Here is a 110022-nt window from a genome sequence, read left to right on the forward strand (position 1 = left end):
TGCCGCGCGGCAGCCGCCACCACAGGATCGCGCCGGCAAGCGCGCCGAGGCCGGCAATGGCAAAGAAGGTGCCGCGCCAGCCGGCAATCGCCGCCACCAGCGCGCCGAGCGGTGCGCCGACCGCGACCGCCACCGTGGTGCCGCCGACCACGACCGCGATGGCGCGGGCCCTGTGATGGTCGTCGACCAGCGCCACGGCGGTGCCTTGCGCAGTTGCCGCGAACAGGCCGGACGACAGCGCCATGACGATGCGTGCGATGAGCAGCAATTCGAAGGACGAACTTAGCGCCGCGACGATATTGCCGATGACGAAGAACACCAGCGTCCACAGGATGACGCGCCGCCGGTCCCACTCGCCGGTCAGCGTCGCCAGGATCGGCGCGCCGATCGCATAGGCGAGCGCGAAGGCGGTGATCAGCGAGCCGGCGAGCGGAACGGAGATGCCGGCATCCGCGGCGATATCGGGAAGAAGGCTGGAGATGACGAAGCCTTCGGTCGAGATCGCAAACGATCCGAGCGCAAGCCAGAAGATCCGCTTGTCCATGGGATATGTCCTTTGTTCAAAAGTTATTGAACAATTGGACATGAAGGGGCATGATGTCAACGGAACTTGGGCAAATTAGCGGAACCCTGCTGACAGCTCTGTGTCAGGACGGCGTAGAAACCGGGAAGCTGCGTAACCAAGCAAGAAGCGGAGACGCGTTGAAGTTGGTGCCGTTTGCGCTTAATTCTCAACCATGACCTTGCCTCATCCGACCGCCGATCAGATCAGCCTGCCGATCGTGCTTGCCGTGCTCGGCGACCCGACCCGGCTGGCAATCGTGCGCTTTCTCGCCAGCAAGGAAGGCGTGCCGATGAACTGCGGCAAGTTCCTCGACCTCGCCTCCAAGACCAATCTCAGCTACCACCTCGCCAAGCTGCGCGAGGCTGGCGTGACGCGCACCGAAGCGGTCGGCACCAGCCGGCTGATCACCCTGCGCCGCGACGACCTCGACAGGCGCTTCCCCGGCCTGCTCGACAGCGTGATCGCGGCCGCCGGCGAGGACAAGGCGCTTCCAGCGGTCGGCACCGCCGATGCGGAGATCGACGCCTGATGCGCATTGCCGTTCTGGCCGATATCCTTGGCAACGTGCTGGCCCTCCAGCCTGCCGGATCGCGTTGTGCGGCAATAGCCATCGCAGCGAGTTCATCCGCATTCCCGCCGGCGCATGTCTCTGAGCAGGACAGCCGGCATGCGCGCTACGGCATCGTCGAGATGGATGCCTCCCGGCCGCTCCGAGGCGATCGCCATCGCCTACGACCATGAAGCTGCCGCAAAGCAGGCCGAACAAGCGGACGACTGGAATGGGCGCACGCGCCGCGGACCGGATTTATAAAGATTGAGCGAAGCTCATATCCATGATTGAGCGAAGCTCATAATCTGATTGAGCGGAAACGCCAGGATTGCAGTGCATTAAGGATGAAGCGTAAAGTCACGCTCCGATCGACATTGCTGATCGCCGCTCCTTTGCTGCTGGCCGCCGTGCCGGCTTTGGCCCAGGACGCGCCAGCCACGATCATTTCAATCATCGGCGGCCTTGCGCCGGACGATCTCCTCAACATCCGCGCCACCGCTTCACCAGATGGAAAGGTCGCGGCGCGCCTGCCCAACGGCGCAGCCGTGAAGAATTACGGCTGCAAGACCGTCAATAACTATCCCTGGTGCAAGGTCGAGGACACGCAGGACGCGCATATCGTCGGATGGGCGCCGGCCCGCTATCTCAGCCCCAACAACCCGGCCCCGGCGCCCGAGGATGCAGCCGTGCCGGCAACTGACGCCGGCCCGCCACAGGAAGCGAACGCGCCCGAGCCCTCTGAAGAACCGCAGCCGGACATCGCCGCGCGCCTGGGTCGCAGCGAGCCGGCCGATCCGCCATCCGCGGCCGATATCAGCGCCGTCGCCATGCAGGATGCCTACGCCCTCGCCTTCGCCGCCTCGGCGATCACGGAGTCCGACACCCCTGCCCCAGACGCCGCCGACGGCATCCCCTGCGCGCGCCGGATCGGCCAGCCGATGACCCGCTGCCTGATCAGCGTCGCACATGAGGCCGGCGACAGCGTCGTGACCGTGACCTGGCCGGACGGCGGCACGCGCATCATCCACTTCCATGACGGCAAGCCGGCCGGCTCGGACTCCTCCGACGAATTCCGCTTCACCCGCGAAGGCAGCCTGAACATGATCCGCATCGGCGTTTCGGAGCGCTTTGAGATCACGGATCAGCTGGCCCTGGGGAAGCGATAGGCTGAAGACGCCGGCGGGACAGCGCCCCCCTCTGTCCTGCCGGACATCTCCCCCACTTGGGGGGGATCGGCTGTTTTGGCGCCTCGCTTTTTCTTCACCGTCGAAAATTGGCGAAAGCAGTCGTGGCGTCCAATCTCCCCCCTCGTGGGCGAGATGCCCGGCAGGGCAGAGGGGGCGCGAAGGAATGAGACGCCCTGTTTTGTTCCGTCACGCCAACCCGCAAAACCCTCATTTTCGGGGTTACATCCGCCAAAACTCTTCCCTATAAGGCCCTCCTAGCCTGATACCAGAATCGCAAGCACAACCGGCCGGGTCCTCCCCGCCCGGTTTTTCGTGCAAGCCGCTCGCCGAACGGAATCCACAGACCATGCCAAGACGCACCGACATCAAGTCGATCCTGATCATCGGGGCCGGCCCCATCGTCATCGGCCAGGCATGCGAGTTCGACTATTCCGGGACCCAGGCCTGCAAGGCGCTGAAGGAAGAGGGTTTCCGCGTCATCCTGGTCAACTCCAACCCGGCCACGATCATGACCGATCCGGAGCTGGCCGACGCCACCTATATCGAACCGATCACGCCGGAAGTGGTGGCGAAGATCATCGCCAAGGAGCGCCCCGACGCGCTGCTGCCCACCATGGGCGGCCAGACGGCGCTCAACACCGCGCTGTCGCTGCGCCGCATGGGCGTGCTCGACCGCTACAATGTCGAGATGATCGGCGCCGATGCGCATGCCATCGACAAGGCCGAGGACCGCGCGCTGTTCCGCCAGGCGATGAGCAAGATCGGGCTGGAGACGCCGCGCTCGATGCTGGCCAACGCCACAGAAGTCAAGGACGCCGACCGCAAGATCCACGAGGCCGAGCGCGCCGCGCTCAAAGCCGAGAACCCCGAAAACCTCGATGCCGCGCTCGATGCTTTGGAGACGCGCTGGAATCTCGGCGAAGGCGACCGCAAGCAGCGCTATATCAGCCACGCCATGGCGATCGCGGCGCAAGCGCTCGACCATGTCGGCCTGCCGGCGATTATCCGCCCCTCCTTCACCATGGGCGGCACCGGCGGCGGCATCGCCTACAACCGCGCCGAATTCTACGACATCGTTCAGTCCGGCCTCGACGCCTCGCCCACCACGGAGGTGCTGATCGAGGAGAGCGTGCTCGGCTGGAAGGAGTATGAGATGGAAGTGGTCCGCGACAAGGCGGACAACTGCATCATCATCTGCTCGATCGAGAACCTCGACCCGATGGGCGTGCACACCGGCGACAGCATCACCGTCGCGCCGGCCCTGACCTTGACCGACAAAGAGTATCAGATGATGCGCAACGCCTCGATCGCGGTGCTGCGCGAGATCGGCGTCGAGACGGGCGGCTCCAACGTCCAGTTCGCCGTCAATCCGGCCGACGGCCGCCTCGTGGTCATCGAGATGAACCCGCGCGTCTCGCGCTCGTCCGCGCTCGCCTCGAAGGCGACCGGCTTCCCGATCGCCAAGGTCGCGGCAAAGCTCGCCGTCGGCTACACGCTGGACGAGCTGGAGAACGACATCACCGGCGGTGCGACGCCGGCCTCGTTCGAGCCGTCGATCGACTATGTGGTGACCAAGATCCCGCGCTTCGCCTTCGAGAAATTCCCGGGCGCCGAGCCGGTGCTGACCACCGCCATGAAGTCGGTGGGCGAGGTGATGGCCATCGGCCGCAGCTTCCAGGAATCGCTGCAAAAGGCGCTGCGCGGACTGGAAACCGGCCTCACCGGCCTCGACGAGATCGAGATCCCCGGCCTTGGCTCGGCAGACCACGTCGACGACCGCAACGCCATCCGCGCCGCGCTCGGCACGCCGACCCCCGATCGGCTGCGCATGGTGGCGCAGGCGATCCGCATGGGTACCTCGCTCGAAGACGTGCACGCCATGTGCAAGATCGACCCGTGGTTCCTCGAGCAGATCGCCGGCATCATCGCCATGGAACAGCGCATCCGCGAGCACGGCCTGCCGCAGGATGCGCCGAACCTGCGCATGCTGAAGGCGATGGGCTTCTCCGACGCACGCCTGGCGTCGCTGACCAGAACCGACGCGGAAGTCATTCAGAAGACCAGGCAAAAGCTCGGCGTTCATCCGGTCTATAAGCGCATCGACACCTGCGCCGCCGAGTTCGCCTCGCCGACCGCCTATATGTACTCGACCTATGAGACGCCCTTCGCCGGCGAGCTCGCCAACGAGGCGCGCGTCTCGTCGCGCAGGAAGGTCGTCATCCTCGGCGGCGGCCCGAACCGCATCGGCCAGGGCATCGAGTTCGACTATTGCTGCTGCCATGCCGCCTTTGCGCTGCGCGACGCCGGCTTCGAGGCGATCATGGTCAACTGCAACCCGGAGACCGTGTCGACCGACTACGACACATCCGACCGGCTCTATTTCGATCCGCTGACGCCGGAGGACGTGCTGGAGATCCTGCGCGCCGAGCAGGCCTCCGGCGAGCTGGTCGGCGTCATCGTCCAGTTCGGCGGCCAGACGCCGCTGAAATTGGCCGACGCGCTGGAGAAGGCCGGCATCCCGATCCTCGGCACTTCACCCGACATGATCGACCTTGCGGAAGACCGCGACCGTTTCCAGAAGCTGTTGCACAAGCTCGGGCTCACCCAGCCGAAGAACGGCATCGCCTATTCGGTCGAGCAGGCGCGCCTCGTCGCTGCCGAGCTCGGCTTTCCGCTGGTGGTGCGCCCGTCCTATGTGCTCGGCGGCCGCGCCATGCAGATCATCTACAACGAAGGCATGCTGCAGACCTATCTGCTCGACACCGTGCCCGGCCTGGTGCCGGAGGACATTAAGCAGAAATACCCGGCCGACAAGACCGGCCAGATCAACACGCTGCTCGGCAAGAACCCGCTTTTGTTCGACACTTATCTGACCGGCGCCACCGAGGTCGATGTCGACTGCCTCTGCGACGGCAAGGAAACCTTCGTCTCCGGCATCCTGGAGCACATCGAGGAGGCCGGCATCCATTCGGGCGACAGCGCCTGCTCGCTGCCGGTGTATTCGCTGCAGCCGGAACTCGTCGACGAGCTGGAACGCCAGACCGCCGCACTTGCCCGGGCGCTCAATGTCGGCGGCCTGATGAACGTGCAATACGCCATCAAGGACGGCACGGTCTATGTGCTTGAGGTGAATCCCCGCGCCTCGCGCACCGTGCCCTTCGTCGCCAAGACCATCGGCCGTCCCATTGCGAAAATCGCCGCCCGCATCATGGCCGGCGAGACGCTGGAAAACGCCTTCGCGCATTACGGCGCCATGCCTGACGCGCGCAATCCCGGCCATATCGCGGTCAAGGAAGCCGTCTTCCCCTTCGCCCGCTTCCCCGGCGTCGACATATTGCTCGGGCCGGAAATGCGCTCGACCGGCGAGGTGATGGGCCTCGACCGCGACTTTGCGCTGGCCTTCGCCAAGAGCCAGCTAGGGGCGGGTGTTGATCTCCCCCGCGCGGGCACGCTGTTCGTCTCGGTGCGCGACGAAGACAAGAAGGGAATTCTGCCCGCCGTAAAACGCCTCGCCGAGCAGGGCTTCAAGGTGCTTGCCACCTCCGGCACCGCCCGCTTCCTCGCCGAGAACGGCGTGACGGCGGAAAAGATCAACAAGGTACTCGAAGGCCGCCCCCACATCGAGGACGCCATCCGCAATCGCCAGGTCCAGATCGTCTTCAACACCACCGACGGCCAGAAAGCCGTGTCGGACTCGAAGTCGCTCCGCCGCGCGACGCTGATGCAGAAGGTGCCGTATTACACCACGCTGTCGGGTGCTGCGGCCGTGGCCGAGGCGATCGCGGCGCTAAGGGCGGGGAACCTCGAGGTCCGGCCGCTGCAGGAATATTTTGGGTAAGGCTATTGGCGCTACGAAGCGCACCAGCCACGGTGCAATCTCTGTCTAATGAACCGTCTTGCCAATCTTCGGCGGCAGGCGACAAGGCAACGCTCATTCGGGCGGCCCATTCCAGCGATTGGCTGACTATTAATGAACCGTTGCCGCAACCGCTGGCCTATCGACTGAGCGCCCGTTTCGCCTGCTTAGGATTGCGCCGTAGAGCGCGACTTCGTGCCCTTTCATCTCAGGGCATTGGTACCGGCACCGATTAGCAACTTCGGAACTCTGCTTCCCCGCATTCTGCTCGTAGACTAAAAATCTGCGATGAATGACATGTCCGAAGACGAAATCGACCTGTGCTGCCCGCAGGTGGTCGCCGACAACGCCGCCAAGGGGCTGCGCCTGCGCAAGCAGTTTGGCCGCGGCGGCACCGAGATCGGCGTCGCGAGGGCGACGGAGTTGAAGAACCGCAAGAACCTTTCACCCTCGACCATCCGCCGCATGGTCAGCTATTTCGCCCGCCATGAGGTCGACAAGCGCGGCAAGAACTACGGCAACGAGGAAAATCCCTCTGCCGGCTACATCGCCTGGCTGCTGTGGGGCGGCGACGAAGGCCGCGCCTGGGCGCTGGAGATGAAGAAGAAAGTCGGCAACGCGCCGGACATCTGAGCAGCAGCCGGCTCTTCGTGGAACTGCTTCACAAAAACCCTATGAACCGCCCGGCGAAAAGCACGCAGGTCCACAGGCCGAGCGAAATCACGGCCAGGACGGCCGCGATGCCCCCGGCCGACTCGGCCACCCCGCTCGTGCGGGTCAAGCGCGTGAAGGCGAGGAAATTGGCCCCCGCCAGCAGGATCAGTGTTATCTTGGCAACGAAGATCGGCATCGCCGCATAGGTGCCCGCCTTTACCGAAAACAGCAGCGCCCCGGTGATGATCGCGCCGCCAAACGCCCCAAGGGCTACGCGGCGCAGCAGCGCGACGAACGGCGCGTGGGGCAGCGAGCGGAAGGCGCCAAGGACGCTGAAATCCATGAGGCCGACGCTGGTGAGCAGCGCGCCGACCGCCATGATGTGCAGCGCATTGACGATCGGATAAGCGACGAAGGAGGCTTTCAGCCCGCGCACCAAGGCAAGCTGCTCGATGCCGGCCAGAAACTCCGCCATCTAGGCCGGCGGCAGTCGGTCGGGATAGACGTCGTAGCGCTTGCCGCCGACGATGATGCGCACCGCCTTCATGCGCTTTTCCGCCTCCTCGCGCGAGCGATGGCCAATCGCGGTCACCGCGTCGCCGACCTTGGCGACCTCCTCGGTGAAGCCGGCGGCGATGGTGCGGGCCGGCGGCGCCATCTCCACCCGCCACACCTCCCCCTTCGCATCGACGTCCAGCGTCGCATGCGGATTGCCGATATAGATCACCGCGATCTTGCCCTTGAGCTCGAAGAAGTCGTCCTGCGTCCACGACCAGCCGTGATGGGCATAGGCGGCAGTGCCGGCAGCAAACATCAACGCCGCCGTCAGCACGACGCCCTGCATATGGTTCAACGGTGACTTCATCGCCCGTCTCCTCCACTCCTCCTGCCAGGTCGAAAGTAGGCTACGGCCCGGCCAGGTCAAATCACATCGGAGCTTCGGCCCGGCATGGCACGAATTTCGGGTCCGCGGCGTCCACACCACGATCAGGCCTTGCTACAGGCCTTCATGCTCCCCATTTTCGCTTCTCCTGGCCGCTCTTCGCATGCATCGGAGGCGGTCGAACTCACGTCTGAGCGAGGCAAACCATGAGCAGCATGAGGGACCGTCAGGAAGGCTTCGAAAAGAAATTCGCAATGGACGAGGAGACGAAGTTCAAGGCCGTGGCGCGCCGGAACAAGCTGCTCGGCCTGTGGGCCGCCGAAAAGCTCGGCAAATCCGGCGTGGATGCCGACGCCTATGCGAAAGAGGTGGTGCGCGCGGATTTCGAGGAAGCGGGCGACAACGACGTGTTCCGCAAGGTCCGTGCCGACTTCGACGCGGCGGGCGTCGTCCAGTCGGATGCCCAGATTCGCCAGGCCATGGACGAGTTGCTGGCAACGGCGGTCGAGCAGATCAAGGCGAGCTGAGGACCCGCTGCGGGGGGCAGAAACCACGCCCTCACCCGTGATGCGCCACCGCCAGTTCCTTCACATGCTTCTCGTGCATTTTCAGCACCGGCAGAGTCTTCTTGGCGAATTCCTTCAGCGCCGGGTCGTCGCCGGAATTGGCATAGGTGCTGAACAGCGCGACCGCGTCCCTGTGCGCATCCATCTGCATCTTGATATACTTCCGGTCGAACTCCGTGCCGCTCGCCTGCTTCAGCTCGCCTAGCATCTGCTGTTCCTTAGGCCCCAGAGCGGGGCCGGCAGGCTTGATAGAAGCCGTCGTCTGGCCCTGGCTCATCGCCGCCTTGAAATCCTCCCCGGCCTTGATGTGGTCCCTGACCATCTCGTCGGCAAAAGCCTTGACTTCGTCCGACTGCGACTTCTCCTCGGCCAGCCTGCTCGCCTGGATTTCGAACTCGTTGGCATTGGGTACGGTGGTGACGAAAGTCTGCGTGTCGACCTTGTTGTCTGTCGCCATTGGCGCGACATCGTTGCTGTCGCTCGACTGAGCAAGGGTGGCCGGCGCGCCGGCAAGGAGCGCCATGGCGGCCGCGGTCAGAAGCGTTTTCATCTGGAATCTCCGATCAGCCCCTTGCACTTCCAACGCGAAATGGCGCTGCCGGTTGCGTTGAGGGCGTGAAGGAGGCCGTGTTGAGTCAGGGTCAGGCCGAGCCGAGGATGGTCGTACCGAGAATACCGGAGCGTGCTTGAAGTACGTGAACACCGAAGCGCAGGACACCGCCATTCGCAGCCCGGCATCACCTGAACATCAGCACGGCCTATCCCTTCACGCCGCCGGCGGTTAGGCCGGAAACGATCTTGCGTTGGAAGATCAGCACCAGCACCACCAGCGGCACCGTGACGATCACCGAAGCGGCCATGATGTTGCCCCAGGGGATCTCGAACTGCGAGTTGCCGGAAAGCAGCGCGATCGCCACCGGCACCGTGCGCTGCGCGTTGTTGGAGGTGAAGGTCAGCGCAAACAGGAACTCGTTCCATGCGCCGATGAAGGCGAGCAGCCCTGTCGTCGCCAATGCGGGCCACATCAGCGGCAGAAAGACGCGAGTGACGATGATCCATGGCGTCGCGCCGTCGAGGATCGCCGCTTCCTCGATTTCGACCGGCAGGTCGCGCACGAAGGCGGTGAGCACCCAGACGGTGAACGGCAGCGTGAAGATCATGTAGGAGAAGATCAGTGCGATGAGCGAATTGTAGAGGCCGAAGGCCCGGATGATCTCGAACAGGCCGGCCAGCACCGCGACCTGCGGAAACATCGACACCGACAATATGGCAAGCATCAGCGCCGAACGGCCGCGGAACCGGACGCGTGCCAGCGCGTAGGCGGATGTCACGCCGAGCAGCAGCGAGATGAGCACGACGGCGCCCGAGACGACCAAGGAATTCAAGAGATTGCGCAGGAAAGGACCTTCGACCAGCACGTTCCTGTAGTTGGCGAGGCTTAACGCCTGCGGCCAAAGGCTCGCCTCGAACAACTCGGTGCCGGATTTCAGGCTGGTGACGACGGCGTAATAGAGCGGAAACACCGCGACGAAGACGATTGCCCCCACCAGGAGGAAGAAGCCTAAACGCTTCAACATCGCCATCTCAGCGGCCTCCTTCCAGCTCTATCCGGCCGATGCGGATGTAGGAAATGGTGAGCAGCGCGACGATCAGGAAAAGCAGCGTCGAGGCGGCCGAGCCATAGGCGAACTTGTCGAACTCGAACAGGTTCTCGCGCACGAACACCGACATCGATTTGGTGTGCACATTGTTGGGCGTCAGCACGTAGATCAGGTCGAAGATGCGCAGCGCGTCGAGCGCGCGGAAGATCACCGCAACCATGACCGCCGGGCGGATGAGCGGCAAGGTCACCTTCCAGAAGATCTGCCACGGATTGGCGCCGTCGAGCCTGGCGACCTCGATAACATCGCGCGGCAGCATCTGCAGCGCGGCGAGGAAAAGCAGCGCCATGAACGGCGTCGTCTTCCAAATGTCGACGATCAGTACCGCGATCATCGCCGTGTCGGTGCTCGCGGTCCAGGCGATTTTGGCGTCGATCAGGCCAAGGTTGAGCAGCACCGCATTGATGATGCCGAACTGGTCGTTGAGCATCCACTGCCACATCTTGGCCGAGACGATGGTCGGGATCGCCCAGGGAATGAGGATCGCCGCCCTGACGAAGCCGCGGCCTCTGAAATCGGCGTTGAGAACGAGCGCCACGATCATGCCGAGGACCGTTTCGCAGCTCACCGACACCACGGCGAAGAGCAGCGTGTTCCACACGGCGCGCCACCAGACCGGATCGGCGAGCAGCCCGTCATAGAGCACGCGGCCGCTCGGCATGCTGAGCATCGAGAAATAATTGTCGAAGCCGACCCATTGACGGGCGTCGAGATCGGCCAATGAGGCGTCGGTGAAGCTGTAGTAGAAAGTGCGCAGGAGCGGCCAGCCGGCGACGGCGGCAAGGACCAGAAGCATCGGCGCCAGAAACAGCCAGGCCGAGCGCACGCGTTGCCGCATCAGGCGCGAGCGGCTCACAGGCATCGCCCTCACCAGCCCTTGCCCTTCAGCTTGGTCAGCCTGGCTTCGAGATCGGCCAGATTGTCGGCGGCGCTGCCGTCGCCCGACATGGTGTTGTGGACGGCCGTCCAGAACTGGCTCGAGGCTTCGTTGTACTTGATTTTGGCGACCGCCGAAGGGCGCGGCGCCGCGTTGAGGAATATCTGCTTCCAGCGCGGGACGATCGGCTGTTCCCTGACGATATCGGGATCGTCATAGAGCGCTTTGATGGTGGGCAGGTTGGACGTCCTCAGCGTCCGATACTTCTGCATCTCGGGCGAGGCGATGAACTTCACCAGATCGATCGCCGCGTCCTGGTGCTTGGAATATTTGGAAACCGCGAGATTCCAGCCGCCGAGCGTTGCCGTCGGCCGGGCGTCTTCGCCGGTTCCTGCCGGCAGCGGCGCCACATCGAACTTGCCCTTGATCGGTGAGGTCTCGCTGTTGCCGAGCGCATAGGCATAGGGCCAGTTGCGCATGAAGACGGCATTGCCGGTCTGCCAGACGCCGCGCGATTCCTCTTCCTGGTAGGCGAGCACGCCCGGCGGCGCAATGGTGCCGATCCAGCCCTTGACCATGTCGAGCGCGGCCGCGGCTTGTCGGTTGTTGATGGAGACCGTGCCGTTGGGCTCGATGATCTGGCCGCCGCCATTCGACATCACCCATTCGAGCGCATCGCAGGTCAGCCCCTCATAGGCGTTGCCCTGGAAGACGAAACCCCACAGGTCCTTGTTGCCGGCGGTGCGCTCCTTGTCCATGACGAGCTTGGCGGTGTCGGCCAGTTCCTGCCAGGTGGTCGGCACCTTGGCGCCGTATTTGTCGAGCAGATCCTTGCGGTAATAGAGTGCCGGCGCGTCGGTGAAGATCGGCAGCGCCACCAGCTTTCCGTTCACGGTCTGCGACTGGATGATCGACGGGAAGTGCTCGGCCACGATATCCCTGGTCGCCGCGGTGAGATCGACGAGTTGGCTGGCAAGCTGCGGCGCCCAGATCACGTCGGTCTGGTAGACGTCGATGTCGCTGTTTCCCGCCGCGAGCCACAATCTGAACTGACCGAACTGGTCGGTGCCCGACGGCGGTATCACCACGATGTCGACCTTGTTGCCGCTCTGCTTCTGGTAGCGGTCGAGTATCTCGCGCAAGACCTTGATGCCGTTGCCCGTGTCGCCCGACACGATCGACAGCTCGACCGCGCGAGCCGGCGCCACCGCGAGCATCGCGCCGACGGCAAGTGCGAGGAATGCGCGGTAAAATTTCATGCTGGTGGGCCTCGCCTCGGAACCGTCCACGCGGACCTTGCCGCGTCGGCTGATGATGACCCTCCGCCCGCATTGAATGCGGAGCGACGCTTCGGGGTTCCAGACATGGCCATCGGGGACGGGCCGCGAGGGGACTGACCCGAGTCACTCGGTTAAGGGAGATCTCGCGATTGGCCGCACGCCCAAAGCGGGCGGGCTCCGAAACCCGCCGCCCCGGAGCCCGCCTTGGAGTGGCTGACGCATGCCGGCACAGCCTCTCCGACGCCTTGCCAGCGTCGATCCGCCGATCGGCCGCCCTGCACCACGACGCATTAGCATGCCCTAACGTCAGCTTGTGTGAAGCGGTTCACAATGCGCCCCGCATTCGGTTGTGCCGCCGCAGGCAAATGCCGCGAAGCGTTACCCTTCCCACGCCACTGGGAGCATGTCGAGCCGCTCGTAAAGCCTGAAGGCGGCGGGGTTCTTCACCGTGTTGGTCTTGAGGTCGACATGGGCTGCACCCCTGTCGCGGAAAGTCAGGAACACGTGCCGCATCAGCGCCTCGCCGATGCCGTGCCTTCGCGAGTCCGGATGAACCGCCAGATCCTTGACGAAGCCCGACGCCCAGCAAAGCGCGGCGCCCGCCAGCAGCCCCTTGCCGTCGATGACGAGGAAACAGAGGTCCGGATCGAACTCGGCATCGTCTGAGATGCGCGGCCACCATTCGTCGAACGGACCTTCGGCGCCGTCGTCGAATGCCTCTTCCAGCAGCGCGTGCAGGGCCTGCGCATCCCTGTGCTCGAACGGGCGCATGACGAAGCCTTCCGGCCAATGCGGCGCGGTCAGCGCATCATCGAGAAGCTTGCGAAGGCGGACATCGTTTGGGGTCGGCGGCCGGCGGCTGTCAGTGTCACGCATGCAACTGCCCCAAAGACCGATGGGACGCGCCTCGTTGCCGGCGCTCAGGCGCCTGGCTGCAGGCGGCGGCGGTCGACGCCGAGACCCGTTTGATCGAGCAGGCCCTTGCGCTTGGCGTCGTAATAATAGCCCGTCTGATAGAGCTGGTCGGCCCGCTTGGCATTACCGCCCGAGACCAGCCAGGCGCCGCGCAGGTATTTGACAGCGTATTTGAGATTGGTTTCGGCGTCGAACAGGCCGGCTGCCGGCCCGTCATAGCCCATGCCGCGTGCGGTCGCGTGCTTGATCTGCATCAGTCCCCAATGACCGTGATTATAGGCCTTCGGATTGAAGGTGCTCTCGCGGTTGACGACATGGCGCACCAGATCGACCGGCACTTCGTAGATCGCCGAATATTTCTCGATCAGCCGCTCGATCTCGGCGCGCGGACCTGTGGCATGCTGTTCGGGCTGGCCCGGTTGGGCAAGCAGCGCCGGGTTCTGCGGCATCACATAGGCGACCTGCTGCACGCCCGGCATGGGAGCCACCTTCACTGATTGGCCGGTGACCGGCATGGCAACAGCGGCGCTCTTGTAGGCGGCGGCCTGCTTGAGCGCACCGGGGCCGGTCGGCGATGCGCCGGCCAGCAGCACCGGCGGCGGCGGAAACTGCCCGGCGACGGGTGTCGAGCCGGAGAACGCGGCAGGTTGCGCCGGCGGCGGAAGGGCGGCGCCAGGTTGCGCCGGCGGCGGCAACGGCGCACCAGCCGTCGTCGCGCCAGGCGCCGTCGCCCCAGGTGCCGTCGCCAGGGCCACGGCATCGCCGGTCAGCGCCGCCGTTTGCACCTGAGCGAGGCCGGAAGGCTCCGGCAGCACAGCAACGGTTTCGGGCAGCGCGATGGTCGGTGTGTCGTCCTCGGCGGCCGGCGTCGATGCCGCCGCAAGCGCCGGCGAGGGTTTCATCTGTGAGGTCGAGGTACAGCCGCTGAGGCCGGCAGCGGCAACGAGCACGCCCATCGCGGTGAGGATGATTTTCGCTGCCAAGCCCTGCAGGTCCGATTGTCGGTTGTTGAAAAGTCCTTACACCAGCGATTCCAACCGGGCAATCAGGGCCAGTGTGCAGCTTTCGGGTGGCGAGACTCGAAGCAAACTGCGATATTGTTCCCCATCTGTACTGGAGATGTACCCGTTTTTCGCAGTTTGCGGAAAGGAGCGCACCCATGGAAAACGCATTGCCGATCACGGCCGGCCACGCAGTGTTAGAAACAGTGATCGGCTTCATGGGCATCGCCTGGAGCGAAAAGGGCCTGATCCGGCTCTGCCTGCCCGAGCGTAGCCGCGAAGCGGTCGAGCGCCGCCTGTTTCGCCATGCCGGCGCCTCTACCTCCACCGAACAGCCGCAATGGGTGGTCGAACTGATCGCCTCGATCAAGGCCTATGCGGCCGGGGAGGATGTCGATTTCTCCGGCGTGCCGGTCGATCTCGACGGCGTCGACGATTTCCGCCTCGCCATCTATGACGCTGCGCGCAAGCTCGGCTTCGGCGAGACCACCACCTATGGCGAACTGGCCAAGCGGGCCGGCCATGCCGGGCTTGCCCGCGAAACCGGTGCAGCCCTCGGCGCCAATCCGGTGCCGCTGGTCATTCCCTGCCACCGCATCCTTGCCGCGGGGGGCAAGATCGGCGGCTTCTCGGCTACCGGCGGCTCGGCCACCAAGGAGAAGATGCTGGCCATGGAAGGCGTGCGGGTCGGTCCGCCGCCGGCCGCTCAGGCATCATTCGCGTTCTGACACAGCTTGCCGAAAGGACTCTAATGGCGTGGGAAGATCCGCCGTCGGAAATGCCGGTCGAAGTCCGGCCGTTTGCAGATATAGACGGGGCAGGATTTAGTATCGGCGCTCGGCACATAGGCCCGCGCTCTCACCTCGCCCATGTTGCAGAAGCGCTCGTCCCGCACATAGCGGTCATAAAGCGGCAGTCCCGGCACGCGCGTCGACTGATAGCGCAGGATGACCGCGCCCTGCCTGGCGATCGTCGCCCGCACGCGGTCGCAGCTCATGCGCGTCGGGTCGTAGCGCGAGACGGCCTGCGCCTCGGCGGCCACCAACATCAGGCAGGCGGCAAGCAGAATTGTCCTCATGATCTTCTCCCGCAACAGCAAGCGCATCTTCCCTCCACAACGCATCCCCGGCTGCAAACCTTCCAAGCGCAGTGGGCTCCGTTGGACGCTATCGCGGCACATGCCGGTAAGGCCATCTTGTTTTCGTTCGCGAACCATACTATATCCGGCGCATTGAATTTGGCCGATCGATCGGGCCGCGATCTTCGCGTTTGCTGACGTCTATCTCCAAAATTTCGATACCACCGGCCGGGCTTTGGTCCGGTCAAACGAAGCAAATGTGAAGGACTCTACATGGCAACTGGTACGGTTAAGTGGTTCAACGCCACCAAGGGCTACGGCTTCATCCAGCCCGACAATGGCGGCGCGGACGTTTTCGTCCACATCTCCGCCGTCGAGCGCGCTGGCATGACCACCCTCGTTGAAGGCCAGAAGATCAGCTTCGAGATCGAGCAGGACCGCCGCACCGGCAAGTCCGCTGCTGGGTCTCTGAGCAAGGCAGCCTGATTTGGCGCTGGCATTTTGCAGCCGGGCGTGATCGCCTGGCATTGCACAATGCGCCTAGTTAGCGACGCGCACCGGGCGAGAGCCTGGAGCGGGCGGCAAGTCACGGATGTACTGACGGTCGTGCGATAAGCGCGCCGGAGCGAAAGGACCCGACAAGCTGGAACAGCAGATAGCTGCCGGCCCGGCCCCAACGCTTCCGATCAGGCTACCGGCATAGGAAGGCGGGCATTGTCCCGCCTTTTTTGTTGCCTGAATTGGCAAGCCGCCGCCCGCGCTTGTGGTCCCACTTTGCTGCCGGCAAACTGCGTGACCAAAGGCCGTTCGCCGTACCGGCCGACAAGAACTTCACTTCGATGAGACCAATCCGCGACATCCATCCCTCCATTTCAAAAGGTGGGAGAGCTTTGGTCGGCGAGGATAGACGACAATTATCGGCCTTGGCCCTCGAAAGCGCTGATGGCTTCGACTGGATCTGGATCGGCACCCCATGCCGAATACGATCGTCTCATCAAATAGCCAGCATTCGGCGGCTGCAAGATGCTGCGGCATAGAAACAGACTACCCCACCCAATCGATCGGCACGTGCCCCTTGTCCGTCTCGACCCGCTTCAGCCACTCCACCACGGCCGGATAGGCGTCGAGCTGGAAGCCGCCCATCTCGGCGGTGTGAGTGTAGGCATAGAGCGCAATGTCGGCGACGCTGTAGCTGGCGCCGGCAAAAAAGGCGTTCTGCTCCAGATGCTTGTTCATCACGCCGAGCGCCTTGTTGCCGCGCCCCAAGGTAAGCGCCAACCGTTCCGGCGTCGCATCCTTCGCCCTCTCGGGAAATGTGAGCAGCGCCTTGCGCACCGCGATATAGGGCTCGTGGCTGTACTGCTCGAAGAACAGCCACTGATAGGCTAGCGCCCGCTCATATCTGTCGGCCGGCAGGAAGCGCGTGCCTTCGGCGAGATAGAGCAGAATGGCGTTGGATTCAGCGATGCGTCGGCCGTCGTCGAGCTCGATCAGCGGCACCATCGCGTTGGGGTTCTTGGCGACATAGTCGGCCTTGCGCGTCTCGCCGGTGTGTGAGCTCACTTCGATGCGGGTGAAGGGAATGCCGAGCTTTGCCATCAACAGACGCGGCTTGTAGCAATTGCCGCTGTCAATCATGTCATAAAGGATCATGGCCCCTCTCCGCGCGCGACGAACGATCGGCAGCCTCTAACTCGCCTGTGCGGAGTTCATCCAGTGATTTGTTTTTGAGTGAAAGCATCAGCGGCGCTGATGCAAAGGCACTACCTTGTTGTCCATGCCGAGCAGCGCATCGATCGCCAGCGGCTCTTCGTTGAAGATGGTGCCGGCGAGCGCCGGGCGGGCGAGGTGATATCCTTGCAGGAGGTCGACGCCGCCATCGAGCGCGACGCGCAGATGCGTGGCATGCTCGATGCCCTCGACCAGCACCTTGGCGCCGCGGTCGTGCAGCGTCGAAACCAGCGGCCGGAAGAACCGCTCGGCGGCGGCATGGCGGCAGAACTCGGCGAACCAGCCGCCGTCGATCTTGACGATGTCGGGCGACAGCAGGCCGATGCGCGCTTCGGTCGAATGTCCGGTGCCGAAGTCATCGATGGCGATGCGGACACCGCCACGCCTCATCTCGCGCACGAGGCGGGCGAGCACATGCTCGTCGGCTGCCTGCTCGGTGATCTCGCAGACCAGCATGGCCGGCTCGAGGCCGAAATCGCCGAGATGCCTGGCCATCAGCCGGATCTCGGCGAGCGCCCGTCCGAGATGATCGTTGATCATCGGATTGTAGTTGAAGAACAGGGTAAGGCCATCGACGCCGATGTTGCGGTAGTTGCCGAGATGCAGCATCCGGCACATCGTCTCGACGAACAGACGGTCCTTTGCCGCAACGCTGTCGAAGAAAACTTGCGGCGCAACCGGCGTCGCGACGCGCCGCGGCTCGATCAGCGCCTCGACGGCGACGGGTTGCAGCGATCTGCCACGCGGCGCGAAGATCGGCTGGTAGGCGCTCCACAGCCGGAACTCGCCATAGACGCCGAATTGAAGGCCGATCTCGTCTTCGAAGATCGCTTCGGCGACACTTCGCCGCCTTTCGGGGCGCTGCCTGTCGGGCCGCCCGATCATGGCGTCACCTTGCGCCCAAACGCCTTGGTCGGGCGAGCTGACGCCACCGGAGCGGGACTGGCGGCCGCGATCGTTTTGCCCTCCCCGGCCGCGGGCGCCTGCACGCTCTTGCCGAAGACGCGAAGACTGGTCGAGGCCAGCTCCGGCCGGGCAAGCACATAGCCTTGCACCATCGACGCCCCGGATTTCTCGGCGAGCTCGAGCTGCCAGCCTTCCTCGATGCCTTCGAAAACCGTGCGGATGCCCTGACTTTCGAAGCTCGTCACCATCGTTGTCAGCAGCGCGAATCCGGCTCCGGACTCCATCAGCTGCGTGATCCAGTTGGCGTCGAACTTGACGATGTCCGGCCGCAATTCCTTGATGCGGTTGATGTCGGATTCGTCGGCGCCGTAATCGTCGACGGCGATGCGGAACCCGTTGGCGCGCAGCGCCTCGACGAAGCTGTAGAGCGTTTCCTGCGAAGCCGATTTCTGCTCGGTGACCTCGCACACGATACGGCGCGGGTCGATGCCGGCCTCGTGCAGCACCAGCCGCATGTCGCGCAGCGCCTTGTCGACGATGGCGCGGTCGGTGAACACCGACGGATCGAAATTGACGAAAATCGACGCCTCTTGCGGCAGACAGCCGCCGGCGTTGAGCAGATGCAGCGTCCTAGTCAGCGCCTCGATATGCAGCCGGTCGCCTGCGGGGCAAGTGCCGAAGAAGCTCATCGGCGATTGCGGCTCACCGTCGCGGAACGGGCGGATAAGCCCCTCGAAGGCGACGAGCGAAAGCTTGCCTCCATCGAAGGCGAAGATTGGCTGGAAGGCGCTCTGCAGCGTGTAGATTCCCCAGACACCGCTTGAGGTGCCGTCATCATGACGGATGATATGGGCAAGCCCGATGCTGCGCGACAAAGGTCCCTCGCTCCGCAGAATAAGCGGAATTCGATCTGCCATCCTGCCAGCCAAGGGTTTACCGCTCGTTGATGAATTTATAGTTGCCGCTCACGCCACCTTGACCTCTGGATCACCCGACAATGCTTGCGCTTGGCCCGATGATGCGACATGAGAGGCGCCGCGGCCGCTCCTGGCCGCGCCCTTCTCTTGGAGACGCTCTGTCATGGCCTTTCTTGCCGACGCCCTTTCCCGCGTGAAGCCTTCCGCGACCATCGCGGTGACGCAGAAAGCGCGTGAGCTGAAAAATGCCGGCCGTGACGTCATCGGCCTCGGCGCCGGCGAGCCGGACTTCGACACGCCCGATAACATCAAGAACGCGGCGATCGAGGCGATCCGGCGTGGCGAGACCAAGTACCCGCCGGTCTCCGGCATCGCGCCGCTGCGCGAGGCGATCGCGAAAAAATTCAAGCGCGAGAACAATCTCGACTACCGACCGGAGCAGACCATCGTCGGCACCGGCGGCAAGCAGATCCTGTTCAACGCCTTCATGGCGACGCTGAACCCCGGCGACGAGGTCATCATCCCGCGCCCCTATTGGGTGAGCTACCCGGAAATGGTGGCGATCTGCGGCGGCACGTCCGTCTTTGCCGACACCTCGATCGACAACGGCTTCAAGCTGACGGCTGAGGTGCTGGAAAGGGCGATCACGCCGAAGACGAAATGGCTGCTGATGAACTCGCCGTCCAACCCATCGGGCGCCGCTTACACCGAGCGTGAACTCAGGGCCCTGGCCGACGTGCTGCTCAAGCACCCGCATGTCTGGACGCTGACCGACGACATGTATGAGCACCTGACCTATGGCGACTTCGTCTTCAAGACCATCGCCGAGGTCGAACCGAGCCTCTACGAGCGCACGCTAACCATGAACGGCGTGTCGAAGGCCTATGCCATGACCGGCTGGCGTATCGGCTACGCCGCCGGCCCGGTGCCGCTGATCAAGGCAATGGACATGATCCAGGGCCAGCAGACTTCCGGCGCCTGCACCATCGCGCAATGGGCGTCCGTCGAGGCGCTCAACGGCCCGCAGGACTTCATCGCCAAGAACAGGGCGATCTTCCAGGGGCGGCGCGACCTCGTCGTGTCGATGCTCAACCAGGCGCGCGGCATCTCTTGCCCATTGCCGGAAGGCGCCTTCTACGTCTATCCGTCCTGCGCTGAGCTGATCGGCAAGAAGACGAAGGCCGGCAAGGTCATCGACAATGACGAAGTCTTCTGCTCGGAGCTGCTCGACGCCGAAGGCGTTGCCGTTGTGTTCGGATCGGCCTTCGGCCTCGGCCCGAACTTCCGCATCTCCTACGCAACATCGGAGGCGCTGCTGGAGGAAGCCTGCACCCGCATCCAGCGCTTCACTGCGTCGCTGACCTGATCGGCAACGCCGCCATCCACAAAACCCGGCTTCGCGCCGGGTGCCGGGTTTTGTTGGACGGCAATCAGCCGCCATACTGTTCGTCGGAGACCGCCTCGAGCCACTCGGCATGGACGCCGTCCAGCGCTTCCTGCATGGCGACATGCGTCATCGTGGTCTTCGGCCCGGCGCCGTGCCAGTGCTTTTCGCCCGGCGCGAAGGAGATGACGTCGCCGGCCCTGATCACCTCGATCGGCCCGCCCCACGTTTGCGCAAGCCCGGCGCCGGCCGTGACGTAGAGCGTCTGGCCGAGCGGGTGCGTGTGCCAATGCGTGCGGGCGCCCGGTTCGAAACTGACCAGGGTTGCCCTCAGCCGCGCCGGCGCCTCCTTCTCGATGATCGGCGTCTGCAGCACCTTGCCGGTGAAATACTTTTCAGGCGCGATGATCGTCGGCACGCTGCCGCACGCAATGATCTTCATCGTAGAAACTCTCAAATCGTTAGGGACCGGTCCGCCGCAGCGGGAGGTCAGTTTCTTGCTATATGGCGACCGACGCAATCGCCTTTCATCGCTTGAGCCACCGGGCTGTTCGAAACCGAGCACAAAACCAAAGCCGGCGCATTTCCTATTTTCCTTGCCCTCTCCGCGAACCCGTGTGACGATGGCCTTGGCAGGTGGTGAGCAACAACCCCGCCCGCGACGGCTGAACAGGCCGGCCGCCGCTCCCAGGGAAACGCCTGAGTGGAGGTCAGCCATGGGTAATCGCGCCGGAGGACGACGCACGGGACCGAAATGCATCGCCATAGTCGGTCCCTTCGCAAGCGGTAAGACGACACTTCTCGAAGCTATCCTCGCCCGCACGGGCGCCATTCCCCGCCAGAATCCCGTCTCATCGGGCAACACGGTTTCCGATCATTCGCCAGAAGCCCGCGCCCACGCCATGAGCGTCGAGGCGACCTTTGCCACGACGGAATTCATGGGCGAGCAGTTCACCTTCGTCGATTGCCCCGGTTCCATCGAGTTCGCCTTCGAGGCGGAGCCGGTGCTTGCCGCCTGCGATGTCGCCGTGGTCGTGGCCGAAGCGGACGAAAAGAAGATACCCGCGCTTCAGCTCATCATGCGCAAGCTCGACGATCTCGGCGTGCCGCGCATCCTGTTCCTCAACAAGGTGGACAAGGCGGTCGCCGGCGTGCGCGAGACGCTAAAGATGCTGCAGCCGGCCAGTTCGGCGCCGCTGCTGCTGCGCCAGATTCCGTTGCGCAAGGATGGTGTCGTTATCGGCTCGATCGATCTGGCCTTGGAGCGCGCCTATGTCTACCGCGAATATGCCGAAAGCCAGGTCGCCGAGATTCCGGACGACGACAAGGCGCGCGAGCTCGAGGCACGGTTCTCGATGCTGGAGACGCTGGCCGACCATGACGACCAGTTGATGGAGCAGTTGCTGGAGGAGATCGAGCCGCCGAAGGACGCGATCTTCGATGACCTTGCCGCCGACCTGCGCGCCGGCTCGGTGACGCCGGTGCTGATCGGTACCGCCGAGAAGGGCAACGGTGTGCTGCGCCTGTTGAAAGCTATCCGCCACGACGCGCCTGACGTCGAGGCGACGCGCAAGCGCCTTGGCGCGCCTGATGGCAGCCAGACGGTCGTGCAGGTGATGAAGACCATCCACACCGCGCATGGCGGCAAACTGTCTATTTCGCGTGTGCTTTCCGGCCAGGTGGCCGACGCGGCCGAACTCTTCCTCTCCAGCGGCGACACGACGAAGGTCTCCGGCATCTACAAGATGCTTGGCAAAGACCAGTTGAAGCTGCCGTCGGCCAAGGCTGGCGATACCGTCGCGCTCGGCAAGCTCGACAATGTCAGGACCGGCCAAACGCTGAGTTCGGCCAAAGGCGGCATCAAGCCGCTGATCGCCCTGGAGCCCCCGCAACCGGTGTTCGCATTCGCTTTGCGCCCCAAGGAGCGCAAGGACGAGGTCAAGATGTCGGCAGCGATCCAGAGGCTAGCCGAGGAAGACCCCTCGCTCAGCCTGCACCACAACCAGGACTCCGCGGAGACCGTATTGTCGGGCCATGGCGAGATGCACCTGCGCGTCGTGCGCGAGCGGCTGGAGGGCAAGAACCAGATCCCGATCGATGGCCACTCGCCGGCGGTTCCCTATCGCGAGACGATCCGCAAATCCGCGCAGCAGCGCGGCCGCCACAAGAAACAGTCGGGCGGCCACGGCCAGTTCGGCGACGTGGTGATTGAGATCAAGCCGCTGCCGCGCGGCACGGGTTTCCAGTTCACCGACACCATCACCGGCGGCGTCGTGCCAAAAACCTATATCCAGTCGGTGGAGACCGGCATCCGCGACTATCTGAAATCCGGTCCACTCGGCTTCCCGGTGGTCGATGTCGCCGTCAACCTTTCGGACGGCTCCTATCATGCCGTCGACTCGTCCGACATGGCCTTCCAGATGGCGGCCAAGCTGGCGATGAAAGAAGGCATGGCGGCCTGTTCGCCGGTTCTGCTGGAACCGATCATGAAGGTCGAGATCGTCACGCCTTCAGATGCGACCTCGAGGATTATCGCTTTGATCCCGCAGCGGCGCGGCCAGATCCTTGGCTATGACGCGCGGCCCGGCTGGCCGGGCTGGGACGTGGTCGAAGCGACCATGCCCCAGGCCGAGATCGGCGACCTGATCATCGAGCTGCGCTCGGCGACGGCAGGCGTCGCCAGCTACAAGGCCGTCTTCGACCATATGGCCGAGCTGACCGGGCGCCTCGCCGACGAGGCGATGAACGCCAACGGCAAGGCCGCCTGATCGGATCTTGTTGAAGACGCGAAAACGGCGCCCGGATCGTCCGGGCGCCGTTCTTATTGCGGACTGTCTTCCTTGGGAGGCAACGGCAGGTCCGCCGCATCAGGAAATGGTTCGGACGCGGTAGCTGCCTGAGCCCGGCCTGTCCGAGTGATGCCCCCATCTCCCGGACCGACCAACCGCGTCCTATGATCTACCTAATCGATAGAGTGCGTCTTCGACATGTTACCCGATGTTACATGTCACTGTTACGCGGGCCGCGCGCACGCATTTCTGGTGTCGGCGTGACTTCCGCGCAACAAAAAAGCCGGATCAATAAAGATCCGGCTGAGTTTGATTGGAAGTGCCGATTAGGGCTAACCTCCAGAGGGGAACACTCGAGGGCGCTAATGGGAGGAGAACGCGCCCTGGAGATGAACTATATATGTGCTCATCATGCTCAAGAAACAAGCATCTATTTTGCAACACACGCATGCAAAAAGAGGTAGGCTGTGGTCTAATCCGTCGCGAGAACCGATAGGACCAGAAAAAATCGCCGAATCCAGAGCCGTTCCGGACTGAAAGCGATCGCTGATATGCAAACCGGGTCAGATTCCGGTGCCGAAATACGCTAAATTCACAATGATGCGAACTTGGGCTGGTCGCGTTTATTTCTGCGGCAGGAGAGCCCGATGCGAACTTTTTCGACAATTGCCGGCAGCGCCTTGATCTTTGTCTCCGTCCCGGGCGCGCTGTCTCCGGCTGGCTGCCCCACGCCATGGCGCGATTAAGTCCCTGTCGTGGGCCAGGTCAGGCCGGCACCACCCGAATATCGGCAGGTCCTGCTAGTAGGACCAACTGCGCGCCTTGGCGATGATGAAATCGCGGAACACGTGCAGCTTCGCCTGGTTCTTCATCGCGTCGGGATAGGCGAAATAGGTGTCGAAGGAGGGCACCTCGGTTTCGGGCAGCAACTGGACGAGGTTCGAGTCCTTGTTGATGACGTAGTCGGGCAGCATGGCGATGCCGGCGCCGCCCTGGACCGCGCGCTTGATAGACAGGATATCGTTGATCTGCAGCGTCGGCACTCTTTGCCCGCCCTCGAAATCGCCCACCGTCTCCAGCCAGTTCAGCTCCGACAGATGCGAGGGCACCGGCACGCCGAAGGTGACGATCCGGTGGTTCCTGAGCTCGGCGATCGAGGCCGGTTTGCCGAACTTCGCCACGTAGGAAGGCGACGCATAGAGGTGGAAATGCACCGTGAACAGCCGGCGCTGGATAAGATCCGGCTGCTGCGGCTGGCGCAGGCGGATGGCGCAATCGGCTTGGCGCATGGTGAGGTCGAGCTCCTCGTTGGCGAGGATGAGCTGCAGGCTGATCTCGGGGTAGAGCTCGATGAATTCCTGCACGCGCTCGGTCAGCCAGCCGGCCCCGAGCCCCACCGTTGTCGTGACCCTCAGCACGCCGGACGGGCGATCCTTGGTCTCGGTCAGCCGCGACTTGATCGTCTCCAGCTTCATCAGCACGTCATGTGCCGTGCGGAACAGCATCTCGCCCTGCTCGGTCAACACGAGGCCACGCGCGTGGCGATGGAACAGCGCCACGCCGACGTCATGCTCCAGTGCGCTGACCTGCCGCGAGATCGCCGACTGCGACAGATGCAGCGTTTCGGCGGCATGGGTAAACGACCCAGCCTCCGCCGCAGCGTGAAACACGCGTAGCTTGTCCCAGTCCAGCGCCATGATTCCCCTCGTGTTGCCCTTGGCGTCTGAATGAAAAATCAGGCTTTTAAACGGCTTTTTTCAGCCGATCGATTATTCCGCCGCTTCGCGGTGAACCTCGATCCCCGCCAGATATTTCTCCGCCTCGAGCGCGGCCATGCAACCGAGCCCGGCAGCTGTAACCGCTTGCCGGTAGACATCGTCGGTGACGTCGCCGGCGGCGAAAACGCCGGGAACGTCGGTACGGGTCGAATCGGGCGCCGTCCACAGATAGCCGTTCGGCTTCTGCTTCAGCTTGCCGATGAAAAGCTCGACCGCCGGCGCATGGCCGATCGCGACAAAGACGCCATCGACCTGCAGCCGCGACACTTCGCCCGTCACCACATTGCGCAGCTTCAAGCCGTCGACCGAAGGCGGCAGCGGTGCCTTGCCCGGCTGCCCGGTGATCTCGTCGACGACGGTATCCCAGATGATGCGGACATTGTCCTTCTTGAACAGCCGCTCGCGCAGGATGCGCTCGGCGCGGAAATCGTTGCGGCGGTGAATGACGGTGACGCTCCTGGCGAGGTTGGCGAGGTAGAGCGCCTCCTCCACCGCCGAATTGCCGCCGCCGACCACGGCGACATCCTTGCCGCGATAGAAGAAGCCGTCGCAGGTGGCGCAGGCCGAGACGCCGAAGCCCATGAACGTCTGCTCGGACGGGATACCCAGCCACTTGGCTTGCGCGCCGGTGGCGATGATCAAAGCGTCGGCGGTGTAGACGGTGCCGGAATCGCCGGTGGCGCGAAACGGCCGCACATTGAGGTCGACCTCGGTGATGATGTCGTTGACGATCTCGGTGCCGACATGCTCGGCCTGCTTGAGCATCTGCTCCATCAGCCAGGGGCCCTGGATCGGATCGGCGAAGCCCGGATAGTTTTCGACGTCGGTGGTGATCATCAACTGACCGCCCTGCTGCAGGCCGGCGACAAGCATCGGCTTCAGCATGGCGCGGGCGGCATAGATCGCCGCGGTGTAGCCGGCCGGCCCGGAGCCGATGATGAGAACGGGCGCGTGTTTGGTGTTCATGAAAAAGTCCCCTGCGGCGCGAGGGCCGTGGTTTTGTTGCCGGTAATGTAAGTGCTGCCCGCCAAGCCAGCAAGGCAGCTTGGCCTTCGTCCCCGGAAAGCTTCATAGCGGTATACAGGGCCATATCGCAGCCAGTTGCAGAAAAATCATCGCAAAGGGGTGGCCTCGTGCGCGAAACCAAATTACAAAATCGCGAAAGATTCTTGCGCGAAGCCGATCATGCCGCTCAAAGCCGATCTCGACGCCATCGACTGGAAGATCCTGCGAGAGCTGCAGAGTGACGGTCGTATGACCAATGTCGAGTTGTCCGGCCGCGTCGGCATCTCGGCGCCGCCTTGCCTGCGCCGCGTCAGGCGACTGGAAGAGGCCGGCATCATCCGCGGTTACCGTGCGCTCCTCAATGCGCCGGCGCTCGGCATGGATGTCGTCGCCTTCTGCCTGATCGGCCTGCACCATCAGGCCGACGCCGAGCTCAAGGCTTTTGCCGAGCGGACGAGGGGCTGGCCGATCGTTCGCGATGCCTGGATGGTGTCGGGCGAATCCGATTTCCTGCTGCATTGCGTGGCAAGCGACCTTGGCACCTTCCAGACCTTCGTCATCGAGGAGCTCGCCTCGGCGCCCAATGTCGACACGGTGCGCACCGCGCTGACCATCCGCCGGGTCAAGGATGAGGGGCTGGTCGCCTTTCCGGCTTGATGCGCCGGCTTCCGGTGAAGCCGCTGGAAAAACAGCGGTTTGGCGCTCAATTTTGAATCAATCCGCGATCATTGCGATCGTATCGCGGTGAGCAGACCTTCCAGGTCCCGCACATCGCGCAGCGGCAAAACGGAAAAGCCGCCCATCGGTGTGGCTTCGCCATCGACAAGCCAGCCGCGCTCGAGGCCGGCGCGCTGGCCTGCTTCCATGTCGGCCGGCTTGTCGCCGACGATCAGCGATCGCTTGAGATCGAGGCCGAGGCGGCGCCCTGCCTCGAGCAGCATGCCCGGATTGGGCTTGCGCATCGGATGATCGGCCATCGCCAGCGGGCCCGAACCGGCCTCGTGGTAGGCGCAGGCCAGCACCATGTCGACGGCTGCGTTCTTCTCGGCAAGCAGTTCGAGCACCCGCTGATTGACCCGGGCGAAGGCATCCCAGCCAAAATAGCCGCGCGCGATACCGGACTGATTAGTGATGAGGATGACCGGAATGCCGCGCCGATTCGCGGCTTCTATGGCAGGCGCGATACCGTCGCGCAGCACCATGGCGTCCGGATCGTCAGGATAGCCGGTATCGATATTGAGGGTGCCGTCACGGTCTAGAAACAGTGCCGGCAGGCCAGCCGGAAACGCCTTGGCGCCAATCCGCTCGATCCACAGGCCGGGCTCGACGAGCGGAAAATCCCCTTCGCGGTCAGCCATTGCTGAGACGCGCTTCGACCGCCTCGCACAGGTGGTGATAGAGGCAGAGATGCCCCTGCTGGATGATCGGCGTCGAGGTCGACGGCACGTTGAGCAAGATGTCCGTGAGCGGCTTGAGCTTGCCGCCGGTGTCGCCGGTGAGGCTGATCACCGTCATGCCCATGGCCCGCGCCTGCTCGGCGGCGGCAAGGATGCTCGGCGAATTGCCGCTGGTGGAGATGGCGAGCAATACCGCGCCTTCCGACCCATGCGCCTCTACCTGGCGTGAGAAGACGGTGTCGAAGCCGTAGTCGTTGCCCCAGGCGGTCAGCACCGCCGCATTGGCCGGCAGCGCGATGACATTGTAGGCCTTGCGCTCTTTAAGGAACCGGCCGACCAGTTCGCCGGCGATGTGGATGGCGTCGCTCGCCGAGCCGCCATTGCCGCAGATCAGCAGCGCCTTGCCGTGTGACAGCGCCTTCACGACCGCGCTCACCGCGCGCTCCATCTCGCCGGTGAGATCGCGCTCGACCATTGCCGAGATCGCCGCCGCGGAGCGGACCAGATAGTCGTTCAGCTCGGACATGAAACCCTCAATTCGCGCCGCCGGCGCGCAGCTTGCCGATGGTTTTGGTGGTGCTCTTGCCGGCGACGAGGTCGACCAGCACCACACGCCCGCCCGCGTTCTGCACCACGTCGGCGCCGACCACGGTCTCGATCGTGTAATCCGCGCCCTTGACCAGGATGTCGGGCAGAAGCGCCTCGATCAGCTTGAGCGGCGTGTCTTCCTCGAAGACGACAACGGCATCGACCGAGGCGAGCGCCGCGAGCACGCAGGCGCGGTCGTGCTGGTCGTTGACCGGACGTCCGGGCCCTTTCAGCCGGCGCACCGAGGCGTCGCTGTTCAAGCCGAGCACCAGCCGGTCGCATCGGCTGCGCGCGGCGTGCAGCAGGCTGACATGGCCGGCATGCAGAATGTCGAAGCAGCCATTGGTGAAGCCAACCGACAGCCCCTCCTCTTTCCAGGCCGCCACCATCCTGGCCGCCGCATTGGCGTCGAGAATGGCGTCCTTGTGGGCGACCGGTCCATGCGAGCGGAACAGCGCGCCGGAAAGCTCCTCCACTGTCAGCCGCGCCGTGCCGCGCTTGCCAACGACCACGCCGCCGGCGGCATTGGCGATTGTAGCAGCCTGCACCCGGTCGGCGCCCGCGGCGAGCGACAGCGCGAAGGTGGCGATGACCGTGTCGCCGGCGCCGGAGACGTCGAACACTTCGCGCGCCTGCGTGGAGATATGGCGGGCATCCTCCGCGGTGACCACGCTCATGCCCTTTTCGCTGCGCGTCGCGACGATGAACTCGAAGTCATGCGCGGCAATCAGGTCGCGTGCCGCAGCGACGATCTCGTCATCGCCGAAGACCGGGCGTCCGACCGCCTCGCCGAGTTCCTTGCGGTTGGGCGTGACCGCCGTCGCCCCGGCATAGCGCGCATAGTCGCGGCCCTTCGGGTCGATCAGCACCGGTTTTCCGGCATCGCGGCAGATCGCGATCAGTTCGGCCGCCACGCCGTCGAGCAGGATGCCCTTGCCGTAGTCGGACAGGATGACGATATCGGCGCGCGCAAGGGCAGCCTGGAAATGCTCGACAAGCGTCGCCCGCTCGCCACTGGACAACGGCTTGATTTCCTCCTCGTCGAAACGCAGCACCTGCTGGTTAAGCGCGCTGAAGCGGCTCTTCGACGAGGTCATGCGGTCCTGCCGCTGTGCAAGGCCGTCCGTATCGGCGCCAAGATCGCCGAGCATGCGCATGAGATTGTCGCCGGCCTGGTCGGCGCCGATGACGGACACCGGGATCGCGGCGCCGCCCAGTGAAACGATGTTGGAAACGACATTGCCGGCGCCGCCCAGGGCCACCACCTCGCCCCGCCCATGCAGCACCGGGATCGGCGCTTCAGGCGAGATCCGCTCGATGACGCCGTTGACGAAACGGTCGAGGATGAAATCGCCGACCACCAGCACGGTGACCTCGCCGAAGTGGGCGATGGTGCGATGCAAAGGCTCCGGGGAAGGCAGATGGTGCTTGATCATCTCACTGGCACGCGCCGAAAACGGCGGTTCTTGATCGGGGTTGCAGCGCCGGAAAACCGGCGCTCTTCATTCTTCGCGATGCCGATATACCGCAATCGGGGCCAGCGCAACGGCGGGCCGGTGCACGCGCGCCGGCCAAGGCGCCGGACGGATCAGCTCTTCTGCAAGGCGACATGGACGCCGAGACCGACAAGCACGGCGCCACCTGCGCGCTGCATAAGGCGCTGCACGCGACCGGAGCGCCGCAGCCGCGCAATCATCGCGCCGGCGAGAAAGACGCAAACGATGTCAGCCGACGAGAACATCAGGTTGACGACGGTTCCCAGCACCACGAACTGCAGCCAAACCGGAAAGGTCGCCGAGGCATCGATGAACTGCGGCAGGAATGCCATGAAGAAGATTGCTGTCTTGGGATTGAGCACCTCGACCGTGATGCTTTCGAAAAAGGCGCGACGCGCCGATTTTCGCTCGATGGCAGGAAGCGTTCCGTTTCCCTGGATCTTGGCGCGGAACAGCGAAACACCGAGCCAGATCAGGTACAGCGCGCCGACAAGTTTGACCGCCATGTAAAGCGGCGGCACGGCATGGAACAACACCGACAGTCCGGTTGCGGCGGCAAGGACATGGACATAGCCGCCGAGATGGATGCCGAGCGCCGCCGTCAGCCCCGACCAACGCCCGCGCGCCATGGTCTGCGCGGCGGCATAGAGCATGGCCGGTCCGGGAATGTAGGCGAAGATAGCCGTGGTGACGAAAAAGGCGATAAGCAGTTCGGTCGACGGCATCTTGATCCCTCACGATAGGAGCCGACTGAAGCGGGAGCTTTGCGGCCTCACTGTGGCGACGAACCGGTCTGCCCTGATTTGGCAAGAACACGCGCCATGAACTTGTCATGGTCGACGACCGCGCGCTCGTGGAAACCTTCGCCGATCAATCCATTCTCGTCGCTGCACGATACCTTGAAGCGCAGCTTTCGCCCCTGCACCGCGACAAGCTCGACATCGGCGGTGACGGTCATGCCGACGGGCGTCGCTGCGACATGGCTGACGTCGACATGGGTGCCGACGGTTCTCTCATGGCTGCTCAGGAACGGACGCAATGCCTCGACGCACGCCCATTCGATGAAGCCTACCATGAAGGCGGTGGCGAAAACCGGCGGCATGTCGGCGAAACTCGCAAAGGCCGTTGTCATGGCCGGAACCGTCAGGGAGTCGTCGACCCGCAGGGTTTGGACGTGGTGAAGGCCTGGCTTTAAATCGGATGTCATGGCTGATACCAACGGCAAGAACGCACACCGACGGCTCATGCCACAGCCCTCAATGGCACCATAGCTTGCTTCGATCGAAGACGTACCGTTCGGCGCGCCAGAGCTTATCTCGCGAGCCGTTCTGCCGATCCATCCCTACATTCGTCGTAGCCGATGCTCCACAGCCGGGGACCTTTTATCGACACCTGCTCGCGCCTCCCCTATAAGGGCCGGAATCGGCAACGAAACAAGGCTCACAAGGATGATCATCGTCACGGGCGGCGCCGGCATGATCGGCTCCAACATCGTCGCCGCGCTGAATGCCGAAGGCCATGACGATATCTTGGTCGTCGACGATCTGACCGACGGCCACAAGATCGCCAATCTGGCCGATCTCCGCATTGCTGACTATCTCGACAAGGACGAGCTTCCGGCCCGGCTCGAGGATGGCGGGCTGGGCCGCATCGACGCCGTCTTCCATCAGGGCGCCTGCTCGACCACCACCGAATGGAACGGCAAGTTCATGATGGACGTGAACTACGCTTATTCGAAGCGCCTGCTGCACGCCTGCCTGGCGCTGCGGGTGCCCTTCCTCTATGCCTCCTCGGCTTCGGTCTATGGCGGCGGCAGCGAGTTTCGCGAAGAGCCCGAATTCGAACGGCCACTCAACGTCTACGCCTATTCGAAGAAGCTGTTCGACGACTATGTCCGCCGCAATGTCTTCGACACCGATCACTCGCAGGTGGCCGGCCTGCGCTATTTCAACGTCTACGGGCCGCGCGAGGCGCATAAGGGCGCCATGGCCTCGGTCGCCTTCCATTTGTTCAACCAGGTCGAGCAGGGCCAGAACCCGAAGCTGTTCGGCGCCTATGGCGGGTTCGGCCCCGGCGAACAGAGCCGCGACTTCATCCATGTCGGCGACGTCGCCGACGTCAATCTGTGGCTATGGAAGCGGGGCTCAAGCGGCATCTTCAACTGCGGCACCGGCCGCGCCCAGCCGTTCCGCGCCATCGCCGAGACGGTAATCGACACGCTCGGCAAGGGTGAGATCGAGTTCATTCCCTTCCCCGAACACCTGAAGGGCAGCTACCAGAGTTTTACCGAGGCGGATATGTCCCGCTTACGCACGGCCGGCTACAATGGCCAATTCCGCACCGTCGAAACCGGCGTCAGAGACTATGTCCAATGGCTGAAAGCCCAACGATCCTCGTGATCGGCCCACGCTGGGTGGGTGACATGGTCATGGCCCAGTGCCTGTTCGCGGCGCTGAAGGAAAAGCATCCGAATGCCGCGATCGACGTGCTCGCGCCGGCTTGGGCAGCGCCCCTGGTCAAGCGCATGCCCGAAATACGCTCCCAGATCGACTTTCCACTGATGCCCGGCACGCTCGAATTCCGCAGCCGCAGGCGCTTCGGCCGCCTGCTGCGCGGCCGCTACGACATGGCCTATGTGCTGCCGGGGAGCTGGAAATCGGCGCTGATCCCGTTCTTCGCCCGAATTCCGCGCCGCGTCGGCCATCTGAGGGAAATGCGCTACGGCCTGCTGACCGACATCGTCCCGCTGCCCGATGCGGTGAAGCGGCGCACGGCACGGGCCTATTTCGGCCTGGCGCGCGGCGGCACTTTTCGCCCGCCGAAGCTCACCGTCGATCTCACCAATCAGGCCGATCTGCTGGCGCGGTTCGGGCTCAGCGCAAAAGAATTCGTCGCCCTGTTGCCGGGCGCCGAGTTCGGCCCGGCAAAGCGCTGGCCGAGCGAATACTATGCCGAGCTAGCCCGCGGGATGATGGCAAAAGGCCTGGGCGTCGCCTTGCTCGGCTCGAAGAACGACGCTGAGGTCACCGGCGAGATCGCGAGGCTTGCGCCGGGCGCCGTCGACCTTGCCGGCCGGACGAAGCTGGAGGATGCCATCGACCTGGTCGCCGCGGCGAAGCTAGCCGTCTCGAACGACAGCGGACTGATGCATGTGGCCGCCGCCGTCGACACGCCAATCGTCGCCGTCTATGGCTCGACCTCGCCCGAAAACACGCCGCCGCTGACCGACCGTTCGGAACTGATCTGGCTGCACCTCTCCTGCTCGCCCTGCCACAGCAAGCTCTGCCCGCTCGGCCATCTCAACTGCCTTAAGACGCTCGATGTCGCGCGGGTCGCCGCCGCCGCCGACCGATTGCTTGATATTCCTGCGGCCGCATGAGGGTTCTGATCGTCAAGACATCATCGATGGGCGATGTCATCCACACCTTCCCGGCCGTCGAGGACGCGCTCCGCAATCGCCCGGACATAAGCTTCGACTGGTGCGTGGAAGAGGCCTTTGCCGCCGTTGTCGCCTTGCATCCGGCGATCGGAACCATCCACAAGGTGGCGATCCGGCGCTGGCGCAAGAAGCCGTTCGACGGCGGCACATGGCGCGAGATGGCCGGCCTGCGACGTGCGCTTCGCTCGCGTCGCTATGACCTGGTTATCGATGCACAGGGGCTGTTGAAATCGGCCGCGGTCGCCAGGCAATCCGGCGCGCCGATCGCCGGCTTCGATCGCTCCAGCGCCCGCGAGCCCTCGGCGACGCTGCTTTACGAGCGCAAATACGCCGTGCCGCGCGAGTTGCACGCCATCGAGCGCACCAGACGCCTGTTCGGCCTGGCGCTGGGGTATCAGGCGGACCTCTCGACGCTCAGCTCCGGCATAGTGCCGCCGGTAGGCGGACTTTCCGGCGTCGAAGGTAAAACGGCTTTCCTGCTGCACGGCACCAGCCGCGAAGACAAGAAATGGCCGGTCGAAGACTGGGTCGAGACTGCGCGCCGACTGGTGTCGCAGCAATTTACACCGATCGTCACCTGGTCGAACGAAGCGGAGAAGCGTGTTGCCGAGGCGATCGCCGGCGCCGTGCCGGAAACGGTGCTGGTTCCGAAATCGCCGCTAGCGGATGTCGCTGCGATCCTCGGCCGGTCGACGCTCGTCATCGGCGCCGACACCGGCCTCACCCATCTCGCCAGCGCTTTCGGCCTGCCGACCGTCGCCATATTCCTGGCGACGGAGCCCGGCCTGACCGGCCCGCGCGGGCCCTATTCATCGACACTGCTGGCGCCCGCCGGCGGCAAAGTCACGCCGGCCGAAGTTATGGCTGAAGCAGAGCGGCTGCTGGTGCTTAGATCGGAAACGCCAGTCTAGCCCTCAAATAAATTGCACCTGGACGATCTCGTAACCCCGTGCGCCGCCCGGGGCGTTGACCTCGATGGCATCGCCGACTTCTTTGCCGATCAACGCGCGCGCGATCGGCGAGGAGATCGAGATACGGCCGGACTTCACGTCCGCTTCCTGGTCGCCGACGATTTGATAGGTCTTCTTTTCCTCGGTGTCCTCGTCGACCAGCACGACCGTGGCGCCGAACTTCACCTTGTCGCCGCTGAGCTTCGAGACATCGATCACCTCGGCGCGCGCGATCAGGTCCTCGAGCTCGTTGATACGGCCCTCATTGTGGCTCTGCGACTCTTTAGCCGCGTGGTACTCGGCATTTTCGGACAGGTCGCCATGCGAGCGCGCTTCGGAGATCGCCTCGATGATGCGTGGACGCTCTTCCTGCTGGCGCCAGCGCAGTTCTTCCTTCAATGACGCGAACCCCTCGCCTGTCATCGGGACCTTGATCATGATGCCTGACCTTTCCTGCCACCACCCCCGCTTTTCGGGAATAGCCTTGTCGTTGGGTACAAAAAGAAAACGGTCCGGCAGCCTCGGGCTAACGGAACCGTTTCACCACAATTTCCCTGAATATAGCGATCTCCGCGCGATTTTCACGCTCAAAAATGAAGTTCAGTAAAATCACCACCGCTTTCGCAAGGCCATCCGGCGCTAAATCCGCAATGCCGCCAGCAAAAACCGGCTGCGATTGCTCGCAGCCGGCTTCGAAAAGCATCTGAGAAGAATCAGCTCCTCAGGAAACGTTCGATCTGCTCTGACAACATGCCGTATTCGCGCGAGCCTTTGCCGGTCCGCTTCTCGATTTCCTTGAGCTGCTCCTGCGCGCCGGCAAGATCGCCGATTTGCAGATGGGCCTCGCCGAGATATTCGCGCACCAGCGTGTAGTCGGGGTCGATGCGCAGCGCTTCCTCGTAATAGCCGAGGCCGACCGTGACACGGCCGGAATGGCGATGCGAATAGCCGAGATAGTTGAGAATGCGCGGATCCTGCTTGTTGGCGGCGAGCGTCAGCACCGAGATCGCCTCGTCGTAGCGCCCGGCCATCGCCAGATCGTGGCCTGCCTCGTAGATGCTGTCGTCATCCAGCATGCCGTACTGCGGCACAACGCATTTCTTCTTCTTCTTGTCCCAGACCTGACCCTTCTTGCATTGGGTGGTGGTCTGGCCGCCGCTGCCACCGCCACCGCCACCCTCGCCGGCGGTGAATGCAGGCGCCGCGAACAGCGGCAGGCTAACGGCAGCAGCGAAGACCTGAACAAGCAAACGTCTGCGCATCGGAGCCTCCTTGAGCGTGACAACGGCAGATTAACGCCGCTTCGATGCGGTTTCATCCCGAAAACCTGTCAAAAGCCAAACTATTTGGAGGTCAGGCAGCGCATCGCCTCTGCGAACGGATGTGACGCGGGCCGCAAATCCGCTATCATCAGTCGAGCGCACGACGAGGAGAAAGGCCAGTGCAGCAGCGCCTCGAGAAGGAATGGGAGCTTTCCATCGACCCGGATACCGTGCGCCTGTTCATCCTGAAGGCCAAGGCGCTGAGCGCCGCCGTCAACGAGGACTACGACGACGGCGCCGAGCACGAGGTCGAGTTCGATGGCGACAGGCACGACAATCATCATCACGACGGCCTTGTCGAGGAGGCATCGGAAGACCTCACCGAGGAGGAGTTCCGCGAGCTGATCAACGACCTCAACGTCGATGAAGCGGCCGAGCTCGTAGCGTTGGCCTGGGTGGGCCGCGGCGACTACGAAGCTTCCGAATGGGTCGACGCGGTGGCGGCCGCGCGCGAGCGAGCCAACAAGCGCACCGCAAAGTACCTGCTCGGACTGCCGCAGCTCGCCGATTGGCTGGAGGAGGGCCTGGAGGCGATCGGCGCGTAACGAACCGGTAACCGATTTTGATCGCAGCGCCGCAGCGTCCAAGGCAACCTTGCGATGCCCGGCCCGTTTCCGGCCGATGGCGAGGCTGAGCTTTTCCGGAATTTGCAGACTGGCGCTGCCTTTGGCGGCGGGGATTTTGCTGGTCACGCCGGCCGATGCCAAGCATCGTCACAGGCAGCCGCTGACACCGCGCATGGAGCAGCCGTTGACGCAGCGGGCCGATCAGCCACTGCGGCCGAGGATCAAGCATCGCGTGAGATCGCGCGGCAAGCAGCATGTCGCGCCAAAGCTGGCGCAACAGCAAATGCAGGACCAGCCGACCTTGCCCGCCGATGCTCCCGTGCCAGAACCACGGCCCGCGGAAGCGCAAAAGGCCGACACCGCAACGATGGAAGAGCAGAAGGCTGCCGGTCCAAAGGACGCTGACGCATCTGACCCGATCAATCAGGAAAAGTCTCGTGAGGGAAAGCGGCAGCATCCCGAGCCTTCGGCCACCGAGCCGTCAACCGACACGGAAGGCGAACCTGAGGCGCCGTCTGCGGTGCCGATTCCGACGCAACGACCCGACATCGCGGAACCGAAGCCGCCCGCTGCCGCACCGAAGCCACCTGAAAAGCCGGCTGATACCCACGACAACAAAATACTGCCCGATCCGCGCTCCGCTGAGCTGCCAGCCGACAAGATGCCGGCGGAGGAGGTTGCCTGCCGTGAGCGCCTCAAGACGCTCGGCGTCGAATTCGAGGAGCACAAGGCCGAGCACGACGCCGAGATCGGCTGCTCCATTCCCTATCCCATCGTCATGAAAACATTAGGAAAATCGATCAGTATAGGCGCCGGAGCCGAACTCAACTGCCAAATGGCGGAGGCTGCGGCACGATTTGCCGTCGAAGTCATCCAACCCGCCGCGAAGGCCGAATTTGGCGCCGATCTCAAATCGATCGGCCAGGCCTCCGCCTTTGTTTGCCGCCCGCGCAACGGTGGTGGAAAGCTTTCGGAGCACGCCTTCGGCAATGCGCTGGACATCGCGTCCTTCACACTCTCCGACGGCAGGACGATCGAGGTCGGCCCGGTGCCGCCCGAAAAAGATGCAAACTTCCTGAACACGATCCGCAAGGCCGCCTGCGGGCCGTTCAAGACGGTGCTCGGCCCAGGCAGCGATCCGGACCATGCGCTGCACTTCCACTTCGACCTCGAACCGAGACGGAATGGCGGAACGTTCTGCCAATGAGTGGGTGCGAAGAACAGATGCCGCAATTCGGCCCCAGGCGTGAATGCCGGCGCTGATCTTTCCTTTACTCTTGCCGACTAGACTTGTGCCATCCGGGGACAGGATGCCTTTCGATGGCCGCAATATTTGGCGCCAGCCTCGCCTTGGCGCGACTAAGCACTCGTGCGCGCTCCGTTGCCGTCAGAATGACAACGGGGCTCGCAATCACAGCGGTCTCGGCCTGCACCACCGGCGATGTCTTTTCGCTGCAGCCGGCCGTCGACGTCGGCAGCCAGACCTCCGCCATGCCCGAGGCTCCGCAATATTCCGGCATGCAGAGGCTTGTTCCGTCCGATCCCTACCTGACCCAGGCAGCCTATCCGCGCATGGATGAGCCCTTGTCTTCGCCCGAGCAGATGCCGGCTGGCGAGATCGACTGCCGCAATGAACTGAAACGGCTTGGCGTCGTTTACCAGGACATCCAGCCTATCCACGAAGGCCAGTGCGGCATCGACTTCCCGGTGAAAGTTTCAGCCATCGGCAGCGTCGAGATGAAACCGGCAGCGACACTGACCTGCAACATGGCCGCGACCTTCGCCGCCTGGACCAGGAACGAGCTCGTGCCGGCAGCCCGCTGGCGCTATTTCTCCGGCGTCAAGGCGATCCACCAGGGCTCGAGCTATTCCTGCCGCAAGATCGCCGGCGAGGGCGTCTTGTCGGAGCACGGCAAGGGCAATGCGCTCGACGTCATGAGCATCGAGCTCAACAATGGCAACGACATCGACGTTCGCAAGCCTGGCCTGTTTGCGTTCCGCACCCGCGGCTTCCTCAACAATGTTCGCGCCGACGGCTGCCAATATTTCAACACGGTCCTCGGCCCGGGCTACAATTACGACCACCGCAACCACTTTCACTTCGACGTCAAGAATCGCAGGAACGGCTACCGCGCCTGCCGCTGACCTTCGGCCTACTGCCCAACCGGCCCAACACCGCATAGAGTGGGCCGGGCACAGGCTTGGGAGTGGTCTCTCGTGGGTGAGCGAAGCCTTTGGCGACGCGCGGCGATCTGGCTGGTGGCTTTCTGTGCTTTCTATCTTAGCTTTGCCTACCTTGCTGCGCCGGAATTCTGGACGTGGCGGGAGCGCGGCTTCCGCACGCAGCGCTTCGAGATGGTGACGCATACGCCGCAGGGCATTCCCGGCGACCCGATCAATGTCGGACTTATCGGCACCGAGAAGGAGGTGGTCCACGCCTTTGCCGTGGCCGGCTGGGACACGGCCGACGCCGTCACGCTCAGGACAGCGATCGACATCGGCGAGAGCGTCTTATTCTCCCGACCCTATCCCGATGCGCCGATCAGCCGCCTGCTGTTTGAAGGCCGCGCCCAGGACCTCGCTTTCGAAAAGCCCGTCGGCGACAGCGCCGACCGGCGCCACCACGTCCGCTTCTGGCAGACAAATACCGTCGGCGATGACGGCCGCCCGCTCTGGCTGGGTGCCGCCAGCTTCGACCGCGGCGTCGGCTTGAGCCACGACACCGGTGCCATCACTCACCATATCGGCGCGGACATCGATGCCGAGCGCAACTTCCTGATCGGCGACCTCAGCACCGCAGGCATGCTGACATCGACCAGCGAGATCCCGGGGATCGGCGCGACGAAAAACGGCAGGAACGGCGGCGGCGATCCCTATTTCACCGACGGTATGGCGGTGGTTGGCGTGTTGAAGCAATTGCCTTAGCGCATCCGGCATTCTCGAAGCGGCAAACCGCGCAATTCGAAAAACGCCCAACCCGCTATTTTCGAATGCACCGCAGCAATGCTATTGACGCCGCATGCTATACCTCGAAATCGCCGTTGTGGCCGCCCTCATCCTGGTGAACGGCCTTTTGGCCATGTCGGAGCTGGCTATCGTCTCGTCGCGCCCGGCCCGCCTCAAGGCGATGATCGACCGCAATGTCAGGGGTGCCGGCCGCGCGCTGGCCCTCGGCTCCAACCCCGGCAAGTTTCTGTCCTCGGTGCAGATCGGAATCACCCTGGTCGGCGTCCTTTCCGGCGCCTTTTCCGGTGCCACGCTCGGCGAGCGACTGGCTCAATACTTGGCCTCGACCGGCATCCGCGAGAACATCGCCGACCCCATCGGCGTCGGCATTGTCGTCGCGGTCATCACCTACGCCTCGCTGATCGTCGGCGAGCTCGTGCCGAAGCAGATCGCGCTCAGGGATCCTGAGCGCGTCGCAGTCCGCGCTGCGCCGGCGATGACCATTCTCGCCAAGGTATCGGCGCCGCTCGTCTTTCTGCTCGACATTTCCGGCCGCGCGGTTTTGTGGTTGCTCGGCCAGGCCGGCGAGGCGGAAGAGAAGGTCACGGACGAGGAGATCAAGATGCTGGTCGCCGAGGCCGAGCATCACGGCACCATCGAATCCGACGAGCGCCGCATGATCGCCGGCGTCATGCGCCTTGGCGACCGCGCCGTGCGCGCCGTGATGACGCCGCGCACCGAGGTCGACTGGATCAACCTGCAATCCGACGAGGCGGCCATCAAGCGGCTTCTGATGGAGAGCCAGCATTCGCGCCTGCCTGCGGGCGACGGCAATGTCGATGCCATGATAGGGGTCATCCAGACGCGCGACGTGCTGGCCGCCCTTCTTGCCGGCAGGGTGTTGGATCCGCGCCAGCATGTGCGCACCGCGCCAATCGTCCATGATCAGGCCGACGCGCTCGACGTGCTGCAAAGGCTGCGGGAATCGGACGTCCCCATGGCGCTCGTCCATGACGAATACGGCCATTTCGAAGGCATCGTCACGCCGGCCGACATCCTGGAAGCGATCACCGGCGTCTTCCGCTCGGACCTCGATGCGGGCGAGGAAGAGAACGCGGTCAAACGCGAGGACGGCTCATGGCTGCTCGCCGGCTACATGCAGGCCGACGAGATGGCCGAGGTGCTGGGCATCGACTTGCCGGAGAACCGCGACTACGAGACGGTGGCCGGCTATGTGCTGTCACATCTGCACCACCTTCCCGCTACCGGCGAATGCGTGGACGCGCAAGGCTGGCGCTTCGAGGTGGTCGACCTCGACGGCCGGCGTATCGACAAGCTGATCGCCACCCGCCTGCCCGACGGCCACCGTCCGATGGCGCGCCGATAGCGAGCTTGGGGTCTGCCGGGTTTTCCCAACATCCATTCAGGCCAGTTCCTTGCGAAGAAAGACGCGGGCCTGCCCATCGAACCCGAACGGAACGCGGCCGAATTCCACATAACCGTGGCGGATGTAGAATCCAGGCGCCTGAAAGCTGCTTGTCTCCACGACGGCGCGTCTGCAGCCCCGCGCCTTTGCCTCTTCTTCGACGGCGGCAAGCAACCGGGCGCCGTAAGACAGACCGCGTAAATGCGCGGGCACGAAAAACATGTCCAAGAACAGAAGACCGAGTTCGGTCCTTCCCCATAGGCCGCCTAAAGCTTTGCCCGAGCCATCACACAATATGGCACCTATGGGAATGCGGTCGTCCGTCCCTGTGATGGCGACGTTATAGCGGTAGAGCGCCGCGGCGGCCTCGGCTTTCGCGGCTTCGTCCGTCGACAGGATGATTGGGAATTCTTGAGTCATGCGGATTTGCGCCTGCCCTGAACATGGCGAAAACGGATGAACTTCCAGCTTCGGCCGGCGTTCCGGAGAATGCTCGTCAACCTCTTCGTGTTCGGAACCTTGAAGAGAGGGTTTCCTCTTCACAAGGCGGGTTTGTCCGGGGCCGCGTGCATCGGTGCCTGCAGGACCCGTGAGCGTTTCCCGATGCTGATTGCCGGACCTCGCTTCGCTCCGATGATGTTCAATGAACCGGGTCTCGGCTTCCACGTCAGGGGCGAGCTCTACGCGGTCGACGACCGCGCCCTGGCCGGGCTTGACCGGATCGAATCCGTTGGCAAGCCCGGCAACCTGCGCGTCCCGATCGAGGTTGAGCCCATTGAAGGCGGTCCGCATGTCCTGGCGCAGGCTTACATGAAATCCCGCCGTCTCGCGGATCCCGTCCATTCGGGATATCTGGATTTCTACGACGATCGGCGTTTCAAACTTCACGCGAACGCCTAAGGTTGCGCCCGAAGGATGCCCAATTGAAATCCGACTTTCTCCAGTATGTCTGACATAAAAGCGGCAGCAGAGCGAAATCCTTGAGCGATCCTCTGTCGAACGACCGAGGCTTCCGCAAATAAAAGGGGCGGCGCAAGCGCCGCCCTTAGATGGTATTTTGGGAGGATGAAGCGGCTTAAGCCGCCTGGGCTTCACTGGCGATCGCGTCGGCGGCGCGCGCCGCCTTCAGCACCTTCGCCCACCAGGCAACGTCATTGATGAGCGCCGCCGCCGCCTGGTTCAGATGTTCGATCTCTTCCAGCTTCTTGTCGCCCTGGCGGACCGCAAGGAAATCGCCCCAGGCGATGTGCACTGCCGACTTGACCGGCGCCATTTGCAGCTCGACGGCGATCAGGCGAAGCTGCTCGACGGCGCGCGCGCCGCCGACGCTGCCATAGCCGACGAAACCAGCCGGCTTCTTGTTCCATTCATTGGCGGCGTAATCGATGGCGTTCTTCAAGACGGCGGTCGGCGCGTGATTGTATTCAGCCGCGGTGAAGATGAAGCCGTCGAACTCGGCGACCTTCTTCTGCCAGCGCTGCGCCACCTCGTTCTGCGACGGCGCCCAGGCGGAGGATGCGACCTCATCGAAGAACGGCAGCGGCCAGTCGCGCAAATCAACGACTTCGACGTCGATATCGGCATGCGTCTTGGCAATCTTGGCGATCCACTGCGTCGGGACGTCGGCGAAGCGGGCGGCGCGCGTCGAACCGACGACAATGGCGATTTTGGGTTTGGACATAAGCGGGCTCTCCTTGCGGGGGAATTTCGGTATCGTTTGGATACCGGCGCTATATGTGATACTGACAAAGTGGCGCGCAAGGAGGCACATTTTTGTTACCGAGGCACCCGTACAACACTGAGGACTGCCGGGCCGTATCGGAAATCCTGCAACGGGTCGGCGACAAATGGACCGTTTTGGTGGTCGGCAAGCTGGGCGGCGGACCGATGCGCTTCAATGAATTGCGCACGGCCGTCGGCGGCATCTCACAGAAAATGCTGACCATCACCTTGCGCGGCCTGGAGCGGGACGGCTTTGTCACGCGCAAGGTTTTTCCGACCATTCCGCCGCGCGTCGATTACGAGCTGACCGAGCTCGGCCACGAGTTGCTGGTGCCGGTTGGCGCGCTCGGCGAATGGGCACGAAAGAATACCAATCGAGTACGCGCGGCGCGCAGGAAATTCGATGGCGAGCATCCCTGAAGGCCTTGAAGCGCAACGTGTTGCGAGCATCGCTCCGCAGCGTTGCTGACTGCGCAAGGAGTCTGCAGTTGTGTCTTTTTGACTTGTCGTATTCGAGGGCACATCAACCTTGATGCCCGCCCGACCCTGACGGCTTTGGTCGCGCCTGAGAGGAGCACTCAGGCTTTTGACGTGGTACTGCCACGGGGTGCCAAGGAGCAGACTGCGCACATCGCTTCCTGACTCTGCTCCGCCCCGAGGCCATGCATCCACACTGTGCGCAGGAGCTCTTTTTTCACTTCTACATAGGCAGTTATGCCGAGCAGGCAGGTGAGTGCGAGAAGGGCTGCCACGAGCCAGCCGTTCAGCATGTGTTGACGCATTGTCTTTCCTCCAGCGGCACGCACCGTCGGGTGCGGAAGCAGCCATCGGTTGTCGTCGGACGCACGTCCCGCGCAAGAGTTGTTACAAATTTGCCTGTCCGGGGAATCGTTCGCCGTCAGCTTTCGGCTGGGACCGGCTTCGGCTTGCCGTCGCCGTCGAGCGCCACCATGACGAAATCGGCATGGGTGACCTTCTCCATCAGGTCGGCGAGATAACGCTGCGCCCAGGCCTCAACCTTGAGCGTCATCGAGGTGCGGCCGACGCGCTCGACATGGGTGTAGATGCAGAGCGTGTCGCCGATCTTCATCGGCTTGGCGAAGGACATCTCCTTGACCGCCGCCGTCACCACACGGCCCTTGGCCCGTTCGGCCGCGCGGATGCCGCAGGCCAGGTCCATCTGCGCCATCACCCAGCCGCCAAATATGTCGCCGGCGGCATTGGCATCCGACGGCATGGCGAGCGTCCTCAATGTCAGGTCGCCGAGCGGCTTGCCGTCCGCGTAGTGCACCATGAGGGGTCCTCCAGCCGCTGCTTCCTGAAGCCGTACCAATGCCATCGCGATGTCGCAAGCTTTGCTGAAGGCGAAGGACGCGTCGCGGCTCGGTCGCTTTTTTCACAAGCCATGCCGGAAGCCCCGGCGACGACGTGAGCCGGCAATGTCTAGGCTAAGCCCGGATCTCGGAGCCCGCCCGCGCATCATGCAGACTTATCATTTCATTATCGTCGGCTCCGGCTCGGCCGGTTCGGTGGTCGCGGAAAGGCTCTCGGCTTCCGGCCGCTTTTCGGTACTGGTGCTGGAGGCAGGCGGAACCGACCGCCGTTTCTATGTCCAGATGCCGCTCGGCTACGGGAAGACCTTCTTCGATCCGGCCGTCAACTGGAACTACAAGGCCGATCCCGATCCCGGCCTCGGCAACAATGCCGACCACTGGCCGCGCGGCAAGCTGCTCGGCGGCTCGAGCTCGATCAACGCCATGGTCTTCATTCGCGGCGCGCGCGAGGACTTCGATGCCTGGGCCGCCGCCGGCAATGCGGGCTGGAGCTATGACGACCTGCTCCCCGCTTTCAAAGCGTTGGAGGACAACGAGGCCGGCGCCGACCAATGGCGCGGGGTCGGCGGCCCCTTGCACATCACCGATTGCTCGAATGCGGTGCATCCGCTGACCAAGCGCTATCTGGCGGCCGCCCAGCAGGCCGGACTGCCGTTAAATCCGGATTTTAACGGCGCCTCCCAGGAGGGCGTCGGCGTCTACCAGATCACCACCAGGAACGGCCGCCGCATGTCCGCCGCCCGCGCCTTCCTGCGCCCGGCGATGAAGCGCAACAATGTGCGCGTCGAGACCAACGCGCTGGCGACGAAAATCCTGTTCGAGGGCAAGCGCGCCGTCGGCGTCGAGTACCAGCAAAACGGCGAAACCAAGAGGGTTCGCGCGGGCCGCGAGGTGATCCTCTCCGGCGGCTCGGTCAACTCGCCGCAACTGCTGCAGCTCTCCGGTGTGGGCCCGTCGGCGCTGCTCGGCGATCTCGGCATCCCGGTCGTCCACGCCAACGACAATGTCGGGGCCAACCTGCAAGACCATGTCGGCATCAACTACACCTTCAAGGGCAAGCTGCCGACGCTGAACCAGATCCTGCGGCCATGGTGGGGCAAGCTGCTGGTGGGCATGCAGTACATCCTGCTGCGTTCCGGTCCGCTGTCGTTGTCGATGAACAATGCCGGCGGCTTCTTCCGCACCGACCCGTCGATGGCGCGGCCGAACATGCAGCTCTATTTCCAGGCCTTCTCGACCGTCATCCCCAAGAGCGGCGAGCGCCCGATCCTGACGCCCGATCCGTGGCCGGGCTTCTCCATCGGCCTTTCCAATTGCCGGCCGTCGAGTCGCGGCGAGATCATGATCCGCTCGAAGGATCCGCGCGACTATCCGAAGATCACGGCGAACGCCTATTCGACCAACGCCGATGTCGACGAGATGCTGGCGGCGGTGAAGTTCGTGCGCAAGATCGCCTCGATGCCGGCGATGGCCGAGATCATCGAGGAAGAAGTTTTGCCTGGTCCGTCAATTACTTCCGATGCCGATCTGATTCAGGATTTCAGGAAGCGCTCGGGCACCGTCTACCATCCCGTCTCGACCTGTCGCATGGGTCCGGACGCTTCGCGCGCCGTCGTCGATCCCCGGCTTCGGGTGCATGGGCTCGAGGGCTTGCGTGTGATCGACGCATCGATCTTTCCCGACAACATCACGGGCAACACCAACGCCGCCGCAATCCTCACCGGATGGAAAGGCGCCGAGCGGGTTCTGGAGGATCAGAAATGAAAGTCACCGACGTCAAGACCTGGGTTGTCGGCAACCCGCCGCCCGGCATCGGCGGCAAGTATTTCATCTTCGTCAAGCTCACCACCGATGGCGGCGTGGTCGGCTATGGCGAGGCCTACAACGCCACCTTCTCGGCGCATGTCACTGCCAAGATGATCGAGGATATGGCCGAGCGCTACCTCATCGGCCGCGATCCGCACGATATCGAGAACCTCTTCCGCCGCGTCTATTCCTCTGGCTTCACCCAGCGTCCCGACGTTTCCGGGATGGGGTGCTTTTCGGCACTCGAAATGGCCTGCTGGGACATCATCGGCAAGGAGGCCGGCAAGCCGGCCTACAAGCTGCTCGGCGGCCAGGTGCACGAGACGCTGCGCTCCTACACCTATCTCTATCCGCACACCGGCAGCGTCCATTCGGAAGACGCCCGCGGCCAGAACGTCTACAACGATCCCGACATGGCCGCGGCCTGCGCTCTGGAATATGTCGAGCAGGGATTTAACGCCGTCAAGCTCGACCCGGCCGGGCCTTACACGGCCTATGACGGCCATCAGCCGCGCCTGATCGACATCGACCTCTCGGCGCGCATGATCAAGGCGATCCGCGAGGCGGTAGGCACCAGGGCGGACATCCTGTTCGGAACCCATGGCCAGTTCACCGCCTCCGGTGCGCTTCGTATGGCCCGTGCAATCGAGCCGTACGATCCGCTGTGGTTCGAGGAGCCGGTGCCGCCGGACATGCCCGAGGTGATGGCGCAGGTCGCTCGCGGCACCTCGATTCCTATCGCCACCGGCGAGCGGCTGACGACAAAATTCGAATTCGCGCGCGTCATCGAGAACCGCGCCGCGACCATCCTGCAGCCGGATCTCGGCCGCTCCGGCGGCATTCTCGAAACCAAGAAGATCGCCGCCATGGCCGAGGCCTACCACATCCAGGTGGCGCCGCATTGCTATTGCGGGCCGATCGTCGGCGCCGCCAACATCCAGCTTGCGGTGACTCTGCCCAACTTCCTCATCCTGGAATCGTTGAAGCAGTGGGACGGTTTTCACGCCACGCTGCTCAAGAAGAAGATCGAATGGCAGGATGGGAACGTCATCCCGTCGAAGGAGCCAGGCCTCGGTGTCGAGCTCAACGAGGAAGTCTGCGAGGCGCACCCCTATAGCGGCAAAGACCTGCATCTGCAGATGATGCAGACGCCGCTGATGCCGTGACGGCGCGCCTCGCCTACGCCTTCATCGGCCTTGGTCATCTCGGCGGCAACCTTGCCGCCGGCCTGCTGCGCCACGGCTTCGCTGTTGCCGTTTTCGACCGTGACCCAGCGGCGGTTGCGCGTTTGGTCGCGCTCGGCGCAACGGCGGCGGCGAGCCCGGCGGATGCCGCGACCCGCGCCGGCAATGCGATCACCTGCCTGCCCTCGCCGAAAGTGAGCGAAGCTGTGCTCGCCGGTTCTGACGGATTGCTGGACGGCCTGGCCGCCGGCGGCACCTGGATCGAAATGTCGACCAATGGCCGCGACGAGATCCTGCGGCTGGCCGCACTTGCTTCGGCGAAAGGTGTCGAGACGCTGGAATGTCCGGTCACCGGCGGCGTGCACTTGGCGGCGGCAGGAAAGATCACCGCGCTGGTAGGAGGGGACGCCGCGCTCTACGAGCGCCACCGGCCGGCGATCCAGGCAATGTGCGCCAAATCGTTCCTGATGGGACCGGTCGGCTCGGGGGCGGTGATCAAGGTCATCACCAACATGCTGTCCTTCATCCATCTGGTCGCCGCCGGCGAGGCATTGATGCTCGCCGACCAGGGCGGGCTCGACCTCGCCCAGGCCTATCACGCCATCGTCGCCTCTTCCGGCAACAGCTTCGTCCACGAGACCGAAAGCCAGCTCATCCTGAACGGCTCCTACGACATCGGCTTCACCATGGACCTGGCTTTGAAGGATCTCGGTTTCGCGTTGTGCATGGCCAGGGATTTTCGCGTGCCGCTGCAACTGGCACCACTCGTCAACCAGATTTTCGAGGTCGGCAGGCAGAAGTATGGCGGTGGCGCCTGGTCGACCCAGATCGTCAAGCTTCTGGAGGATGCGGTCGGCACGGAGCTTCGCGCGCCAGGCTTCCCGGCCAAGCTCGAACTGTAATCCGCCAAAACTTTAGCCAGCTATTTCAATCGCCTAATCACACCGGCGGAATCAAACCTTCAGGCAGGTGATTCAACACCTGAGCGTCAATGCGCCGGGCAATATCTCGAAAGTTGCCGGAATCCGACCTGGCGACTCGCCGTCTATGTCGACTAGCGCTCCGTTCTTCTCAACGTCGCCTAGCGGTTCGACCAGCACCTTGCGACCGCGCAGGATGGTGATCGCCGGATGGTTGCGGTGGCGCCCGCCATAGAGGAGACGGATGTCGCGGATCAGCCCAAGCTTGCCGGCGGCGCGCAGGATGACGACATCGAACTGGCCGTCGGACAGATCGGCGTCCGGCGCAATCATCATGCCGCCACCGAAGAATTTCCCGTTGGCTACCGCCACCAGCGCCATGCGCGCCTCGACCGGCTCGCCGTCGTCTATGGTGATCCTGACCTCCTGGAAGCGATAGCGGATGAATTCCAGCACTGTGCGCCAGAAGAAAAGCGCTTTGGCCGAGACCCTGCCCTTGCGCTTGTCCGCATTGACCGCGCGATCGGTGGCGCCGGAGAGGCCGAGGCTGGCGATGTTGATGAAGTGACGGCTGGCGAGCGCGCCGTGGTCGTCGATGTAGCAGACGCGGCCGGCATCGACCTTGCGCGCGCCGGCGCCGGCGATACGCGTCAGTGCTTCCTCGATTTCGTCGGGCAGGCCGAGCCCTCTGGCGAAATCGATACCGGTGCCGCAGGGCAAAAGGCCGAGCGCGCTGGTCCGGCCGGTCTCATGCTCTGCCTGCAGCAGCCCGTCCGCCACCTCGCTGGCGGTGCCGTCGCCGCCGGCCGCGATCACCAGATCGCACCCGCTGGCCGCGAGGTCGATTGCCAATCGCTCGGCGTCGCCGCTGGTCTGCGTCTCGCGCAGCTCGAAATCGCCGAAATGCCTCTTGAGCGATGCGGCGGCTTCGGACCAATGCCGCTTGAGCTTGCCCCCTCCCGCTATCGGATTGAGAACCACCCCGACCTTCAACCTGATCTCCCCCGAGGCATATTGCGTGGAAGCGCAAGGCGACTCGGCTGATGCAGCGCCACAGCACTTTGCCGGCATTCAAACGCGGGCCGACTGGCGGGGCAAGGCTCATCGTCGAAAGGACCGCGGAAAATGGGGACAGGCTGTCTAAGGCGTTCGGCCCGCAAATTCCGAGACTTGTCGCATCGGTCCCCGATAATCCCGCTATCCACAGGTCCGCGTCTATTCCGCAAATTCCTTACCCGGCATACATTGAACCCATCTCAGGCGGCTACCGAACGCCCCGGCCGAAAGGCAGAAGCGCAAGGCGGATTTCCTGAGGCCCGTACGGCCCAGAACGAGAGCAGGTTCGCCTGCTGGAGGGACGGATGCCGAGACCTACGGGTGCCGCGGAAAGCGTGCGAACGCCGACGGCGGACCGATGCTGCCATGAAGGCGGGTGAAACCTTCGATGGTGCGCCGGCAAAGCCTGCAAGGGTGGAGATCGGCGTGGTCTGGAACGGACGCTGCCTTCGGGTGGCGACTGGCAGGACCGTCAAAATCAAGGCCGGCCTGGCGCGACGACTTTACGGAAGTTGCTGCCGTAACCGGTTCCTGATCTGACAGGGAGGCGCTGGGAGCAATCCCAGCGCCGACTTCTTTTGGGCTGCCCCTTCACCGGCCCTTTCCCAGCGTCCGGCACCGCCCCAGCATCTGCCACTGATGCTTCCCCGCCACAGTCGCAGGCCAAGCAACGCGCCGACACGCTGAATTCACAATCGCGGCCAAATCCCGCCTTGTTCCCCGGCGATTGATCGCCTGGGAACGAGTTCAAAAGGACAAGACCGTGATTAAGACCGCCCTTGTCGCCATGACCATTGTCGGCTGCGACTGCGACGCCAAGCTCTGCGAGTATATCGGCGAGACTCCCGCCAAATGGGCGACGATTGCCGACTGCGAAGCGGCGATGAAGAGCCAGATGCTGCATCAACGCAATTTCAATTATCCGCTGGTTTCCGGCATCTGCCGCACCAAAGGGTCGGCATCGACTTCGGAGCTCGCAGCCAAAGCGTCAAGGCCGGAGCTGAGGCCGCCGAACCGCGTCGTCGAACCCATTGCCCCATTGCCGCCCGAGCTCAGCCGTCGGCCGAGCGTCCCGGTCGGCACGACGGTGACGGCGAGCGAGACGGAAGCCGCGCGGCCTGTTGCCTTCGAGGCCGCGGTCGACGGCGGCAGCGCCGTGCTCTATCGCACCAAGGCTGGTTATGCCGTGGTCAAGACCGATCTCGGCCGCGCGGCCAACGCGACGGTGGACATGGCAAAGCGATCGGCGAACTGGCTGGCGGGACTGGTGCCGAGCGGGCTGTAATCCAGCACCGGAAGCGCACGAAACCGGTATTCCAGGCACTTGAATATCAGCGCGCCTTACAGTTTGACCTTCAGCGTCTGCCAGAATTTGTCGATCATCGGTTGCTCGGTTGCGGTGTCCTGATCGCCGATGCGCGTGATGAACAGCAGCCCCTGATCGGCAAGACCGAAGCCGACGATCTCGAAATCGGCCTTGTCGGTACGCGTCTTCACCGTGGCTTTGATGCCGGTCAACTGCTTGCCGTCGGCGACTTGCGGGTCGTCGGCTCCTGTATCAGCGTGCCGCCCGCCTGAACCGACTCCTTGGTCATCTCCTGCAGCATCAGCTGATTGAGCGACACCGGATTCATCTTGCCGTATTCCTGCACCACGACGACGGTGCCGAGGGCCGAGGCAGCGAGGTATTGGGTGATGCTCTCGCCGAGATCCGTCTTGCTGACGGAAATGCTGCTCGGATGAACAAAGGAAAACCTGCCGCCGGAGAAGGTGTCGAAGTCGTTGCGGTTGAGCCGCACCCTGGCCCTCTTACCGCCGGGCAAGGTCACGTCTGCATCCTCGCCGGGATCATCGCCGTGGCACCAAGTTTCATTCGCATGTCCTGTCCTCTCCGGCGCTCGGCGCTTTCGACTCTTTGACGACCGAGAGCGCTTCCGTTCCCGTTACCATCCGCTCGTGACGGATAGACTGACCACCCCGCAAAAACCATAGGGGTACCGGAACGCTGCAGACGAAGGCCGCCGCTGGCGCGCCGGAACAATGCAGTGCCTGATTGATAATGCCGGCACGATGCGGGAAGATGAGCGCCTACCTGGAGTTGGGGGGCTTCATGACCTTTGCCGTTCGCGCCACACTAAGCTTGTTACTGGCACTCGCGCCCTTGCCTCTTCGAGCGCAGGACACCGATCAGGGTGACGACAAAACGGTGATGGTAGCCCCGGACGATGCCCAAATGGCGGCGGCGATTGCAAAGGCACGATCCAGCCTGGACGACTTCCTGGCTTTGTCCGACGCGCCGCCGCCGGGAACCGGCAGGTTCAAGCTGAAGGTCATGGTGGTCGACGGACATGCGACAGAGCATTTCTGGGTCATCCCCTTCAAGCGGACCGCCACCGGCTTTGTCGGCATATTGGCGAACGAGCCTAAACTCGTCCGCAACGTGGTATTCGGCCAGAACATCGAATTCTCCAAGGACGATATCTCCGACTGGGGATACACCAGGGACGGCCATCAGGTCGGCAGCTTCACCGTCTGCGTGATGTTCAAGAAAATGTCCAAGGAAGAAGCGGATTACATGCGCACCCAATACGGCTTCGACTGCTGAACTGCATCCAAGGCATTACAGCTGCCTTTGCGGCAAGCTCGCCGCGGCCAGTCGGTCCGGGTCAGAAGTCGGCTGTCAGCCGGAAAAGATCGCGCTTAGGCGTTCGGTAACCTTCCGCTTCAACAATCCCTCCTCCAGCGCCTCCACCGGCACCAGCCGCTCATGGCTGCCTTTGGCGAGGCGCATGAAGAAATGCAGTTTGTAAGCGGCAATCTTGCCTCGCGCGGCTGCGTCCGTGCGGACGTCGACGACCAGGATCGAACCGATGCGGCCGGGCCATGGCTGCCTGGCAAAAGCCGTGCCGAGGAAGTCGCCGAGACCGTAGGCCACGATCGCATCGTCGATGCGCTCGAGCGGCTGCACGACATGGGCGTGGTGGCCGGCGATCAGCCGCACGCCGTAACCCGCCAGCCGCCGCGCCAGCGCCCGCGTCGCCGGTCTCGGAAAATGCCGGAACTCCCAGTCCCAATGCGGCACCGCGCAGAGCAAGTCGATGTTCGCGAGGATCCCGAGCGGCCATTCGGCCGGATCGCCCGCCATGGAAATCCGCGCCCGAAATTCGGCCTCGTCAGCGTTGCGCCAAAGCGTGAACGCGGCGAAGCCGATCGTCAGCGGCCCGGCGGCCTGGTGTTGGACCGGGCCGCCGGCCGCGGTGCCGATGGTGCGGATGCCGAGCCGCTTCAGCGCCGCGACCGTCTCGTCGAAGCCGGCAACGCCCTGGTCGAGGATATGATTGTTGGCGAGCGACAGCACGAGCCTGTCACGGACAATGCCGACGTCTGCCAGCGCATCCGCCAGGAAGCGTTCGCTCATCGCGTGATGCGTGCCAAGCCGCGTGCCCGCCACCGCGCTCGGCCGCTCGACGATCGGGCTTTCGCAATTGCCGACCACGAGATCGGCCGAAGCGAGCAGCGCCGCGATCGCAGGGTCGCATTCCGGCACCCGGCGATTGGCGACCGCCGACAGGTCGCCGATGAAAGCAAGCCGCACAGTTTGCGTTGGCGTCGGCACCATCAGCGTCGCTGCTGCCGCCGCGAAACCGTTTCTGTCGCCGCCTAGCGACGGCTTCAGAAAACGCGGCAGCCACGACAATTTGTAGGAAAGCGGATAATTCGACACGCGATGCCCAACCGTTTGCCATCGTGTGTAGACCGTCTTCGCGCCAGGAGAAAGCAGCAGGCGAAGCGCCGCAAATCCGTGTATTGTGGCTGGCGGGATTGGGACGGGAGGATCCATCGTGAAGCGACTGTCGGGCCTTGTGGCACTCACACTCTTGCTGCTCCTGCCCTTTGCTTACGCCAAAGCGGCTAGCCCCGACCCTGCCGCCTTGTTCGAGGCGAAAACCGTTTCCGAGCGGAACAGAGCCCTGGCGGCACTGGAGGCGGCGGCACCGAGCGATCCGGCATCGGCCTATGCCGCCGGCGCCGGCGAATTCTTTACCGCGCTGGAAATCCTGGCCAGCGGTCTGCATCGGCACGGTTTCGAGAGCCCGCAATCCTTCATGCTACCGCTGATGCGGGTGCCCGTGCCGGACCATCCCAGTCCCGAGCCGCTTACCTATGAAAAGTTCCGCGCCATCCTGATCGCTTTCCGCGACCGTCTGGAGAAATCCGCCGCCACGCTGGGCTCGGTGCCCGCCGATGCCGATATCGGCATGGTGGTCGACCTCGCTCATGCCGGTATCGATCTCAACGAGGACGGCAACATCGCGCCGGACGAAAGCATCGCCGCGATCATGGCCTCGCTCTCACGCGGCGTCGACGCGAGCGATGCCGCCCCTTCGCTTGCCTTCCGCTTTGACCGCGCCGACGGTTTTTGGCTGCAAGGTTACGCCGAGTTCCTGATGGCGCAGGCCGATTTCTGGCTGGCGCATGATTTCAGAGCCATGTTCGACGGCTCTTTCCACATGCTGTTTCCGCACGCGAAACTGCCGCTGCAGGACGCGCTGGTCCCGCCGGATGGCGGCATGAGCGGCAGCATCTTCGCCTCGGAATGGCGCTTTGCCGACTTCATCTCGCTGGTGCATCTCGTCAACTGGCCGGTGATCGAGCCGGAGCGCCGGAAGGCGGCGCGCCGTCACCTGCTGGAGATGATCCGGCTTTCGCGCGAGGACTGGAAAGCGATACGCGCCGAAACCGACAATGACCGCGAATGGCTGCCGGGACCGCAGCAGAAGGGCGTCAACCCGCTCACCAGCCTCGAGGTCGGCGAGGCGCAAGTGCAGGCATGGCTTGCCGCCCTGACCATGGCTGAGGACCTTCTCGAAGGCCGCGTGCTGCTGCCGCATTTCCGTGTCATCGGCAAAGGCATCAACATGAAGCGCTTCTTCGACGAGCCGAAACCTTTCGACCTCGTCCTGTCGATCACCGGCCCGGCCATCGCGCCTTATCTCGAAAGTGGAAAAATCCTCACCAGCGACGATTTCAATCAGATTCAGCGCGAGTTCGGCGGCGCCGGCTTCCTGACCTTCGCGCTGTGGTTCAACTGAAACGAAACGGCGCGTGCGACACGCCTCCTGACAGCCTTCTGTCAGCAGGCTCGGCAGCGCGTACCCGCCATTCCACTCCGCTCTTTCCATTTCGGCCGAGTCCTCCCATATTCGAGCAATGGCCAAACGCACCGACAAGAAAACGCCCTCGCCGGCGCAAGAGGGCGCGCCGAAACGGCGCAGTCCGCTGACCGAATTCCTCGACGCCGCCGAGCCCCTGGAGCGCGGCGGCTTCGCCGAAGCACCGCAAAGCGAGTTCTCCGGCGCGCCTCTCACCGGCTCGATCTCCGATTGGGCCGGACAGATCGAGCGCGAGGCGCAAAAGCAGCCGAAGGCTAAAGCGCCGAAGAAGGTCCCCGAGCGCTCTGCTGCGCCCGGGCGCACGGCGCGCGGCACCTCGATGGGCGGCGCGGCATCGGCGAAAGAACGCGCCGCCGCCGGCCTCAACCCGGTGGCCGGCCTCGACATCAGCTTGGAGGACGCCGAGCAGGTTTCCTCGAGCGGTGTGACCGCGACCGTCGCCGCGCTGTCGAAACTCATCGAATCCGGCAATCCGCTGCACAAGGATGGCCAGCTTTGGACGCCGCACCGGCCTGCCCGGCCGGAAAAATCGGAAGGCGGCATCGCCATCAAGATGGTGTCGGATTTCGAGCCCGCCGGCGACCAGCCGACCGCCATCAAGGACCTTGTCGAGGGTGTCGAGCAAAGCGACCGCACCCAGGTGCTGCTCGGCGTGACCGGCTCCGGCAAGACCTTCACCATGGCCAAGGTGATCGAGGAAACGCAGCGCCCTGCCCTGATCCTGGCGCCGAACAAGACGCTGGCCGCGCAGCTCTATGCCGAGTTCAAGAAATTCTTCCCCGAAAACGCGGTCGAGTATTTCGTCTCCTATTACGACTACTACCAGCCGGAAGCCTACGTCCCGCGCACCGACACCTATATCGAGAAGGAATCCTCGATCAACGAGCAGATCGACCGCATGCGCCACTCGGCGACGCGCTCGCTGCTGGAGCGTGATGACGTCATCATCGTCGCCTCCGTCTCCTGCATCTACGGTATCGGCTCGGTCGAGACCTACACGGCGATGACCTTCCAGATGCAGGTCGGTGACCGGCTCGACCAGCGCGCCTTGCTTGCCGACCTCGTCGCCCAGCAATACAAGCGCCAGGACATCAACTTCGTGCGCGGCTCGTTCCGCGTGCGCGGCGACACGATCGAGATCTTTCCGGCCCACCTCGAAGACCGCGCCTGGCGCATCTCGATGTTCGGCGACGAGATCGAGGCGATCACCGAGTTCGATCCGCTGACCGGCCAGAAGACCGGCGAGTTGAAGAGCGTCAAGATCTACGCCAATTCGCACTATGTGACGCCGCGGCCGACCTTGAATCAGGCTATCAAGTCGATCAAGGAAGAGCTGCAATACCGCCTGCAAGAGCTTGAAAAGGCTGGCCGTCTGCTTGAAGCGCAACGTCTCGAGCAGCGCACGCGCTTCGACCTCGAGATGCTCGAAGCGACCGGTTCCTGCGCCGGCATCGAGAATTATTCGCGCTATCTCACCGGTCGCCAGCCGGGCGAGCCGCCGCCGACCCTTTTCGAATATGTGCCGGACAATGCGCTGATCTTCATCGACGAGAGCCACGTCACAGTGCCGCAGATCGGCGGCATGTATCGCGGCGACTTCCGCCGCAAGGCGACGCTGGCCGAGTATGGCTTCCGCCTGCCCTCCTGCATGGACAACCGGCCGCTGCGCTTCGAGGAATGGGACGCCATGCGCCCGCTGTCGATCGCCGTCTCGGCGACGCCGGGCGGCTGGGAGCTCGACCAGTCCGGCGGCGTCTTCGCCGAGCAGGTCATCCGCCCGACCGGCCTGATCGACCCGCCGGTCGAGGTGCGCCCCGCCAAGAGCCAGGTCGACGATGTCGTCGGCGAAATCCGTGAGACGACTAGGCTGGGCTACCGTACGCTGGTCACGGTTCTCACCAAGCGCATGGCCGAAGACCTCACCGAATACCTGCATGAGAACGGCATTCGAGTCCGCTACATGCACTCCGATATCGACACGCTGGAGCGCATCGAGATCCTGCGCGACCTGCGCCTCGGCGCCTTCGACGTGCTGGTCGGCATCAACCTGCTCCGCGAAGGCCTCGACATTCCCGAATGCGGCTTCGTCGCCATCCTCGATGCCGACAAGGAAGGTTTCCTTCGTTCGGAAACCTCGCTGATCCAGACCATCGGCCGCGCCGCGCGCAACGTCGACGGCAAGGTTATCCTCTACGCCGACCAGATCACCGGCTCGATGGAACGGGCGATGGCGGAGACCAACCGCCGCCGCGAGAAGCAGATGGAGTGGAACGCGGCCAACGGCATCACGCCGGAATCGGTCAAGTCGCGCATCGCCGACATCCTCGACTCCGTCTACGAGAAGGATCACGTGCGCGCCGACATCTCGCAGTTCACCGACGATGCCGGCGCCATGATCGGCAACAATCTGAAAACCCATCTCGAGGCGCTGGACAAGCAGATGCGCGATGCCGCCGCCAATCTCGACTTCGAGAAGGCCGCCCGCATCCGCGACGAGATCAAGCGGCTGCGCGAAATGGAGCTGTCCATCTCGGACGATCCGCTCGCCCGCTACGCCGACATGGAAAGCCCGGTTTCCGGCCGCGAGAAAGGCAGGCACAACAAGGGACGTGCGGTGCACCGCACCGTCGATGACGACGGCAAGGGCCTGTTCCGCAAGCCGGATCTCGATGAGATGGGCGCGGACGGCGCGGTGCCGGTGAAGAAGCCTCTTTTCGCCAAGCCCTCGATCGACGACATGGGACCGGGCACCGATATGGCAACACCCGCTGGCGCGGTCTCGCGTTCGCTGTTCAAGAAGCAGTCGGCGCAGGAAGCGCATGGCTCCGACTTCGGCATCCCGGGCGATCGCACCGGGTCGCTGTTCCGCAAGAACTCGCTCGACGAGATGACGGTGCGCCGTACCGAAAAACCCGTCGAAGGAACGGTGCCTACGAAGCCACGGCCAATCTCCCCCCTTGTGGGGGAGATGTCCGGCAGGACAGAGGGGGGCGCGAAGGAACGCGACGATAAACCCATCGTCCGCCAGCGCTCTGGCATCGGCTCTTACGAAGACCCAGCCGATGAGCGCCGTCAAAAGCGCCGGCCGAGCAAGACTGGGCGGCCGGGGCACTGATTTCTGAAGAGATTGATATGTTGACATGCCGGCGGGACAGCGCTCTGTCCTGCCGGACATCTCCCCCACAATTTGCCCACAAGAGGGGAGATCGGTGGTTTCAGCGCCCCGCTCTGTCCTGCCGCCCCTTGCCATGTCCCCCTCCCGAGGTGTAACCCAGTTTCCCAACTCGAACATCTGGAAAGGAGGGCTGCGTGTCTATCGATCACCACCGTCAGCGCGGCCCTGTCTGTGCCCTGCGAGCTTGCTTGCAGGGCTGACCGGGACGGTCCGGGAATTTTCCCCCGCTTCGATTTTTGGTCTGCCCTTCGTGGTGCCGCTGATCTCGGCCTGATGGCCTACCGGCGCACCGTCAAAGTGCATTGAGCCGGGCTCCGGCAAGACCAGAGAAATCGACATGGCCCTGATCAGCCTCAAATCCCTCGGCGTCACCATGAGTGCGCCGCTCTTCTCCAACCTCGAGCTCACCATCGGCCCCGGCGACCGGCTGGGCATCGTCGCGGCCAACGGCCGTGGCAAATCCACCCTGCTCAGATGCCTGGCCGGCGAGCTGGACGCCACGAGCGGCGAGATCACCCGGACGCGCGGCTTGCGCGTCGGCCATGTCGAGCAATCCGTCCCCGACGCGCTGCTCGACCGTAGCTTCCATCAGGTGGTTGCCGATGCCTTGCCGCCGGAGCAGCTTGGCAGCGAGCTTTGGCGCGTCGACGTGGTGCTGGATTCGCTCGATGTGCCCGAGGAAATGCGCGACAGGCCGATGCGGGCCTTGAGCGGCGGCTGGCAAAGGCTGGCGCTGATCGCCCGCGTCTGGGTCACCGACCCGGACGTGCTTCTGCTCGACGAGCCGACCAACCATCTCGACCTCGCCAGGATCGGCCAGCTCGAAACCTGGCTCAACGCGCTGCCACGCGAGGTCCCGGTGATCATCGCCAGCCACGACCGCGCCTTTCTCGACGCCACCACCAACCGCACGCTGTTCCTGCGCCCGGAAGAATCGCCGGTGTTTTCGCTGCCCTATTCGCGCGCCCGGCAGGCGCTCGACGAGGTCGACGCCTCGACGGCGCGGCGGTTCGAGCGCGACATGAGGGTCGCACAGCAGTTGCGCCGGCAGGCAGCCAAGCTCAACAACATCGGCATCAATTCCGGCAGCGACCTGCTGACGGTCAAAACCAAGCAGCTCAGGGAGCGGGCCGAAAGGCTGGAAGATGCAGCCGTGGCAGCGCATCGCGAGCGTTCGGCCGGCGCGATCCGATTGGCGAACCGCGGCACTCACGCCAAGGTGCTGATCACGCTCGATGACGCGGCGGTCGAAACGCCCGACGGCACGCTGCTGTTCAGGACCGGCAAGCGCCATATTTGCCAAGGCGACCGCATCGTGCTGCTCGGCCGGAACGGTGTCGGCAAATCGCGCTTCATTGCAATGATCCGCGCCGCCATCGCCGAACCGGGGTCGGAAGACAGCATCAAGGTGACACCGTCGACCGCGCTCGGCTACAGCGACCAGGCTCTGTCCGGCATCGGCGGCGGCGACACCCCGCTGGCGATGGTCTCGCACCGCTTCGAAATCGGCGAGCAGCGGGCGCGCTCGCTTCTCGCCGGCGCCGGCGTCGCCATCGAGATGCAGGAGAAAAGGATCGCCGCATTGTCGGGCGGACAGCGGTCGAGGCTGATGTTGCTGGTGCTGCGGCTCCTCAACCCCAATTTCTATCTCCTCGACGAGCCGACCAATCACCTCGACATTGACGGCCAGGAAGCGCTGGAGGACGAGTTGCTGAAGCATCAGGCAAGCTGCCTGCTCGCCTCGCACGACCGCTCCTTCATCCGCGCGATCGGCAACCGGTTCTGGCTGATCGAGAAGCGGCGGCTGACCGAAGTCGACAGTCCGGAAGGGTTCTTCCGCTCGGTGGCCGCGACGGAGCGGTGATAGCCACGACAAGGCCAGCCTATACGGGGGGCCGGCCTATACGGGCCGGCTTTCCGGGCGCGCATGAAAAATTCGGGCGACCTGTCGGATTGCCGCAGCATTCCTCGTCCTTGGGATGCCGACACGATGCTGACGGCACCAACCAGGGAGAGTTTATCATGTCTATCTTGTCATCCATCAGCCGCATCGCCAGCCAATATGCGGCGGCGCGCGCCCGCTACCGCAGCGAGCGCATTCTGCTTTCACTGCCGGCCGACCTGCGCAAGGACATCGGGTTTCCGGAAATTCTCGACACGCGGAACAGCCGCCGAACGGCCACCTTCTCGACCGACGTCATTTGAAAGTGACCAACGGGTTCATGCGACGGTCATCGGCTTCGCCGGTTGCCCGGCCGGTCCGGGCCCGGCCCCGCTAAAAAAATTCCGCTGCCCGTGTAGGATTGCTGTCGCCTCGTCCGTCTTTTGATCGCAACGCCCAATCAACCCGTGAAGAGGAACACGTGAAATGACAGACCAGAACCCGCCCCGCGCCAAAGTTCTTGGCGGATTGACCCCCTATCTGCAGGTCGACGGCGCCATCAAGGCGGCCGAGTTCTACAAGAAGGCTTTCGGGGCCGAGGAAGTCTTTGCCTATCCGCCGGACGACAAGGGCCGCACCATGCATATCCATCTCTATGTCAACGGCTCGACGCTCATGCTGGGCGACGCCTATCCCGAGCACGGCCATCCGCATCAGGCGGCGCAGGGTTATACGCTCCAGCTCCATCTCGGTAGTGACGACGTCGAAGCCTGGTGGAAGCGCGCGGTAGACGCCGGCTGCGAAGTCGTCACGCCCCTCCAGGTAATGTTCTGGGGCGACCGCTGGGGCCAGGTGAAGGATCCCTTCGGCGTCGCCTGGGCGATGAACGCGCCGGTAAAATAGGTTTCTCAGCGAGCAAGCGTCGGCCGCCAATCCCAGGGCTGACGCGCTCACCCGCGCCGGGTCGTATCCCCGCCGGCCCGGCGCTCGTTTTCAGCGAAGGAGCTTACCCATGTCCTATGTCGATGGTTTCGTGCTTGCCGTGCCGAAGGCAAATCTCGATGACTACAAGAAAATGGCTGCGAATGCCGGCGCCGTCTGGAAGGAGCACGGCGCGCTCGCCTATGTCGAATGCATCGGCGACGACGTGCCCTATGGCGAACTGACCTCGTTCCCGCGCGCCGTGCAGGCGAAGGACGACGAAGTCGTCATCTTTGCCTGGGTCGTTTACGAATCCAGGCAGAGCCGCGACGCGGTCATGGCGAAAGTGATGGCCGACGAACGTCTCAAGATGGACTGGTCGACAATGCCCTTCGACGGGAAGCGCATGATCTTCGGCGGCTTCCAGCCATTTATCGAGGTTTGAGCACAGCCGATTCGGTCCTCATCCAGGGCGGAGCAGGAACGGAGCTCCTGCTTCCCCCTCGAATGACGAGGTTGCGAGGCAGCGGCTAATCTCACAGGCCTGCGATGGCTGAGAGCAAGCGGCCTACCATCCAACCCGGCCCTATCCGTTCTGGAGCTTGACGAGCAGCGGCTTCAGCCGCTCCCCATAACGCTTCCACAGGTCGACCGAGCCCTGATACATCGGCTGGCGCACCTGCGCGGCCGACGCCGTGCGCACCGGCCGGTCGGTCTCGTGGAACGCCAGCACCTTGTCGTCCCAAGGCAGGCCGAGATGCGCCATCAGCGCCCGCGTCTGGCCTTCCTGATCGGCGACGAAATCCTCGTAGCGGACGTCGTGGACGACGCCGGGCAGAACTTTGTGCCAATGCGCCATGATATCGGTGTAGAGGTTATGGAAATCGGCGAGCTCGCCAAGATCGTAGCCGTAACGATGGCTGTCGCCGCGGAAATGCACTTTGAAGATCGACAGGCACGTGGCCGCGGCGTCGCGCGCGCAATGCACGATCTTCGCCTTCGGCAGCATCATGTGCAGGAAGCCGACCAGCAGGAAGTTGCCCGGCATCTTGTCGGTGACATGGCGGAAGCCCGGATACCGGGCATGCAGCATGTCGATATAGGCCTGCCCGGCCTCGGCAAAGGCCTTGTCCGGCATGTCGGCTATCCCTGAGGGAAAACCGCCCGGCATGCTCATCGGAAACTGCTTGCCGACGACCGACTTCAGGATGCTGAGCTCGCCCGCGCCAAAGACCTGCGGATGGCTGGCTATGATCTGCTCGACCAGCGTCGTGCCGGAACGCGGCATGCCGACGACGAAGATCGGCGTGTCGTCGGAAATGTCGCTCGGCCTGTGCTTTTCGAAGAAGGCCTTGTCGAAGGCCGACTTCATCGCTTCGAACTCGTCGCGCGTTCTCACCGGGTCGTAGTCGATGCCCTTGCGGCGGATCGCATTGCCCTCGGCGAAATAGTCGAAGGCGCGGCCATAATCCTTCAGATCGTCATTGGCCTTGCCGAGGCCGAAGGAAAGCTGCATGCGCGCAAGGCTGTCCTGCGGCGCCTTGGCGTGCTCGGCCTCCATGCCGGCAAGCTCGGCGTCGCGCTCTGTCTGGCGCTTGACCTGGGTCAGCAGAAGCCAGGCTTTCGCCATCGCCGGAGCGATCGCCACCGCCTGGCGGGCAAGATCGGCGGCCTCGGCGAGCTTGCCCTTCTCCATCAGGGCGACGCCCAGTCCGTAGAGCAGCTCGGCATCCTTGGGCCGGATCGACAGCGACTCGCGGAAGAGCGCAATCGCCTCGTCGAGCCGCCCGGCTTCCTGCAGCGTTTCGGCAAGGCCGATGCGGGCGCGGACATGGAACGGGTTGCGGCCGATCGTGCCGCGATAGATCTCCTCAGCGCCATCGAACTGGCCGAGCTGCTTCAGCGACGAGCCGAGATTGTCGCGTGCCGCGAGTTGGTCCGGGCGGATGTCCACCGCGCCACGGAAGAAATCGACGGCGGCGGCAACGCGGCCGAGGTCGCGCATCACCGTGCCCATGTTGTTGAGGAAATCGGCATTTTGGGGCTGCAGCGTGACCGACTGCTCGATGAAGTCCAGCCCTTCCTCGCTGCGACCGGTCTGGTGCAGGAGGAGCCCGAGGAAATGCAGCGCGGCGGCATGATTAGGCTGCTGCCCCAGCACCTGCCGGTAAAGCGACTCCGCCTCCTGCCGGCGTCCTGCCTGGTGCAGCTGCAGCGCCCGTTGCACATAGGGATCGAGGGGGCTCGCCGATCCTGGCTTGCCGCCCGCGTTTGCCGCTCTTCTCTGATCTCTGTTAATGGGAAACCTGCCGTGTTTGTCCGCCCGCCGGACCTAAGCCAAGCGGGCGGCAGATGCAAGTGTGTGGGCAGCGCTCCGGCGACTTGCCCGCAATGCCGCTAGCAAGGCCCGTCGCCGATGATGCGATAGTCCGCCGCGCGGGCCTCGCACGCATTCGGGAAAGTGCGCACCTCGCCGTAGCGTCTGGCGCAGACCGGCGCGTATTCGCGGGTGCAGAAGGTTTGCTCGCCGCCACCGCCGCCATCCCGGCAAGGCCCGTCACGCACGATGCGATACCCTGCCCGCTCCGCCAGGCAGGCATTGGCGAAGGTCTGGCGGTCGCCGCCGCGTCTTGCGCACACCGGTTCGTATTGCATCGTGCAGAGCTGCGGATGCGGCCCCGGCGGACGCGGACGCGGTCCTTCGTCGACGACCACGGTACAGGCCGCCAGCAATGCCGACAGTAGCGGGGCGACAAGGCCCTGCCGCGAAACGATTGCCGCAAGAAATCGCATAGGTCCCTCTCCTATCTGGCTCAGGCGCGATCGCGCCAGCTCGCGCAATTCCTCGCCATTTTGGGATCGAACGCAACCCCGGCTTGTGCTTTGCCCGGGGCGAAATTTATCGCCGGTCGGCTTCTCGCACTGGCCCATGCCCGGCTTTTCACTGGCCGATGACCGGTCATGGCGCCGGGTCTATCGATGGCCCGGCGTTGGGCGCGCCGAGGGCGGCCCGCGGTGCTGTCTTGCAACCATCACATTTCCGTGTAATAAATTTGGTGTTCGGGCATTTGCGACCCGGAGAGCGGCACGTTTTGGACGACCTTTCCCCGATAGTGTGAATCTCTGACGGCCCCGTTTTTCGGCGGGGGCTTTGACCATGCGCGAATGCATGACTGCCGAAGCAACACCGGGATCAGCCCAAGGAAGCGGGCGAGCCCACGAGACTGATACGGGTGAAGGAGTTTCCCCCATGGCCCAGACCGGCACCGTAAAGTTCTTCAACGCCACCAAAGGCTTCGGCTTCATCACGCCTGACGGCGGCGCCAAGGACGTGTTCGTCCACATCTCCGCGATCGAGGCCTCCGGCCTGCGTACGCTCGTCGACGGCCAGAAGGTCACCTTCGACGTCGAGCCTGACCGCATGGGCAAGGGTCCGAAGGCGGTCAACCTCCGCGCCGCCTGAGCGGGCGACGCTGCCTGTCCTTCCGCTGATGAACGGCGCGGCAGGATCATGAATCGGCTTCGCAGGAAGCTTGAGTTTTCGAGGGCGCGACGGTTCCGTCGCGCCCTTTTTTGTCCGGCAAATAGTTGTATTGGCAGGCGAAAACTTTCTCTTGCCGATAGCGCTAAAATAAAGGACAAATTTCCTCTCGGGCAGTTTGCCGGCCCGAGACTGACTTGATGGGATCAAAGGAGCTTCCCATGCCGCAGACCGGCACCGTCAAATTCTTCAACCATGCCAAGGGCTTCGGCTTCATCACGCCCGACGATGGCGCCAAGGACGTCTTCGTCCATATTTCGGCCGTGCAGGCGTCGGGCCTTCCCGGTCTTGAGGATGGGCAGAAAGTGACATTCGACACCGAGCCCGACAAGCGAGGCAAGGGTCCGAAGGCCGTCAACCTGTCTATCGGCTAAGCCGGCTCAAGACAGATCCGACGGAGACTGAGCAGGCGGGGCGCTCCCGCAGAGCTCGGAATTTTGTCGAGCCGCGAAATCGTTCGCGCAGTGCCGTTCAGCCTCCGTTCAGCCACGGTCTTCTACTAACCCCTGCTAAAGCCGACCCGCATCCCCTGAAATACGCGGGCCGGCGCGAAGGAGACCGAAAATGAACCGAATTCTCAAGACCGCCATTGTGACCGCCGGCGTCGCCGCGACCACTTTGGCCACCTTCTCGGCGGCAAATGCTGATGATTGGCGCTGGCGTCGTCATCATCACAATGGCGGCGACGCCCTTGCCGCGGGCGTTGTCGGCCTGGCGGCGGGCGCCCTGATCGGTAGTGCTCTCAGCAACCCTGGGCCGAGATACTACGATCCCGCCTATGATGACGGCTATTATGTCGACCGCCCCGTTCGCCGCTACTATGTACAGCCGCGCGTCGTCTATGCCGACCGCTATGCCGAGCCGTGGACCCGCGAATGGTACGAGTATTGCTCCGACCGCTACCGCACCTTCAACTCGCGTACCGGCACATTCATGGGCAACGATGGCGAACAGCATTTCTGTGTTGCCAACTAAGACTTGTGGTTTCCAGTCCAGGCAAAAGCGCCGCCCTCCAGCGGCGCTTTTTCTTTGCGCAGAGGATCAGGCCAGGAAGGGATTCGTCCGGCGCTCCTCGCCGAAGCGGCCGCCCGGACCGTGACCGCAGATGAAGCCGATATCGTCGCCGAGCGGCAGCAGCTTGTCTTTGATTGCGGCGATCAGCGCGGCGTGATCGCCGCCCGGCAGATCGGTGCGGCCTATCGAGCCGCGAAACAGCACGTCGCCGACATGGGCGAATTTGGCCGCGCGGTTGTAGTAGACGACATGGCCCGGCGCGTGCCCCGGACAATGCAGCACCTCGAACACATGCTCTCCGAACGAGACCGTGTCGCCTTCGCTGAGAAAACGGTCCGGAATGCAATTGCGCACCGGATCGGTAAGGCCGAAGCGCTTGGCCTGGGTCTCGAGATTGGCAAGCAGCGGCCGATCGGCCTCGTGCGGGCCGATGATGTCGATGCCGAGTGCATCCTTCAGATCCATCGCGCCGCCGGCATGATCGATATGGCCGTGAGTGACCCAGATCGCCTTCGCCCTGATCGCGTTGTCCTTAAGCACTGCCACTATCTTGTCGACGTCGCCGCCGGGATCGACGACGACACCTTGTTTGTCGTCCATGTCGAAGAGAATGGTGCAATTCTGCTGGAAGGGCGTGACCGGCACGATGCCGGCATTGAGCTGACCCATGGCTTTCCTTTCGAGGTGTTGCCCTGATGTAGAGGGCACAGCCGACTGCGTCCACCGGTGATCCCTCTAAAAGAAATGGGCGGCCATAGCCGTCCATGGGAAGCCTGAAATTCTGCCAAGCCTATTCTTCATCACGGTCATGACCGCGCGCATGATGTCGGTGAGGATGGCGCCGGCGCCGACGATGATGCTTTGTATGCCCATCGCCCTGCCAGTCCACCGGCTGCTCCGCTGCCGTCGCCGGATCGCCCGCACCCATGAGACGCCGAATTGCTGCGCAGGCGCCTAAATAAAAGGGGCGGCCCGAAACCGCCCCGTTGCACAAAAAGGCTGTGACTATCGCTATTCTGCGGCGATGGCGTGCTTTGGCTGCACCGCGGCAGAATAGTCGTTCATCAGCGTCTTGGCGATCTCGCCGACCTCGAATCGGTACGGGCCGATTTCCGAGACCGGCGTGACTTCCGCGGCCGTGCCGGTAAGGAAGCACTGCTCAAAGCCATCGAGCTCTTCGGGCATGATGGCGCGCTCGATCACCTCGATGCCGCGGTCCTTGGCCAGGCCGATAACGGTGCGGCGGGTGATGCCGTCGAGGAAGCAGTCGGGCGTCGGCGTGTGGATCTTGCCGTCCTTGACGAAGAAGATGTTGGCGCCGGTGGCTTCCGCCACCTGGCCGCGCCAGTCGAGCATCATGGCGTCGGCATAGCCCTTGGCCTCGGCGGCGTGCTTGGAAAGCGTGCAGATCATGTAGAGGCCGGCGGCCTTGGACTTGGATGGCGCGGTGCGCGGGTCGGGCCGGCGCCATTCGGCGACGTCGAGACGGATGCCCTTCAGCTTCTGCGCCGGGTCGAAATAGCTCGGCCACTGCCAGATGGCGATGGCGCAGTTGATGCGGTTGTTCTGCGCCGAAACACCCATCTGCTCGCTGCCGCGCCAGGCGATCGGACGCACATAGGCGTCCTTGAAACCCTGCTTTTTCAGAAGCTTGCGGCAAGCCTCGTCGACCTCGCCGACCGAGTAGGGAATCTTGAAGCCGAGCAGGCGCGCCGATTCATGCAGGCGCTCGTTGTGCTCGGTGAGCTTGAATATCTGGCCGCCATAGGCGCGCTCGCCCTCGAAGACCGCGCTGGCATAGTGCAGGCCATGGGTCAGCACGTGGATCTTGGCCTCGCCCCATTTGACGAACTCCCCGTTTATCCAGATGAAACCGTCCAGTTGATCGAAGGGAACGGATACCATGGAAACCTCCCGCGGGCGGGCGCCCGCCAATCGTTGTGTCATATAGCCTTTCGTATCGGCCCCGCCACTGGGTCCGAAACCGCCGGCCTGTGTCTGGAAGCGTAGGCGGATATTCAATCCCTGGCAAACTTAGGAAGTTCCGGAAAAACGGCTTCCGCTTGCCTTTTCGTTCGCAATCCGCCGAAAAGCTTGTCAAAAATTATCATTTGCGGGAATTACGTCAACAGTACTGACGTAATTCCCGCTTGGCATGGAGAAATGATGACGGAACGAAGCCCCGCAGCCGGAAAACCGATCAGGACGGCGATCACCGACGAGGACGGCATCGACTTTGCCATCATCGAGCTGTTTTTCTTCGCTTATCGCGACTTCACCTCCGATCCCGACCAGATCCTTGCCGATTACGGCTTCGGCCGTGCCCATCACCGCGTCCTGCATTTCGTCAACCGCAGGCCCGGACTGACGGTAGCCGAGCTGCTCGATGTGCTGAAGATCACCAAGCAGAGCCTAGCGCGGGTGTTGAAGCAGCTGATCGACACGGACCATATTGTCCAGGTGCAAGGGTTGCGCGACCGCCGGCAGCGCGAGCTCTATCCGACTGCCAAAGGCCGCGCGCTGGCACTGGCGCTGGCACGGCCACAGTCGCGCCGCATCCGTGCTGCATTGGAGGATTCCGGGACCGCCGAGCGCGCCTCGATCGAGAGATTCCTCGAGGCGATGGTCAATCCGGAACTTAGAGCGCAGATCGACATTGTGCCTGCGCAAACATCGGGGAAGCAAAATGGAGACCACTGAGAAGGTTGATCATCCGGCAGCGCCCGGCGATGATGCGCCGCATCTGCTGGTGGTCGACGACGACACCCGCATTCGCAATCTGCTCAAGCAATATTTGTCCGAGAACGGTTTTCGGGTCACCGTCGCCGGCAACTCGGGCGAGGCCCGGCGCAAGCTCGCGGGGCTAGACTTCGACCTGCTCGTGCTTGACGTCATGATGCCCGGCGAAACCGGCGTCGACCTCACCAAGGCGCTGCGGGCCGAGAAGAACGTGCCAATCCTGATGCTTACGGCGCTGTCGGAAACCGACAGCCGTATCACCGGGCTCGAGGCCGGCGCCGACGACTATCTTCCGAAGCCCTTCGATCCGCGCGAGCTCATCCTGCGCATCAACAACATCCTGCGCCGCGGCGGCCCGGCGGCGACGCCGAAAGTCGAGCAGCTCGTCTTCGGCCCCTACACGTTCCAGATCGCCAAGCGCGAACTGAAGCGTGGCGGCGAGGCGCTGAAGCTGACCGACCGCGAGCAGGAAATCCTGGCGATCTTCGCCGCTCGGGCGGGCGAAACCATACCGCGGCACGAGCTCGTCGGCGACGAATCGGATGTCGGCGAGCGGACCATCGATGTCCAGATCAACCGGCTGCGTCGCAAGATCGAGCGCGATCCGTCCAATCCGGTGTGGCTGCAGACCGTGCGCGGTATTGGGTATCGGCTCAGCGTGGAATAACATGCTCGCAGACGGCCTTGGCTGAATGGCCGTCTACGAGCGGAAGGGCGAATGGCGACCACGCAACTGGAAAAGCCCAAGACCGGGAGCCCCGGCGATCTCGCTTTGCGGACGCTGAGGGCGATGCCGCGCGCCTGGAACCGGTTCTGGCGCCTGGTCGCGCTCTACATGCCGAAGCGGCTTTATGCCCGCTCCCTGATCATCGTCATCGCGCCGATGATCCTTTTGCAGTCGGTCGTTGCCTTCGTCTTCATGGAGCGCCACTGGCAGACAGTTACCCAACGCCTGTCGCAGGCGACGATCGCAGACATCGCTGCCATCATCGACATGATGGAGACCTATCCCCACGACGCCGATTACGCCAACATCATCCGCATCGCCCAAGACCGCATGCAGCTGAAAGTGGATCTGCTGCCGCCCGATCCGCTGCCGGCCCCCGGGCCGAAGCCGTTCTTCTCAATCCTCGACACGGCCCTGTCGTCGGAGATTACCCGGCAGATCAACCGTCCCTTCTGGATCGACACGGTCGGCAACTCCAATGTCGTCGAGGTCCGCGTCCAGCTCGAAGGCAAGGTCCTGCGCGTCTTCGTGCGTCGCAGCCAGGCTTATGCCTCAAACACCCATATCTTCCTGATCTGGATGGTCGGCACCTCGCTGGTGCTCTTGATGATCGCCATCCCCTTCCTGCGCAATCAAATAAGGCCGATCCTGACCTTGGCCGAAGCCGCCGAGAGCTTCGGCAAGGGCCGGCCGATGCCGCGCGATTTCCGTCCGCGCGGCGCGGAGGAAGTGCGCCGCGCCGGCTTCGCCTTCATCCAGATGCGCGAGCGCATCGAGCGCCAGATCGAGCAGCGCACCGCCATGCTGACCGGCGTCAGCCATGATCTCAGGACCATTCTGACCCGCTTCAAGCTGCAGCTGGCCCTGGCCGGCGGCAAGGCCGAGACCAAGGCCGCGCTGAACCAGGACATCGACGACATGCAGTCGATGCTGGAGGGCTATCTCTCCTTTGCCCGCGGCGAGGCGGCGGAAGACACCGGCCGCTTCGATCTCGATGCCTATTTCCAGAAGCTTGGCGAGGAAGCGCAACTGCGCAAATGCAAGCTGTCGACGACACTGACCGGCGATCCGACCGTGCATGTGCGGCCGAACGCCTTTGCCAGGTTGATGTCCAACGTGATCGGCAATGCCTTCCGATATGCCAAGACGGTCGAGGTCCATGCCAATCACGGCCGCGGCTCGCTGACCGTCACCATCGACGATGATGGTCCCGGCATCGCGCCGGACAAGCGCGAAGAAGTGTTCAAGCCATTCCTGCGGCTCGACGAAGCGCGTAATCTCGATGCCAGCGGCACCGGCCTTGGTCTGTCGATCGCCCGCGACATCGCCCGAACCCATGGCGGCGACATCATGCTTGAAGACAGCCCGCTGGGCGGTTTGCGAGCCGTGATCAAGGTGCCGGCTTAGTCGGACAAAGACGGCCTTCATCCCCCCGTCATGAAATCATGGTCAAGTGCGCGCATGAAGCGCGCGACCTTTATCGATTCGGCCATGCCGCCCCGCTTCGATCCCGCACCCGCCCGGGTGCGCTGGAGCGAAGCGCGAGCTGCAGCCTGGCTGCCGTTCCGCCATCGTGCCGGCGCGCCCAAGAATCTGTGCGAAGGGTCGCCATGCGAATCCTGATGGTCACCGATGCATGGCGACCGCAGGTCAACGGCGTGGTTCACACGCTGGAGCGGCTTACCGAAACGCTGAAATCCTTCGAAGTCCAGGTCGATTTTCTGACGCCGAACATCTTCCGCACCTTGCCGCTGCCGACCTACCCGGACATTCGGCTCGCCTTGACAACCCCCAGTCATGTCGCGCGGCTGATCGATGCGGGAAAGGCCGACCACATCCACATTGTCACCGAAGGGCCGCTCGGCATCATGGCGCGCCGCTACTGCCGCAAGGCCGGCCGTCCCTTTACCACCAGCTACCACACGCGTTTTCCCGAATATCTCAGCGCCCGCCTGCCGGTGCCGGAGAGGTGGGCCTATAACTGGCTGCGCGACTTCCACAATTCCGGACAGGGCACGCTGGTCGCCACGCAATCGTTGGCGGACGACCTTGCCTCGCGCGGCTTCAATAAGCTGAGGCCCTGGACTCGCGGCGTCGACACCGATCATTTCCGGCCGGACAAACGCAAGGACACCAGCTTTCCCCGCCCCATCTTCCTCTGCGTCGGCCGTGTCGCGATCGAAAAGAACCTGACCGCCTTCCTCGATCTCGATCTCCCCGGCAGCAAGGTGGTGGTCGGCGAAGGGCCGGAACTGGCAAAGCTCAGCGCCCGCTATCCGAACGCGCATTTCCTCGGCCATCGCCCGAACGACGAACTGGCGGAAATCTACGCTTCGGCTGACGTCTTCGTCTTTCCGAGCCGCACCGACACCTTCGGCAACGTCATCATCGAGGCTCTGGCCAGCGGCGCGCCGGTGGCCGCCTATCCGGTGACCGGACCGATCGACATCGTCGGCGACGGCGTCGGTGGGGCCGTATCCGAGGATTTGCGCGAGGCGGCGCTCAAGGCGCTTCACATTGACCACGCGGAGGCGCGCCAGCGCGCACTGCGCTACAGCTGGAAGTCATGCGCCGAGATGTTCCTCGACGTTGTCGAAGAAGCGCTGGGAATGCCGCGCAAGCGCGCCGATCAGAACGCGGTGACGTCAGGCCGGCCCAGGCTGGTTCTAGAATAGACGCCCGCCGTCCGGCACTTTGCGCTCGATGGCGCCGAGCACGACGGCGCCCTCCTCGTCCGGAAAGCCAAGCGTCAGCACTTCCGACATGAACGGGCCGATCTGGCGCGGCGGGAAATTGACCACCGCGAAGACCTGCCGGCCGATCAGCGTCTCCGGCGCATAATATTTGGTGATCTGCGCCGACGACTTCTTCACGCCGATCGCCGGGCCGAAATCGATCTTCAGCTTGAATGCCGGCTTGCGCGCCTCCGGAAAGGGCTCAGCCTCGACGATCGTGCCGGCACGGATGTCGACACGATCGAAATCGGCAAAGCTGATCTCGGGCTTGCGCTCGCTGCTGGAACTCATCGGCGGTATTGGCTTCGCTCAGGCGCTTCCATGGGTTTCAAAGAGCACGCTGGACAGCGCGTCCTTGGCCGACGTACCCGACCAGACGACGAATTGGAAGGCCTGGAAATAGCATTCGCAGGCCTCTAACGCCGATGACAGAAGCACCTCGACCTGCTGGCTCGACGGCTCGACCCCGCCGGCAAGCAGCAGCGATTGCCGGAACATGATCGCGCCCTCCTGCTCCCACAGGTCGAAATGGCCAAACAGCATCTGTTCGTTGATCAGCGACAGGAGCCGCATCACTTCGAGCGCGCGCGTTTCCGGCACCTTGATGTCGAACGCGCAGGCCAGGTGCAGCGCCTCGAAATCTTCCATCCAGGAGAAGGAGACATGATAGTCGGTCCAGCTGCCTGTCACCGAAATCGAGATCTCGTCGTCGCCGGCGCGTTCGAAGGACCAGTCATTGTTGTGGGCCACCTGCTCGATGACGTCCACCGGGTGGATTTCGCGGGAGAATTCGAGTTCGAGGAGTTCCATGAATGCTTCCTGTCGTTCTGAGAGCGCCGCCACACGCTCCGCGAGAGAGGGCACGCACAACGAACAATCTTGTCTAGAACTCGGACGGCCAGGACTTTCCAAACGCAAAGACCCCAACCGGACCCCACCGCCCGGCGCATGACCCTGCTTCGAATCATGCAACAAATTCAGTCTATTGATCGGGAGTCGCGTGAACAGCCCAATTTTTCGCACTGCGTCATTCGCATGTGGAAAGGCGCTGTCAAAAAGATTCATGCAATGCCGGTAAGCGATTCACGGCAAAGCGATTTTTCGGATCGTGCTTTGTGGAAAAGTTTACGATTATTTTTTTGATCTGGGCTTCGCCGCAGCCGCAGGTGCGGCTTGCCCGGTCAATTCGGCGAGCTTGGCCTCGAGCGCTTCGACGCGCACCGCAAGCTGGATGTTGTCTTCTCTTGCCTTGACGGCCATCTCGCGCGCAGCCTCGAACTCCTCGCGTTTCACCACATCCATGGAGTTGAGCAGGCGCTCGGCCTGGCTGCGGAAAGCCGTCTCCATCTCGCGCCTGACGCCTTGGGCTGCCCCCGCGGCATCGGTCATCAGCTTGGCGAATTCATCGAGAATGCGGTTCGTTCCGGTCGACATGGCAAATCCTCGCTTGATTATTTTGACGTAGTGGCGCGCGGCACGGATTGCAAGCGAAGCGTGCCTTGACCCCGCCAAAACCCTGCCGCATGGTCCGCGCCCGATAGACGACCGCAACCGGAGCGACCCAGTTTGAGCGAATATTTCCTGCTGCCGCTGGCCTCCCTGCCCTTCCCCAATATCGACCCGGTTATCGTCCATATCGGGCCGCTGGCGGTGCATTGGTATGGCGTCGGCTACATCGTCGGCATTCTGTTCGCCTGGTGGTACGCCAAGCGCCTGGTCAGCAATGCCAGCCTTTGGCCGGACGGCAAGCTGCCGATGAAGCCCGAGGATCTTGACGATTTCATCGTCTGGGCGGCGATCGGCGTGGTGCTCGGCGGGCGCACCGGCTATGTCCTCTTCTACGACCTTCCACGCTATATCGCGCATCCGCTCGACACCTTGGCGGTCTGGCAGGGCGGCATGTCGTTCCATGGCGGACTGCTCGGCGTGATCCTCGCCATGACCCTCTTTTCGCTCAAGCGCGGCATTCATACCTGGACGCTGTTTGACGTCGTCTCGGCCGGCGTGCCGGTCGGCCTTGGGCTGGTGCGTGTGGCCAATTTCATCAATTCGGAGCTCTGGGGCCGTCCGTCGGACGTGCCCTGGGCGATCGAATTCCCCAATGGCGGCCCGTTCACCCGGCATCCCAGCCAGCTCTACGAGGCGCTGCTGGAAGGTCTTGTGCTCTTCCTGGTGCTGCGCTTTCTCACCCACTCGCGGCTGAAGCTGAAGACACCGCGCTTCGTCGGCGGCGCCTTCATCTGCGGCTACGGCCTGTCTCGCATCTTCGTCGAGTTCTTCCGCGAGCCTGACCAGCAGCTCGGTTATCTGCTCGGCACCAACTGGCTGACCATGGGCATGGTCCTGTCCTCGCCGATGGTGCTCGCCGGCATCTGGGCCATGGCCACCGCAAAGCCGACGACGCAGACGCAGCCGGCATGACCAGGCTGAAGGAGCGCATCATCGGCCTGATCGGCGCGGTGGGGCCGATCCCGGTCAGCGAATACATGGCGCTCTGCCTGTTCGACCCTGAGGACGGCTATTATACGACGCGCGAGCCCTTCGGCGCCGCCGGCGACTTCGTCACCGCGCCGGAGATCAGCCAGATGTTCGGCGAGCTTGTCGCCGTCTGGCTCTACCAGGCCTGGCAAGGCGGCGGGCGTCCGCTGCCAGCCACCTTCGCCGAAATCGGCCCCGGTCGCGGCACGCTGATGAAGGACATGCTGCGCACCTGGTCCCGCCTCGATCCGGCGCTTGCCGCCAAGGCTTCCTTCGCCATGATCGAGACCAGTCCGCGCCTGGCCGAAATCCAGAAAGAGACGCTCGCCGGCCAGAGCCCCGCCCTGAGCTGGCACCAAACCATCGACACGCTGCCGCAGCAGCCGCTCTTCATCGTCGGCAATGAACTCTTCGACGCCGTGCCGATCCGCCAGTTCGTCTATGTCGGCGCCGGCTGGCGCGAGCGCATGGTCGGGCTCGACGAACAAGACAATCTTCATTTCTTCGCCGGCGCGGGTTCCGTCGACCCGGCGCTGCTGCCGGCCGGCGCGGCCGATGCTCTGCAAGGCGCCATCGTCGAGGTGGCGCCGGCCCGCGCCGCGCTGATGGCAGCGATTGCCGAGCGTATCGCCGGCCATGGCGGCGCCGGGCTGTTCATCGACTACGGCCATCTTGAGCCGGGCTTCGGCGACACATTGCAGGCTGTGCGCAGGCACGATCACGAAGACGTGCTGGCCAATCCCGGCGGGGCCGATCTTACCGCTCACGTCGATTTCGCCGCGTTGGCTGCAGCCGTCCGGGAGCACGGCCTCCAGGCGGAACTGACCACGCAGAGCGAATTCCTGCTCGGCATGGGCTTGCTCGAGCGCGCCGGCGCGCTGGGCGCCCGGGCCGATGATGTCGCGCGTCAGGCGATTTCCGAGGCGGTCAAGCGCCTTGCCGGCCCCGATGCGATGGGCGAGTTGTTCAAGGTGATGAAGATCCTGCCAGCCGCGAAAACTGGCTGACATCGGCGGGCAACCCGTGCAAGCTGACCCTGCCACTTGCCCGAGCCTCACATCCCCAACCGAACTCCACCTTGACGAAATCGCCCACGCGGACAACAAACCCCTCCATGCTGAATCAGACCAGACCCGATCCAGTACGCTCGCCGCTGCTTGCGAAGGCGCCAGGCATACGCCACGGCTATTTCACCCGCATCGGCGGCGTCTCCGGCGGCATCTATCAAGGCCTCAACATCGGCACGGGCTCCGGCGATGATCAGACGCTGGTTGCCGAGAACCGTCGCCGCGTTGCCTACTGGATGGGCGTGCCGGCGGATCATCTCCTCACCGCGCACCAGGTCCATTCTCCCGATGTCGTCATTGCCAGGGAGCCTTTTGCCGGCGCTCGCCCCAAGGCAGACGCCATCGTCACCGACCGGCCGGGCATCGCTGTCGGCGCCTCGACGGCCGATTGCGGACCGGTGCTGTTCGCCGACGCGGAGGCGCGCGTCATCGGCGCGGCCCATGCCGGCTGGAAAGGCGCCCTCACCGGCGTGCTCGAAAACACCGTAGCCGCGATGGAAGGGCTCGGCGCCCGCCGCGATCGCATCGTCGCCGTGCTCGGCCCTTCCATCGGACCCGACAATTACGAGGTGGGACCGGAATTCGTCGCTCGCTTCGTCGAGGCCGACCCCGGCAATCAACTCTACTTCAGATCGTCGCAGAACCCTGGCCACTCGATGTTCGACCTCAACCAATATACGGTCGATCGGTTGCGCAAGGCCGGCGTGACCGCCGACGGGCTCGGCCGCTGCACTTACGCCGAAGAACACCTTTTCTATTCCTACCGCCGCACCACCCACCGCAAGGAAGCGGATTACGGGCGGCAGGTTTCGGCAATCGTTCTGGAGAAAGAGTAAATGGCGCTGCATTTCGAACGTTCGGAATTCGACGCGCGGCGCGACCGGCTGCTGATCGAGATGGCCGAGAAGAAGCTCGACGCCGTGCTTTTGTTCGCGCAGGAGAGCATGTACTGGCTGACCGGCTACGACACTTTCGGCTTCTGCTTCTTCCAGTGCCTGGTGGTGAAGGGCGACGGCTCGATGGTGCTGCTCACCCGCTCGGCCGATTTGAGGCAGGCGCGAAACACCTCGACCATCGAGAATATCGTATTGTGGACCGATCGTGATGGCGCCAATCCCGCGATCGACCTGCGCAACCTACTCAACGATCTCGATCTGCTTGGCGCCCGCATCGGCGTGGAATACGACACGCACGGCCTCACGGCCTACAATGGCCGTCGCGTGGACGAGCAGTTGCAGACCTTCGGCCAGATCGCCGATGCTTCCGGAATCGTCGGCCGGCTGCGTCTCTTCAAGAGTCCGGCCGAGATCGCCAAGGCCGAAAAAGCCGCAAGCCTCGCTGACGATGCGCTCGATGCCGCGCTGCCGCTGATCAAGCAGGGCGGCGACGAGGCGCTGATCCTGGCCGCCATGCAAGGAGCAGTTTTTGCCGGCGGCGGCGACTATCCCGCCAACGAATTCATCATCGGCTCCGGCGCGGATGCCCTGCTCTGCCGCTACAAGGCCGGCCGCCGCAAGCTCACCAAGAACGACCAGCTGACGCTCGAATGGGCGGGCGTCTTCCATCACTATCACGCGGCGATGATGCGCACCGTTTTGACCGGGAAGATCTCGAAGCGCCACCAGGAACTGTTCGATGCCGCCCGCGCGGCTCTGCTTGCAGTCGAGAAGGCGATGACGCCGGGCAATTCCTTCGGCGACGTCTTCGACGCGCATGCCCGCACGCTCGAGGCGCATAATCTGACCAAGCACCGGCTGAACGCCTGCGGCTATTCGCTCGGCGCCCGCTTCACGCCGTCCTGGATGGACATGCCGATGTTCTACCAGGGCAATCCGGAGCCGATCGCGCCCAGCATGACGCTGTTCGCGCATATGATCATCATGGATTCGGAAACCGATACGGCGATGACGCTCGGCCGCACCTATCTTACCACGGAATCGGCGCCGAAGCCGCTCTCGCGCCATGATCTCGACTTGATCGTGCAGTGAATCCATAATGGTTGGTTCACGCGGGGGCGTTCGCCACCAAGGAGTTGTCGGGCAAATGAGACGATCGCAGGTGACGACCGTGTCATTGCTTGCGGCGCTGGCGCTGGCCGCCTGCACCAACGCCAAGGACGTCCTCGATCCTTCTGCCGTCAAGCCGCCGGCGGGTTCGGCCCAGGCTCTGCCGGCCACCCAGGGCACGTCGGCCACCGCATCGCCAACAACGACCACCGCGCCCGCGCCCACAGCGACCGCGGCGGCTTCAACGCCTGCCACGCCGGCTCAGGCCGCCGCCATCGCCAAGACCCGGCTGCAGGTAGCGCCGATCGTCGGCGCCTCGGTGGAGGCCGCAGCACCCTTGACGGCGGAATTGCAGACGCGCGCCAGGCAGCGCGGCGTGACCCTTGTCGGCAGCACCGACCAGACGGCGACGCATGTGCTGAAGGGATATTTTTCGACGATGTCCGAAGGCAAGGAGACCACAGTCATCTATGTCTGGGACATCTACGATCCTTCGGGCAACCGCCTGCATCGCATCAATGGGCAGCAGAAAGCGGCCTCGGTCGGCAGTGGCGAAGGCTGGCCGGCAGTAGCGCCGGCCACCATGCAGGCCATCGCCGACCAGACGATCGACCAGTTCACCGCGTGGCTCGGCAGCGGCGGCGCCGGTTGATCGACCAACCTGTTGCCGGCTTGCGATCCAGCCGGCCTTTGTTGCGCCTTGTCGAACGATTCCCGATCACGAGGCTTGCAATACCGGCGCGGGCCGCTAAAAGCCCGGCATAAAGGCTCATGAGAGTCTGTCCGGTCTCTCCATCCTTCACCAGGAACGGTGCATGAAGCTTTTTGCGGGCAATTCCAACAGGGTGCTGGCCGAAGCGGTCGCTCGCTATCTCAACATCCCGCTGGGGAAGGCCAGCGTCAGGCGCTTCGCCGATCAGGAGATCTTCGTCGAGATCCAGGAGAACGTGCGCGGCGAGGATGTCTTCATCCTGCAGTCGACCTCCTATCCGACCAACGACCATCTGATGGAGCTGCTCATCATGATGGACGCCTTCATGCGCTCCTCGGCAAGGCGCATCACGGCGGTCATTCCCTATTTCGGCTACGCCAGGCAGGACCGCCGCGCCTCAGGCCGCACGCCGATTTCGGCCAAGCTCGTCGCCAACATGATCACCCGCGCCGGCGCCGATCGCGTGCTGACGCTCGACCTGCACGCCGGCCAGATCCAGGGCTTCTTCGACATCCCGACCGACAATCTGTTCTCGGTGCCGGTGATGGCCCGCGACGTGAAGGCGAAATACAAGCAGCTCGGCAATGTCGTCGTCGTATCGCCCGACATTGGCGGCGTAGTGCGGGCGCGCGCGCTTGCAAAACGCTTCGATGCGCAGCTCGCCATCGTCGACAAGCGCCGCGAGCGGCCCGGCGAATCCGAGGTGATGAATATCATCGGCGCCGTCGCCGGCAAGGATTGCCTCTTGATCGACGACATCGTCGATTCCGGCGGCACGCTCTGCAACGCGGCCGATGCCTTGCTCGCCAACGGCGCGACCAGCGTCACTGCCTACATCACCCATGGCGTGCTCTCGGGCGGCGCCGTTGCCCGCATCAGTGGCTCGAAACTGCAAGAACTGGTGATCACCGATTCCATCCAGCCCAGCCAGGCCGTGCTCGACGCGCCCAACATCCGCGTCATCTCGATCGCCGACCTGATGGGCGAGGCGATCTCGCGCACGGCGACAGAAGAATCGGTCTCAAGCCTGTTCGACTAAGCCGCGGCGCTGCTGGCTTGAACCGGGCCGCTTGATCGCTTTGGCCCCTCGCCTGACTCGCGCGCGCCGCGCATATAGCCGCGAGGCGAGCTGCCGAGCATGCGCCTGAACATGGTGATGAACGCCGGCACGCTGTCATAGCCAAGATCGAGCGCCACCCTGGTGATGGGTTCGCCGTCGGCGAGCCTCGGCAGCGCCGCGAACAGGCAGGCCTGCCGGCGCCAAGTGGAGAGCGACAGCCCGGTCTGGCGGTGGAAGGCGCGTGTGAAGGAGCGCCGGCTCATGCCAGCGGCATCCGCCCATTCGTCGATCGTCGCATGTGGCGAGGGCGCCGCGACAAAGCGCCGGCAGAGCGCCGCGAGCTTCGGATCCGACGGAAAAGGCAGGCCGAGCGGCCGCTCCGGCAGGTTCGGTATCTCATGCAGCAAGAGCCCCATGATCAGCCCGGCGCGTCCTTCGAGCTCGCCGCCCTGAGGCAGCTTCTCCGATTCCACGATCAGGCTGTGCATCAGCTCGGTGATGCCGACGACGCGTAATCCCTCCGGCAGGCCGGGAATTGCATCCGGCACCACATAAACCGAGCGCATCGAGACATCGCCCAGCATCTCGACCGAATGCTCGATGCCGGCCGGTATCCACATCGCATGGTCGGGCGGCACCATCCAGCGGCCGTGCCTGGTCGTCACCAGCACGACGCCGACAAGCGCATGCAGCAACTGGCTGCGGCTGTGGCGGTGCCGCGGCACGTGGTAGCCGTCGGGATATTCGGTCGGCAGCGCGACCGCCGGCCCGACCGCCTGCTCCAGCCACTGCCAGCGGCTTTCATGCAGCCGGCCAAGCTCGGCGGCATCGCCCCTGAAGATTTCCCGGCCATGCGGCATTCGATGTGGCCCACTTGCGAAACTATTGGACCAAACCACGAAAGAAGTCGCCATTCAAGCCGATTATAAGACAAGCGGCCAATAAAGCTGGCTGGCTGCGGTTCGCCGCCAAAAAGACCCGGAGCATTGCCTTGACCGATACGACCGCCACCGCCGTCGCCACCCCAGCGCCGGCAAGCCACGCCTCGGCGCAAGCGACGGCCTTCACGGTCATTCTTGCGGTGAGCTTCTGCCACTGCGTCAACGACATCATGCAGTCGCTGCTTTCGGCGATCTATCCGCTGCTCAAAGAGAATTACGGTCTCGATTTCTGGCAGATCGGCCTTCTTACGTTCACTTTCCAGGTAACGGCCTCGCTGCTGCAGCCTGTGATCGGCATGATCACCGACAAGCGACCGATGCCCTATTCCTTGCCTTGGGGCATGGCCTCATCACTGGTCGGGCTGGTGGTGCTTGCGCATGCCGGCCATTACTGGCTGCTCCTGATCGGCGCCTCGCTGATCGGTATCGGCTCGGCGATCTTCCATCCGGAATCCTCGCGCATCGCCCGCTTCGCCTCGGGCGGCCGCTTCGGTCTCGCGCAATCGCTGTTCCAGGTCGGCGGCAATTTCGGCCAGGCGATGGGCCCGCTGCTCGCCGCCTTCATCGTCGTGCCTTTCGGCCAGACCAGCATTTCCTGGTTCGCCGTCGGCTCGCTGATCGGCATCGTCGTGCTGTGGCAGGTTGGCGGCTGGTACAGCCGGCTGCGCGCCTCGATGGCCAGCCGCAAGCCGGCGGCTCACGTCTCGCCCTTCCCACGCAAAAAGGTCATGGGGGCATTGGCGGTGCTGACGCTGCTGGTGTTGAGCAAGAACGCCTATATCGCCTCGCTGTCCAGCTACTACACCTTCTACGCCATCCATAAGTTCGGCGTTTCGGTGCAGATGTCGCAGGTCATGCTCTTCCTGTTCCTCGGCGCCTCGGCGCTTGGCATCCTGCTCGGCGGCCCGTTCGGCGACCGCTACGGACAGAAGGCGATGATCTGGTTCTCGATCGTCGGCGTTCTGCCCTTCACGCTGGCGCTGCCTTACGCCAATTTGGAATGGACGATGGTGCTTACCGTTGTGATCGGCCTGATCCTGTCGTCGGCCTTCTCCAACATCGTCGTCTTCGCGCAGGAACTGGTTCCCGGCCGCGTCGGCATGATCGCCGGCATCTTCTTCGGCTTCGCCTTCGGCATGGGCGGCATCGCTGCGGCCGTGCTCGGCGTCATCGCCGACATGAAAGGCATCGACTTCGTCTACCACGTCTGCTCGTACCTGCCCTTCCTCGGCCTGCTGACCGTGTTCCTGCCGAACATGAAGGAGGCCAGGAAAGCCTGAGCCGGCCACTCCGGACGAGCTCCAGAGAGCAAAGCACCCGCGCGATGGCGGGTGCTTTTCTGGCGCTGGGACTCAGGCCTGGAAGAAAGCCAGGAGGTCGGCATTGAGGACGTCCGCATGGGTCGTCGCCATGCCGTGCGGAAGGCCCTTGTAGACTTTGAGCTCGCCCTTCTTGAGCAGCTTGATCGCGAGCAGCGCCGAATCCGCGATCGGCACGATCTGGTCGTCGTCGCCATGCATGACCAGCACCGGTACGTCGATCTTCTTCAGGTCCTCGGTGAAGTCGGTTTCCGAGAACGCCTTGATGCAGTCGTAATGCGCCTTGGCGCCGCCCATCATGCCCTGCCGCCACCAATTGTCGACCACACCTTCCGACACCGTCGCGCCTGGACGGTTGAAGCCGTAGAAAGGGCCGGCCGGAACGTCGCGGAAGAACTGGGCGCGGTTCGTCGTCAGCGCCGAGCGAAAGCCGTCGAACACTTCGATAGGCAAGCCGCCGGGATTGGCAGCGGTCTTGAGCATGATCGGCGGCACCGCGCCGATCAGCACAGCCTTGGCGACACGGCCTCCGGAACCGTACTGCGCGAGATAGCGCGCCACTTCGCCACCGCCGGTCGAATGGCCGACATGGATGGCGTTCTTGAGGTCGAGATGCGCAACCAGCGCCGTCACATCGGCGGCGTAGGTGTCCATCTCATTGCCGGTGTCAGTCTGGCTGGAGCGGCCATGGCCGCGGCGGTCATGGGCGATGACCCGATAGCCCTTGGAGAGGAAGAACAGCATCTGGGCATCCCAGTCGTCGCTGCTCAGTGGCCAGCCATGGTGGAAGACGACCGGCTGACCGGTGCCCCAATCCTTGTAGTAGATCTGCGTGCCGTCGTTGGTGGCGATCGTGCCGCTGCCCGAGCCGGCCTTCGCATGTGAAGCTTCAGTCATCTCAATCTCCGTTTTAGATGTCGCGATAAATGATATCGCGATAATGATATCTAGCGCAACGATGACTTCTTGTCCACGATAATATGTATCGCGATATGATTTTTTGTGCTAAAGAGCCTCACGACGTCGACAAAAGGATCATGGCGCGATGGCTCTGCCCCTGGACAATCAGCTCTGTTTCGCGCTCTACGCCACGAGCATGGCGATCAACCGTACCTACAAGCCATTGCTCGACGAGATGGGGATCACGTATCCCCAGTATCTCGTGCTCAATGCGCTTGGAGAGGCCGATGGCATGTCGGTCGGCACCATAGCGCGCCGGCTGGCGCTGGAATCGAGCACCGTCACCCCGCTCGTCAAGCGCATGGAGCAGGCGGGTCTGGTGACCCGCCAGCGCAGCCATGACGATGAGCGGCAGGTGCAGGTCGATCTCACCGCGGCAGGCCGGGCGCTGCTCACGCAATGCAGCTGTCTGGGCGAAACGCTGGTCGAGCGTTCAGGCATGACCTCGGCCGAGATCGATGCTCTCACGCGAAAAGTCCGGGCGTTGCGCGATGCGTTGAGCGGCGACCAATCGGCTGATGCTGCCTGACCTCCAAACGCTGGACAAAGTCTGCTTAGTGCAGGCCACGGCCCGCGTCCCATCGCCGGGGCCATTTCCGCCGCGGCTTGGCAGGCATCCTCGACGATGGTCCTTCGAGAAGGGCCGTTCAAAATCCTTGCTTAACCCGGCACGGCCTCTCTGCTGACCGGCGGCAGTGGCGGCGCATCCAGCCCCTGGAACGGGTCGCGCCAGGCATCGATATGCTCGATCCGCCGATACCAGCGGCTGAGCGACGGATAGTCGTCGAGAGGCAACTGGGCGGCATCATTGAACGCGAGAAAGGTCGCCATACGAAAGTCGGCATAGCAAACCGAATTGCCGACCAGCCATTGGCGCCCGCAAAGCTCGGCTTCAAGGATGGCGGCCGTCATGTGGAACTGCCTCAGCCCCTCCTCGACCAATGCCTTGTCGATCGGCCCCAGTCCCCAGCGCTGTTTCGTGCCGCGCTCGAAATGCACCATGTCGCAGGCCCTGACGAAATTCTCCTTGCCCCAGCTCAGCCAGCGGATCATCTGCGGCTCGTCGTCGCCGGTGCGCCAGAAATCCGAATGCATGTCGCGCGAGAGCCGGCATGCGATCGCATCGGCTTCCCACAGGCTCCATCCCCGGCCGACCAGGATAGGCAAGGTCAAATTGGGGTTAAGCGCGCGGTAGCGCTCGGCGTGCCCCGGCGCCATGGGCGAGGCGAATTCGAAGGCGACATCGGCCTTCAGGTAGCGCGCTGCCGCGACCGCGAGGCGAGGATTGGGATTGCGGCTGAACAGTAGTTTCATGTCGATCTCCGGTCCTTCGATTGCCTGCCAAGGACGTTTGAAACCGGCCCGATGCTACATGACGCATGCGGGCGGGACCCGGCGCAACTCGCCAGATCCGACTTTGCAGCGGAGCAACGCGTCGGCTATGCCTCCCCGACCGGATATCATCGCGCAGCCTCCATCCGACTGCCGATAAAACCGGACAACTCGTGCTACCTAATCTGGACAACTCATGTGCTTACGACACCTTGCGGTCCAACGGCTTGCGCCCCTGCCCGCCTTCCGCTATAGAGCCGCCACCCGCGTAGACACCCTTGGAGGCAACGCGGAGGAAGGCCGGCCCAGGCCTGCATGATCCCCGAAGCGTTTGGACAGCCAAAAGCGTTGGATCGACCATGCAAGGCCGCGACGGCTTTCGACGTTTACGGATGGGCTTGCCCGCCGCGAACGCTCCATAACACGCGAAAGGAAATGCCATGAGCCACGAGGCTTACGAGCTCAAGGCCGAAGCGCGCGAACAGGTCGGTAAGGGGTCCGCCCGTGCAGTTCGCCGCAACGGCAAAGTGCCTGCAGTTATTTACGGCGACAAGCAGCCCCCCCTGGCGATCGCCCTCAACTACAAGGACATCTTCTACAAGATCCACGGCGGCGGGTTTCTGACCACGATCGCTACGATCGACGTCGACGGCAAGAAGATCCAGGTCCTGCCGAAGGATTTTCAGCTCGATCCGGTCAAGGACTTCCCGGTCCATGTCGACTTCCTGCGCATCGGCAAGGACACCGAGGTCAATGTCGACGTGCCCGTCCACTTCATCAATGAGGACAAGTCGCCCGGCATCAAGCGCGGCGGCGTGCTCAACATCGTTCGTCACGAAGTCGAGTTCCACTGCCCTGCCAACGCGATCCCGGAATTCATCACCGTCGATCTCGCCGGCACCGAAATCGGCGACTCGATTCACATTTCGGCGGTTGCCCTGCCGGCCGGCGTCAAGCCGGTGATCTCCGATCGCGACTTCACCATCGCGACCATCGCCGGCTCCGCGGCAATGAAGCCGGAGACGGAGGAGACTGCCGAAGCGGCGGCGCCGGAAGCTGAGGCCGCTGAGGCCGAAGAGAAGTAATTCTCTCGGCGCCAGGAGACGACGATGCTTGTCTTTGCAGGCCTCGGCAATCCGGGCGCGAAATATCAGAACAACCGGCACAATGTCGGCTTCATGGCGGCGGACGCGATAGCCGGCCGCCATTCCTTTTCGCCCTGGTCGAAGAAGTTCCAGGGCCTGATCGCCGAGGGCGCCCTGGGCGGCGAGAAGATCCTTTTGATCAAGCCGCAGACCTTCATGAATTTATCCGGCCAGTCGGTCGGCGAGGCGTTGCGCTTCTACAAACTCGATGCCGCCGCCCTCACCGTCTTCTACGACGAGATCGACCTTGCCTCCGGCAAGCTCAGGGTCAAGGTCGGCGGCGGTTCCGGCGGCCACAACGGCATCCGATCGCTCGACCAGCATGTCGGCAATGCCTATCGCCGGGTGCGCATCGGCGTCGGCCATCCCGGCGTCAAAGAGATGGTGCACGGCCATGTGCTCGGCGATTTCGCCAAGGCCGACCGTGAATGGCTCGACGTGTTGCTCGACGCGATCGCCGACGACGCCGCACTGCTGGCCAAGGGCGACGACAACTCCTTCATGAACCGCATCACCCTGGCGCTGCGCGAGAAGCTCGTGCCGACCGGCGATGACGATCGGCCTCCGCCCAAGGCGCCAAAACAGCAGAGCCATATCCGCCAGGCCCGCCCGCAGCAGCCGCCGGCGAAGGTTCCCGAGAGCGGGCCGATGGCCGCGATGCTGAAGAAGCTGTTCGGAAAAGACTGAGCGTCGAAACGATCATGCCAAGGGCTTGACGATCGTCCGCGCTTTCGCCCATAGCCCTCACCAAATCTCGAATTCCCGATAGGACCGGACGAACATGGGTTTCAAATGTGGCATCGTTGGCTTGCCCAACGTCGGCAAGTCGACGCTGTTCAACGCGTTGACCAGGACGGCTGCCGCGCAGGCCGCCAACTATCCTTTCTGCACCATCGAGCCGAACACCGGCGAGGTGGCGGTTCCGGACCCGCGGCTGCAGAAGATCGCCGCGATCGGCAAGTCGAAGGAGATCATCCCGACCCGCATCTCCTTCGTCGACATTGCCGGACTGGTGCGCGGCGCCTCCAAGGGCGAAGGTCTGGGCAACCAGTTCCTCGCCAACATCCGCGAGGTCGACGCCATCGTGCATGTGCTGCGCTGCTTCGAGGATGACGACATCACCCATGTCGAGGGCCGCATCGATCCGGTCGCCGACGCCGAGACCGTCGAGACCGAGCTGATGCTCGCCGATCTCGAAAGCCTGGAGCGCCGCATCGTGCAGGTCCGCAAGCGCGCCGCCGGCAAGGACAAGGAAGCAATGACCGTTCTGCCGATGATGGAGGCGGCGCTCGAACTGCTGCAGGCAGGTCGCCCGACCCGCGTCCTGCTCAATGGCATCGCGGCGGAGGATCTGCGCATCCTGCAGGGCCTGAACCTGCTCACATCGCATCCCGTGCTCTATGTCTGCAACGTCGCTGAGGCGGACGCTGCCACGGGAAACGAGCATACAAAGGCGGTGGAGAAGATGGCCGCCGCGCAGGGCGCCGGCACGGTGGTGATCTCGGCGGCGATCGAGGCGGAAGTTGCCCAGCTTTCCGACGAGGAGGAAATGGAGTTCCTCACCTCGCTCGGCCTTGACGAGCCGGGCCTCAACAAGGTGATCCGCGCCGGCTACGAACTGTTGCATCTGATCACCTATTTCACCGTCGGGCCGAAGGAGACGCGCGCCTGGACGATCCACAAGGGCGATAAGGCACCGCAAGCTGCCGGCGTCATTCACACCGACTTCGAACGTGGTTTCATCCGCGCCCAGACGATCTCCTACAACGACTTCGTCACGCTCGGCGGCGAAGTGGCGGCCAAGGAAGCCGGCAAGGCGCGCGACGAAGGCAAGGAGTATGTCGTCCAGGACGGCGACATCATGCTGTTCAAGTTCAACACCTGAGTGCCTGGCTGGCTCACCAGAAAGGACTTGACCAAATTGGCTCGGGCCTCCATCCGGGATGCTCGACCTTCGGGATCACGCGTTCGTCAACCGGATTGCCGACATGACCGGAAAGACCTGGGCCTATGAGGATTTCGTCGAGGGCGCCTCGCTCGACCTCGGCAGCAAGAATGTAAGCGCGGCTGAGATCATCGAGTTTGCCAGCGAATTCGACGCCCAGCCGATGCATCTCGACGAGGCGGCCGGCAAGGCCAGCATCCTGGGCGGCCTTTCGGCTTCGGGCTGGCACACTTGCGCGATGTTCATGCGCATGCTGTGCGATGCCTTCCTGCTCGATTCGACCTCGCAAGGCTCACCCGGCATCGAGCATGTCAAATGGAAGAAGCCGGTTCTGGCCGGTGACCGTCTCACCGGCAAGGTCACCGTGCTTTCCAAGCGCCAGTCCAAGTCGCGGCCGCAGATCGGCCTGGTCAGCATGCGCAGCGAGCTGTTCAACCAGCGCGGCGAATGCGTCTTCGAGCTTGAGAACACCGGCATGTTTCTGACCCGCGGGGCCGTCGCGTGACCCTGGACGAGTATTTCCTCATCGGCCAAACCGTCACCCTCGGCGCGCACAAATTCGAGGCCGACGAGATCAAGGCGTTCGCCAGGAAATACGATCCGCAAATCTTCCATGTCGACGAGGAGGCGGCGAAGAAGAGCATGCTTGGCGGTCTCTGCGCCTCCGGCTGGCACACCGCCGCCACCTGGATGAAATACAACCTCGAAAAGCGCATGGAGACCGAGGGCGTGCGTTGGACCGGTCCCGGCCCGCAGCCCGAATTCGGCCCCTCGCCCGGGTTTCGCAACCTCAAATGGTTGAAGCCGGTCTATGCCGGCGAAACCGTGACCTTCACCCGCACAGCGCTTGCCCATCGGCCCCTTGCCGGCCGCCCCGGCTGGAGCCTGCTCACGCTGCGTTCCGAAGGTTTCGACTCCAGCGGCGATAAGGTTATCGAGTTCGACAGCGCGGTGCTGGTGAAGGTGGAGTAGCGAATGGTGAATAGTGAATGGTGACCAGTGAACCATTCCCTATTCACCATTCACTATTCACCATTCAACACTGATTAATGCCCCTCGAAGCCGATCAGCGTCCTTACCGGCACGCCGAGCGCTTCCAGTTTCTGGCGCCCGCCGAGATCCGGCAGGTCGATGACGAAGCAGGCGGCGACGATGTCGGCGCCGATCTGCCTGAGCAGCTTGACGGCCGCCTCCGCCGTGCCGCCGGTGGCGATCAGATCGTCGACCAGGATCACCTTCTCGCCTTGCGAGACGCCGTCCTTGTGCATCTCCATCTCGTCCAGACCGTATTCGAGGCTGTAGGCGACGCGCACGGTCTCGTAAGGCAGCTTGCCCTTCTTGCGGATCGGGACGAAACCCGCCGAAAGCTGATGCGCCACTGCGCCGCCCAGGATGAAGCCGCGCGCCTCGATGCCGGCGATCTTGTCGATCTTCAGCCCGGCGTAAGGATGCACAAGCTCGTCGATGGCGCGGCGAAAGGCGCGAGCGTCGCCGAGCAGCGTGGTGATATCGCGAAACAGGATGCCGGGTTTGGGGTAATCCGGAATGGTGCGGATGGCCGCAAGCAGCGTGTCTTCGAGCGAGGGTTTCATGAGACGAGCTCCGCGTGTCCGGCTGTCGGGTATAACGGCGTCGACGCGCCCGGCGCAACGCAACCAACAACGGCTACCGCGATGGAGCCCGGGAGACAAGCGCATCCGGCAAAGGATCGGCATCGCCTGCCTTGCTCCCGTGCCGGCGCCGCAATGGAAAAAGGGCGCCCGATGGCGCCCTTGCAGAAACGTCGGTGACGGACGGCTCACATGCCGAGGTCGGACCGAAGCTCGGACCGCGCCGCCTCGAACTCGGCCTTGAAATCGGGCCGGCTGAGCAGGACCGCGGCGATCACGCTGCCGGAAATCTTGCCCATCTCGACATCCGACGGATAATGGATGCCGCCGACCACGCGGTTATGGGCATATTCGGCCGCGCGGGCCATGATCTCGGCCCGCTTCTCCGGCACCATTTCGGACAGGATGATGCCCATCATGGTGCCGACCGTCGCATGGCCCGACGGCCAGGAACCGGAATTCGACAGCTTCACCGCGGGTTTGACCAGATCACTGAGCTGATGCGGACGCGGCCGCTTCCAGACGTCCTTGGCCGGATCGACGACCGCGCCTTCGGTCGCCACCACGCGGTCGAAGAAGGCGCTGAACTTCGGCAGCGTCTCCTTGCTGAATTTCGGTCCCATGACATCGGCGAAGCGCCAGACATCCTCTTCGGCATCGGCGATAGCGCGCTTTTCCATTTCGGGCGTGCGCGTCACTTGCAGGGTCAGCACCTGGCCGAGTTTTGCCTTGGTCTCGGCCGAATCATTGGCCGGCGGCGGCGGCAGGATCATCGTCAGGTCGATGTCCTTGTTGGTGACGAAGGGCTGGGCGTCCTCGGCGCGGACTGCCGAGGAGGCGACAAGAAGCAGCACCACGGCTGCAAGCGGCGCAAATCTTTTCATGAGGATCCTTTGAGGTGAGCCAACGCAGGATCGCGATGCGCAATGACAGCCATGTGACACGGCCGGATCAAAGCGGTCCCGAAATTGAAAAGGGCGCCTTTGCGGCGCCCCTCGAAGGTGTCTGACCGATCGCGGTTCAGTGCGCTACTTCGGCCCACACCTTGCGCTTGGTCAGGTAGACCAGCGCGCCGAACAGCAGCAGGAACACCAGCACGCGGAAGCCGGTCTTCTTGCGCTCTTCGAGATGCGGCTCGGCGGCCCACATCAGGAACGCCGACACGTCGCGCGAATACTGGTCGACCGTCTGCGGCGAGCCGTCGTCATAGGTCACCTGGCCGTCCGAAAGCGGTTTCGGCATCTTCAGCGACACGCCGGACAGGAAGTATGGATTGTAGTGCGTGCCTTCGGGGATCACCATGCCGGCCGGCGGCGTCTGGTCGTAGCCGGTGAGCAGCGAGTGGATGTAGTCCGGGCCGCCCTGAGCATACTGGGTGAAAATGTCGAAGATGAAACGCGGAAAGCCGCGCTCGACGCCGCGCGCCTTGGCGAGCAGCGACATGTCGGGCGGAGCGGCGCCGCCATTGGCGGACGCGGCGGCCTGTTCGTTCGGGAACGGCGACGGGAAGTGATCCGACGGCTTGCCCGGGCGGTCGAACATGTCGCCGGCATCGTTCGGGCCGTCATGGATGGTGTACTCGGCGGCAAGCGTCTTGACCTGCGCTTCCGAATAGCCGAGGCCCTCCAGCGTGCGGAACGCCACCAGGTTCATCGAGTGGCAGGCCGAGCAGACTTCCTTGTAGACCTTCAGGCCGCGCTGCAGCTGGGCCTTGTCGTAGGTGCCGAACGGCCCGGCGAAGCTCCAGCTCATTTCCTTCGGTTCATTGATCGGGAAATGCGTCGGGGCAGCCGCGTTGTGTTCCTCTTCGGCTGCGATGGCAGCGGTGCCCGCGACCACCAGGCCAAGCAGCGCCAGCGAGGTGAGAATCTTCTTCATGCCAAATCCCCTCAGATTCTCAGCCCTTGGTTTCCGGCGCGCTGACCGCGCCTGCCGGATGCCCGCCGGCTCCCTTGTTTTTCTTTTCCAGCACTGCCTCGGTGATCGAGTTCGGCAGCCGCCGCGGCGTCTCGATCAGGCCGAGCACCGGCATCACGACCAGGAAGAAGGCGAAGTAGAACAGCGTCGCCATCTGCGCCATGAACACGTATGAGCCTTCCGCCGGCTGCGAGCCCAGCCACCCGAGCAGGATGGCGTCGGCCACGAACAGCCAGAAGAACAGTTTGTACCAGGGCCGGTAGACCGCCGAGCGCACCTTGGAGGTGTCGAGCCACGGCACCAGGAACAGCATGGCGATGGCGCCGAACATGCACAGCACGCCGCCGAGCTTGGAGTTGATCGGCCCGATGTTGAAGGTGATGGCGCGCAGGATCGCGTAGAACGGCAGGAAGTACCATTCCGGAACGATGTGGGCCGGGGTCTTCAGCGGATTGGCGACCGTGTAGTTGTCCGGATGGCCGAGGTAGTTCGGCAGGTAGAAGACGAAATAGGCGAAGAAGAACAGGAACACGATCATGCCGAACGCGTCCTTGATGGTCGCATAGGGCGTGAAGGCGACGGTGTCGGTCTTCGACTTGACCTCGATGCCGGTCGGGTTCGACTGGCCGACGACATGCAGCGCCCAGACGTGCAGCACGACGACGCCGGCGATCATGAACGGCAACAGGTAATGCAGGGCGAAGAAGCGGTTCAGCGTCGGATTGTCGACGGCGAAGCCGCCGAGCAGCAGTTCCTGGATCCAGTTGCCGACCAGCGGGATGGCGCTGAAGAAGCCGGTGATGACGGTGGCGCCCCAGAAGCTCATCTGTCCCCATGGCAGCACATAGCCCATGAAGCCGGTCGCCATCATCAGGAGGTAGATGATGCAGCCGAGGATCCAGAGCAGCTCGCGCGGCGCCTTGTAGGAGCCGTAGAACAGCCCGCGGAAGATGTGGATGTAGACGGCCACGAAGAAGAACGAGGCGCCGTTGGAATGGAGATAGCGCAACAGCCATCCCGAATTCACGTCGCGCATGATCTTCTCGACCGAATCGAAGGCGAGTGTGGTGTCGGACGTGTAGTGCATGGCCAGCACGATGCCGGTGAGGATCTGCGATACCAGCATGATCGACAGGATGCCGCCGAACGTCCACATGTAGTTGAGGTTGCGCGGCACCGGATAGGCAATGAAGCTGTCATAGACAAGCCGGGGAAGCGGCATACGGGCGTCGAACCAGCGTCCGAGACCCGTCTTCGGTGTGTAGGTGGAGTGTCCCTCGCTCATCGAAATATCCCCCTGCCTCAACCGATAAGGATCTTGGTATCGGAAATGAATTTAAACACCGGGATCGCCATGTTCTCCGGCGCCGGGCCTTTGCGGATGCGGCCGGCGGTATCGTACACCGAGCCGTGGCACGGGCAGAACCAGCCGCCGAAATCGCCTTCCTGGCCGAGCGGGATGCAGCCGAGATGGGTGCAGACCTGCACCATGACCATCCAGGCTTCCTTGCCGGGCGTGGTGCGGTTGGCGTCGGTCGCCGGCGCATCGGCCGGCAAGTTGGCATTGCGGGCGATCGGATCCTTGAGATCGTTGAGGCTAACCGCCGCGCCGTCCTTCATTTCCTTGTCGGTGCGGTTGCGCACCACGACCGGCTTGCCGCGCCACTTGACGACCAGCGAGCTGCCGGGCTGCAGCGAGGAGACATCGACCTCGACAGAAGCCAGCGCCAGCGTCGAGGCATCCGGCTGCATCTGGTCGATGAACGGCCAGGCGACGGCCCCAGCGCCGACCACGCCGGCCATGCCGGTGGCGATGTAGAGAAAATCGCGACGGTTGGGATCGTGGATGTCGGTTGCGCTCACGGGTGCCTGATCCTTTCGCCTCTTTCCGTGCCGGCGGCCGAGCCTTGTCCCCGCTCAATCGCGCCGGCCCGACAGCGCATGGCGAACAGGCTAGCGAATTCCTCCGGCATTTGGAGGTTCGGTTTATGCGTGAAGCCCGTTTTTGTCCAGACGCGTGGAGGCACAAGGGCACATTGTCGCGGGCACATGCCGCGGCCCGCGCAACGGCTTGATGATCGGGCCGCCGAACAGCGCTAAATAGCGCTAACTTCAGCGGTAAATCGGAACTCCGCTTGCCTCGACAGCAACCGCCGGCCCGGTCTATTGTCGAGCCATGGCGCATGTCATCGACCGCGACAAATGGGCGAGCACGCCCGACCGTTGGCAAGGTGAGCTGCAATGCGGCGCATTTGGCTCCAACTCCTGCCTGATCTTCAATTATCAGCCCGAGATCGGCGGCGGCCCGCGTCTGCATAAGCATCCTTACGCGGAGATCTTCGTCATCCGTTCCGGCACCGGCCTGTTCACGGTCGGCGATCGACAGATAACGGCCACCGCAGGCCAAATTCTGATCGTGCCGGCCGAGACGCCGCACAAATTCACCAATCTCGGCCCCGGTCCGCTCGAGACCACCGACATCCACGAGAACGGCAGCTTCATCACCGAATGGCTGGAGTGATGCGGCTTATTCGAGAGACAGGCCCTGTCCGCGGACCGATTCCCGCCTAGTTCTGTCGGTCGGAGCGATCGGACAGGTGAAGGCCGGGCGGATGGAAACTTCCAGCATCGAGGTTGAAGGACTGACCATTGCGATCCGCGAAGCCGGGCCACGGGATGCGCCCGGCCTCGTGCTGCTCCACGGCTGGCCTCAAAGTTCCCATGCCTTCGAGAACGTGATCGGTCGGCTGGCCACCGATCAGCGCGTGATCGCGCCGGACCTGCCGGGTATAGGCGGCTCGCAAGGCACGCGCAAAACCGGTGAGAAAGCCCATCTGGCCAGGGTGATAGCGGCCTTGATTGACGCCTGCGGCCTGCGACAGGTCATGGTGGCCGGCCATGATGTCGGCGGCCAGATCGTCTTCGCGCTTTTGCGCAACCATCCGGAAATCCTCTCCGCCGCTGCGATCATGGATGTTGTCGTTCCGGGCGTGGCGCCGTGGGACAAGGTCATCCGCAATCCAAACCTCTGGCATTTCGCCTTTCACGCGGTTCCTGCTCTCCCGGAACTGCTGGTTGGGGGTCACGAGCGCGCCTATTTCGACTTCTTCTTCGACACCCTTTCGAACGAGAAATCCGCCATCCCGGCCGAAGCAAGAGACATCTACGCCAAGGCCTATTCGCGGCCGGAAAGCCTCAAGGCGGGCTTCGGCTGGTACCGCGCCTTTTCCGAGGACGCCAAGGCCAATGCCGTTCCGCCGGCAAGCCCGATCGATACGCCGGTGCTCTGCCTCAGGGGCGCTGCCGAGACCGGCGAGATCACCGATTACCTCAATGGCTTGAAGGCCGCCGGCCTCTCCAATGTCGAGGGCGACATCATCCCCGATAGCGGGCACTTCGTCGCCGATGAGAATCCCGGAGCGCTCGCCTTGCGCCTGGCGCGCTTTCGGAAGGAAGTCAGCGCTTAGCTGGCGCCGAGCCTGGCCAGCACCGCCCGCGGGATGTCGTATTCGCGGATCACGGCGTCATGCTTTCGCAGCCCGCAGAGTTCGCGCTGGATGAAATAGGCGTGGACGGCTTCTGCCGCTTCTTTCAGCAGCCGGTTGCGGTCCCCGCCTTCCCCATTTTCGCGCAGCTTCGCCAAGGCCTCGTCGACGCGCTGGCCGGCGCGACCGAGGGCGGCCGCCTTTTCAGCGAGTATTTCGTGGCCGAGCAGATCGAGAGCGCTTTCCTGCGCTCCTGACCGTCCGAAATTGCTGGGCATTCTGACCGACATGGCTGCGTTTCTACTCCGCCGGGCGCGTCTCTTCCAGCGCGCTTTCCTCATTGAAGAGGAAGCCGCCGGACTGCCGTTTCCAGAGCCGTGCATAAAGACCGTCCAGCGCCACCAGCTCGTCATGCGTGCCTTCTTCGACGATGCGGCCGCCGTCGAGCACGACCAGCCGGTCGAGCGCTGCGATGGTGGAAAGCCGGTGGGCGATGGCTATGACGGTCTTGTTCTCCATCAGCCTTGCCAGGTTTTCCTGGATCGCCGCCTCGATGTCGGAATCGAGTGCCGAGGTCGCCTCGTCTAGGATGAGGATCGGCGCATCCTTGAGGAAGAGGCGGGCGATCGCCACACGCTGGCGCTGGCCGCCGGAGAGCTTGACGCCGCGCTCGCCGACATAGGCTTCGTAGCCAAGGCGCTTGCGATTGTCGCGCAGCCCCATGATGAAGTCATGCGCCTCGGCTTTGCGCGCCGCGGCGATCACCTCGGCGTCGGTAGCGTCCGGCATGCCGAGCTTGATGTTGTCGCGCAGCGAGCGGTGGAACAGCGCCGTGTCCTGGCTGACCACGCCGATATTGGCGCGCAGCGAATTCTGCGTCACACGGGCGATATCCTGGCCGTCGATCAGGATCCTGCCGCCCTCGAGGTCGTAAAGGCGCAGGATGAGATTGGCCAGCGTCGTCTTGCCGGCGCCGGACGGACCGACAAGCCCGACCTTCTCGCCTGGACGCACGACGAGGTCGATGCCCTCGAGGACCCCTGCCCCTTTCCCGTAGTGGAAGGTGACGTTCTTGAGGTCGATGCGGCCACCCGCAACCACCAGCTCCTTGGCATCCGGGGCGTCGGTCAGGCCGAGCGACTGCGAGATCAGCGCCTTGGAATTTTCCAGCACGCCGAGATTCCTGAGGATACTGTTGAGCTGCATCATCAGCCGTCCCAGCAGCATATTGAGCCTCAGCACAAGCGAGAGCGTGAAGGCGACGGCGCCGACGGTGATCGAGCCTTCCACCCACAGATAGACTGCAAAGGCGGCGATCGCCGTGATCATGATGCCGGAAAGCGTCGTCAGCGCCACGCGCACACCGGTCAGCCGCCGCGTGAAGGGCCGCAGCGCATCGAGATAGATGTCGAAGCCGTTGCGGATGTAGCGGTCGTCGCCGTCGGCCGCGAACAGCTTCAGCGTCTGCACATTGGAATAGGAATCGACGAAGCGGCCGGTGATCATCGAGCCGGCTTCGGCGGTCGCCTCGGCATGCTTGCGGATTGCCGGCAGATGGAGCCTGGCCAGCCAGCCGAAGGCGACGATCCAGATCACCACCAGCGCCGCCAGCCTGAGGTCGAGGCCGGCGACCAGCGCCAGCGTCGTCACCGTGTAGACGATCATGAACCAGACGACTTCGATGAAGCTTTCCATGAGGTCGCCAGTGGCCTGCCCCGCCTGCCAGACCTTGGTGGCGATACGCCCGGCGAAGTCGTTTTGGAAGAAGGCGTAGGACTGGCGAGAGACATGCCGGTGCGCCTGCCAGCGCACCAGGCTGTAGAAGCCCGGCGTGATCGTCTGCTCGTCGACCAGCGCCGAAAGGCCGACCACCAGCGTGCGGATGATCAGCACCACCGCGCCCATGAACAGCAGCTCTGGCCCGGCGGCGGCCCACAGCGCGTGCCAGCTGCGTTCGCCGGGAAGCTGGTCGAGGATATCGACCAGCCGTCCGACGAAATAGAACAGCCCGGCCTCGACCAGCGGCGCGATGCCGCCGATGATCAGCATGGCGAAGAAAGCGAGCTTCGCTTGCCCGACATAGTGCCAGAGGAAGCCGCCGACGCTGGCAGGCGGACGAAGATTCGCCGGCTCGCGGAACGGGTAGACCCAGCTTTCGAACCAGCGATAGACGGCCTTCATCATTCCGCGGCTTCACCTTTCGTCGGCAGATCGTCGGCCGCCTGCTTTTCCTCGAGCAGGAAGCCGCCCGACTGGCGCCGCCAGAGCTGGGCATAGAGCCCGCCCTTGGCGATCAACGCCTCATGCGAGCCGTCCTCGACGATGCGGCCCTTGTCCATGACGACGAGCCGATCCATTGCCGCGATGGTCGACAGACGGTGGGCGATGGCGATGACCGTCTTGCCCTGCATGAGCTTGTAGAGGTTCTCCTGGATAGCGGCCTCCACCTCGGAATCGAGCGCAGACGTAGCTTCGTCGAGAATGAGGATCGGCGCGTCCTTCAGCATAACACGGGCAATGGCGATGCGTTGCCGCTGGCCGCCGGACAGCTTCACGCCGCGCTCGCCGACGAGCGCCTCATAGCCGCTTTGCCCATGCGGATCGGTCAGCCCCGCGATCACATCGTCGATCTGCGCGGCCTTGGCGGCGCCGAACATCGCCTCATCGCTGGCGGACTGTCGTCCATATTTGAGGTTCTCGCGAACGGATCGATGCAGGAGCGACGTATCCTGATTGACGAAGCCGATCGCCGCGCGAACGCTTTCCTGCGAGACGTTGCGGATGTCCTGTCCGTCGATCAGCACCTTGCCGTCCTGCACGTCGAACAGCCGCAGCACGAGATTGACCAGTGTCGACTTGCCGGCCCCGGAACGGCCGATCAGGCCGACCCGCTCGCCCGGCGCGATCTTCAGCGACAGATTGTCGATGACGCCGCCTTTGCCGTCCTTGCGCCAATAGTTGAAGTTCACCTGCTCGAACTCGATGCCGCCGGCTTTGACCACGAGGGCCGGCGCGTCCTGCTGGTCCTGCATGGTGATGGGGCGCGCGATCGTCGTCATCGAATTGCTGGCGACGCCGATCTGCCGGAAGACGTTGGCGCCGACATCGAGGATCCTGCCGGAAATGTTGGCGATCTGCAGCGCGAACGGTATCGCCGTCGCCACGGCCGCCGTGGTCATGGCGCCGGCGTTCCAGCCGGCCAGCGCCAGCCAGCTTATGGCGATAAGCAGCGCAGCGTTGAGGACGAACAGGGCCGACCACATCAGTGTGAAAACGCGCATCAGCTGATAAAACGTGTCGGCGTGCTCGACGACGGCTTGCGAGACATATTTGTCTTCGTGCTCGCCGGTCGAGAATGTCTTGAGCGTCAGGATGTTCGTGTAGCTGTCGACCATACGGCCGCTCACCTGCGACCACCGCTCCGACAGTTGGGACGAGCGCTGGGTGATCCTCGGCATCGCAAACCAGAAGATCATGCAATAGAACACCAGCCAGGCCGCCACCACAGCCAGAAGAAGCGGGTCGAGCCGCGCCAGCACAACGATGGCGACCGCGACGAAGACCAGCGCGTACCAGACGGCATCGACGGTGAGATTGACGCTCATCTCCACCGAGTCGCCGCTTTGCATGACCTTCGTTCCGATGCGGCCGGCGAAGTCGTTCTGGAAGAATGACCAGTCCTGACGCACGACATGCCAATGGCTTTGCCAGCGGATGAGGTCGATGAGGTTCGGTGCGATGGCGTGGTTGCGGATGAGCGCGTCGATAACCATGGACAGCGGACGCAGCAGCACGATGATCGCCATGATGACGAGCAGCGGCCCATGCGCGACGAAGAAATCGCCCGGCCTGGTGTTGGAGAGCAGGCCCACGATCAGGCCGACGAAAATCGGCAGCATCGCGTCCACTATTGCCGCGACCGGCAACGATGATCATGCGCAGCCAATAGGCGGCGCGAAACTGCCTTATGAAATACCAGTAGAACCGCCAAAGTCCCATTGGCGGCTGCCTGTCTTCGGCCAGCGCCACCGGCGAATAATGGCTTTCGAACCATGTGAAGATGCGGTCGAACATTTTTCTCTCGTAGATGCCGGAACCCCGCCGGCACCCGATTTGGTCGCCGGCGGGCCTCTGACAGGTCGTGGTTACGCCCGGGAGCGATTCCCCGCAATCGCCGTAACCTTGATGCCAATCGCGATCGCGTTACTCCGCCGCCATCTCGGAGTGAGACCCTTTGGCATCGGACTCAGCCGGCGCATCATCGAGGAGGAACCCACCCGACTGGCGCTGCCAGAGCTGGGCATAAAGGCCGCCCTTGGTGACAAGCTCTTCGTGCGAGCCTTCCTCGATGATGCGCCCCTTGTCCATGACGACGAGCCTGTCCATCGCAGCGATGGTCGACAGCCGATGCGCGATGGCGATCACGGTCTTGCCTTGCATCAGCTTGTAGAGGTTCTCCTGGATCGCCGCCTCGGCTTCCGAATCGAGCGCCGACGTCGCCTCGTCGAGGATGAGGATCGGTGCGTCCTTCAGCATGACGCGGGCAATGGCGATGCGCTGCCGCTGACCGCCGGACAATTTGACGCCGCGGTCGCCGACATGTGCATCGAATCCCTTGCGGCCGTTATGGTCCGAAAGCGCGCCGATGAAATCGAGCGCCTCCGCCCGCCGTGCCGCCTCGATCAGCATCTCGTCGGTGGCGTCAGGGCGCCCGTAGAGGATATTCTCCCGCACCGACCGATGCAGCAGCGAGGTGTCCTGCGTCACCATGCCGATCTGCGCGCGCAACGAATCCTGCGTTACCCCGGCGATCTCCTGGCCATCGATGAGGATCCTGCCGCTTTCCAGGTCGTAAAAACGCAGCAAAAGGTTGACCAGCGTCGACTTGCCGGCGCCGGAGCGGCCGACGATGCCGACCTTCTCGCCGGGTTTCACAGTGAGCGACAGGTTCTCGATGACGCCCTTCTGCTTGCCGTAGTGGAAGCGGATCTCCTCGAAACGGATCTCGCCCTGACTGACGGCGATGTCGCTGGCGCCCGGGCGGTCCTCGACCAGCCGCGGCAGCGAGATCGACTGGATGCCGTCTTGCACCGTGCCGATATTCTCGAACAGGCTCGACATCTCCCACATGATCCACTGCGACATGCCCCACATCCTGAGCACCAGGCCGATAACCACGGCGACTGCGCCGATCGTCACCGCCTCGCCCAGCCATAGCCACAGCGAGATCGCCGTCACGGAAAACAGAAGCAGCGAATTCAGGATGTAGAGCATCCCATATAACTGCGTCACCAGCCGCATCGAGCGGTAGACCGTATCGAGGAAGCTCGCCATGCCCTCCCTGGCGAAAGTTGCCTCGCGGCGGGCATGCGAAAACAGCTTCACCGTCTGGATGTTGGTGTAGCTGTCGACGACGCGGCCGGTCATGGTCGAGCGCGCATTGGCCTGCTCCTCGCCGACCTTGCCGAGCTTCGGGATGAAAAAGCGCAAGAGCCCGATATAGCCGACCAGCCATACACCCAAGGGCACAGCCAGTCGCAAGTCTGCCGAGCCGACGATGAACAGCATGCTGAGGAAGTAGACGACGACATAGTTTAGGACATCGATCAGCTTGATGACGCATTCGCGCACGGCAAGAGCGGTCTGCATCAGCTTGGTGGCGATACGGCCGGCAAACTCGTCCTGGTAGAAGGCCATCGACTGCTTGAGCAGGTAGCGATGCACCTGCCAGCGGATGCGCATGGGATAATTGCCCATCAGCGTCTGCTGGTTGAGCAGCGAATGCAGCCATACCGTGCCCGGCAGCGCGAACAGCACGATGAAGGCCATGCCGGCGAGTTTCCAGCGCTCCGTCTCAAGGAAGGTTTCGCGGTTCTGCGCCGACAGCCAGTCGACGATGCGGCCCATGAAACCGAACATCCACGCTTCGGCAAGGGCTATCGCTGCCACAAGCACGGCATCGACGAGGATATAGGGCCAGGCCCCGCGCGTGTAATGCACGCAGAAGGCGACCAGCGTCTTCGGCGGCTCGACCGGCTCCGCGGCGGGAAACGGATCGAGCCTCTTCTCAAACCAGCGGAACATTCGAGGCACTCGACGATTTGTGCGCTCACGCGGCGCGGGGTTGATTGGTAAGGCCGTTCGGCCGCACGGCGCCGCGGGCCGGCGATACGGAATTGTCCGTATCGCCGGCCCTGCTTCGCGCAATATAGGGTGTCGCGGGCTTTTCGCCGACAGGCTTGCCAGAGGATCCTGACGACAAGCTGTCGCCAGCCCTGGTTTTGCCCGGTCGGACCATGCGGATGATCCGGCGCACCAGCGAGGGTCGACCGGGATCGGGCACCGCGCGCGAGAAGTCGACGTCCGGCAGCATGCCGCGATGCGGACGCCGGCGCGTCTCGGCGTGCACCGCCGACGAGTAAGTCTCGCCGATCAGCAGCGCCCAGGTCGCCACCTTGCGCTCATGCAAGCTTCTTGAACCCGGTATTTTAAAGGGATCGAACATCGGTCCGTCCTCCATGTGCAAATGCGTTAAAAAGGGTGATGCGAGCTCGACCTCCGGCATTCGGCCGGAGGGACGCGACGCAGTCAGGACATGACGGCAAGCGTCAGTCCCGACCTGACGGCCAGCGTCGGTGTCGACACGTTCAGGCGGGGCGGGGCGCCGCTTTGGCAGTTTGAGAAACATCGCAAGATTCCTTCGAAGGCCGAAAACTGGGTTCGGCGGGAATCGGTGCGATGAGGTCTTAAAGTGTCAGAAGAATCGTCGTACCGAAACCGCCGTTGGGCATACGTGGGCCCCAAAGAGGAGCTGCCCGGAGAAGGGCTGGAAGTGCATGGTCATCATGTGGTCCCTCTCCTTCGGTTCGGGTTGACGATGATGGGCGTATACTCGACTTCGCAGAAAATGGCCACCCGCCAGTCTAGAAATCGCCAAAAGCCGGAGCCGCCTGTGGCCGTTCTGCCACTTATTAGAAGGATGCGGAAATGAACGACCGTCTTCGCATCGGGCTCTACCAACCGGATATCGCCGGCAATTCCGGGACGATCCTGCGCTTCGCCGCCTGCCTTGATCTTGGCGTCGACATCATCGAGCCGGCCGGTTTCCCGCTCTCCGATCGGGCGCTGAAACGCGCCGGCATGGACTATCTCGAAATGGCGGCGCTTGCCCGCCATGCCGACTGGCACGCCTTCGAGGAATGGCGCCGAACGAACGCGCGCCGCCTTGTGCTGCTCACCACCAAGGCCGAGACCGCCTACACGCGGTTTGCTTTCGCCGCCGGCGACGTCCTTCTGTTCGGCCGCGAATCCGCCGGCGTGCCGGAAGAGGTTCATCAGGCGGCGGATGCGCGACTGACCATTCCGATGCGGCCGGGCGCCCGCAGCATCAATGTCGCGCTGTCCGTCGCGATGGACGCGGGCGAAGCGGTCCGCCAGCTCGGATAGGCTGCTCAAGCCCTGCTCGTCGTCGCGAACGCCTCCCACTTGCGGCGTCAGTCTCACCCAGGCGCACATCGCCTTCTCCTCAATTTGCCTTGTCAGGCTTTCCTCGCTACAAGCTCAACCTAACTTGAGGTCAAGCGGAAAGTGCGAGATGGCTCCGGTGAAGGAATTGACGGTCGGCCAGGTGGCGATGCGCAGTGGCGTCGCGGTCTCGGCGCTCCATTTTTACGAAGCGCGCGGGCTGATCCGCAGCCATCGCACCGCGGGTAACCAACGGCGCTACGGCCGCGACGTGCTGCGACGGGTGGCGATCATCCGCGTCGCCCAGGAGGTCGGCATATCGCTCGCCGAAATCGCCGCCGCATTCCAATCTCTGCCCGAGGGCCGCACCCCGACGCGCGAGGATTGGAATCTGCTTTCAACGGCTTGGCGCGACGGCCTCGATCATCAGATCGCCCAATTGAAGAAGCTGCGCGACGGCCTGACCGACTGCATCGGCTGCGGTTGCATGTCGATCGACAAATGCCCGCTTCGGAACAAGGAGGACCGACTGGCCAGAGAGGGAACTGGAGCGAGACGGCTACTGGTGTCCTGAGGATTTTTCAATCTGCCGCCGGCAGCCGTCGCATGGTGAATTCGATGACGTCGCCCGGGCGCTCGAACCAGCTTTCGATCTCGGTCCAATAGGCCTGCTTGGGAAAGCGCTCGAACCATTCCTTGGCCTTGAGGCGCGCGGCCGGCCGCGGCAGCACGAAAGTCTCGCGCAAAAATCCGTCGCGCGGCTCTCTTTCGCGCTCGACCCGTGAGCGCTCCAGCCTCTTCTTCAAGCCATCCAGCGGCGGTCTTGCCGGGGTGCGCACGAGCAAACTCCTTGCACCTTGGTCAGACAGGACTTGACCCTTGCCCTTAAGAGATTAGGGATCGCGCGCAGAAAAAACGAGTCATTTGTCGGGCAAGCAGCCTGGACTGGAGACGGAATTGGAACGACCCGACATTGCGGTGGGCCTGCCTGACGACATCGAGCAGAAGAAGATGAAGGCCCGCCTCTGGTTCGAAGCGCTGCGCGAGCGCATCTGCGCCGCCTTCGAGCAGATCGAGCAGGAACTCACTGGACCGCAATCGGCATGGTCGCCCGGGCATTTCGAGCAGACGCCGTGGGAGCGCGACGACGGCAAAGGTGGCGGCGGCACCATGTCGATGATGCGCGGCCGCGTCTTCGAGAAGGTCGGCGTGCATACCTCGACCGTCCACGGCGAATTCTCTCCCGAATTCCGCAAGCAGATCCCGGGCGCCGACGAGGATCCGCGCTTCTGGGCGAGCGGCGTTTCGCTGATCGCGCACCCCTGGAACCCCAACGTTCCGGCCGTGCATATGAACACACGCATGGTCGTGACCACCCGCCACTGGTTTGGCGGCGGCGCCGACCTGACGCCGGTGCTCGACCGCCGCCGTACCCAGGACGATCCCGACACGATCGCCTTCCACCGCGCCATGCAGTTCGCCTGCGAGAAGAACGCCGGGGTGGCCGACTATCCGAAATTCAAGGCGTGGTGCGACGAGTACTTCTTCCTGCCGCACCGCAACGAGGCGCGCGGAGTCGGCGGCATCTTTTTCGACTGGCTGCATTCCGATGAGGGCCAGGGCGGCTGGGACGCCGATTTCAATTTCGTCCAGGATGTCGGCCGCTCTTTCCTCGTCGTCTATTCCCATCTGGTGCGTGGCAATTTCAACCAGAACTGGACCGACGGCGACCGCGAGGAACAGCTCGTCCGGCGCGGCCGTTACGTCGAATTCAATTTGCTTCACGATCGCGGCACCATCTTCGGCCTGAAAACCGGCGGCAATGTCGCCTCGATCCTCTCCAGCCTGCCGCCCGAGGTAAAGTGGCCGTAAAAATCCGGTGAGCGGAAGGCCAGCCGCATTGCTGTCCCATTCGCCGAATTTTGACCGGCAATGTGGCAGGGGCGATTTCTTTTTCGTCTAATATCCTTTTGAAAAAATTGATCTATTTAACGTGCCGGGTCGGGAAGCGCCGGCGGCTCGTCACTGCTACGAGCCGCGACCCGACGCGTCCGGACGGCCCTGATCGAGCGGAGTGCCTTCCCAATGGTGCCCGCATCCCAGGAGAACATCCTATGCGCAAGCTTATTGTGACGGCGGCAACCGCCGCCTTTCTCGCCTCCGGTGGCGCCGCGTTCGCCGCGGTCAAGCACACCACGGGAACAGTGAAGAGCTTTGATGGAACGGCCATGAGCCTTGTTCTGGACAACGGATCGACCTTCACGCTGTCCAAGGCCTTCAAGGATCCGGGCATAAAGCCGGGCGAGAAGGTTCGCGTTTCCTGGGATATGAGCGGCAAGAACAAGATTGCCGAGGCTGTCAAGATCATGAAGTGACGGCCTGCACGGCCAGCAATTGCAGAAACGTTGAAGCGGTTTCCGCTGGAATTGCGTCAAAACAAAAAGACAGTGCGGTTCATCGTTTCACGGAAACCAGGTGGCAACGGGCGGAGCAGCAATGCTCCGCCTTTGATTTCGCGCGGAGACCGTGAAAAAACAATTCGCCACCGGCCCAATGCAACCGAAGCCGGCGACATGTGTTATGGTTTTCCACCGGGGCAATTTCAGGAAAATGCGATGCGGCTTTCCATGCGGAATTGCATGATAACAAGGAGCGGAATCAGGGCTCCGGACCTAGGAAAGGAAAAACCATGAAGGAGTTCCAATGCGGGACACTCGTCCCGGGCTGCGATTGGCACACGCGCGCCGAGGAGGAAGCCGAGGTCATGCGCCGCGCCGTCGAGCACATGCGTGAAACCCATGGCGAAACCACCATCCGCGAGACCATGATCGAGGCGATCCGCTCGCGCATCCAAAAGGTCCGCGACGCGGCCTGAGGCATCGGGTCACCGTTTTCGGACGACCATTGGCAAAGCCGGCGAGTTGGATGCAGCATCCGGCGCATCTCGTTTCGTTTGCGTCTGATCGCTGGCAACGGCCTGGCTTCGCCGAATTCAAGCAAAAACTTATATTCGTACCGGCTTGGATAACCCCGCGGTAACGGTCTCCATGCGATCGTCGCGCATGATCCGGCGACCGCGGCTGCCCGAGGAGCCGTCCGCCACAAGGCGCGTCTGGATCCGGTGGGGCGAGGTGCTTCGCGCATGCGCGAAAGATCCAACAAACGAGACGGTTTCGGCGCAGCCGCACTGTTGCTGTGCCTAGTCGTTGGCGCCTCGCCGTCGATGGCCCAGGAAATGACCACGTCGCTCGTGAACATCCACCAGGGGTCATGGCTCAGCGACCGCGCCAGAGCTCTCGGCAATGGCGGCTATGAGCTGCAGGACGGGAGCTGGGTCTCATTCAATCGTTGGTACCACAGCGATTGGGTCGACATGCACGTCGACTTCATCACGCAACTTACCGAAGACAGCGGCTTTCTGTGGGGAGTGGGAACCGGGGAACAAGCCGAGAAGTACCGCATCGCGCCGAGCCTCAAGCTCGGTTTTCTCACCCAGACCCATCCGAGCCTCAACAGCACTCTCTCCCTTTCGGTTACCTCGACCTTCGGCGGCAACCTGAGCGAAAAGCCATGCTTGGCCGACTACGGGGATCTGGGCACCTACAGCGTCAACTGCCGGCTTGCGGCCGGGGAGACGGCGCCTGAGGACACGCTGAAATATCTGGTTAACGCTACGCCCGAAAGGCTGCGCCTGTGGCTCAACTACCGTGTTACTTTCTGATCGCCGGGATGCCGCGCATGAGAAATCTTCCTGCTCCCGAACTTCGCGATCGTCCGTCCTCGTTCCTGCTTTGACCGGGAGTAAGACCATGTCTGGTAATTTCTGGAAGCTCGGCATTGCCGCGGCACTGACCATTCTGCCGGCATGCCTGGCGTCGGCGCAGGAAGCTCTCGACGCGGACCAGTCGGCCGCGCTGTGCCACGGCGGCGGGTCCATATGCGTAAGCGCAAAGATACCGGTTGCGCGAACGACACAAGCGGTGCAGAGCTGGATGAGCCCCGATGTCGGCGCCGCGTGGGCGGCTGGCTACAAGGGCAAGGGCGTCACCATCACCATCGTCGACGACTTCAGCAGCTCATCGCGCTTCTCCGGCAATTTCGGCATCGGCACGCAATATCAGCGGCACGGAGAGTGGACGCGCGAAGAAGCAAGCATGATCGCTCCTGCGGCGACCATCCGCTCCAAGGACTTCTCGACGGGTTCGGCCGTCCCGCTGGCAAGTGGCCGCGACGTCCTCAACCTCAGCTACGGCATGTACGCGAACGCGGGTTACAGCGTGAACCAGATCCGCTGGGCCCCGGAGGAGCAATCGATCATCTCCTACGCCAGCAAGGGATCGGCCATCGTCTCGAAAGCGGCTGGCAACGATTCGGTTGCGGTCGGCGGCGTCACCAGCGGACAGCAGGATTATCTCGATCTCGCTCTGATCGGCAAACCGACGGCGATCTTTGTTGGCGCGCTGTCCACAAACGGCACGGCGTCAAACAAGGCTCAGCTTGCCTGGTATTCCAATTACGCCGGCTCCGACCCGACCGTGCAGAGCCATTTCCTGGTGGTCGGCGTCGAAGGCGACAAGACCGGCCTTTACGGCACGTCGTTCGCCGCGCCTATCATCTCCGGATATGCCGCAATAATCGGCAGCAAATTCACCAAGGCGACCCCGGTTCAGATCACCAACGACCTGCTCAACACGGCTCGCACCGACACGCTGGTCAACTACAACCCCTCAGTCTACGGCAAGGGCGAGGCAAGCCTTTCGCGTGCCCTGGCCCCGGTGGCGATACGCTGAGCGGCGCCACGATGTAGGACTGATCTAAGCCTCGAGTGCCTGCGCGGCGCGTTTGAGCAGTGCGCCGCGATCCATGGCGAATGCTGAATCCACCCATTCCCTTTCGAGATTCTTCAGCGTGGCACCAAGCTTCGGGCCGGGCGCGGCGCCGAGTTCGGTCAGGTCGGCCCCCTTGATCGGAAAGCTCGGCTTTTGCCATTTCAAGGCGAAGCCGAGCAGGCGCGAGAAACCGCCGGCTTCCATCATCGCCTGATCGTCCTCGATGGCCCCTGTCCGCGCGGCGGCGAGCGCGAGCCGCAGCCGATCGACGAAGCCTTGGCGGTCGCCGAAATAGAGCCTTTTCGACAATTCCGTCTCGGCCGTCTTGGGTTCAGGCGGAACCGTCTGTGCCCAGTGCCGCAGGCGCTCCCCCTCGTCGGTCGAAAATCTCAGCCTTTCGGCAAGCGTCTTCATGCGCGCGGCATCCGGCGGAACGACGGCCTCCAGCCTGAGCAGCGGATCGGCATCCCAGCCGAGATCCTTTTCGGTCCTGACCAACCCGTGGATGGCGTCGATGCCCCATTTCTCGCTCTCCGGCAGCACGGCGGTGAGGACACCGGCCTGGCGCATCCACAGCAGGGCACGCGATGGGTCGGGCGCCGAAAGCAGCTTCTTCAGTTCGGACCACACGCGTTCGGCTGACAGCCTGCCGAGCCCGTCCTTCAGCCTGGCGCAGGCCTTCAAGCCCTCGGCGTCGGGCCGGCCGTCGCCATACCAGGCGAAGAAGCGAAAGAAACGCAGGATACGCAGATAATCCTCGCGGATGCGCGCTTCCGGATCGCCGATGAAGCGCAGCCGCCGCGCCTCGATATCGGCGACGCCGCCGACAAGGTCGACGATGGCGCCGTCGGCTTCGGCATAAAGCGCATTGATGGTGAAGTCGCGCCGCGCGGCGTCGGCCCTCCAGTCGCGCCCGAAGATGACTTTCGCCCGCCGACCGTCGGTCTCGATGTCGGCCCTGAGCGTCGTGACCTCATAGGCCTTGCCGCCGGCGATTGCCGTGACGGTGCCGTGCTCGATCCCTGTCGGCACGGTCTTGAAGCCGGCGGCCTGGGCGCGGCGGATCGTGTCCTCGGGCACCGTCGTGGTGGCAATGTCAATGTCGGCGACCGGCTGGCCGATCAGCGCATTACGCACCGCTCCACCGGCCACCCGCGCCTCTTCGCCGCCCTCCTTCAGCGCGGCAAGCAGCTTCTGCAGATGCTTTTCGCCCAGCCAATCGGCCCTGCCCGAGAGAGACACCTCAGCGCTCACGCATAGAGCCTTTCATAGAGTGTGCGGATGATGCCGGCGGTGACGCCCCAGATCCGCTGGCCGCCATAGGGCATCTCGTAGAAGAACCATTCGAGGTCGTTCCACATGCGGCTGTCGCGCGCGTGGTTGACAGGGTCCATCAGGAAGCGCAGCGGCACCTCGAAGGCGGCGTCGACCTCGTCGGCGTTGAGCATCAGCGAAAAGCCCGGCCGCACCACCGAAAGCACCGGCACGATGCGGTAGCCGCTGCCGGAGACATAGTCGGGCATGCGGCCGACAATTTCGATGTGATCGCGGTCGAGGCCGATCTCCTCGAATGTCTCCCGCAGCGCTGTGGCCTCAGGGCTGGGATCGGTCGGATCGATGGTGCCGCCGGGAAAGGCGACCTGGCCGGAATGGCTGCGCAGCTTCTCGGCCCGCTTGGTGAGCAGCACCGTGGCGCCGTCGGCGTGATCGACGACCGGGATCAGCACCGCGGCGTCGCGCAGCGGTTTTACATGCTTCAGCCTGGGATGCCCTGGATTGAAGCGGTGGTCGCCGAACTCGTCGCCGGATTGGACCTCGGCCTGGGCCGCTGCGCGGGCGCGAAAATCCGCGATCGAGAACGGCACCGGCGCCACCTGGTCCATCACGCGCTTAGCCGCTCGAGCTTGTCGGCCGACATGATCGGATAAACTTCGCCGCCGGAGCGGACGGCGAACATTGCCCTGCCGCAGACGTCGATCACCTCTCCATGCTCGACCAATTCGTACATCACCGGCCGTGCCACCAAGGCTTCCAGCCGCCCGCGCACCAGCACATAGGGCTTGAGCCCGCCGGTGGCGTCCTCGTCGACGAAGCGCAGCGGATGGCCGGGCCCGGCGGTGACCACGTCCCCGACATTGGTGCGGAACGTGATGATCTGGCCGTTGCCGGTCCCGGACACGTTCATCTCGACGGCGATGAAGGGCGCGTCGGCGACGCGGATGCCGACGCGCTCCACCGGCGTCACCAGGTAGGTCTTGCCGTCGGCGTCCTTGCGCAACACGCTGGAAAAGAGCTGCACCAGCGGCATGCGCCCGATCGGCGTGCCGAGGTAGAACCAGGTGCCGTCGGCCCTGATCTCCATATCGAGGTCGCCGCAGAAGTCTGGATTCCAGCGCTCCACCGGAGCCGGCCCCTTGCCGGCGCGCGCCGCGCGCGAGATCAGCGCCTCCAGCCCGCGCGCCTCGGTGGCGCTGGTCAGGCCCTTTTCACCGGATTCTGTGCGATGCGTCATGGTCACGAAATAGTCACTGTTGTCCGGATTGTCAGCCTTGTCAGCCCAAGCCTGTGATTTAAGTTCAATCGCAGGCGCCGGGCGAGGCCGAATCGCGGCATTCTGCGAATCGAGAATGCAAGCCGGTATTTCCAACCACAAGGATCGAACGGCATGAGCGTGATGATCAAGGAAAGCCCGTTGAGCGACAAGGCGATGATCGAGCAGGCCGAGAAGGCGCTGTCCGACATCTCCAAGGTCCGCGACGCCGTAGGCCGCGTTATCTTCGGCCAGGAAGCCGTTGTTGAGCGCACGCTGGTTGCGCTGCTTGCCGGCGGGCATGCGCTCCTCGTCGGCGTGCCAGGCCTCGCCAAGACCAAGCTGGTCGAGACACTGGGCATCGTGCTCGGCCTCGATTCCCGCCGCATCCAGTTCACGCCCGACCTGATGCCGTCCGACATCCTCGGCTCCGAAGTCATGGAGCAGGATGAGCTTGGCAAACGATCCTTCCGCTTCCTCCGCGGGCCTATCTTTTCGCAGCTTTTGATGGCCGACGAGATCAACCGTGCCTCGCCGCGCACCCAGTCGGCGCTGCTGCAGGCGATGCAGGAATATCACGTCACCATTGCCGGCGTTCGCCACGACCTGCCCTCGCCCTTCCACGTGCTGGCGACGCAGAACCCGCTGGAGCAAGAAGGCACCTATCCGCTGCCGGAAGCGCAGCTCGATCGTTTCCTGATGCAGGTCGACATCCTCTATCCGGAGATCGAGGCCGAACGCCGCATCCTGCTCGAAACCACCGGCGTCGAGGAGGCCAGGGCCGACAATGTGCTGCAGCCAGCCAGGCTGAGGGAGATTCAGACGCTGATCCGCCGCATGCCGGTGCCCGAAACCGTCGTCGAGGCGATCCTCAAGCTGGTGCGCTCGGCTCGTCCCGGTCAGGGCATTGCCGACACCGACAAGCACGTCGCCTGGGGTCCTGGTCCGCGCGCCAGCCAGGCGCTGACCCTGTGCGCCCGAGCACGCGCTCTATATGATGGCAGGCTGGCGCCGTCGGTCGACGACATCCGTGCCCTCGCCGAGCCGGTGCTGCAGCATCGCATGGCGCTGACCTTCGCCGCCCGCGCCGAAGGCACATCCGTGCGCGACGTGGTGGCGAAACTGGCAAAAGGCATCTGATGGGTCGAATAGGCGAGGTCCAGGCACCGGTTGCGACGCGCGACGCGCTCGCCCGTGGCCGGTTGCGGGCCTCTCTGGTGCCGGATCTGCTGGTCGAGGCGCGCCGCATCGTCAACACGGTGATCGCCGGCTGGCATGGCCGCCGCAAGCGCGGCATCGGCGAGAATTTCTGGCAGTTCCGCCCCTATGTCGAAGGCGATGCCTCGCGCATCGACTGGCGCCGCTCGGCCCGCGACGACCACACCTATGTGCGCGACCGCGAGTGGGAGGCGGCCCATACTGTCTGGCTCTGGTCGGATCCCTCGCCGTCCATGCTCTACAAATCCTCCGGAGCCGGCGTTTCCAAGGAATCGCGCGCTCTGGTGCTGGCGCTTGCGTTGGCCGAGCTCCTGTCGCGCAGCGGCGAGCGCATCGCCTGGCCGGGCCTCACCGACCCGTTCACCGCCCGCAACGGCGCCGAACGCATCGCGGCCCAGCTCAGCCATGCCGGCAACCTGGCGGCTAAGCCCGATCTCTCCACCATCCGCCGCTTCTGCGACATCGTCATCGTCAGCGACTTTCTCGATCCGGTCGAGGAGACCATGGCCTGGCTCGACGTGCTCGCCCGTCACGGCGTGCGCGCGCATCTGATCGAGGTCGCCGACCCGGCCGAGGAGACCTTCCCCTATGCCGGCCGCACCGAATTCACCGATCCCGAGACCGGCGACAAGCTGACCGCCGGCCGCGCCGAAACGCTTAAAGACGAATACCGCCTGCTCTATATCGCTCGCCGCCAGGAACTGGCCGGCTGGTGCAAGCGCCTCGGCTGGAGCTTTACCGTCAATCATACCGACCGCCTCGCCTCCGAGGCGCTCGTGCGCGTCCACATGGCGATGACCGCCGACAGCAGCCGTCCGGGTCTGACCTCGGGTCATGCCGGGCTGACCGCCGGTGGCGGTCATGCAGGGCTGACCGCGGGCGGTGATGCCGGAAAGGCGGTCGCATGAGTTGGCTGCCGCTTTCCTTCGGCGCGCCGATGGTGCTGTGGGGGCTGCTGGCCCTGCCGGTGATCTGGTACCTGCTGAGGCTGACGCCACCCAGGCCGCGGACTGAGGTCTTTCCGCCGCTGAGGATCCTCGCCCGCGTCCTGAGGCGCGAGGAGACGCCGCATCAAAGCCCCTGGTGGCTGACGCTGCTTCGCCTGCTGATGGCCGCCCTTGTCGTCACCGCGCTCGCCGAGCCGATCTTCAATCCGCGCGAAAAGCTGCCGGCCGAGGGCTCGGCGCTCGCGCTGGTCATCGACAATGACTGGGCAAGCGCCGCCGACTGGGGCAAGCGCGTCGCCACCGCCGAGCGGCTGATTGCCGATGCAGGCTCGAACGGCGTGCCGGTCGTCATCGCCTTTACCGCCGAGAAGCCGAATGCCGAGATCGGCCCCTTCGATGCATCGGCCGCGCTCGACCGCCTGCGCGCGGCAAAGCCGCGCCCGATCCCGACCGACCGCCCCGCCGTCTATGCCCGCGTCGCAGCCACTTTGGAGCGCCTGCCCGGCGCCAGCGTCGCCGTGCTTGCCGATGGCCTTGCCGCCACCGGTGACGAAGCAGCGTTCAAGACGCTCCTGGAAAGGAATGCCGCGAGGCTGGTCTGGGCTACCTCGGACCGGCTCTCGCTCACCGGCCTGACCGGCGCCGACAATCAGGTCGACGGCTTCACGCTGACCGCCATCCGCGCGCCGGGCGATCCGGCGCCGGCGCAGATCACCGCGGGCGCCTTCGACGACAAGGGCCGCCGCATCGCCGACGCGACTCTGACCTTCGCGCCGGGTCAGACCACCGCCACCGGAACGATGAAGGTGCCGTTCGAATTGCGCAACGACTTCGCCTCGATAGCACTCGATGGCGAGCACCAGGCCGGCGCCGTTCGCGTGCTGGACGAGAGCTCCAAGCGCCGCCGCGTCGGTCTGCTTTCGCAGGCTGAGGCAGACCAGGCGCAGCCGCTGCTGTCGCCGCTCTATTACATTCGCCGCGCCCTGCAGCCTTTCGCCGATCTGGTGGAGCCGTCGAGCGCCGATCTGGCCGATGCCATTCCGCAGCTTCTCGACCAGAAGCCGGCGATGATCATCATGGCCGATGTCGGCACCATCCCTGCGCAGGTCCGGCAACGGCTGGTCGACTGGGTGAACAATGGCGGCACGCTGGTTCGTTTTGCCGGTTCAAGGCTGGCTGCCGCCGGCAACGACGATGATCTCTTGCCGGTCCGGCTGCGCAGCGGCGAGCGCGCGCTGGGCGGCGCGCTTTCGTGGACGACGCCGCAACCGGTCACCGAATTCCCGAAGAACGGCCCGTTCGCCGACCTCGCGCCGCCGACGGAGGTGACGGTCAGCCGGCAGGTGCTGGCCGAGCCGACGCCCGACATCGTCGAGCGCACCTGGGCGACGCTTGCCGACGGCACGCCGCTGGT

The 110022-nt window shown here is 63.7% G+C and carries 119 protein-coding genes (2 of these 119 running past the window's edge); 63 read left to right on the plus strand and 56 right to left on the minus strand.

Annotated features, from left to right (window positions below; genetic code table 11):
• On the minus strand, positions 1 to 544 hold the start of the coding sequence (locus EOD29_RS03545) for an MFS transporter (RefSeq protein WP_067326740.1). Its footprint begins 635 nt before the window's first position; only the first 544 of its 1179 coding nucleotides appear in the window; it begins with the start codon at positions 542 to 544; the stop codon falls past the left edge of the window.
• 193 nt (positions 545 to 737) lie between these two features.
• Between EOD29_RS03545 and EOD29_RS03550 the strand changes: the two genes are divergently transcribed.
• The 4 genes from EOD29_RS03550 to EOD29_RS03570 all read left to right on the plus strand — a co-directional run bounded on the left by EOD29_RS03550 (position 738) and on the right by EOD29_RS03570 (position 6791).
• Positions 738 to 1094: a helix-turn-helix transcriptional regulator gene (locus EOD29_RS03550; RefSeq protein WP_067326737.1), complete on the plus strand. Its 357-nt coding sequence runs from the start codon at positions 738 to 740 to the stop codon at positions 1092 to 1094.
• A gap of 395 nt (positions 1095 to 1489) precedes the next feature.
• The gene (locus tag EOD29_RS03560) at positions 1490 to 2281 is read left to right on the plus strand and encodes an SH3 domain-containing protein (RefSeq protein ID WP_348626453.1); all 792 of its coding nucleotides are present in this window, start codon (positions 1490 to 1492) and stop codon (positions 2279 to 2281) included.
• 367 nt (positions 2282 to 2648) lie between these two features.
• A complete protein-coding gene (carB, locus tag EOD29_RS03565) occupies positions 2649 to 6140 on the plus strand; it encodes a carbamoyl-phosphate synthase large subunit (protein WP_127245937.1) in 3492 nt (1163 codons plus the stop codon).
• 315 nt (positions 6141 to 6455) lie between these two features.
• Positions 6456 to 6791 carry a hypothetical protein gene (locus EOD29_RS03570; protein WP_095801825.1) on the plus strand — a complete coding sequence of 112 codons (336 nt, stop codon included), beginning with the start codon at positions 6456 to 6458 and terminating at the stop codon, positions 6789 to 6791.
• 28 nt (positions 6792 to 6819) lie between these two features.
• On the opposite strand, the gene EOD29_RS03575 is transcribed toward EOD29_RS03570, so the two are convergent.
• The gene (locus EOD29_RS03575) at positions 6820 to 7287 is read right to left on the minus strand and encodes a hypothetical protein (protein WP_067326725.1); all 468 of its coding nucleotides are present in this window, start codon (positions 7285 to 7287) and stop codon (positions 6820 to 6822) included.
• On the minus strand, positions 7288 to 7677 hold the full coding sequence (locus EOD29_RS03580; RefSeq protein ID WP_127245938.1) for a DUF6152 family protein: 390 nt from the start codon (positions 7675 to 7677) through the stop codon (positions 7288 to 7290).
• Positions 7678 to 7901: 224 nt separating this feature from the next.
• Here EOD29_RS03580 and EOD29_RS03585 point away from each other — a divergent pair, with 224 nt between their 5' ends.
• On the plus strand, positions 7902 to 8222 hold the full coding sequence (locus tag EOD29_RS03585) for a DUF1476 domain-containing protein (RefSeq protein WP_066994550.1): 321 nt from the start codon (positions 7902 to 7904) through the stop codon (positions 8220 to 8222).
• Between the two features lie 31 nt (positions 8223 to 8253).
• On the opposite strand, the gene EOD29_RS03590 is transcribed toward EOD29_RS03585, so the two are convergent.
• The 6 genes from EOD29_RS03590 to EOD29_RS03615 form a co-directional block, all read right to left on the minus strand.
• Entirely contained in the window at positions 8254 to 8811 is a 558-nt protein-coding gene (locus EOD29_RS03590) for a DUF4142 domain-containing protein (protein ID WP_127216255.1), read from the minus strand.
• A gap of 208 nt (positions 8812 to 9019) precedes the next feature.
• The gene (locus EOD29_RS03595) at positions 9020 to 9844 is read right to left on the minus strand and encodes a carbohydrate ABC transporter permease (RefSeq protein ID WP_095823228.1); all 825 of its coding nucleotides are present in this window, start codon (positions 9842 to 9844) and stop codon (positions 9020 to 9022) included.
• A gap of 1 nt (position 9845) precedes the next feature.
• Positions 9846 to 10784: a sugar ABC transporter permease gene (locus EOD29_RS03600; RefSeq protein WP_095826842.1), complete on the minus strand. Its 939-nt coding sequence runs from the start codon at positions 10782 to 10784 to the stop codon at positions 9846 to 9848.
• A gap of 5 nt (positions 10785 to 10789) precedes the next feature.
• On the minus strand, positions 10790 to 12058 hold the full coding sequence (locus EOD29_RS03605; RefSeq protein WP_127245939.1) for an ABC transporter substrate-binding protein: 1269 nt from the start codon (positions 12056 to 12058) through the stop codon (positions 10790 to 10792).
• A gap of 399 nt (positions 12059 to 12457) precedes the next feature.
• Entirely contained in the window at positions 12458 to 12955 is a 498-nt protein-coding gene (locus EOD29_RS03610; RefSeq protein WP_095823231.1) for an N-acetyltransferase, read from the minus strand.
• Positions 12956 to 12999: 44 nt separating this feature from the next.
• On the minus strand, positions 13000 to 13977 hold the full coding sequence (locus EOD29_RS03615; RefSeq protein ID WP_127245940.1) for a lytic transglycosylase domain-containing protein: 978 nt from the start codon (positions 13975 to 13977) through the stop codon (positions 13000 to 13002).
• A 176-nt stretch (positions 13978 to 14153) separates the two neighbouring features.
• Here EOD29_RS03615 and EOD29_RS03620 point away from each other — a divergent pair, with 176 nt between their 5' ends.
• A complete protein-coding gene (locus EOD29_RS03620; protein WP_127245941.1) occupies positions 14154 to 14723 on the plus strand; it encodes a methylated-DNA--[protein]-cysteine S-methyltransferase in 570 nt (189 codons plus the stop codon).
• 20 nt (positions 14724 to 14743) lie between these two features.
• Here EOD29_RS03620 and EOD29_RS03625 read toward each other — a convergent pair whose 3' ends face one another.
• Positions 14744 to 15073, minus strand: a complete 330-nt coding sequence (locus EOD29_RS03625) for a hypothetical protein (RefSeq protein ID WP_067327152.1) — start codon at positions 15071 to 15073, stop codon at positions 14744 to 14746.
• Positions 15074 to 15346: 273 nt separating this feature from the next.
• Here EOD29_RS03625 and EOD29_RS03630 point away from each other — a divergent pair, with 273 nt between their 5' ends.
• Entirely contained in the window at positions 15347 to 15559 is a 213-nt protein-coding gene (locus EOD29_RS03630; RefSeq protein WP_066994534.1) for a cold-shock protein, read from the plus strand.
• A 558-nt stretch (positions 15560 to 16117) separates the two neighbouring features.
• Here EOD29_RS03630 and EOD29_RS03635 read toward each other — a convergent pair.
• The 3 genes from EOD29_RS03635 to EOD29_RS03645 all read right to left on the minus strand — a co-directional run bounded on the left by EOD29_RS03635 (position 16118) and on the right by EOD29_RS03645 (position 18585).
• Positions 16118 to 16726: a glutathione S-transferase family protein gene (locus EOD29_RS03635; protein WP_127245942.1), complete on the minus strand. Its 609-nt coding sequence runs from the start codon at positions 16724 to 16726 to the stop codon at positions 16118 to 16120.
• An 87-nt stretch (positions 16727 to 16813) separates the two neighbouring features.
• The gene (locus EOD29_RS03640) at positions 16814 to 17689 is read right to left on the minus strand and encodes an EAL domain-containing protein (RefSeq protein ID WP_095823234.1); all 876 of its coding nucleotides are present in this window, start codon (positions 17687 to 17689) and stop codon (positions 16814 to 16816) included.
• Entirely contained in the window at positions 17686 to 18585 is a 900-nt protein-coding gene (locus EOD29_RS03645; RefSeq protein WP_095823235.1) for an EAL domain-containing protein, read from the minus strand. Before EOD29_RS03645 ends, EOD29_RS03640 begins: the two co-directional genes overlap by 4 nt.
• A 205-nt stretch (positions 18586 to 18790) precedes the next feature.
• On the opposite strand from EOD29_RS03645, the gene EOD29_RS03650 reads away from it, so the two are divergent.
• Positions 18791 to 19993, plus strand: a complete 1203-nt coding sequence (locus EOD29_RS03650; protein ID WP_127245943.1) for a pyridoxal phosphate-dependent aminotransferase — start codon at positions 18791 to 18793, stop codon at positions 19991 to 19993.
• Positions 19994 to 20057: 64 nt separating this feature from the next.
• Here EOD29_RS03650 and EOD29_RS03655 read toward each other — a convergent pair whose 3' ends face one another.
• A complete protein-coding gene (locus EOD29_RS03655) occupies positions 20058 to 20453 on the minus strand; it encodes a cupin domain-containing protein (protein WP_066994518.1) in 396 nt (131 codons plus the stop codon).
• A 274-nt stretch (positions 20454 to 20727) separates the two neighbouring features.
• On the opposite strand from EOD29_RS03655, the gene EOD29_RS03660 reads away from it, so the two are divergent.
• On the plus strand, positions 20728 to 22779 hold the full coding sequence (locus EOD29_RS03660; RefSeq protein ID WP_067326663.1) for an elongation factor G: 2052 nt from the start codon (positions 20728 to 20730) through the stop codon (positions 22777 to 22779).
• 821 nt (positions 22780 to 23600) lie between these two features.
• On the opposite strand, the gene EOD29_RS03665 is transcribed toward EOD29_RS03660, so the two are convergent.
• Together EOD29_RS03665 and trxB are read right to left on the minus strand one after the other, a co-directional pair.
• On the minus strand, positions 23601 to 24497 hold the full coding sequence (locus EOD29_RS03665; protein WP_095777339.1) for a LysR family transcriptional regulator: 897 nt from the start codon (positions 24495 to 24497) through the stop codon (positions 23601 to 23603).
• A gap of 72 nt (positions 24498 to 24569) precedes the next feature.
• Positions 24570 to 25544, minus strand: coding sequence for a thioredoxin-disulfide reductase (gene trxB / locus EOD29_RS03670; protein ID WP_067326669.1), 975 nt, complete (start codon positions 25542 to 25544; stop codon positions 24570 to 24572).
• Positions 25545 to 25763: 219 nt separating this feature from the next.
• Here trxB and EOD29_RS03675 point away from each other — a divergent pair, with 219 nt between their 5' ends.
• Complete coding sequence (locus tag EOD29_RS03675; RefSeq protein ID WP_066994506.1) at positions 25764 to 26240, plus strand: Lrp/AsnC family transcriptional regulator; 477 nt, start codon at positions 25764 to 25766, stop codon at positions 26238 to 26240.
• Positions 26241 to 26308: 68 nt separating this feature from the next.
• On the opposite strand, the gene EOD29_RS03680 is transcribed toward EOD29_RS03675, so the two are convergent.
• The 5 genes from EOD29_RS03680 to EOD29_RS03700 form a co-directional block, all read right to left on the minus strand.
• Entirely contained in the window at positions 26309 to 26941 is a 633-nt protein-coding gene (locus tag EOD29_RS03680) for an HAD family hydrolase (protein WP_127245944.1), read from the minus strand.
• On the minus strand, positions 26934 to 27506 hold the full coding sequence (locus EOD29_RS03685) for an SIS domain-containing protein (RefSeq protein WP_066994501.1): 573 nt from the start codon (positions 27504 to 27506) through the stop codon (positions 26934 to 26936). Before EOD29_RS03685 ends, EOD29_RS03680 begins: the two co-directional genes overlap by 8 nt.
• A 7-nt stretch (positions 27507 to 27513) precedes the next feature.
• Positions 27514 to 29004, minus strand: a complete 1491-nt coding sequence (gene rfaE1 / locus EOD29_RS03690; protein WP_082980447.1) for a D-glycero-beta-D-manno-heptose-7-phosphate kinase — start codon at positions 29002 to 29004, stop codon at positions 27514 to 27516.
• A gap of 152 nt (positions 29005 to 29156) precedes the next feature.
• Positions 29157 to 29789: a LysE family translocator gene (locus EOD29_RS03695; RefSeq protein ID WP_127245945.1), complete on the minus strand. Its 633-nt coding sequence runs from the start codon at positions 29787 to 29789 to the stop codon at positions 29157 to 29159.
• A 47-nt stretch (positions 29790 to 29836) separates the two neighbouring features.
• Positions 29837 to 30196 (minus strand): thioesterase family protein, encoded by a 360-nt coding sequence (locus EOD29_RS03700; protein WP_206518456.1) that lies wholly within the window; start codon positions 30194 to 30196, stop codon positions 29837 to 29839.
• Between the two features lie 316 nt (positions 30197 to 30512).
• Here EOD29_RS03700 and rfaD point away from each other — a divergent pair, with 316 nt between their 5' ends.
• From rfaD to waaC, 3 genes are read left to right on the plus strand one after another with little or no spacing between them, the layout of a single operon-like run.
• Positions 30513 to 31463 carry an ADP-glyceromanno-heptose 6-epimerase gene (gene rfaD, locus EOD29_RS03705; protein ID WP_095801637.1) on the plus strand — a complete coding sequence of 317 codons (951 nt, stop codon included), beginning with the start codon at positions 30513 to 30515 and terminating at the stop codon, positions 31461 to 31463.
• The gene (gene waaF / locus EOD29_RS03710) at positions 31436 to 32443 is read left to right on the plus strand and encodes a lipopolysaccharide heptosyltransferase II (RefSeq protein WP_127245946.1); all 1008 of its coding nucleotides are present in this window, start codon (positions 31436 to 31438) and stop codon (positions 32441 to 32443) included. Before rfaD ends, waaF begins: the two co-directional genes overlap by 28 nt.
• A complete protein-coding gene (gene waaC / locus EOD29_RS03715; protein WP_127245947.1) occupies positions 32440 to 33414 on the plus strand; it encodes a lipopolysaccharide heptosyltransferase I in 975 nt (324 codons plus the stop codon). The genes waaF and waaC overlap by 4 nt, the downstream gene beginning before the upstream one ends.
• A gap of 3 nt (positions 33415 to 33417) precedes the next feature.
• Here waaC and greA read toward each other — a convergent pair whose 3' ends face one another.
• The 3 genes from greA to EOD29_RS03725 all read right to left on the minus strand — a co-directional run bounded on the left by greA (position 33418) and on the right by EOD29_RS03725 (position 34715).
• On the minus strand, positions 33418 to 33891 hold the full coding sequence (greA, locus tag EOD29_RS03720; RefSeq protein WP_027168132.1) for a transcription elongation factor GreA: 474 nt from the start codon (positions 33889 to 33891) through the stop codon (positions 33418 to 33420).
• An 88-nt stretch (positions 33892 to 33979) separates the two neighbouring features.
• A complete protein-coding gene (locus EOD29_RS35795; protein ID WP_156751100.1) occupies positions 33980 to 34156 on the minus strand; it encodes a hypothetical protein in 177 nt (58 codons plus the stop codon).
• A gap of 10 nt (positions 34157 to 34166) precedes the next feature.
• Positions 34167 to 34715, minus strand: a complete 549-nt coding sequence (locus EOD29_RS03725) for a tetratricopeptide repeat protein (RefSeq protein ID WP_127245948.1) — start codon at positions 34713 to 34715, stop codon at positions 34167 to 34169.
• Between the two features lie 179 nt (positions 34716 to 34894).
• On the opposite strand from EOD29_RS03725, the gene EOD29_RS03730 reads away from it, so the two are divergent.
• The 5 genes from EOD29_RS03730 (at position 34895) to EOD29_RS03750 (ending at position 39674) form a co-directional block, all read left to right on the plus strand.
• Positions 34895 to 35320, plus strand: a complete 426-nt coding sequence (locus tag EOD29_RS03730; RefSeq protein WP_067326696.1) for a DUF3775 domain-containing protein — start codon at positions 34895 to 34897, stop codon at positions 35318 to 35320.
• Positions 35321 to 35513: 193 nt separating this feature from the next.
• Positions 35514 to 36548 (plus strand): extensin family protein, encoded by a 1035-nt coding sequence (locus tag EOD29_RS03735; protein WP_127246143.1) that lies wholly within the window; start codon positions 35514 to 35516, stop codon positions 36546 to 36548.
• Between the two features lie 185 nt (positions 36549 to 36733).
• Entirely contained in the window at positions 36734 to 37486 is a 753-nt protein-coding gene (locus tag EOD29_RS03740) for an extensin family protein (protein ID WP_245475233.1), read from the plus strand.
• Between the two features lie 72 nt (positions 37487 to 37558).
• Entirely contained in the window at positions 37559 to 38266 is a 708-nt protein-coding gene (locus EOD29_RS03745) for an LssY C-terminal domain-containing protein (RefSeq protein WP_127245950.1), read from the plus strand.
• Between the two features lie 94 nt (positions 38267 to 38360).
• The gene (locus EOD29_RS03750; RefSeq protein ID WP_067326646.1) at positions 38361 to 39674 is read left to right on the plus strand and encodes a hemolysin family protein; all 1314 of its coding nucleotides are present in this window, start codon (positions 38361 to 38363) and stop codon (positions 39672 to 39674) included.
• A gap of 36 nt (positions 39675 to 39710) precedes the next feature.
• Here EOD29_RS03750 and EOD29_RS37800 read toward each other — a convergent pair whose 3' ends face one another.
• Complete coding sequence (locus EOD29_RS37800) at positions 39711 to 40133, minus strand: GNAT family N-acetyltransferase (protein WP_127245951.1); 423 nt, start codon at positions 40131 to 40133, stop codon at positions 39711 to 39713.
• A gap of 69 nt (positions 40134 to 40202) precedes the next feature.
• Here EOD29_RS37800 and EOD29_RS03760 point away from each other — a divergent pair, with 69 nt between their 5' ends.
• The gene (locus tag EOD29_RS03760) at positions 40203 to 40613 is read left to right on the plus strand and encodes a gamma-glutamylcyclotransferase family protein (protein ID WP_066994922.1); all 411 of its coding nucleotides are present in this window, start codon (positions 40203 to 40205) and stop codon (positions 40611 to 40613) included.
• 175 nt (positions 40614 to 40788) lie between these two features.
• Here EOD29_RS03760 and EOD29_RS03765 read toward each other — a convergent pair whose 3' ends face one another.
• Positions 40789 to 41394: an NADPH-dependent FMN reductase gene (locus EOD29_RS03765; RefSeq protein ID WP_067326641.1), complete on the minus strand. Its 606-nt coding sequence runs from the start codon at positions 41392 to 41394 to the stop codon at positions 40789 to 40791.
• Between the two features lie 92 nt (positions 41395 to 41486).
• On the opposite strand from EOD29_RS03765, the gene EOD29_RS03770 reads away from it, so the two are divergent.
• Complete coding sequence (locus tag EOD29_RS03770; protein ID WP_127245952.1) at positions 41487 to 41855, plus strand: helix-turn-helix domain-containing protein; 369 nt, start codon at positions 41487 to 41489, stop codon at positions 41853 to 41855.
• A 478-nt stretch (positions 41856 to 42333) separates the two neighbouring features.
• On the opposite strand, the gene EOD29_RS03780 is transcribed toward EOD29_RS03770, so the two are convergent.
• Positions 42334 to 42729: an acyl-CoA thioesterase gene (locus EOD29_RS03780; protein WP_066994459.1), complete on the minus strand. Its 396-nt coding sequence runs from the start codon at positions 42727 to 42729 to the stop codon at positions 42334 to 42336.
• A 187-nt stretch (positions 42730 to 42916) separates the two neighbouring features.
• Between EOD29_RS03780 and EOD29_RS03785 the strand changes: the two genes are divergently transcribed.
• Genes EOD29_RS03785 through EOD29_RS03795 form a run of 3 tightly spaced genes read left to right on the plus strand, consistent with a single transcriptional unit; the run spans position 42917 to position 46661 of the window.
• The gene (locus tag EOD29_RS03785) at positions 42917 to 44533 is read left to right on the plus strand and encodes a GMC family oxidoreductase N-terminal domain-containing protein (protein ID WP_127245954.1); all 1617 of its coding nucleotides are present in this window, start codon (positions 42917 to 42919) and stop codon (positions 44531 to 44533) included.
• Positions 44530 to 45741, plus strand: a complete 1212-nt coding sequence (locus tag EOD29_RS03790) for a mandelate racemase/muconate lactonizing enzyme family protein (RefSeq protein WP_127215776.1) — start codon at positions 44530 to 44532, stop codon at positions 45739 to 45741. The genes EOD29_RS03785 and EOD29_RS03790 overlap by 4 nt, the downstream gene beginning before the upstream one ends.
• Positions 45738 to 46661, plus strand: coding sequence for an NAD(P)-dependent oxidoreductase (locus EOD29_RS03795; RefSeq protein WP_127245955.1), 924 nt, complete (start codon positions 45738 to 45740; stop codon positions 46659 to 46661). Before EOD29_RS03790 ends, EOD29_RS03795 begins: the two co-directional genes overlap by 4 nt.
• A 72-nt stretch (positions 46662 to 46733) precedes the next feature.
• Here the strand turns inward: EOD29_RS03795 and EOD29_RS03800 are convergent, their stop codons facing one another.
• On the minus strand, positions 46734 to 47672 hold the full coding sequence (locus EOD29_RS03800; RefSeq protein ID WP_127245956.1) for a diacylglycerol kinase family protein: 939 nt from the start codon (positions 47670 to 47672) through the stop codon (positions 46734 to 46736).
• A gap of 826 nt (positions 47673 to 48498) precedes the next feature.
• Between EOD29_RS03800 and EOD29_RS03805 the strand changes: the two genes are divergently transcribed.
• A complete protein-coding gene (locus EOD29_RS03805; protein ID WP_095826559.1) occupies positions 48499 to 49020 on the plus strand; it encodes a hypothetical protein in 522 nt (173 codons plus the stop codon).
• Positions 49021 to 49076: 56 nt separating this feature from the next.
• Here the strand turns inward: EOD29_RS03805 and EOD29_RS37005 are convergent, their stop codons facing one another.
• Together EOD29_RS37005 and EOD29_RS37010 are read right to left on the minus strand one after the other, a co-directional pair.
• Positions 49077 to 49253 carry a hypothetical protein gene (locus tag EOD29_RS37005; protein WP_245322258.1) on the minus strand — a complete coding sequence of 59 codons (177 nt, stop codon included), beginning with the start codon at positions 49251 to 49253 and terminating at the stop codon, positions 49077 to 49079.
• Complete coding sequence (locus tag EOD29_RS37010) at positions 49250 to 49564, minus strand: hypothetical protein (RefSeq protein WP_245475209.1); 315 nt, start codon at positions 49562 to 49564, stop codon at positions 49250 to 49252. Before EOD29_RS37010 ends, EOD29_RS37005 begins: the two co-directional genes overlap by 4 nt.
• A gap of 251 nt (positions 49565 to 49815) precedes the next feature.
• Here EOD29_RS37010 and EOD29_RS03815 point away from each other — a divergent pair, with 251 nt between their 5' ends.
• Complete coding sequence (locus tag EOD29_RS03815; protein ID WP_348630407.1) at positions 49816 to 50340, plus strand: DUF2314 domain-containing protein; 525 nt, start codon at positions 49816 to 49818, stop codon at positions 50338 to 50340.
• A 75-nt stretch (positions 50341 to 50415) separates the two neighbouring features.
• Here the strand turns inward: EOD29_RS03815 and EOD29_RS03820 are convergent, their stop codons facing one another.
• A complete protein-coding gene (locus tag EOD29_RS03820; protein ID WP_127245957.1) occupies positions 50416 to 51459 on the minus strand; it encodes a CapA family protein in 1044 nt (347 codons plus the stop codon).
• A gap of 118 nt (positions 51460 to 51577) precedes the next feature.
• Between EOD29_RS03820 and EOD29_RS03825 the strand changes: the two genes are divergently transcribed.
• From EOD29_RS03825 to EOD29_RS03850, 6 genes are all read left to right on the plus strand, one after another.
• Positions 51578 to 52828 (plus strand): hypothetical protein, encoded by a 1251-nt coding sequence (locus tag EOD29_RS03825; RefSeq protein ID WP_127245958.1) that lies wholly within the window; start codon positions 51578 to 51580, stop codon positions 52826 to 52828.
• A 118-nt stretch (positions 52829 to 52946) separates the two neighbouring features.
• Positions 52947 to 56024, plus strand: coding sequence for an excinuclease ABC subunit UvrB (gene uvrB / locus EOD29_RS03830; RefSeq protein WP_067326616.1), 3078 nt, complete (start codon positions 52947 to 52949; stop codon positions 56022 to 56024).
• Between the two features lie 397 nt (positions 56025 to 56421).
• A complete protein-coding gene (locus tag EOD29_RS03835) occupies positions 56422 to 57948 on the plus strand; it encodes an ABC-F family ATP-binding cassette domain-containing protein (protein ID WP_127245959.1) in 1527 nt (508 codons plus the stop codon).
• Between the two features lie 158 nt (positions 57949 to 58106).
• Complete coding sequence (locus EOD29_RS03840) at positions 58107 to 58289, plus strand: hypothetical protein (protein WP_095801654.1); 183 nt, start codon at positions 58107 to 58109, stop codon at positions 58287 to 58289.
• A 163-nt stretch (positions 58290 to 58452) separates the two neighbouring features.
• Complete coding sequence (locus EOD29_RS03845) at positions 58453 to 58869, plus strand: glyoxalase/bleomycin resistance/extradiol dioxygenase family protein (RefSeq protein WP_127245960.1); 417 nt, start codon at positions 58453 to 58455, stop codon at positions 58867 to 58869.
• Positions 58870 to 58978: 109 nt separating this feature from the next.
• Positions 58979 to 59332: a DUF1428 family protein gene (locus EOD29_RS03850; protein WP_067326604.1), complete on the plus strand. Its 354-nt coding sequence runs from the start codon at positions 58979 to 58981 to the stop codon at positions 59330 to 59332.
• 141 nt (positions 59333 to 59473) lie between these two features.
• Here EOD29_RS03850 and EOD29_RS03855 read toward each other — a convergent pair whose 3' ends face one another.
• Positions 59474 to 61114: a tetratricopeptide repeat-containing sulfotransferase family protein gene (locus EOD29_RS03855; RefSeq protein ID WP_127216938.1), complete on the minus strand. Its 1641-nt coding sequence runs from the start codon at positions 61112 to 61114 to the stop codon at positions 59474 to 59476.
• 170 nt (positions 61115 to 61284) lie between these two features.
• Positions 61285 to 61680 carry a Kazal-type serine protease inhibitor domain-containing protein gene (locus tag EOD29_RS03860; protein WP_127245961.1) on the minus strand — a complete coding sequence of 132 codons (396 nt, stop codon included), beginning with the start codon at positions 61678 to 61680 and terminating at the stop codon, positions 61285 to 61287.
• A 457-nt stretch (positions 61681 to 62137) separates the two neighbouring features.
• Between EOD29_RS03860 and EOD29_RS03865 the strand changes: the two genes are divergently transcribed.
• The 3 genes from EOD29_RS03865 (at position 62138) to EOD29_RS03875 (ending at position 63403) form a co-directional block, all read left to right on the plus strand.
• Positions 62138 to 62350, plus strand: a complete 213-nt coding sequence (locus EOD29_RS03865; RefSeq protein WP_006202520.1) for a cold-shock protein — start codon at positions 62138 to 62140, stop codon at positions 62348 to 62350.
• A 239-nt stretch (positions 62351 to 62589) separates the two neighbouring features.
• Positions 62590 to 62802 carry a cold-shock protein gene (locus tag EOD29_RS03870; protein WP_006202521.1) on the plus strand — a complete coding sequence of 71 codons (213 nt, stop codon included), beginning with the start codon at positions 62590 to 62592 and terminating at the stop codon, positions 62800 to 62802.
• A gap of 190 nt (positions 62803 to 62992) precedes the next feature.
• Positions 62993 to 63403 carry a BA14K family protein gene (locus EOD29_RS03875; protein ID WP_127245962.1) on the plus strand — a complete coding sequence of 137 codons (411 nt, stop codon included), beginning with the start codon at positions 62993 to 62995 and terminating at the stop codon, positions 63401 to 63403.
• A gap of 66 nt (positions 63404 to 63469) precedes the next feature.
• Here the strand turns inward: EOD29_RS03875 and EOD29_RS03880 are convergent, their stop codons facing one another.
• The 3 genes from EOD29_RS03880 to EOD29_RS03885 form a co-directional block, all read right to left on the minus strand.
• Positions 63470 to 64111 (minus strand): MBL fold metallo-hydrolase, encoded by a 642-nt coding sequence (locus EOD29_RS03880; protein ID WP_127245963.1) that lies wholly within the window; start codon positions 64109 to 64111, stop codon positions 63470 to 63472.
• A gap of 66 nt (positions 64112 to 64177) precedes the next feature.
• Positions 64178 to 64315, minus strand: coding sequence for a hypothetical protein (locus EOD29_RS35800; RefSeq protein WP_164763686.1), 138 nt, complete (start codon positions 64313 to 64315; stop codon positions 64178 to 64180).
• A 138-nt stretch (positions 64316 to 64453) separates the two neighbouring features.
• Positions 64454 to 65347, minus strand: a complete 894-nt coding sequence (locus EOD29_RS03885; protein ID WP_127245964.1) for a branched-chain amino acid aminotransferase — start codon at positions 65345 to 65347, stop codon at positions 64454 to 64456.
• Positions 65348 to 65608: 261 nt separating this feature from the next.
• Between EOD29_RS03885 and EOD29_RS03890 the strand changes: the two genes are divergently transcribed.
• The 4 genes from EOD29_RS03890 to EOD29_RS03905 all read left to right on the plus strand — a co-directional run bounded on the left by EOD29_RS03890 (position 65609) and on the right by EOD29_RS03905 (position 69583).
• Positions 65609 to 66142 carry a MarR family transcriptional regulator gene (locus tag EOD29_RS03890; RefSeq protein ID WP_128203069.1) on the plus strand — a complete coding sequence of 178 codons (534 nt, stop codon included), beginning with the start codon at positions 65609 to 65611 and terminating at the stop codon, positions 66140 to 66142.
• Entirely contained in the window at positions 66129 to 66848 is a 720-nt protein-coding gene (locus EOD29_RS03895; RefSeq protein WP_059188911.1) for a response regulator transcription factor, read from the plus strand. Before EOD29_RS03890 ends, EOD29_RS03895 begins: the two co-directional genes overlap by 14 nt.
• Before the next feature lie 123 nt (positions 66849 to 66971).
• Positions 66972 to 68315, plus strand: a complete 1344-nt coding sequence (locus EOD29_RS03900) for an ATP-binding protein (protein WP_067327137.1) — start codon at positions 66972 to 66974, stop codon at positions 68313 to 68315.
• Positions 68316 to 68518: 203 nt separating this feature from the next.
• Complete coding sequence (locus tag EOD29_RS03905; protein ID WP_127245965.1) at positions 68519 to 69583, plus strand: glycosyltransferase family 1 protein; 1065 nt, start codon at positions 68519 to 68521, stop codon at positions 69581 to 69583.
• Here the strand turns inward: EOD29_RS03905 and EOD29_RS03910 are convergent.
• The 3 genes from EOD29_RS03910 to EOD29_RS03920 all read right to left on the minus strand — a co-directional run bounded on the left by EOD29_RS03910 (position 69575) and on the right by EOD29_RS03920 (position 71077).
• Positions 69575 to 69934 (minus strand): tRNA-binding protein, encoded by a 360-nt coding sequence (locus tag EOD29_RS03910; RefSeq protein WP_066994400.1) that lies wholly within the window; start codon positions 69932 to 69934, stop codon positions 69575 to 69577. The genes EOD29_RS03905 and EOD29_RS03910 overlap by 9 nt on opposite strands.
• A gap of 18 nt (positions 69935 to 69952) precedes the next feature.
• Positions 69953 to 70453 (minus strand): YbjN domain-containing protein, encoded by a 501-nt coding sequence (locus EOD29_RS03915; protein ID WP_066994911.1) that lies wholly within the window; start codon positions 70451 to 70453, stop codon positions 69953 to 69955.
• 321 nt (positions 70454 to 70774) lie between these two features.
• Positions 70775 to 71077, minus strand: coding sequence for an accessory factor UbiK family protein (locus tag EOD29_RS03920; RefSeq protein WP_066994397.1), 303 nt, complete (start codon positions 71075 to 71077; stop codon positions 70775 to 70777).
• Between the two features lie 132 nt (positions 71078 to 71209).
• Between EOD29_RS03920 and lgt the strand changes: the two genes are divergently transcribed.
• The 6 genes from lgt (at position 71210) to EOD29_RS03950 (ending at position 76945) form a co-directional block, all read left to right on the plus strand.
• Positions 71210 to 72064, plus strand: a complete 855-nt coding sequence (gene lgt, locus EOD29_RS03925; RefSeq protein ID WP_082953956.1) for a prolipoprotein diacylglyceryl transferase — start codon at positions 71210 to 71212, stop codon at positions 72062 to 72064.
• A complete protein-coding gene (locus EOD29_RS03930; protein ID WP_067326581.1) occupies positions 72061 to 73128 on the plus strand; it encodes a class I SAM-dependent methyltransferase in 1068 nt (355 codons plus the stop codon). The genes lgt and EOD29_RS03930 overlap by 4 nt, the downstream gene beginning before the upstream one ends.
• Before the next feature lie 107 nt (positions 73129 to 73235).
• On the plus strand, positions 73236 to 74024 hold the full coding sequence (gene pgeF / locus EOD29_RS03935) for a peptidoglycan editing factor PgeF (RefSeq protein ID WP_127245966.1): 789 nt from the start codon (positions 73236 to 73238) through the stop codon (positions 74022 to 74024).
• Positions 74025 to 75176 (plus strand): Xaa-Pro peptidase family protein, encoded by a 1152-nt coding sequence (locus tag EOD29_RS03940; RefSeq protein ID WP_067326575.1) that lies wholly within the window; start codon positions 74025 to 74027, stop codon positions 75174 to 75176.
• 55 nt (positions 75177 to 75231) lie between these two features.
• A complete protein-coding gene (locus EOD29_RS03945) occupies positions 75232 to 75846 on the plus strand; it encodes a hypothetical protein (RefSeq protein ID WP_127245967.1) in 615 nt (204 codons plus the stop codon).
• A gap of 163 nt (positions 75847 to 76009) precedes the next feature.
• A complete protein-coding gene (locus EOD29_RS03950; RefSeq protein WP_066994382.1) occupies positions 76010 to 76945 on the plus strand; it encodes a ribose-phosphate pyrophosphokinase in 936 nt (311 codons plus the stop codon).
• Here the strand turns inward: EOD29_RS03950 and EOD29_RS03955 are convergent.
• A complete protein-coding gene (locus EOD29_RS03955) occupies positions 76942 to 77826 on the minus strand; it encodes a helix-turn-helix transcriptional regulator (protein WP_067326569.1) in 885 nt (294 codons plus the stop codon). The genes EOD29_RS03950 and EOD29_RS03955 overlap by 4 nt on opposite strands.
• 131 nt (positions 77827 to 77957) lie before the next feature.
• Between EOD29_RS03955 and EOD29_RS03960 the strand changes: the two genes are divergently transcribed.
• The gene (locus tag EOD29_RS03960; RefSeq protein ID WP_067327132.1) at positions 77958 to 79187 is read left to right on the plus strand and encodes an MFS transporter; all 1230 of its coding nucleotides are present in this window, start codon (positions 77958 to 77960) and stop codon (positions 79185 to 79187) included.
• Between the two features lie 72 nt (positions 79188 to 79259).
• On the opposite strand, the gene EOD29_RS03965 is transcribed toward EOD29_RS03960, so the two are convergent.
• Positions 79260 to 80123, minus strand: a complete 864-nt coding sequence (locus tag EOD29_RS03965; RefSeq protein ID WP_127245968.1) for an alpha/beta hydrolase — start codon at positions 80121 to 80123, stop codon at positions 79260 to 79262.
• 148 nt (positions 80124 to 80271) lie between these two features.
• On the opposite strand from EOD29_RS03965, the gene EOD29_RS03970 reads away from it, so the two are divergent.
• Complete coding sequence (locus EOD29_RS03970) at positions 80272 to 80715, plus strand: MarR family transcriptional regulator (RefSeq protein ID WP_127245969.1); 444 nt, start codon at positions 80272 to 80274, stop codon at positions 80713 to 80715.
• A 131-nt stretch (positions 80716 to 80846) separates the two neighbouring features.
• On the opposite strand, the gene EOD29_RS03975 is transcribed toward EOD29_RS03970, so the two are convergent.
• Positions 80847 to 81500: a glutathione S-transferase family protein gene (locus EOD29_RS03975; protein WP_127245970.1), complete on the minus strand. Its 654-nt coding sequence runs from the start codon at positions 81498 to 81500 to the stop codon at positions 80847 to 80849.
• A gap of 458 nt (positions 81501 to 81958) precedes the next feature.
• On the opposite strand from EOD29_RS03975, the gene EOD29_RS03980 reads away from it, so the two are divergent.
• The 5 genes from EOD29_RS03980 (at position 81959) to EOD29_RS04000 (ending at position 85580) form a co-directional block, all read left to right on the plus strand.
• Entirely contained in the window at positions 81959 to 82603 is a 645-nt protein-coding gene (locus tag EOD29_RS03980) for a 50S ribosomal protein L25/general stress protein Ctc (protein ID WP_066994365.1), read from the plus strand.
• A 24-nt stretch (positions 82604 to 82627) separates the two neighbouring features.
• Positions 82628 to 83350 (plus strand): aminoacyl-tRNA hydrolase, encoded by a 723-nt coding sequence (gene pth, locus EOD29_RS03985; RefSeq protein WP_127245971.1) that lies wholly within the window; start codon positions 82628 to 82630, stop codon positions 83348 to 83350.
• A gap of 94 nt (positions 83351 to 83444) precedes the next feature.
• A complete protein-coding gene (ychF, locus tag EOD29_RS03990) occupies positions 83445 to 84548 on the plus strand; it encodes a redox-regulated ATPase YchF (protein WP_127245972.1) in 1104 nt (367 codons plus the stop codon).
• A gap of 103 nt (positions 84549 to 84651) precedes the next feature.
• On the plus strand, positions 84652 to 85113 hold the full coding sequence (locus EOD29_RS03995) for a MaoC family dehydratase (RefSeq protein WP_066994904.1): 462 nt from the start codon (positions 84652 to 84654) through the stop codon (positions 85111 to 85113).
• Positions 85110 to 85580: a MaoC family dehydratase gene (locus EOD29_RS04000; RefSeq protein WP_066994357.1), complete on the plus strand. Its 471-nt coding sequence runs from the start codon at positions 85110 to 85112 to the stop codon at positions 85578 to 85580. The genes EOD29_RS03995 and EOD29_RS04000 overlap by 4 nt, the downstream gene beginning before the upstream one ends.
• Positions 85581 to 85654: 74 nt before the next feature.
• On the opposite strand, the gene EOD29_RS04005 is transcribed toward EOD29_RS04000, so the two are convergent.
• The 5 genes from EOD29_RS04005 to petA all read right to left on the minus strand — a co-directional run bounded on the left by EOD29_RS04005 (position 85655) and on the right by petA (position 89998).
• Positions 85655 to 86200 carry an adenine phosphoribosyltransferase gene (locus EOD29_RS04005; protein ID WP_066994354.1) on the minus strand — a complete coding sequence of 182 codons (546 nt, stop codon included), beginning with the start codon at positions 86198 to 86200 and terminating at the stop codon, positions 85655 to 85657.
• Positions 86201 to 86406: 206 nt separating this feature from the next.
• Positions 86407 to 87102 carry a phosphatase PAP2 family protein gene (locus tag EOD29_RS04010; protein WP_127245973.1) on the minus strand — a complete coding sequence of 232 codons (696 nt, stop codon included), beginning with the start codon at positions 87100 to 87102 and terminating at the stop codon, positions 86407 to 86409.
• 136 nt (positions 87103 to 87238) lie between these two features.
• Positions 87239 to 88096: a cytochrome c1 gene (locus EOD29_RS04015; RefSeq protein WP_067326549.1), complete on the minus strand. Its 858-nt coding sequence runs from the start codon at positions 88094 to 88096 to the stop codon at positions 87239 to 87241.
• Positions 88097 to 88115: 19 nt separating this feature from the next.
• Positions 88116 to 89420: a cytochrome b N-terminal domain-containing protein gene (locus tag EOD29_RS04020; protein WP_066994345.1), complete on the minus strand. Its 1305-nt coding sequence runs from the start codon at positions 89418 to 89420 to the stop codon at positions 88116 to 88118.
• Positions 89421 to 89437: 17 nt separating this feature from the next.
• Positions 89438 to 89998: a ubiquinol-cytochrome c reductase iron-sulfur subunit gene (petA, locus tag EOD29_RS04025; protein ID WP_066994342.1), complete on the minus strand. Its 561-nt coding sequence runs from the start codon at positions 89996 to 89998 to the stop codon at positions 89438 to 89440.
• A gap of 313 nt (positions 89999 to 90311) precedes the next feature.
• Here petA and EOD29_RS04030 point away from each other — a divergent pair, with 313 nt between their 5' ends.
• Together EOD29_RS04030 and EOD29_RS04035 are read left to right on the plus strand one after the other, a co-directional pair.
• Positions 90312 to 90656: a cupin domain-containing protein gene (locus EOD29_RS04030; protein ID WP_127216747.1), complete on the plus strand. Its 345-nt coding sequence runs from the start codon at positions 90312 to 90314 to the stop codon at positions 90654 to 90656.
• A 91-nt stretch (positions 90657 to 90747) separates the two neighbouring features.
• Entirely contained in the window at positions 90748 to 91602 is an 855-nt protein-coding gene (locus EOD29_RS04035) for an alpha/beta hydrolase (RefSeq protein ID WP_127245974.1), read from the plus strand.
• Here EOD29_RS04035 and EOD29_RS04040 read toward each other — a convergent pair.
• From EOD29_RS04040 to EOD29_RS04060, 5 genes are all read right to left on the minus strand, one after another.
• Positions 91599 to 91910, minus strand: a complete 312-nt coding sequence (locus EOD29_RS04040; protein WP_127216745.1) for a DUF6665 family protein — start codon at positions 91908 to 91910, stop codon at positions 91599 to 91601. The genes EOD29_RS04035 and EOD29_RS04040 overlap by 4 nt on opposite strands.
• A 10-nt stretch (positions 91911 to 91920) precedes the next feature.
• Complete coding sequence (locus EOD29_RS04045; protein ID WP_127245975.1) at positions 91921 to 93804, minus strand: ABC transporter ATP-binding protein; 1884 nt, start codon at positions 93802 to 93804, stop codon at positions 91921 to 91923.
• Positions 93801 to 95519 (minus strand): ABC transporter ATP-binding protein, encoded by a 1719-nt coding sequence (locus tag EOD29_RS04050; protein WP_245475211.1) that lies wholly within the window; start codon positions 95517 to 95519, stop codon positions 93801 to 93803. Before EOD29_RS04050 ends, EOD29_RS04045 begins: the two co-directional genes overlap by 4 nt.
• Before the next feature lie 304 nt (positions 95520 to 95823).
• A complete protein-coding gene (locus EOD29_RS04055; RefSeq protein WP_067326540.1) occupies positions 95824 to 97704 on the minus strand; it encodes an ABC transporter ATP-binding protein in 1881 nt (626 codons plus the stop codon).
• A gap of 25 nt (positions 97705 to 97729) precedes the next feature.
• Positions 97730 to 98125, minus strand: a complete 396-nt coding sequence (locus tag EOD29_RS04060; RefSeq protein WP_095781273.1) for a hypothetical protein — start codon at positions 98123 to 98125, stop codon at positions 97730 to 97732.
• Positions 98126 to 98607: 482 nt separating this feature from the next.
• Between EOD29_RS04060 and EOD29_RS04065 the strand changes: the two genes are divergently transcribed.
• Positions 98608 to 99066: a tRNA (cytidine(34)-2'-O)-methyltransferase gene (locus tag EOD29_RS04065; RefSeq protein ID WP_127245976.1), complete on the plus strand. Its 459-nt coding sequence runs from the start codon at positions 98608 to 98610 to the stop codon at positions 99064 to 99066.
• A gap of 148 nt (positions 99067 to 99214) precedes the next feature.
• Positions 99215 to 99658 (plus strand): redox-sensitive transcriptional activator SoxR, encoded by a 444-nt coding sequence (gene soxR / locus EOD29_RS04070; protein WP_127245977.1) that lies wholly within the window; start codon positions 99215 to 99217, stop codon positions 99656 to 99658.
• Positions 99659 to 99665: 7 nt separating this feature from the next.
• Here the strand turns inward: soxR and EOD29_RS04075 are convergent, their stop codons facing one another.
• Entirely contained in the window at positions 99666 to 99923 is a 258-nt protein-coding gene (locus EOD29_RS04075) for a hypothetical protein (protein WP_127245978.1), read from the minus strand.
• 118 nt (positions 99924 to 100041) lie between these two features.
• On the opposite strand from EOD29_RS04075, the gene hemF reads away from it, so the two are divergent.
• The 5 genes from hemF to EOD29_RS36480 all read left to right on the plus strand — a co-directional run bounded on the left by hemF (position 100042) and on the right by EOD29_RS36480 (position 103874).
• Positions 100042 to 100956 carry an oxygen-dependent coproporphyrinogen oxidase gene (gene hemF, locus EOD29_RS04080; RefSeq protein ID WP_127245979.1) on the plus strand — a complete coding sequence of 305 codons (915 nt, stop codon included), beginning with the start codon at positions 100042 to 100044 and terminating at the stop codon, positions 100954 to 100956.
• Between the two features lie 242 nt (positions 100957 to 101198).
• Positions 101199 to 101459 (plus strand): DUF1344 domain-containing protein, encoded by a 261-nt coding sequence (locus EOD29_RS04085; RefSeq protein WP_066994313.1) that lies wholly within the window; start codon positions 101199 to 101201, stop codon positions 101457 to 101459.
• 314 nt (positions 101460 to 101773) lie between these two features.
• A complete protein-coding gene (locus EOD29_RS04090) occupies positions 101774 to 101959 on the plus strand; it encodes a DUF1059 domain-containing protein (RefSeq protein WP_066994310.1) in 186 nt (61 codons plus the stop codon).
• Positions 101960 to 102226: 267 nt separating this feature from the next.
• Positions 102227 to 102805 (plus strand): hypothetical protein, encoded by a 579-nt coding sequence (locus EOD29_RS04095; protein WP_127245980.1) that lies wholly within the window; start codon positions 102227 to 102229, stop codon positions 102803 to 102805.
• Positions 102806 to 102893: 88 nt separating this feature from the next.
• Positions 102894 to 103874, plus strand: coding sequence for a S8/S53 family peptidase (locus EOD29_RS36480; RefSeq protein ID WP_127217042.1), 981 nt, complete (start codon positions 102894 to 102896; stop codon positions 103872 to 103874).
• Positions 103875 to 103898: 24 nt separating this feature from the next.
• Here the strand turns inward: EOD29_RS36480 and EOD29_RS04105 are convergent, their stop codons facing one another.
• Genes EOD29_RS04105 through EOD29_RS04115 form a run of 3 tightly spaced genes read right to left on the minus strand, consistent with a single transcriptional unit; the run spans position 103899 to position 106425 of the window.
• Entirely contained in the window at positions 103899 to 105167 is a 1269-nt protein-coding gene (locus EOD29_RS04105) for a CCA tRNA nucleotidyltransferase (RefSeq protein WP_127245981.1), read from the minus strand.
• The gene (locus EOD29_RS04110) at positions 105164 to 105796 is read right to left on the minus strand and encodes a CoA pyrophosphatase (RefSeq protein WP_127246146.1); all 633 of its coding nucleotides are present in this window, start codon (positions 105794 to 105796) and stop codon (positions 105164 to 105166) included. Before EOD29_RS04110 ends, EOD29_RS04105 begins: the two co-directional genes overlap by 4 nt.
• Positions 105796 to 106425, minus strand: coding sequence for a DUF1285 domain-containing protein (locus EOD29_RS04115; RefSeq protein WP_127245982.1), 630 nt, complete (start codon positions 106423 to 106425; stop codon positions 105796 to 105798). The genes EOD29_RS04110 and EOD29_RS04115 overlap by 1 nt, the downstream gene beginning before the upstream one ends.
• A 153-nt stretch (positions 106426 to 106578) precedes the next feature.
• Here EOD29_RS04115 and EOD29_RS04120 point away from each other — a divergent pair, with 153 nt between their 5' ends.
• The 3 genes in view from EOD29_RS04120 to EOD29_RS04130 are tightly spaced (each overlapping or abutting the next) and all read left to right on the plus strand, a layout consistent with a single transcriptional unit that may run on beyond the window.
• Positions 106579 to 107583: a MoxR family ATPase gene (locus tag EOD29_RS04120; protein ID WP_127245983.1), complete on the plus strand. Its 1005-nt coding sequence runs from the start codon at positions 106579 to 106581 to the stop codon at positions 107581 to 107583.
• On the plus strand, positions 107583 to 108569 hold the full coding sequence (locus tag EOD29_RS04125) for a DUF58 domain-containing protein (protein ID WP_067326514.1): 987 nt from the start codon (positions 107583 to 107585) through the stop codon (positions 108567 to 108569). Before EOD29_RS04120 ends, EOD29_RS04125 begins: the two co-directional genes overlap by 1 nt.
• Positions 108566 to 110022, plus strand: the 5' portion of a protein-coding gene (locus EOD29_RS04130; RefSeq protein ID WP_127245984.1) for a DUF4159 domain-containing protein. It continues 1360 nt past the right edge of the window; 1457 of the gene's 2817 nt are visible here — the first part of the coding sequence; the start codon lies at positions 108566 to 108568; the stop codon falls past the right edge of the window. The genes EOD29_RS04125 and EOD29_RS04130 overlap by 4 nt, the downstream gene beginning before the upstream one ends.

It is taken from the genome of Mesorhizobium sp. M1A.T.Ca.IN.004.03.1.1, from assembly GCF_003997555.1.
GTDB lineage: Bacteria > Pseudomonadota > Alphaproteobacteria > Rhizobiales > Rhizobiaceae > Mesorhizobium.

Bases quoted from the DNA above. Each gene is read 5' to 3' on its own strand.
- EOD29_RS03610 (WP_095823231.1), bottom strand. From the start codon at position 12,955: ATGCGTGACACTGACAGCCGCCGGCCGCCGACCCCAAACGATGTCCGC.
- EOD29_RS04060 (WP_095781273.1), bottom strand. From the start codon at position 98,125: ATGTTCGATCCCTTTAAAATACCGGGTTCAAGAAGCTTGCATGAGCGC.
- EOD29_RS03575 (WP_067326725.1), bottom strand. From the start codon at position 7,287: ATGGCGGAGTTTCTGGCCGGCATCGAGCAGCTTGCCTTGGTGCGCGGG.
- EOD29_RS03870 (WP_006202521.1), top strand. From the start codon at position 62,590: ATGCCGCAGACCGGCACCGTCAAATTCTTCAACCATGCCAAGGGCTTC.
- EOD29_RS03815 (WP_348630407.1), top strand. From the start codon at position 49,816: ATGAGCGCCTACCTGGAGTTGGGGGGCTTCATGACCTTTGCCGTTCGC.
- EOD29_RS03970 (WP_127245969.1), top strand. From the start codon at position 80,272: ATGGCTCTGCCCCTGGACAATCAGCTCTGTTTCGCGCTCTACGCCACG.
- EOD29_RS03590 (WP_127216255.1), bottom strand. From the start codon at position 8,811: ATGAAAACGCTTCTGACCGCGGCCGCCATGGCGCTCCTTGCCGGCGCG.
- EOD29_RS04010 (WP_127245973.1), bottom strand. From the start codon at position 87,102: ATGAAAAGATTTGCGCCGCTTGCAGCCGTGGTGCTGCTTCTTGTCGCC.
- EOD29_RS03980 (WP_066994365.1), top strand. From the start codon at position 81,959: ATGAGCCACGAGGCTTACGAGCTCAAGGCCGAAGCGCGCGAACAGGTC.
- EOD29_RS03650 (WP_127245943.1), top strand. From the start codon at position 18,791: ATGGCCTTTCTTGCCGACGCCCTTTCCCGCGTGAAGCCTTCCGCGACC.
- EOD29_RS03655 (WP_066994518.1), bottom strand. From the start codon at position 20,453: ATGAAGATCATTGCGTGCGGCAGCGTGCCGACGATCATCGCGCCTGAA.
- waaC (WP_127245947.1), top strand. From the start codon at position 32,440: ATGAGGGTTCTGATCGTCAAGACATCATCGATGGGCGATGTCATCCAC.
- ychF (WP_127245972.1), top strand. From the start codon at position 83,445: ATGGGTTTCAAATGTGGCATCGTTGGCTTGCCCAACGTCGGCAAGTCG.
- EOD29_RS04065 (WP_127245976.1), top strand. From the start codon at position 98,608: ATGAACGACCGTCTTCGCATCGGGCTCTACCAACCGGATATCGCCGGC.
- EOD29_RS04020 (WP_066994345.1), bottom strand. From the start codon at position 89,420: ATGAGCGAGGGACACTCCACCTACACACCGAAGACGGGTCTCGGACGC.
- EOD29_RS03890 (WP_128203069.1), top strand. From the start codon at position 65,609: ATGACGGAACGAAGCCCCGCAGCCGGAAAACCGATCAGGACGGCGATC.
- EOD29_RS03840 (WP_095801654.1), top strand. From the start codon at position 58,107: ATGTCTATCTTGTCATCCATCAGCCGCATCGCCAGCCAATATGCGGCG.
- EOD29_RS04035 (WP_127245974.1), top strand. From the start codon at position 90,748: ATGGAAACTTCCAGCATCGAGGTTGAAGGACTGACCATTGCGATCCGC.
- EOD29_RS03675 (WP_066994506.1), top strand. From the start codon at position 25,764: ATGCCGCTCAAAGCCGATCTCGACGCCATCGACTGGAAGATCCTGCGA.
- EOD29_RS03920 (WP_066994397.1), bottom strand. From the start codon at position 71,077: ATGTCGACCGGAACGAACCGCATTCTCGATGAATTCGCCAAGCTGATG.
- EOD29_RS04040 (WP_127216745.1), bottom strand. From the start codon at position 91,910: ATGTCGGTCAGAATGCCCAGCAATTTCGGACGGTCAGGAGCGCAGGAA.
- EOD29_RS03875 (WP_127245962.1), top strand. From the start codon at position 62,993: ATGAACCGAATTCTCAAGACCGCCATTGTGACCGCCGGCGTCGCCGCG.
- EOD29_RS03695 (WP_127245945.1), bottom strand. From the start codon at position 29,789: ATGCCGTCGACCGAACTGCTTATCGCCTTTTTCGTCACCACGGCTATC.
- EOD29_RS03735 (WP_127246143.1), top strand. From the start codon at position 35,514: ATGGAGCAGCCGTTGACGCAGCGGGCCGATCAGCCACTGCGGCCGAGG.
- rfaE1 (WP_082980447.1), bottom strand. From the start codon at position 29,004: ATGATCAAGCACCATCTGCCTTCCCCGGAGCCTTTGCATCGCACCATC.
- EOD29_RS03900 (WP_067327137.1), top strand. From the start codon at position 66,972: ATGCCGCGCGCCTGGAACCGGTTCTGGCGCCTGGTCGCGCTCTACATG.
- EOD29_RS03665 (WP_095777339.1), bottom strand. From the start codon at position 24,497: ATGGCGCTGGACTGGGACAAGCTACGCGTGTTTCACGCTGCGGCGGAG.
- EOD29_RS03760 (WP_066994922.1), top strand. From the start codon at position 40,203: ATGCTCGTCAACCTCTTCGTGTTCGGAACCTTGAAGAGAGGGTTTCCT.
- EOD29_RS03910 (WP_066994400.1), bottom strand. From the start codon at position 69,934: ATGAGTTCCAGCAGCGAGCGCAAGCCCGAGATCAGCTTTGCCGATTTC.
- EOD29_RS03955 (WP_067326569.1), bottom strand. From the start codon at position 77,826: ATGCCGCATGGCCGGGAAATCTTCAGGGGCGATGCCGCCGAGCTTGGC.
- EOD29_RS03885 (WP_127245964.1), bottom strand. From the start codon at position 65,347: ATGGTATCCGTTCCCTTCGATCAACTGGACGGTTTCATCTGGATAAAC.
- EOD29_RS04045 (WP_127245975.1), bottom strand. From the start codon at position 93,804: ATGATGAAGGCCGTCTATCGCTGGTTCGAAAGCTGGGTCTACCCGTTC.
- trxB (WP_067326669.1), bottom strand. From the start codon at position 25,544: ATGAACACCAAACACGCGCCCGTTCTCATCATCGGCTCCGGGCCGGCC.
- EOD29_RS36480 (WP_127217042.1), top strand. From the start codon at position 102,894: ATGTCTGGTAATTTCTGGAAGCTCGGCATTGCCGCGGCACTGACCATT.
- EOD29_RS04015 (WP_067326549.1), bottom strand. From the start codon at position 88,096: ATGAAGAAGATTCTCACCTCGCTGGCGCTGCTTGGCCTGGTGGTCGCG.
- EOD29_RS03685 (WP_066994501.1), bottom strand. From the start codon at position 27,506: ATGTCCGAGCTGAACGACTATCTGGTCCGCTCCGCGGCGGCGATCTCG.
- EOD29_RS03580 (WP_127245938.1), bottom strand. From the start codon at position 7,677: ATGAAGTCACCGTTGAACCATATGCAGGGCGTCGTGCTGACGGCGGCG.
- EOD29_RS04030 (WP_127216747.1), top strand. From the start codon at position 90,312: ATGGCGCATGTCATCGACCGCGACAAATGGGCGAGCACGCCCGACCGT.
- EOD29_RS04005 (WP_066994354.1), bottom strand. From the start codon at position 86,200: ATGAAACCCTCGCTCGAAGACACGCTGCTTGCGGCCATCCGCACCATT.
- EOD29_RS04110 (WP_127246146.1), bottom strand. From the start codon at position 105,796: ATGGACCAGGTGGCGCCGGTGCCGTTCTCGATCGCGGATTTTCGCGCC.
- EOD29_RS03975 (WP_127245970.1), bottom strand. From the start codon at position 81,500: ATGAAACTACTGTTCAGCCGCAATCCCAATCCTCGCCTCGCGGTCGCG.
- EOD29_RS03635 (WP_127245942.1), bottom strand. From the start codon at position 16,726: ATGATCCTTTATGACATGATTGACAGCGGCAATTGCTACAAGCCGCGT.
- EOD29_RS03700 (WP_206518456.1), bottom strand. From the start codon at position 30,196: ATGACAACGGCCTTTGCGAGTTTCGCCGACATGCCGCCGGTTTTCGCC.
- EOD29_RS03570 (WP_095801825.1), top strand. From the start codon at position 6,456: ATGTCCGAAGACGAAATCGACCTGTGCTGCCCGCAGGTGGTCGCCGAC.
- EOD29_RS03860 (WP_127245961.1), bottom strand. From the start codon at position 61,680: ATGCGATTTCTTGCGGCAATCGTTTCGCGGCAGGGCCTTGTCGCCCCG.
- EOD29_RS04115 (WP_127245982.1), bottom strand. From the start codon at position 106,425: ATGACGCATCGCACAGAATCCGGTGAAAAGGGCCTGACCAGCGCCACC.
- EOD29_RS37800 (WP_127245951.1), bottom strand. From the start codon at position 40,133: ATGACTCAAGAATTCCCAATCATCCTGTCGACGGACGAAGCCGCGAAA.
- greA (WP_027168132.1), bottom strand. From the start codon at position 33,891: ATGATCAAGGTCCCGATGACAGGCGAGGGGTTCGCGTCATTGAAGGAA.
- EOD29_RS04050 (WP_245475211.1), bottom strand. From the start codon at position 95,519: ATGCTGCCGATTTTCGTCGGCCTGATCGTGGGCCTGCTCTCCAACACC.
- uvrB (WP_067326616.1), top strand. From the start codon at position 52,947: ATGGCCAAACGCACCGACAAGAAAACGCCCTCGCCGGCGCAAGAGGGC.
- EOD29_RS04095 (WP_127245980.1), top strand. From the start codon at position 102,227: ATGCGCGAAAGATCCAACAAACGAGACGGTTTCGGCGCAGCCGCACTG.
- EOD29_RS03765 (WP_067326641.1), bottom strand. From the start codon at position 41,394: ATGTCCAAACCCAAAATCGCCATTGTCGTCGGTTCGACGCGCGCCGCC.
- EOD29_RS35800 (WP_164763686.1), bottom strand. From the start codon at position 64,315: ATGGGCATACAAAGCATCATCGTCGGCGCCGGCGCCATCCTCACCGAC.
- EOD29_RS03550 (WP_067326737.1), top strand. From the start codon at position 738: ATGACCTTGCCTCATCCGACCGCCGATCAGATCAGCCTGCCGATCGTG.
- EOD29_RS03995 (WP_066994904.1), top strand. From the start codon at position 84,652: ATGACCGGAAAGACCTGGGCCTATGAGGATTTCGTCGAGGGCGCCTCG.
- EOD29_RS03785 (WP_127245954.1), top strand. From the start codon at position 42,917: ATGCAGACTTATCATTTCATTATCGTCGGCTCCGGCTCGGCCGGTTCG.
- carB (WP_127245937.1), top strand. From the start codon at position 2,649: ATGCCAAGACGCACCGACATCAAGTCGATCCTGATCATCGGGGCCGGC.
- EOD29_RS03965 (WP_127245968.1), bottom strand. From the start codon at position 80,123: ATGACTGAAGCTTCACATGCGAAGGCCGGCTCGGGCAGCGGCACGATC.
- EOD29_RS03880 (WP_127245963.1), bottom strand. From the start codon at position 64,111: ATGGGTCAGCTCAATGCCGGCATCGTGCCGGTCACGCCCTTCCAGCAG.
- EOD29_RS03600 (WP_095826842.1), bottom strand. From the start codon at position 10,784: ATGCCTGTGAGCCGCTCGCGCCTGATGCGGCAACGCGTGCGCTCGGCC.
- EOD29_RS03945 (WP_127245967.1), top strand. From the start codon at position 75,232: ATGAGACGATCGCAGGTGACGACCGTGTCATTGCTTGCGGCGCTGGCG.
- EOD29_RS04120 (WP_127245983.1), top strand. From the start codon at position 106,579: ATGAGCGTGATGATCAAGGAAAGCCCGTTGAGCGACAAGGCGATGATC.
- EOD29_RS04125 (WP_067326514.1), top strand. From the start codon at position 107,583: ATGGGTCGAATAGGCGAGGTCCAGGCACCGGTTGCGACGCGCGACGCG.
- pth (WP_127245971.1), top strand. From the start codon at position 82,628: ATGCTTGTCTTTGCAGGCCTCGGCAATCCGGGCGCGAAATATCAGAAC.
- EOD29_RS03620 (WP_127245941.1), top strand. From the start codon at position 14,154: ATGGAAAACGCATTGCCGATCACGGCCGGCCACGCAGTGTTAGAAACA.
- EOD29_RS03630 (WP_066994534.1), top strand. From the start codon at position 15,347: ATGGCAACTGGTACGGTTAAGTGGTTCAACGCCACCAAGGGCTACGGC.
- EOD29_RS03740 (WP_245475233.1), top strand. From the start codon at position 36,734: ATGACAACGGGGCTCGCAATCACAGCGGTCTCGGCCTGCACCACCGGC.
- EOD29_RS03835 (WP_127245959.1), top strand. From the start codon at position 56,422: ATGGCCCTGATCAGCCTCAAATCCCTCGGCGTCACCATGAGTGCGCCG.
- EOD29_RS03585 (WP_066994550.1), top strand. From the start codon at position 7,902: ATGAGCAGCATGAGGGACCGTCAGGAAGGCTTCGAAAAGAAATTCGCA.
- waaF (WP_127245946.1), top strand. From the start codon at position 31,436: ATGGCTGAAAGCCCAACGATCCTCGTGATCGGCCCACGCTGGGTGGGT.
- soxR (WP_127245977.1), top strand. From the start codon at position 99,215: ATGGCTCCGGTGAAGGAATTGACGGTCGGCCAGGTGGCGATGCGCAGT.
- rfaD (WP_095801637.1), top strand. From the start codon at position 30,513: ATGATCATCGTCACGGGCGGCGCCGGCATGATCGGCTCCAACATCGTC.
- EOD29_RS04090 (WP_066994310.1), top strand. From the start codon at position 101,774: ATGAAGGAGTTCCAATGCGGGACACTCGTCCCGGGCTGCGATTGGCAC.
- EOD29_RS03845 (WP_127245960.1), top strand. From the start codon at position 58,453: ATGACAGACCAGAACCCGCCCCGCGCCAAAGTTCTTGGCGGATTGACC.
- EOD29_RS03750 (WP_067326646.1), top strand. From the start codon at position 38,361: ATGCTATACCTCGAAATCGCCGTTGTGGCCGCCCTCATCCTGGTGAAC.
- EOD29_RS03905 (WP_127245965.1), top strand. From the start codon at position 68,519: ATGCGAATCCTGATGGTCACCGATGCATGGCGACCGCAGGTCAACGGC.
- EOD29_RS03640 (WP_095823234.1), bottom strand. From the start codon at position 17,689: ATGATCGGGCGGCCCGACAGGCAGCGCCCCGAAAGGCGGCGAAGTGTC.
- EOD29_RS03605 (WP_127245939.1), bottom strand. From the start codon at position 12,058: ATGAAATTTTACCGCGCATTCCTCGCACTTGCCGTCGGCGCGATGCTC.
- EOD29_RS03850 (WP_067326604.1), top strand. From the start codon at position 58,979: ATGTCCTATGTCGATGGTTTCGTGCTTGCCGTGCCGAAGGCAAATCTC.
- EOD29_RS03940 (WP_067326575.1), top strand. From the start codon at position 74,025: ATGGCGCTGCATTTCGAACGTTCGGAATTCGACGCGCGGCGCGACCGG.
- EOD29_RS03895 (WP_059188911.1), top strand. From the start codon at position 66,129: ATGGAGACCACTGAGAAGGTTGATCATCCGGCAGCGCCCGGCGATGAT.
- EOD29_RS04085 (WP_066994313.1), top strand. From the start codon at position 101,199: ATGCGCAAGCTTATTGTGACGGCGGCAACCGCCGCCTTTCTCGCCTCC.
- EOD29_RS03865 (WP_006202520.1), top strand. From the start codon at position 62,138: ATGGCCCAGACCGGCACCGTAAAGTTCTTCAACGCCACCAAAGGCTTC.
- EOD29_RS03930 (WP_067326581.1), top strand. From the start codon at position 72,061: ATGACCAGGCTGAAGGAGCGCATCATCGGCCTGATCGGCGCGGTGGGG.
- EOD29_RS03780 (WP_066994459.1), bottom strand. From the start codon at position 42,729: ATGGTGCACTACGCGGACGGCAAGCCGCTCGGCGACCTGACATTGAGG.
- EOD29_RS03950 (WP_066994382.1), top strand. From the start codon at position 76,010: ATGAAGCTTTTTGCGGGCAATTCCAACAGGGTGCTGGCCGAAGCGGTC.
- EOD29_RS04055 (WP_067326540.1), bottom strand. From the start codon at position 97,704: ATGTTCCGCTGGTTTGAGAAGAGGCTCGATCCGTTTCCCGCCGCGGAG.
- EOD29_RS03625 (WP_067327152.1), bottom strand. From the start codon at position 15,073: ATGAGGACAATTCTGCTTGCCGCCTGCCTGATGTTGGTGGCCGCCGAG.
- EOD29_RS03915 (WP_066994911.1), bottom strand. From the start codon at position 70,453: ATGGAACTCCTCGAACTCGAATTCTCCCGCGAAATCCACCCGGTGGAC.
- EOD29_RS03790 (WP_127215776.1), top strand. From the start codon at position 44,530: ATGAAAGTCACCGACGTCAAGACCTGGGTTGTCGGCAACCCGCCGCCC.
- EOD29_RS03680 (WP_127245944.1), bottom strand. From the start codon at position 26,941: ATGGCTGACCGCGAAGGGGATTTTCCGCTCGTCGAGCCCGGCCTGTGG.
- EOD29_RS03595 (WP_095823228.1), bottom strand. From the start codon at position 9,844: ATGGCGATGTTGAAGCGTTTAGGCTTCTTCCTCCTGGTGGGGGCAATC.
- pgeF (WP_127245966.1), top strand. From the start codon at position 73,236: ATGCTGAATCAGACCAGACCCGATCCAGTACGCTCGCCGCTGCTTGCG.
- EOD29_RS03725 (WP_127245948.1), bottom strand. From the start codon at position 34,715: ATGCGCAGACGTTTGCTTGTTCAGGTCTTCGCTGCTGCCGTTAGCCTG.
- EOD29_RS35795 (WP_156751100.1), bottom strand. From the start codon at position 34,156: ATGCTTTTCGAAGCCGGCTGCGAGCAATCGCAGCCGGTTTTTGCTGGC.
- EOD29_RS03660 (WP_067326663.1), top strand. From the start codon at position 20,728: ATGGGTAATCGCGCCGGAGGACGACGCACGGGACCGAAATGCATCGCC.